At 33.9% G+C, this 90,823-nt stretch carries 81 protein-coding genes, 2 pseudogenes and 1 riboswitch (1 of these 84 only partly in view); of the genes and pseudogenes, 36 read left to right on the forward strand and 47 right to left on the reverse strand.

What is annotated here, in order from left to right; translation table 11 throughout:
- From EPK97_RS09030 to EPK97_RS09055, 6 genes are all read left to right on the forward strand, one after another.
- Window positions 1-733, forward strand: partial view of a phytoene desaturase family protein gene (locus EPK97_RS09030; protein ID WP_162036285.1) — the 3' portion only. It extends 557 nt beyond the left edge of the window; the window shows 733 of its 1,290 coding nt (coding positions 558-1,290); its start codon lies off the left edge, out of view; it ends in the stop codon at window positions 731-733.
- A 39-nt stretch (window positions 734-772) separates the two neighbouring features.
- A complete protein-coding gene (locus tag EPK97_RS09035) occupies window positions 773-1,633 on the forward strand; it encodes an RNA polymerase sigma-70 factor (protein WP_162036286.1) in 861 nt (286 codons plus the stop codon).
- Window positions 1,634-1,792: 159 nt separating this feature from the next.
- Window positions 1,793-2,569: an SDR family NAD(P)-dependent oxidoreductase gene (locus tag EPK97_RS09040; RefSeq protein WP_170295494.1), complete on the forward strand. Its 777-nt coding sequence runs from the start codon at window positions 1,793-1,795 to the stop codon at window positions 2,567-2,569.
- Window positions 2,570-2,723: 154 nt separating this feature from the next.
- Window positions 2,724-3,956: an aminopeptidase gene (locus EPK97_RS09045; protein WP_162036287.1), complete on the forward strand. Its 1,233-nt coding sequence runs from the start codon at window positions 2,724-2,726 to the stop codon at window positions 3,954-3,956.
- 90 nt (window positions 3,957-4,046) lie between these two features.
- The gene (locus EPK97_RS09050) at window positions 4,047-5,279 is read left to right on the forward strand and encodes an aminopeptidase (RefSeq protein ID WP_162036288.1); all 1,233 of its coding nucleotides are present in this window, start codon (window positions 4,047-4,049) and stop codon (window positions 5,277-5,279) included.
- A 247-nt stretch (window positions 5,280-5,526) separates the two neighbouring features.
- On the forward strand, window positions 5,527-7,185 hold the full coding sequence (locus EPK97_RS09055; protein WP_162036289.1) for an L-lactate permease: 1,659 nt from the start codon (window positions 5,527-5,529) through the stop codon (window positions 7,183-7,185).
- Here EPK97_RS09055 and EPK97_RS09060 read toward each other — a convergent pair.
- From EPK97_RS09060 to EPK97_RS09075, 4 genes are all read right to left on the reverse strand, one after another.
- A complete protein-coding gene (locus EPK97_RS09060) occupies window positions 7,137-8,024 on the reverse strand; it encodes a DMT family transporter (protein ID WP_162036290.1) in 888 nt (295 codons plus the stop codon). The genes EPK97_RS09055 and EPK97_RS09060 overlap by 49 nt on opposite strands.
- Window positions 8,025-8,128: 104 nt before the next feature.
- Window positions 8,129-8,563 carry a carboxymuconolactone decarboxylase family protein gene (locus EPK97_RS09065; protein WP_162036291.1) on the reverse strand — a complete coding sequence of 145 codons (435 nt, stop codon included), beginning with the start codon at window positions 8,561-8,563 and terminating at the stop codon, window positions 8,129-8,131.
- 175 nt (window positions 8,564-8,738) lie between these two features.
- Window positions 8,739-9,107: a DoxX family protein gene (locus EPK97_RS09070; protein ID WP_162036292.1), complete on the reverse strand. Its 369-nt coding sequence runs from the start codon at window positions 9,105-9,107 to the stop codon at window positions 8,739-8,741.
- Between the two features lie 748 nt (window positions 9,108-9,855).
- On the reverse strand, window positions 9,856-10,488 hold the full coding sequence (locus EPK97_RS09075; protein ID WP_162036293.1) for a LysE family translocator: 633 nt from the start codon (window positions 10,486-10,488) through the stop codon (window positions 9,856-9,858).
- 301 nt (window positions 10,489-10,789) lie between these two features.
- Between EPK97_RS09075 and EPK97_RS09080 the strand changes: the two genes are divergently transcribed.
- Window positions 10,790-12,073 (forward strand): L-lactate MFS transporter, encoded by a 1,284-nt coding sequence (locus EPK97_RS09080; protein ID WP_162036294.1) that lies wholly within the window; start codon window positions 10,790-10,792, stop codon window positions 12,071-12,073.
- An 82-nt stretch (window positions 12,074-12,155) separates the two neighbouring features.
- On the opposite strand, the gene EPK97_RS09085 is transcribed toward EPK97_RS09080, so the two are convergent.
- The 6 genes from EPK97_RS09085 to EPK97_RS09110 all read right to left on the reverse strand — a co-directional run bounded on the left by EPK97_RS09085 (window position 12,156) and on the right by EPK97_RS09110 (window position 17,730).
- A complete protein-coding gene (locus EPK97_RS09085; protein ID WP_162036295.1) occupies window positions 12,156-12,869 on the reverse strand; it encodes a GntR family transcriptional regulator in 714 nt (237 codons plus the stop codon).
- Between the two features lie 62 nt (window positions 12,870-12,931).
- On the reverse strand, window positions 12,932-13,783 hold the full coding sequence (locus EPK97_RS09090; RefSeq protein ID WP_162036296.1) for an HAD family hydrolase: 852 nt from the start codon (window positions 13,781-13,783) through the stop codon (window positions 12,932-12,934).
- Window positions 13,784-13,905: 122 nt separating this feature from the next.
- Window positions 13,906-14,958: an ABC transporter ATP-binding protein gene (locus EPK97_RS09095; RefSeq protein WP_162036297.1), complete on the reverse strand. Its 1,053-nt coding sequence runs from the start codon at window positions 14,956-14,958 to the stop codon at window positions 13,906-13,908.
- A 3-nt stretch (window positions 14,959-14,961) separates the two neighbouring features.
- Window positions 14,962-15,765, reverse strand: coding sequence for an ABC transporter permease (locus EPK97_RS09100; RefSeq protein ID WP_162036298.1), 804 nt, complete (start codon window positions 15,763-15,765; stop codon window positions 14,962-14,964).
- Entirely contained in the window at window positions 15,762-16,580 is an 819-nt protein-coding gene (locus EPK97_RS09105) for an ABC transporter permease (RefSeq protein ID WP_162036299.1), read from the reverse strand. Before EPK97_RS09105 ends, EPK97_RS09100 begins: the two co-directional genes overlap by 4 nt.
- Window positions 16,581-16,590: 10 nt before the next feature.
- On the reverse strand, window positions 16,591-17,730 hold the full coding sequence (locus tag EPK97_RS09110; RefSeq protein ID WP_162036300.1) for an extracellular solute-binding protein: 1,140 nt from the start codon (window positions 17,728-17,730) through the stop codon (window positions 16,591-16,593).
- 416 nt (window positions 17,731-18,146) lie between these two features.
- On the opposite strand from EPK97_RS09110, the gene EPK97_RS09115 reads away from it, so the two are divergent.
- A complete protein-coding gene (locus EPK97_RS09115) occupies window positions 18,147-19,670 on the forward strand; it encodes a helix-turn-helix domain-containing protein (protein WP_162036301.1) in 1,524 nt (507 codons plus the stop codon).
- 256 nt (window positions 19,671-19,926) lie between these two features.
- The gene (gene cspD, locus EPK97_RS09120) at window positions 19,927-20,127 is read left to right on the forward strand and encodes a cold-shock protein CspD (RefSeq protein ID WP_162036302.1); all 201 of its coding nucleotides are present in this window, start codon (window positions 19,927-19,929) and stop codon (window positions 20,125-20,127) included.
- 85 nt (window positions 20,128-20,212) lie between these two features.
- Here cspD and EPK97_RS09125 read toward each other — a convergent pair whose 3' ends face one another.
- The 5 genes from EPK97_RS09125 to EPK97_RS09145 all read right to left on the reverse strand — a co-directional run bounded on the left by EPK97_RS09125 (window position 20,213) and on the right by EPK97_RS09145 (window position 24,903).
- Window positions 20,213-22,609, reverse strand: coding sequence for an ATP-binding protein (locus tag EPK97_RS09125; RefSeq protein WP_162036303.1), 2,397 nt, complete (start codon window positions 22,607-22,609; stop codon window positions 20,213-20,215).
- A 13-nt stretch (window positions 22,610-22,622) separates the two neighbouring features.
- On the reverse strand, window positions 22,623-22,826 hold the full coding sequence (locus EPK97_RS09130; RefSeq protein WP_162036304.1) for a CbtB domain-containing protein: 204 nt from the start codon (window positions 22,824-22,826) through the stop codon (window positions 22,623-22,625).
- On the reverse strand, window positions 22,816-23,328 hold the full coding sequence (locus tag EPK97_RS09135) for a hypothetical protein (protein ID WP_162036305.1): 513 nt from the start codon (window positions 23,326-23,328) through the stop codon (window positions 22,816-22,818). The genes EPK97_RS09130 and EPK97_RS09135 overlap by 11 nt, the downstream gene beginning before the upstream one ends.
- The gene (locus EPK97_RS09140) at window positions 23,315-23,842 is read right to left on the reverse strand and encodes a hypothetical protein (RefSeq protein ID WP_162036306.1); all 528 of its coding nucleotides are present in this window, start codon (window positions 23,840-23,842) and stop codon (window positions 23,315-23,317) included. Before EPK97_RS09140 ends, EPK97_RS09135 begins: the two co-directional genes overlap by 14 nt.
- 185 nt (window positions 23,843-24,027) lie before the next feature.
- Window positions 24,028-24,230: riboswitch (cobalamin riboswitch) on the reverse strand.
- Between the two features lie 88 nt (window positions 24,231-24,318).
- Window positions 24,319-24,903 carry an NAD(P)H-dependent oxidoreductase gene (locus EPK97_RS09145; protein WP_162036307.1) on the reverse strand — a complete coding sequence of 195 codons (585 nt, stop codon included), beginning with the start codon at window positions 24,901-24,903 and terminating at the stop codon, window positions 24,319-24,321.
- A 121-nt stretch (window positions 24,904-25,024) separates the two neighbouring features.
- Between EPK97_RS09145 and EPK97_RS09150 the strand changes: the two genes are divergently transcribed.
- The 3 genes from EPK97_RS09150 (at window position 25,025) to EPK97_RS22375 (ending at window position 30,609) form a co-directional block, all read left to right on the forward strand.
- Complete coding sequence (locus tag EPK97_RS09150) at window positions 25,025-25,456, forward strand: MarR family winged helix-turn-helix transcriptional regulator (protein WP_162036308.1); 432 nt, start codon at window positions 25,025-25,027, stop codon at window positions 25,454-25,456.
- A gap of 128 nt (window positions 25,457-25,584) precedes the next feature.
- Window positions 25,585-26,727 carry an MFS transporter gene (locus EPK97_RS09155; RefSeq protein ID WP_162036309.1) on the forward strand — a complete coding sequence of 381 codons (1,143 nt, stop codon included), beginning with the start codon at window positions 25,585-25,587 and terminating at the stop codon, window positions 26,725-26,727.
- Window positions 26,728-26,943: 216 nt separating this feature from the next.
- Window positions 26,944-30,609, forward strand: a complete 3,666-nt coding sequence (locus EPK97_RS22375; protein ID WP_338075680.1) for an amino acid adenylation domain-containing protein — start codon at window positions 26,944-26,946, stop codon at window positions 30,607-30,609.
- A 63-nt stretch (window positions 30,610-30,672) separates the two neighbouring features.
- Here the strand turns inward: EPK97_RS22375 and EPK97_RS21780 are convergent.
- The 3 genes and pseudogenes from EPK97_RS21780 to EPK97_RS09170 all read right to left on the reverse strand — a co-directional run.
- Window positions 30,673-30,776, reverse strand: a pseudogene (locus tag EPK97_RS21780) (IS6 family transposase); the annotation flags it as partial.
- A 105-nt stretch (window positions 30,777-30,881) separates the two neighbouring features.
- Window positions 30,882-31,484 carry a hypothetical protein gene (locus tag EPK97_RS09165; protein ID WP_162036311.1) on the reverse strand — a complete coding sequence of 201 codons (603 nt, stop codon included), beginning with the start codon at window positions 31,482-31,484 and terminating at the stop codon, window positions 30,882-30,884.
- A 23-nt stretch (window positions 31,485-31,507) separates the two neighbouring features.
- Window positions 31,508-32,011, reverse strand: coding sequence for a matrixin family metalloprotease (locus tag EPK97_RS09170; protein WP_162036312.1), 504 nt, complete (start codon window positions 32,009-32,011; stop codon window positions 31,508-31,510).
- A gap of 439 nt (window positions 32,012-32,450) precedes the next feature.
- Here EPK97_RS09170 and hutU point away from each other — a divergent pair, with 439 nt between their 5' ends.
- The 5 genes from hutU (at window position 32,451) to hutH (ending at window position 38,679) form a co-directional block, all read left to right on the forward strand.
- Complete coding sequence (gene hutU, locus EPK97_RS09175) at window positions 32,451-34,106, forward strand: urocanate hydratase (protein ID WP_162036313.1); 1,656 nt, start codon at window positions 32,451-32,453, stop codon at window positions 34,104-34,106.
- Between the two features lie 69 nt (window positions 34,107-34,175).
- Window positions 34,176-35,393, forward strand: a complete 1,218-nt coding sequence (hutI, locus tag EPK97_RS09180; protein ID WP_240903760.1) for an imidazolonepropionase — start codon at window positions 34,176-34,178, stop codon at window positions 35,391-35,393.
- On the forward strand, window positions 35,386-36,336 hold the full coding sequence (hutG, locus tag EPK97_RS09185; RefSeq protein ID WP_338075673.1) for a formimidoylglutamase: 951 nt from the start codon (window positions 35,386-35,388) through the stop codon (window positions 36,334-36,336). Before hutI ends, hutG begins: the two co-directional genes overlap by 8 nt.
- A gap of 108 nt (window positions 36,337-36,444) precedes the next feature.
- A complete protein-coding gene (hutP, locus tag EPK97_RS09190; RefSeq protein ID WP_162036316.1) occupies window positions 36,445-36,873 on the forward strand; it encodes a hut operon transcriptional regulator HutP in 429 nt (142 codons plus the stop codon).
- Between the two features lie 255 nt (window positions 36,874-37,128).
- Window positions 37,129-38,679 carry a histidine ammonia-lyase gene (gene hutH, locus EPK97_RS09195; RefSeq protein ID WP_205690244.1) on the forward strand — a complete coding sequence of 517 codons (1,551 nt, stop codon included), beginning with the start codon at window positions 37,129-37,131 and terminating at the stop codon, window positions 38,677-38,679.
- Window positions 38,680-39,146: 467 nt separating this feature from the next.
- Here hutH and EPK97_RS09200 read toward each other — a convergent pair whose 3' ends face one another.
- The 6 genes from EPK97_RS09200 to EPK97_RS09225 form a co-directional block, all read right to left on the reverse strand.
- Window positions 39,147-39,980 carry a CAP domain-containing protein gene (locus EPK97_RS09200; protein ID WP_162036317.1) on the reverse strand — a complete coding sequence of 278 codons (834 nt, stop codon included), beginning with the start codon at window positions 39,978-39,980 and terminating at the stop codon, window positions 39,147-39,149.
- Window positions 39,981-40,579: 599 nt separating this feature from the next.
- Window positions 40,580-41,389 carry a hypothetical protein gene (locus EPK97_RS09205; RefSeq protein ID WP_162036318.1) on the reverse strand — a complete coding sequence of 270 codons (810 nt, stop codon included), beginning with the start codon at window positions 41,387-41,389 and terminating at the stop codon, window positions 40,580-40,582.
- 352 nt (window positions 41,390-41,741) lie between these two features.
- Entirely contained in the window at window positions 41,742-42,761 is a 1,020-nt protein-coding gene (locus EPK97_RS09210) for a hypothetical protein (protein ID WP_162036319.1), read from the reverse strand.
- A 296-nt stretch (window positions 42,762-43,057) separates the two neighbouring features.
- On the reverse strand, window positions 43,058-44,227 hold the full coding sequence (locus EPK97_RS09215; RefSeq protein ID WP_162036320.1) for an anti-sigma factor: 1,170 nt from the start codon (window positions 44,225-44,227) through the stop codon (window positions 43,058-43,060).
- A complete protein-coding gene (locus EPK97_RS09220) occupies window positions 44,227-44,730 on the reverse strand; it encodes a sigma-70 family RNA polymerase sigma factor (protein WP_338075674.1) in 504 nt (167 codons plus the stop codon). Before EPK97_RS09220 ends, EPK97_RS09215 begins: the two co-directional genes overlap by 1 nt.
- Window positions 44,731-45,176: 446 nt before the next feature.
- Complete coding sequence (locus EPK97_RS09225) at window positions 45,177-46,232, reverse strand: M14 family zinc carboxypeptidase (protein WP_162036322.1); 1,056 nt, start codon at window positions 46,230-46,232, stop codon at window positions 45,177-45,179.
- 197 nt (window positions 46,233-46,429) lie between these two features.
- Between EPK97_RS09225 and EPK97_RS09230 the strand changes: the two genes are divergently transcribed.
- Window positions 46,430-46,708: an isochorismatase family protein gene (locus EPK97_RS09230; protein ID WP_338075681.1), complete on the forward strand. Its 279-nt coding sequence runs from the start codon at window positions 46,430-46,432 to the stop codon at window positions 46,706-46,708.
- A gap of 9 nt (window positions 46,709-46,717) precedes the next feature.
- Here EPK97_RS09230 and EPK97_RS09235 read toward each other — a convergent pair whose 3' ends face one another.
- From EPK97_RS09235 to EPK97_RS09265, 7 genes and pseudogenes are all read right to left on the reverse strand, one after another.
- The gene (locus EPK97_RS09235; protein WP_162036323.1) at window positions 46,718-47,272 is read right to left on the reverse strand and encodes a hypothetical protein; all 555 of its coding nucleotides are present in this window, start codon (window positions 47,270-47,272) and stop codon (window positions 46,718-46,720) included.
- Between the two features lie 195 nt (window positions 47,273-47,467).
- Complete coding sequence (locus EPK97_RS09240) at window positions 47,468-48,043, reverse strand: TetR/AcrR family transcriptional regulator (protein WP_162036324.1); 576 nt, start codon at window positions 48,041-48,043, stop codon at window positions 47,468-47,470.
- Window positions 48,044-48,089: 46 nt separating this feature from the next.
- Window positions 48,090-48,671 (reverse strand): TetR/AcrR family transcriptional regulator, encoded by a 582-nt coding sequence (locus tag EPK97_RS09245; RefSeq protein WP_162036325.1) that lies wholly within the window; start codon window positions 48,669-48,671, stop codon window positions 48,090-48,092.
- Between the two features lie 336 nt (window positions 48,672-49,007).
- Window positions 49,008-52,127, reverse strand: coding sequence for a GDSL-type esterase/lipase family protein (locus EPK97_RS09250; RefSeq protein ID WP_162036326.1), 3,120 nt, complete (start codon window positions 52,125-52,127; stop codon window positions 49,008-49,010).
- 39 nt (window positions 52,128-52,166) lie between these two features.
- A complete protein-coding gene (locus EPK97_RS09255; protein ID WP_162036327.1) occupies window positions 52,167-52,931 on the reverse strand; it encodes a tyrosine-protein phosphatase in 765 nt (254 codons plus the stop codon).
- A 226-nt stretch (window positions 52,932-53,157) separates the two neighbouring features.
- Window positions 53,158-53,273: pseudogene (locus tag EPK97_RS09260) on the reverse strand (ketol-acid reductoisomerase); the annotation flags it as partial.
- A 61-nt stretch (window positions 53,274-53,334) separates the two neighbouring features.
- Window positions 53,335-53,496, reverse strand: coding sequence for a hypothetical protein (locus EPK97_RS09265; protein ID WP_162036328.1), 162 nt, complete (start codon window positions 53,494-53,496; stop codon window positions 53,335-53,337).
- 174 nt (window positions 53,497-53,670) lie between these two features.
- On the opposite strand from EPK97_RS09265, the gene EPK97_RS09270 reads away from it, so the two are divergent.
- From EPK97_RS09270 to EPK97_RS09285, 4 genes are all read left to right on the forward strand, one after another.
- The gene (locus tag EPK97_RS09270) at window positions 53,671-53,958 is read left to right on the forward strand and encodes an aminotransferase class V-fold PLP-dependent enzyme (RefSeq protein ID WP_338075682.1); all 288 of its coding nucleotides are present in this window, start codon (window positions 53,671-53,673) and stop codon (window positions 53,956-53,958) included.
- Window positions 53,959-54,018: 60 nt separating this feature from the next.
- A complete protein-coding gene (locus tag EPK97_RS09275; RefSeq protein ID WP_162036330.1) occupies window positions 54,019-54,189 on the forward strand; it encodes a hypothetical protein in 171 nt (56 codons plus the stop codon).
- A 72-nt stretch (window positions 54,190-54,261) separates the two neighbouring features.
- Window positions 54,262-54,927 carry a response regulator transcription factor gene (locus EPK97_RS09280; RefSeq protein ID WP_162036331.1) on the forward strand — a complete coding sequence of 222 codons (666 nt, stop codon included), beginning with the start codon at window positions 54,262-54,264 and terminating at the stop codon, window positions 54,925-54,927.
- Between the two features lie 70 nt (window positions 54,928-54,997).
- On the forward strand, window positions 54,998-56,431 hold the full coding sequence (locus EPK97_RS09285) for a sensor histidine kinase (protein WP_162036332.1): 1,434 nt from the start codon (window positions 54,998-55,000) through the stop codon (window positions 56,429-56,431).
- A gap of 104 nt (window positions 56,432-56,535) precedes the next feature.
- Here the strand turns inward: EPK97_RS09285 and EPK97_RS09290 are convergent, their stop codons facing one another.
- Together EPK97_RS09290 and EPK97_RS09295 are read right to left on the reverse strand one after the other, a co-directional pair.
- Window positions 56,536-58,437 (reverse strand): ABC-F family ATP-binding cassette domain-containing protein, encoded by a 1,902-nt coding sequence (locus EPK97_RS09290; RefSeq protein WP_162036333.1) that lies wholly within the window; start codon window positions 58,435-58,437, stop codon window positions 56,536-56,538.
- Between the two features lie 150 nt (window positions 58,438-58,587).
- Window positions 58,588-59,859: an MDR family MFS transporter gene (locus EPK97_RS09295; RefSeq protein ID WP_162036334.1), complete on the reverse strand. Its 1,272-nt coding sequence runs from the start codon at window positions 59,857-59,859 to the stop codon at window positions 58,588-58,590.
- 157 nt (window positions 59,860-60,016) lie between these two features.
- On the opposite strand from EPK97_RS09295, the gene EPK97_RS09300 reads away from it, so the two are divergent.
- Window positions 60,017-61,747 carry an ABC transporter substrate-binding protein gene (locus tag EPK97_RS09300; RefSeq protein ID WP_162036335.1) on the forward strand — a complete coding sequence of 577 codons (1,731 nt, stop codon included), beginning with the start codon at window positions 60,017-60,019 and terminating at the stop codon, window positions 61,745-61,747.
- Between the two features lie 7 nt (window positions 61,748-61,754).
- On the opposite strand, the gene EPK97_RS09305 is transcribed toward EPK97_RS09300, so the two are convergent.
- The 4 genes from EPK97_RS09305 to pdxR form a co-directional block, all read right to left on the reverse strand.
- Window positions 61,755-62,123 (reverse strand): VOC family protein, encoded by a 369-nt coding sequence (locus EPK97_RS09305; RefSeq protein ID WP_162036336.1) that lies wholly within the window; start codon window positions 62,121-62,123, stop codon window positions 61,755-61,757.
- Between the two features lie 259 nt (window positions 62,124-62,382).
- A complete protein-coding gene (locus EPK97_RS09310) occupies window positions 62,383-63,243 on the reverse strand; it encodes a DegV family protein (RefSeq protein WP_162036337.1) in 861 nt (286 codons plus the stop codon).
- Window positions 63,244-63,357: 114 nt separating this feature from the next.
- Window positions 63,358-64,221 (reverse strand): DegV family protein, encoded by an 864-nt coding sequence (locus EPK97_RS09315; protein ID WP_162036338.1) that lies wholly within the window; start codon window positions 64,219-64,221, stop codon window positions 63,358-63,360.
- 249 nt (window positions 64,222-64,470) lie between these two features.
- Window positions 64,471-65,946: a MocR-like pyridoxine biosynthesis transcription factor PdxR gene (gene pdxR / locus EPK97_RS09320; RefSeq protein WP_162036339.1), complete on the reverse strand. Its 1,476-nt coding sequence runs from the start codon at window positions 65,944-65,946 to the stop codon at window positions 64,471-64,473.
- Window positions 65,947-66,074: 128 nt separating this feature from the next.
- Between pdxR and EPK97_RS09325 the strand changes: the two genes are divergently transcribed.
- From EPK97_RS09325 to EPK97_RS09370, 10 genes are all read left to right on the forward strand, one after another.
- On the forward strand, window positions 66,075-67,010 hold the full coding sequence (locus EPK97_RS09325) for a DMT family transporter (RefSeq protein WP_162036340.1): 936 nt from the start codon (window positions 66,075-66,077) through the stop codon (window positions 67,008-67,010).
- Window positions 67,011-67,176: 166 nt separating this feature from the next.
- The gene (locus tag EPK97_RS09330; protein WP_162036341.1) at window positions 67,177-68,040 is read left to right on the forward strand and encodes a DMT family transporter; all 864 of its coding nucleotides are present in this window, start codon (window positions 67,177-67,179) and stop codon (window positions 68,038-68,040) included.
- Window positions 68,041-68,070: 30 nt separating this feature from the next.
- On the forward strand, window positions 68,071-68,997 hold the full coding sequence (locus tag EPK97_RS09335; RefSeq protein WP_162036342.1) for a DMT family transporter: 927 nt from the start codon (window positions 68,071-68,073) through the stop codon (window positions 68,995-68,997).
- Between the two features lie 385 nt (window positions 68,998-69,382).
- A complete protein-coding gene (locus EPK97_RS09340) occupies window positions 69,383-70,138 on the forward strand; it encodes a hypothetical protein (RefSeq protein ID WP_162036343.1) in 756 nt (251 codons plus the stop codon).
- Window positions 70,139-70,189: 51 nt separating this feature from the next.
- The gene (locus EPK97_RS09345) at window positions 70,190-71,446 is read left to right on the forward strand and encodes an aminotransferase class III-fold pyridoxal phosphate-dependent enzyme (RefSeq protein WP_162036344.1); all 1,257 of its coding nucleotides are present in this window, start codon (window positions 70,190-70,192) and stop codon (window positions 71,444-71,446) included.
- Window positions 71,447-71,465: 19 nt separating this feature from the next.
- A complete protein-coding gene (locus EPK97_RS09350) occupies window positions 71,466-72,314 on the forward strand; it encodes a transketolase (RefSeq protein ID WP_162036345.1) in 849 nt (282 codons plus the stop codon).
- A gap of 3 nt (window positions 72,315-72,317) precedes the next feature.
- The gene (locus EPK97_RS09355) at window positions 72,318-73,325 is read left to right on the forward strand and encodes a transketolase family protein (RefSeq protein WP_162036346.1); all 1,008 of its coding nucleotides are present in this window, start codon (window positions 72,318-72,320) and stop codon (window positions 73,323-73,325) included.
- Between the two features lie 3 nt (window positions 73,326-73,328).
- On the forward strand, window positions 73,329-74,114 hold the full coding sequence (locus EPK97_RS09360) for a hypothetical protein (protein WP_162036347.1): 786 nt from the start codon (window positions 73,329-73,331) through the stop codon (window positions 74,112-74,114).
- Window positions 74,115-74,179: 65 nt separating this feature from the next.
- Window positions 74,180-74,719, forward strand: a complete 540-nt coding sequence (locus EPK97_RS09365) for a VOC family protein (RefSeq protein ID WP_162036348.1) — start codon at window positions 74,180-74,182, stop codon at window positions 74,717-74,719.
- Window positions 74,720-74,783: 64 nt separating this feature from the next.
- Window positions 74,784-75,461: a TetR/AcrR family transcriptional regulator gene (locus EPK97_RS09370; RefSeq protein ID WP_162036349.1), complete on the forward strand. Its 678-nt coding sequence runs from the start codon at window positions 74,784-74,786 to the stop codon at window positions 75,459-75,461.
- Between the two features lie 128 nt (window positions 75,462-75,589).
- Here the strand turns inward: EPK97_RS09370 and EPK97_RS09375 are convergent, their stop codons facing one another.
- The 3 genes from EPK97_RS09375 to EPK97_RS09380 form a co-directional block, all read right to left on the reverse strand.
- Entirely contained in the window at window positions 75,590-75,994 is a 405-nt protein-coding gene (locus EPK97_RS09375) for a VOC family protein (protein WP_162036350.1), read from the reverse strand.
- 305 nt (window positions 75,995-76,299) lie between these two features.
- Window positions 76,300-76,425 carry a hypothetical protein gene (locus EPK97_RS22185; protein ID WP_276609481.1) on the reverse strand — a complete coding sequence of 42 codons (126 nt, stop codon included), beginning with the start codon at window positions 76,423-76,425 and terminating at the stop codon, window positions 76,300-76,302.
- A gap of 20 nt (window positions 76,426-76,445) precedes the next feature.
- Window positions 76,446-77,687, reverse strand: a complete 1,242-nt coding sequence (locus EPK97_RS09380; protein WP_162036351.1) for a helix-turn-helix domain-containing protein — start codon at window positions 77,685-77,687, stop codon at window positions 76,446-76,448.
- Window positions 77,688-77,875: 188 nt separating this feature from the next.
- On the opposite strand from EPK97_RS09380, the gene EPK97_RS09385 reads away from it, so the two are divergent.
- Window positions 77,876-79,225: a helix-turn-helix transcriptional regulator gene (locus EPK97_RS09385; RefSeq protein ID WP_162036352.1), complete on the forward strand. Its 1,350-nt coding sequence runs from the start codon at window positions 77,876-77,878 to the stop codon at window positions 79,223-79,225.
- A 27-nt stretch (window positions 79,226-79,252) separates the two neighbouring features.
- Here the strand turns inward: EPK97_RS09385 and EPK97_RS21785 are convergent, their stop codons facing one another.
- Both EPK97_RS21785 and EPK97_RS09395 read right to left on the reverse strand, forming a co-directional pair.
- Entirely contained in the window at window positions 79,253-80,254 is a 1,002-nt protein-coding gene (locus EPK97_RS21785) for a 3-oxoacyl-[acyl-carrier-protein] synthase III C-terminal domain-containing protein (protein WP_162036353.1), read from the reverse strand.
- A gap of 178 nt (window positions 80,255-80,432) precedes the next feature.
- Window positions 80,433-81,077, reverse strand: a complete 645-nt coding sequence (locus EPK97_RS09395; RefSeq protein WP_338075675.1) for an oxidoreductase — start codon at window positions 81,075-81,077, stop codon at window positions 80,433-80,435.
- Window positions 81,078-81,266: 189 nt separating this feature from the next.
- Here EPK97_RS09395 and EPK97_RS09400 point away from each other — a divergent pair, with 189 nt between their 5' ends.
- A complete protein-coding gene (locus EPK97_RS09400) occupies window positions 81,267-82,331 on the forward strand; it encodes an acyltransferase family protein (RefSeq protein ID WP_162036354.1) in 1,065 nt (354 codons plus the stop codon).
- Between the two features lie 141 nt (window positions 82,332-82,472).
- On the opposite strand, the gene EPK97_RS09405 is transcribed toward EPK97_RS09400, so the two are convergent.
- Window positions 82,473-84,575: a glycoside hydrolase family 64 protein gene (locus EPK97_RS09405; RefSeq protein ID WP_162036355.1), complete on the reverse strand. Its 2,103-nt coding sequence runs from the start codon at window positions 84,573-84,575 to the stop codon at window positions 82,473-82,475.
- Between the two features lie 747 nt (window positions 84,576-85,322).
- A complete protein-coding gene (locus tag EPK97_RS09410; RefSeq protein WP_162036356.1) occupies window positions 85,323-85,649 on the reverse strand; it encodes a nucleoside triphosphate pyrophosphohydrolase in 327 nt (108 codons plus the stop codon).
- 213 nt (window positions 85,650-85,862) lie between these two features.
- Between EPK97_RS09410 and EPK97_RS09415 the strand changes: the two genes are divergently transcribed.
- Complete coding sequence (locus EPK97_RS09415; protein ID WP_162036388.1) at window positions 85,863-87,527, forward strand: glutamine--tRNA ligase/YqeY domain fusion protein; 1,665 nt, start codon at window positions 85,863-85,865, stop codon at window positions 87,525-87,527.
- A gap of 178 nt (window positions 87,528-87,705) precedes the next feature.
- Here EPK97_RS09415 and EPK97_RS22380 read toward each other — a convergent pair whose 3' ends face one another.
- The 3 genes from EPK97_RS22380 to EPK97_RS09430 form a co-directional block, all read right to left on the reverse strand.
- Window positions 87,706-89,502, reverse strand: coding sequence for a M56 family metallopeptidase (locus tag EPK97_RS22380; RefSeq protein ID WP_162036357.1), 1,797 nt, complete (start codon window positions 89,500-89,502; stop codon window positions 87,706-87,708).
- A gap of 35 nt (window positions 89,503-89,537) precedes the next feature.
- The gene (locus EPK97_RS09425) at window positions 89,538-89,924 is read right to left on the reverse strand and encodes a BlaI/MecI/CopY family transcriptional regulator (protein ID WP_338075676.1); all 387 of its coding nucleotides are present in this window, start codon (window positions 89,922-89,924) and stop codon (window positions 89,538-89,540) included.
- A 247-nt stretch (window positions 89,925-90,171) separates the two neighbouring features.
- On the reverse strand, window positions 90,172-90,823 hold a 652-nt coding region (locus EPK97_RS09430), incomplete at its 5' end, for a hypothetical protein (RefSeq protein ID WP_205690245.1).

Here is a 90,823-nt window from a genome sequence, read left to right on the forward strand (position 1 = left end):
CTTAACTGGCGTTCGATACTTGGATGGCGGGTGGCAAACACTCGTTGATCAACTCAAACAACAAGCCTTATCTTATGGGGTAACCATCAAAGAAAATCACCATATCACTGAACTCCTCGGAGCTAGTCCTGATATCACATTAATTGATAGTTTGGATGAGACATTTACGACAAAACATGTCATTTCTACATCCACACCAGCGAATACTTTATCCATGGTAAAATCGGAAAAGTTGTCATCTACTTTAAAACTGTATCGTGACCTCTGCATACCTGTGAAAGGCTCTTTCTGGGATATCGTATTGAAGAAAACAACGAATCTTAATGTTAAATTTGCACTAGGACTAGATGAACCACTTTACTATTCCAATCAATCAGCCGTAGCTAATCTTGCAACAGAACCAAATCTACACGTCATTCACCTTGGTAAATACTTACCTACAGATGAAAAACTAGATCCTAAAAAAAATCACAATCAATTAAAGAAATTTCTAGATAAGATAGAACCAGACTGGGAGGAAGAAGTTGTTTTTCAACGATACTTGCCTTCTTTGACAGTTTACAATGCACTACCATCAACAAATATGCCTAGTATAAATTCTGAAATTCCCGAGATTCCAGGATTATATGTAGCAGGAGACTGGGTGACTACAAAAGGTCTGTTAGTAGATGCCTCTATCACAAGCGCTAAGTCCGCAGCCGATGCCATTATAGAACAGGCAAAAACCATGTAACATGTAATGTGACTATTACCATGAAAGGAGAAACTCGTCATGAAAGAGCTATTTGATTCCTATCGACCATTATTATTTTCTATAGCCTATCGCATGTTAGGAACGATTGTAGATGCTGAGGATATCGTTCAAGATACCTTTGTAACAGCAAGTACAAGAAATCTTGAACACATCGAAAATACAAAAGCGTATCTCTGTAAAATCACTACCAATCGTTGCCTAGATGTTTTAAAATCAGCGCGGAAAAAAAGAGAAGTATATGTGGGGCCATGGTTGCCAGAACCGTTAGTTATGGATCATACTCATCAGGACCCTACGAAAGATATCATTGGAAAAGAATATCTTTCAACCGCCTATTTATATATGATGGAAAAACTCACTCCCATCGAAAGAACGGTTTTCATTTTACGTGAGGTATTAAACTTAGATTATCAAGAAATAGCAGAAATCACAGAAAAAACTGAATCCAACTGCCGCAAGATTTTTAGTAGAACAAAACAAAAAATTAACCTTAACCAAAATGAAACCAGCTTCACTTATGAGGAAAATGAAAATATCGTCACAAGATTTTTAAATGCATTATCTACTGAAAATGCCCAACAGTTAACTCAATTATTATCAGAGGATGTAGTCCTATATTCCGATGGTGGTGGTAAAGTGATTGCAGCTATAAATCCAATCAAATCACGCTCTAGAGTCCTATCTTTCCTATTAGGAATCTCAAAAAAAGCAACTCAAAAAACCGAAATTAAACTAACCAACATCAATGGTCAGCCTGGATTTATCGCTTATGAAAACAAGATACCAGTAAATGTTACAACTTACCGCATTGAAAACAATAAAATAAAAGAAATATATACGGTAAGAAATCCAGATAAATTAGCGAATATAGTTTATTAACAAGCGATCCTCCAATTAAACCTACGCCGAATATTGTTGGAAAATAAATGCCATATTAAACTGGATACTGACTGATTGCCGCTCTCAAAAGTTGAAAACATGCGATTTGAAAAGAAAGCGTTTAAATGGTTTAATTGAAAGAAAAAGGGAGAAAACATAATGGAGTATAAAAATAAAACAGCACTCATCACAGGTGCTTCTTCAGGTATTGGAGAAGTATTTGCGAATAAACTAGCTGGACAAGGAATGAATCTAATTTTAGTCGCTCGTTCTGAGCAGAAGTTAGAAGAACTAGCTAAACAATACCATGATAAATATGGTGTAAAAACCTATGTCATTGTTTCAGATTTAAGTAAAGAAAACGCTGGAAAAGAAGTTAAAAAAGTGGTGGAAGAGCTTAACCTTCATGTGGATATGCTTATTAACAACGCGGGTTTTGGACAAGTTGGCAGTTTTATATACAATGATCTAGAACAAGCGCATGGTCAGATCATGGTAAATGTCAGTGCACTTGTAGATATGACATACCTCTTCGCAGCAGACATGGAAAAAAAGAGGGAAGGAGCAATTATCAACTTAGCTTCCACAGCTGCATTTCAACCACTTCCAAAGATGGCCGTGTACGGTGCAACGAAAGCTTTTGTATTATCCTTTTCCGAAGCCTTGTGGAGTGAATTAAAACCAAAAGGTGTAAAAGTACTGGCAGTTTGTCCTGGAGCAACTGCTACGAATTTCTTTGAGGTTTCTGGGGGATTTGGTGCGAAAAACATGAGAACCTCAGAGCAAGTTGTAGATACTGCAATGAAAGCTTTAAAAAAAGGGAAAAGTTATGCCATTGATGGGGTAGGAAACTACTTCGTTGCAAACTTGCCTAGGTTCTTCCCTCGACAACTGATTACAAAAATAGCTGGAAGGGTCATAAAACCTAGTAAGTAATGCTTAAAACGCTACTTTTTTGGAGTAGATTGTACCCCTTTACTCCAATGACTTGAAACACGTAAGCGCTATTGTTAATCTGAACATATAAGATCTTTCATTCATTACAACATACATATAATGAAAAAATTTCCATGAAGGTGGTATTTTATTAATGAGCAATTTTGAACGTAATTTAGAAAAATACGCTGAAGTTACACTAAAAGTAGGCGTCAATATTCAAAAAGGTCAAAAGCTACTAATTCGCTGTGGATTAACTGCTGCGGATTTCGTACGTTTATTAACGAAAAAGGCTTATGAGTTAGGTGCAAAGGACGTTATTGTTGATTGGAAGGATAGCGAGATTACTCGTATTAAATATGACAACGCGCCATTAGAATCATTTCAAGAATTCCCTGCTTGGGTTGCCCAAGGTTACACAGAACTTGTAGAAGAAGGAACCGCTGTTCTTTCTATTTATTCAGATGATCCAGATTTATTAAGAGGGGTCGAAACTCCAAAGATTGCTGCAGCTCAAAAAGCTCAAGGTCAAGCATTAAGCAAATTCCGTGAGTATATCCAATCGGATAAAACAAGCTGGAATATCATTGGGGTATCTTCAAAAGTATGGGCAGCTAAAGTATTTCCAGATGTTCCAGAAGAGGAGCAAGTTGAAAAGCTTTGGGATACCTTTTTTAGTATTACAAGAGTAGATCAGGATGATCCTATCCAAGCATGGAAAGACCATGATAAAAAGTTGCATGACAAAGCAGACTTTTTAAATGAGAAAAAATATAAATTTTTACATTATGAAGCACCAGGTACAAAATTAACGATCGAATTACCTGAAAAACATTTATGGTTAGGCGGAAGCTCACCAAATGAAAAAGGCATCGATTTCTTTGCTAACATTCCAACTGAAGAAGTATTCACTGCACCTTTGAAAACAGGTGTTAATGGTTATGTCTCCAGTACTAAGCCGCTAAGTTATGGTGGTAATTTAATTGATAATTTCAAAATCACTTTTGAAAACGGAAAAATCGTAGATTTTGAAGCAGAACAGGGCTATGATACTCTAAAAACTTTGATTGAAACAGATGAAGGTTCACACTTTTTAGGTGAAGTGGCGCTAGTTCCACATGATTCACCGATCTCAAATTCCAATCTCATTTTTTACAACACATTATTTGATGAAAATGCTTCCAATCACCTTGCGATCGGTAGTGCCTATGCGTTCAGCTTTGAAGGTGGTAAACAAATGACAAGAGATCAGCTTGCTGAGTTAGGGGCAAACAATAGTTTAGTACATCAGGACTTCATGGTTGGTTCCGCAGAAATGAACATTGATGGCGAAACAGCGGATGGAAAGAGAGAACCATTATTCCGTAACGGAAACTGGGCGTTTTAATTATAACTGAAATCATCCCCCACTTCACTTGTTTTCAATTGAAGCGGGGGTTTTATATTTTTTTATTTTCAATAAAGGTGGTATTTATAAATGACTCATTTTGAACGTAATTTAGAAAAATATGTTGAAATCGCACTAAAAATTGGTGTCAATATTCAAAAAGGCCAAAAACTTTTAATAAAATGTGATCTTACAGAAGCAAATTTTGTTCGTTTATTAACAAAAAAAGCTTATGAATTAGGAGCACAGGATGTTATCGTAGACTGGAGAGATAGTCAAATCACCCGCGTCAAGTATGATATGGCACCAGTAGAATCATTTAAAGAATTTCCAACTTGGAAAGCCAATGGTCACACTAAACTTGTAGAGGAAGGTGCTGCAGTACTATCCATAGTATCAGACGATCCAGATTTATTAAAAGGGGTTGACACTGAAAAAATTGCTGCATCCCAAAAAGCAGGAGGACAAGCTTTTAAGAAATTCGGTGAGTACATCCAAGCTGACAAAACAAGCTGGAATGTTTTAGCCACACCTTCAAAAGCATGGGCAGCCAAAGTATTTCCAGACGTGCCAGAGGAGGAACAGGTTGCAAAGCTTTGGGATGCCATTTTCAAAATTGCAAGAGTAGATGTAGATGACCCTATTCAAGCGTGGAAAGAACATGATGAAAAAATACATAACAAAGCAGACTTTTTAAACGAGAAAAAATACAAGTATTTACATTATGAAGCGCCAGGTACAAAACTTAAGATAGAACTTCATGAAAAACATCTTTGGACAGGCGGAAGTTCGCAGAATGAAAAAGGCATCGAATTCTTTGCCAACATGCCAACAGAAGAGGTATTTACATTGCCATTAAAAACAGGTGTAAACGGCTATGTTTCCAGTACAAAGCCGCTAAGTTATGGTGGTAATTTAATAGATAATTTCAAAATCACTTTTGAAAACGGAAAAATCGTAGATTTTGAAGCAGAGCAAGGCTATAATACATTAAAAACTTTAATAGATACAGATGAAGGATCGCACTTTTTAGGTGAAGTTGCGCTTGTTCCACATGATTCACCGATCTCAAATTCCAATCTCATTTTTTACAATACGTTATTTGATGAAAATGCTTCCAATCATCTTGCAATCGGTAGTGCTTATGCATCTAACCTAGAAGGTGGCACCCAAATGACTAGAGAAGAGCTAGACCAACTAGGAGCAAACGATAGCTTAACCCATGTAGATTTCATGATCGGATCTGATAAAATGAATATTGATGGTGAAACAGCGGATGGAAAAAGAGAACCATTATTCCGTAACGGGAACTGGGCGTTTTGAATACAATAATAAATGGCAATGCCGCCGATCCAAACCCAAATAAACCATAGAACCATAAAACCTTCTAAATCACTAATCATGTGAATTAGAAGGTTCTTTTTTAGTTTAATATTCCAACTGAAGGGAATATTAGACCATCTGTTTGAGAATCATATAAAAATTAAATTTGTATGATACAATATCTAAAATACTTACAAAATATTCAAATACTTACATAACAAAAATATTCAAAAAGGAAGTACATAACATGGACATTTTACAATGGATCACAGCATTAATGCCTGTCTTATCTGTGTTTATATTTTTAGTCATTTTGCGTATTCCTGCTGCAACAGCAATGCCGATCAGTTTTTTGGTAACAGCCATATTTACTTATTTCTTTTGGGAGGTGTCCTTACAACATATCGCTGCTTCATCCTTACAGGGTGTGATTGTTGCCTTTTCAATTTTATATATCGTTTTTGGAGCGATCCTACTTCTAAATACGTTAAAAAATAGCAGAGCCATGGACTCTATACGTACAGGATTTATGAACATTAGTTCAGATGCCCGAGTTCAAATCATTATTGTAGCTTGGTTATTCGGTGCCTTCATTGAAGGTGCTGCTGGATTTGGTACACCTGCAGCAATCGGTGCACCTCTTTTGGTAGCGCTTGGATTTGCTCCTTTACCTGCTGTTGTTTTAACACTAGTTGCTGATAGCTCTCCAGTAACTTTCGGCGCAGTGGGGACACCTATGTTAGTAGGAATCGGACAAGGATTACAAACGGAAGGTGCACTTGCTCCAAATGTAAATGCTTATTTACAAAATGAACAGCTCACTTTAATGGAATATGTAGCTAACATTGCAGTTCAAGTGGCATGGATCGATTTATTTGTTGGTTCCTTTATTCCTTTATTATTAGTTGTCATTTATACAAAGTTTTTTGGAAAAAATAAAAGCTGGAAAGATGGGTTAGCCATATGGAAATTTGCTTTATTCGCTGGATTTAGTTTTTCCATTTCATCATTGCTTGTTGCTATACTATTAGGACCAGAATTCCCATCCATTATGGGTGGTTTTATAGGTTTAATATTAGTCATTCTTGCTGCGAAAAAACAGTTTTTATTACCTAAGATTCCATATGAACTAGAACTTGAAAATTCAAAAGAGAATGATCTTGATCAAAACGATAATACCGTAAACCAACCCTCCTTATTCAAAGCATGGATTCCCTATTTAATAGTACTTCTATTACTCGTCATTACCCGGATTGAAATCCTCCCATTCAAGGAGTGGTTAAAATCTTTTAAAATTACATGGGTAAATATTATAGGCACAGAAATTAGCACAGAACTCGAACCGTTATATTTACCTGGCACAATTTTTATCGTTACTGTATTGATTTCCTTTATAATATATCGTTTTACAAAACAACAAGTCTTCTCTACAATCAATACATCCTTAAAAACCATGGTTGGCAGTTTGATTGCGCTTGGGACAGCCGTTCCGATGGTACGGATTTTTATAAATTCAAGTATTAATGAGTCTGGTTTATCAAGCATGCCGATTGAACTTGCTAACTCTGCTGCCGAAACACTTGGACAATCTTGGCCTCTATTTGCACCTTTTGTTGGGGCACTCGGTTCTTTTATTTCCGGGAGTGCAACATTCAGCAATATGATGTTCTCCTTGTTTCAGTTCAGTACTGCGGAACAAATTGGGTCTAATCCAGATATTATTGTATCGTTACAAGCACTTGGAGCAAATGGCGGAAATATGATCTGTATTTTAAATGTGGTCGCTGCTGCATCTGTAGTCAATTTATACGGTAAAGAAGGTACAATCATTCGATATACGATGTTACCAATGTTGTACTACTGTTTACTAGGCGGAGTCATTGGATTTGTCCTGTTGGCAATATGATTATTTTTAACAAACATATAAAAGGCAGCGCTGAAAATGACGATATAACCAACAATACTGAATACATCCGGTGTTTGACTGAAGATGATCATACTAATCACTGCCGAAAATACAACATTCATATAGAAAAAGATAGAAATCTCATTTGCAGGTGCAAATTTATAAGCAAGTGTAATGCCGAATTGTCCAACTGTGGCAAACACCCCAGCTAATAATAAATAAATCAGCTGTTGTAAACTCATCGGTTCATAAAAAAGGATCAAAAAAGGAAGCAAAATCATGGTGGAAAAAGCCGAGAAATAAAAAACAATCGTATAGGACTTTTCCTTCTTTCCTAAAACCCTTAAAGTCGTATACGCTCCTGCTGCAAAAATAGACGATAATACGCCCATCATATATGGGAAAACATCCACCGAAAATTGCGGTTTAATAATGAACAACGTCCCCAAAAAAGCAATCGTAATTGCGACGATTTGGTAAGACTTGGCCTTCTCCTTCAAAAAGATAGCACAGAAAATGATCAATAAAAAAGGACTTAGTTTATTTAACATGTCTGCATCTGAAAGAACAAGATGGTCAATGGAATAAAAGAAAAATAAAATACCCAACGTTCCTAAAACGGATCTTAATAATAAAATCGATTGATTCTCACGTTTTCCAAACAAACTCTCCTTATAATAAACAACCATCCCAAAAGAAATGATCGCAGAAATGAGATTTCTAAAAAATGTTTTTTGTGTTGTAGGTAAATCACCTGAAAGTTTGACAAACATCGCCATCAATGAAAACCCAAGCGCTGCTAGTATTAGTAAAATGATTCCTTTGTTTTTATCTGTCATCTAGTGGGTACACCTTTCTCCAGTACAATGCATGTATTGTACCACAAATGTACCTCAACTAACGAATCACTATCTATACGTAAGAAATAGATAGCGATTCATATTTATTGTTTTTCAATTGGCATTCCTGCCGTTATGGCAATACGATTCCAACCATTGATAGTAACAATCGCTGCTAAAATATCATTTAATTTTTTCTTGTCAAAATGTAAACTGGCCTCTTCAAAAGCCTTTTCAATCTTTTCATGTTCCTGCAAAATGGTTACTGCTTCTGTCAGTGCCAGTGCAACTTTTTCTTCGGATGTAAAAAAGTTCGTTTCTCTCCAAGCAGACAAAACATGTAAACGTTGGTTCGTTTCTCCTTCTTTGATTGCATCTGCAGCATGCATATCCATACAAAATGCACAACCATTGATCTGTGAAGAACGCATTTTAATTAATTCTAATAACGTTTTAGGCAATTCACTTTCATTTAAATAACTCTCCATCCCCATCATGGCTTTGTAAACACCTTGTTCTACTTCTAATCTTTGACTCATATTAAATACCTCCATTAGTTTGTTTATGTTTCTTCAATTATTAAAACGAAATAAGCATAACATTTGTGACAATCTTAATTATCTTTTCTTAAAGTAGAACAAAAAAACGTGAGAAAGGTCTAAAATCTAAACCCTTCTTCACGTTTCAATATCTCTCAAAAATGATTTTCTACTTTTAAAACAATTCCATCATTTCTGACCAGTTGGCAATCGTCACAATCAAAGTAAATACAAATAATAAAAATGCCGGTAATGCTTTAGAGACGGGATCCTTCACTCTTACAAGGTGTGTTAATACAGCAAAAAACATCGTAACAGCCAACAATAAAGCACCCAAACCACTTAAAGAATCCAACCATAAACCAATGATGAGTCCCACAGCACCTACAGCTTCAACAAATCCTGTAAAAGGCAAAAACCATTTTGGAAAACTATAACGTCTAAAATCCTCCACCATCGTCTTTGAACCAAATAACTTTGAAAATCCTGCTCCTAAAAAGGCAAGACCTAAAAACGCTTCCAAAATGACAACAAAAATATCCATCTACTCATCTCCTTTTTGTTGCTCTAATACAAGATTATGCTTTAAAACCGCATAGTAGATCAAAAATATGAAAAAAGCCCTTTAAGCTCAATTACATATATTTTGTCTTTTTTGTGAAATATACTCAAAATTAAGTATTTTTAGGTTTTTATTTAATGTTTTCTATTGTTCTACTGAGATAAATTATCTTATGATAGTAGCTATGGATTATTCGTGAATGTATGAAACTCCAATAAATATAATCCATTACATTACTAATATGATGTAATAAGCTATTTGTTTAAATATATAAGATTAAGCGCTTTCTCTCTGTTGTGTTTTCATCAAATTCTTCAATGTATTTAACATAATTTATCGTCGCACATCTTTCTGCAAAATATACTCACCTATAGTCCAAATTTTGTTAAGAAAGAATTGATTTGTTTATGTGTTCCCAGTTTCATGAAGAACCATCAAATAGCATCAAAATCATGGTGAAAAATCAAGAAAAATCTCTGCAAGACATTACCAAAAAATTATATTACTTCCATCAAGAAATTGATTCGTTAAAAGAAAACTATATTGAACACTATTTTTGGGCTATAAAAATGTCCACAAAGGTAAAAGAATTACTACGTCGTATTGATTCTTTGAAAAACAATTGAAGAAATAAGATAATTCTTCATCTTGTATGATTTTTCACATTGTAATTTTGGTAGTTTATCGAGAGTGAAGCAATGGAGCTTCACTCTATTGCTTCACAACATAATTATTGAGGGGCTTTTGTCTGAATCAATTTTAACCCCATTCCAATAAAAACGATTCCTGTGATTTTGTTTAAAATATTTGCTACCTTTTGATTTCCTCTCATTTTTTTCGTTGAATAGGACGAAAAATACACAACAAATAAACACCACAATAAACCAGTTAAGGTAAAAGTAACACCCAATAAAATAAAGGATACAGGTCCAGAAGATTGAACATCCACAAATTGTGGTAAAAAAGCAATGAAAAATAAAGCAACTTTTGGATTTGTTAGGCTTGTTAAAATTCCTTGCATGTATATTTTCCCTGCCTTTAAATGATGTTTTACAGATGTATCCGCTTCGAGGTTTGTTTTATCAGAAAACATTCTTATTCCTAGATAAATTAAATAAAGCGCACCGATTATTTTGATGACGTTAAATAATATAAGAGATTTTGTAAGAATAATAGATAAGCCAAATGCTACTAGTAACGTGTGGACAATTGAGCCACTGATGATACCAAGTACCGAATAAATACCTGCTTTTTTACCTTGTGAGATACTTCTCCCTATAATATACATCGTGTCTGTACCAGGAATTAAATTTAATAAAATGCCTGATATTAAGAACACCTCGTAATTTATGATTCCGAACATCTTTATTTCTCACTCCCTTTATTCGTTGTATATAAAAGAGTTTATTTTATCATGGAAAAAAAGAAAATACAATTTGGTGAATAATATATTGATTGTGAAAAAAATCACAGACGTGATTCGTTAATCGTTTTATACTATTAAAGAGTTACCCAATCCATAAAAAGTGATGGGGCTCCTTGAAATCCACCCCAAAAACATGATTTCACGATCTAAATAGAACACAATGAATAAAAATCCATCACTTTTGTGGAATATCAATATCGATTGTAATTTTTCAAACATATAAAAGGAGAGAGCTATTATGAAAACAAAAAATCGTTGGCTTATTGCGTTATCCGCAGTTGCTATTCACCTCTCTATTGGTTCGGTGTATGCTTACAGCGTTTATAAAAACCCTCTAGCGGAGCAACTCGGATGGAGTAGTACACAAACCGCTCTCGCATTTACAATTGCTATCTTTTGTTTAGGAATTTCCGCTGCTTTTTTTGGTAAATTAGTTGAGAAAAAAGGCCCTCGTTTTTCGGCTACAATTGCAGCAATTTTATTTGCAACAGGTTTAATTGGAACAGGGATCGCCATTCATTTTGAATCATTAGCGGGTTACTATTTATCTTATGGGTTGATCAGTGGTATGGGACTAGGTATTGGTTATATTTCGCCTGTTTCTACTTTAGTCAAATGGTTTCCAGATCATCGCGGGTTAGCAACTGGGATGGCCGTGATGGGTTTTGGTGCAGGTGCATTAATCTGTAGTCCTATTGCCAATTATCTTATAGAAAATGTAGGTCTTTCACAGACGTTTTACATCTTAGGTATCTCATATTTTATCCTCATGTTGTCAGGAGCATCTTATATCGCTAAACCTGAAGAAGGCTGGATGCCTGCAGGAATGAAGGAAAAAACAGAGAAAGGAACGATGCGACTAAAAGAAGATTTAGCACAGCTTACAGCAAATGAAGCCGTTAAAACAAAAAGATTTTGGATGTTATGGGTCATGATGTTTGTGAATATTTCATCTGGTATCATGCTGATCTCTGTCGCTTCACCCATGGCTCAAGAAAAAGTAGGAATGACAGCCGTTGCCGCAGCAAGTATGGTAGGTTTGATGGGATTTTTTAATGGTGGGGGTCGCATCGGCTGGGCTTCTGCATCTGATTATTTAGGTAGAACAAATGTATTTACTTCATTTTTCTCTATCCAGCTTATTGCATTCTTATTATTGCCATCTGTTTCTAACCAGATCCTGTTTATGATTCTCATCTTTACGATCCTGACTATTTATGGTGGAGGGTTTGCTTCCTTACCAGCATTTATTGGGGATATGTTTGGAACAAAACAGCTAGGAGCCATTCATGGTTATTTGTTAACCTCTTGGTCAATGGCAGGTGTTTTCGGACCAATGCTTGTGGCTTATATAAGAGATACTACGAACAGTTATAACGCCACTTTTTATGTGTTTGCCGTATTTTTAACCATAGCACTGATCACTTCCATTTACATTCGTAAGGATATACAAAAAGTAAGAAATGCCCGACAACCTTCTTTGCAGCAAAACAAGAAATTACAACAAAGAATTGCACATTAAGTATCATCTCTTTTCCATTACCGCTTATGATCGTCATAAGCGGTCTTTTTATGCGTATCTTCACTTTTTGGGGTATGTGATATTATCTCATTCTTTGCACCCAAAACTTAAAAATATCATTTCGATAATAATCTACAGAGAACATCATCGGTCGATTGGAATCATCAAAATGCTGTTGTTTTAAGAGCAGCACTGTTGTTTCAGGTTTTACTAATAACTTTTGATAATATGGATCTGTGGAGGTTGGAACGTTAATTTCTGTATTTGAGCGGACAATCTTTATCCCTGAAGCCGCTTCTAAAACATGAAATAGAGGTTCAGAAAGACCTCTTTCTTCAAAAATATCACCAAAATATTTTTTAGGTAATATGTTAATAGAAATCACCACAGGTTCACCATTCACCATTCTCGTTCGTTCATGAATGTAAACATGTTCATCAGGTGATAAATTCAGCGAAATAGCATATTCCTCAGGACAGGTTTCCGTGCTTATAGATTCGTGACGTTCTGCATCCTTTAGTCCTGCCTGTTTCATCATCGCGGTAATACTAGTTAATTTTTCGAGATTATTGGGCACTTCCGGTAATGGATTCATCACAAAGGTACCTACACCATGTTTCACTAGTAATTTACCTTCTTGCTCCAACAATTTTACAGCAGAACGGAACGTCTCACGACTAACTTCAAATTGAGTAGCCATTTCATACTCTGAGCCAAATTGATCTCCAGGTTGGTAAACACCGGACTCAATCATTTTTTCGATCTCTTCTTTAATGATGATATATTTTGGTTTCATATGAATCCCATCCAATACAAAAAATTACACCTTGTTAATCGATATTATTTTATCACAATGGTTCATTCATTTACGTCTTTTACTTCATTTTTCCTCATCACTAGTAAATCAAATAATAGATCCTTATGATGAATGATATCGGCAAGTGCATCTTCATCATGGTGTCTCCCACAATAAGAAGCAATCCTCTTTAGTTGGTCATGCGCATTATCCACTGCTATACCTATATCCGAAGTTGTTAACAATGTCATATCATTCAAATTATCTCCAAACCCAACGGAATATACATTTGGCGAATTCAAATGTTGTTTTAATTTTCTTAACCCATTCCCTTTGTTTACATTTTTAGCTAATACTTCGAGAAACTGAGGTTCCGAACGTACCCAATCTACTCCCTTAACATTTTGCTTCAAAAAAGACTCTACTTGATCTAATAATGAAGGTTCCCAAACCAACATTACTTTTTGCCAAGAGCCTTGCAATTGTTCAAGTGAATGCGTACTTTTTTCAAATTTTTCTTTTAAACAGTGACTGTCTGTGTACTCGTTATGTGTGATGAAGTACACTTTTTGATTCATATAAATTTCTACACCGATACCAGGAAAAGCTTGAATTATTTTTTCCAACAATAATGTAAAATCTTCAGGCAAACCTTGATTCCATAATATTTTTTGATTTTGGAAATCGTATAATGCTCCACCGTTATATAAAACACCTGGTACATTAATCGGTAAATCATCTAGGAAAGGGATCACGGATTTCTCCATCCTACCTGTTGCAACAGTAAATAATCCACCTTCATTTACGAAGTGTTCTAATGCCCGTTTATTATTCACACTTACTTTGTTTTTAGAGTTTAACAGTGTTCCATCCATATCTGTAACTAACAATATATTTTCAAAATAATTTCTCATTCACATCTCCCTAGTAGGCATTTTTGGTAATTGTGAAGTAATCGTTTTTGTATTTGGATCATCACAAGTAACAAATAACTCTGAATCAACGGATTCTGTTAGTCAAACATACACCTTCCTCTTTATTCAGAACTCGGAAACATAAAACATTTATCCTTAGGTAGTACGATGTTACAGTTCCCTTTTTTAGAAAGCTTCTCTTCCGTATCAATAAATAAACTTTGACCTTCTAACTCTACTAAATTTCGATAAGAAGAGCCTGTAAATAAACTTTCTACTAACTCCCCTTTTAAAGTCACACAATCTGAATACTGTTCTCCATCAAAACTTAGGAACGCTTCCTCACTCCTAATGACTAAATGATATCCATTGGAACCTGGGGTTTCTTTTTTATTTTCAAAGTCAAGTTTTTGATCTCCTAAGTAATAAGAGCCATTTTTGTATTTGATTTCTAACGTATTGGAATTACCCAAAAAATGTGCTGAAAAATAACTCGCGGGTTTAGCATACAATTCTTCTGGAGAACCTGCTTGTACTACATTGCCTTTATTCATTAATACTACTTGATCAGCCATCGTAAATGCTTCTTCCTGATCATGAGTAACATATACAGCGGTAATTCCTAAATCTTTTTGCAATCTACGAATTTCAATTCTTAAACGCTGTCTTACCTTTGCATCCAGGTTAGATAAAGGTTCATCCATTAATAACAATTTAGGCTCTAACACAAGAGCCCTTGCTAAAGCAATCCGCTGCTGTTGTCCACCAGAGTATTGTTGTGGATGGCGTTTTTTCACATCCGTAGCGTCGATTTCTACCTTTTCAAGAATCTTATACACCTTTTTTTCTCTCTCTTTTTTTGGTGTTTTATTCAGTTTTAAACCGTATGCGATATTATCAAATACCGACATATGTGGCCATAACGCATAATTTTGAAATACCATACCTGTTCCTCGTTTTTGTGAGGATAGTTTCGTCACATCCTGATCGCCAAATAAAATATTTCCTTCATCTGGATCTAAAAAACCAGCCAAACATCTCAGCAATGTCGTTTTTCCACATCCACTGGGTCCAACGATAGCAGTAAAGCTATTTTGTGAAAGTGTAATGTTCACATCAGATATGGCTTTTTTCCCCTGATAACTTTTGTTGATATTTTTAATTGTAATATTCATGGTTTACCTCCCAAATGCAGCCAAATATTCAGACTTTAAGTAGCGATCGAGCAAAAACAACATGATGATTCCCGGAATCATTAGAAGGAGTGCCGTGATTGAAGCGATTTGCATTTCGTATCCCATCGCAGAGTTGTACATATAAATAGGCATAGTCACAACAAAGGGAGATCCAATTAATAAACTTCCAGTAAACTCATCTAGTGAATATAAAAAGACTAAAAGGGATGCCGCCACAATACCGGGTATTGCAATCGGCAAAGTAATCGTAAAAAACACTCTTAACTTAGATGCTCCCATATTAAAGGCAGCCTCTTCATATGAAACTGGAATGGATTTAAAAACCGAAACAAGTGTCCAAACGGAAAATACAAGCGCACCAACAAGATGAATCAAGATCACACCAGGTATCGTACCTACCAAATCCCATTTATACATTAAAACCATTGTATTCGTAAAAACAGGAATCTGAGGAAATGCTTGCGGTAGCAAAAAGATCATAAGAATAATCGCCCTTGCCGGAATTTTATATCTCGCTAAAACATAAGACATCGGTACCGTTAGTACTAGAGTAAGTATGGTCACAATAATGCCAATGCCAAAACTTAAAAATAAAGAATTTAAAATATCTGCATCTAAAACTTTTTTCCAATAAAAAAATCCATACTCCTGTGGGAACATATGAGGCCAATACCACTTCTCTGCAAAAGACCATAAAATCAAACTCGATAATGGGCCAAATATAATAAACATGGCAATGACATACAGAATCGTTTTCATCGTAAATTTCACGATTGGTGTCTTCATTTTGTCACCACCCTTAAATAATAAATCGCTGCACCCATCGAAATGAGATAGGATAAAACACCAATCGCATTGGCAACACCGTAATCATTCTGATAAATAATCTGATAATAAATATCTACCATGATCATCTGTGCACCATTACTATTCCCTAACATAATAGGAATGGAGAAATTCCCTAGTATAGAAGTGAATATGAGTATGGCAGATACGGCTACGGCTCCCTTAGCCATCGGCAGTAAGATCGTAAAAATGATACGGATATAACTTGCCCCAACATTACGAGCGGCTTCCACATAACTATAGTCGATACTCCTGAAAGCACCCATCATTAATAGGAGCGCTAGGGATAAATTTTTCCATGAAAGTGCAATGACCACACCTAATGATGAAAAAGCGATAGAGGGTGCACTATCTAAGCTTATGAGTCCCAACGATGCCAAAAAGGAATTTAATGTCCCGTTTGGTGCTAAAAAAACCCTCATCGCATGACCCACGACAACAAAAGGAATAAACAAAGGAATTTTAAATAAAAATTCAATGAATTTATTATGTCGTAGTCTTAGATATCCCCCTAAGATCACACCAACAAGTAGAAGAATAAATAAACTCGAAAAAGCAACAATCAAGGTATAAACAAAGTCACCGCTATATAATTCAAATACTTTGATGTAATTATCAACTTTCCACTGACCCTCTACTTTAAAGCTCTCAATAAAAGATAGGAAAAACGGATAAATAAATAAAAGAGAAACAACAAGGATCGCAGGCAAGCAAATAAGAATGCCTACAACCTTGCTTCTAGTATCTGTTGTCATGAAATCACCTCTAATTTCTCTCGTAAGCCTCTTTTAAATTGCTGAAATAGTCTACTAGAGGGAACGATAAACCTTTATTCGCTAAGTCTTCTGCAGAAATATCACTAAATAAAGATTCTTTACCTTCTTCAGAAACATTAGGCATCACTGAAGCTGCATCAATACCAGGGAACCAACCCATACTGTCTACAATGGCAGAAGCTTGAATTTCAGGTGATGTTAGGAAATCCGCATACGCAAGTGCCGCTTCTTTGTTTGCTGCATTTTTTGGAACAACGACATACATCGGCTGCCCTGGAAGTCCTGGCTCAATGATTTTCAAGCGGAAGTCTGGATTTAAACGTCCTTCCCCTTTCCAAGATATAAACATGTCTACCCAAACCGGTCCCATATCAATTTCACCACGGTTCATCATATCTAATGTTGCATTATTTCCACCTGTATAAGTCACAGGCAATGCTTTTAATTCTTTCATAACTTCTGGCCACTTTTCTTCTAAAGCGGGATCATAGGGACCTTCAGCTAATTGATTGTAATCCCCACTTTTCCAGTATGTATAAGCTGTTGTAAAAGCAACACCACTCATCCCATTTTTAATCCCGTTATATCCAAAACGTTCAGGGTTGTCATTAATCCATTGAACTAAATCTTCAAAACTTTGTGGAACATCTGATACTTTATCCGGATTGTATCCAAGTGCTACCTGACTGTGGAATAAAGGAATTGCATAACCATCAATGTCAATCCCTAGGCTGTTTTTACTATCGGGTGAAGTAACATATTCTTTATTCGCACTTAACGGAACATACTTTTCTAATAAACCCTCTTCCATCATTTCCTTCATAATACTTTGATGAACAATAGCTACATCAATGTCCCATTCCGTTTTTCCAGCATCCTTTTGCGCCTTTAGTTTGGCATAGATCTTCTGAGACCCAGCATCCCCTGATCCTGTACCTACTACATTTAACTCGTAACCCTCTTCATTTGATGCTAAAAATTCTTTGCCTACAATATCAGTTTGTAACTCTACCATATTTGTGTCACCCGCAGTAACAACATTAATTGTCTTAGAACCTGAACTACATGCACTTAGTAATAATGTAAAAATAATAAATACCAAACTACCTAACTTTACTGAATGTTTCATGATTTCCTTCCTCCCTTTCATTTGTTAAGATAAATTTTATAGATGTATAGACATTAATGTCTTTTCTAAATAATTATGTATAACTTCTTTCAATGCTAGATTAATTGCTTGTAAATTTTTCGTAAAAATAAAGAAGAGGAATTAACTTGCAATTTACCTGTTGGGAAATTGTTCATATGCATCAATTCAATTGTCCTATACTCTATCAATATTTTGTAAGCGTATTCATTTTTTGTTGAAAAAATATCTAACCAATTTTATATTTGTGTCATTTGTTTAGACATTAAATTAAGATGTATAGACATCTTAATTTGTATAATAATGTATTTAATATAGAAATTCAAGGGTTTTCTTTATTTAAATGATAGGTTTACATTATAATTAAACTTAAATATGTTTTAAGAGGGGTGAGGATAATGAAAATATGTCTTTGTGTAAGGGACGAGCTTGAACGGAATGGTATGAAGTGGCTTCTTTCTTCTCACCACATTCCTTATAAACACCTCATAGAAGCAACAGATAGCCAGCACTGCTATTTATTATTATCCCAGCATAAAGTTGATTTACTTATATTTGAGCTGGACCTATTTTCATCTGAAGAATTAGCTAAATTAAGACCCCTTTTAAAACAAAATCACACACAAACGGTCATTCATACAACACACAAAACATTTGATGCAGCACATGAGGCACTTTTATGTAAAGCAGAAGCTTTATTTGTAAAACCCTATGATACAGAGGCGTGGATCAAAACCATTCGTCAATTGGTCAAAAGATTCAAGGCACCTGTCACTATAAATAAAAAAACAATTCCTCAACATTATTCGGCTTATGATTTATTATTTTTAGAAAATCTAGAAAGTGAACACGTAGAAGTTATCCCAAGGATGCTTGCTGTCATTGAATTAGATCAAAATAATAAAATGGAAATGAACTTCAACCATTTACTATCGTTTGTTAAACAAGAATTAAGCGAATATCAAGTACTGGTCATTCCAGTAGAAAACCATCTGGTTCTATTTTTTGATGAAACGATGCTAATAGGAGCATCAAACCCGATCATTACATTAGAACAGATTCTAATCCGACTTTGTTATCAAGGTAAGGCACAAGGTTTCTCCATCTCAGCAGGAATTGGACAACCAAAGAAAAATATGAAGAGTATAAAACAAGCATATCACGAAGCCAAGAATAGCTTAACTAGAAGGTTTTATTTTGGAGGAAATCAAGTTTTTAGTCCAATGCAACCTTATGCTCATAAACAAATTGATTCCTTTTTATCTCCTAAAGAAAGCAAAGAATTAGTGGAATTATTAGAGAGCTGTAGACACGAAGAAATTAAGAAATGGTTATATGATCAATTTACTGGTTTTCCTGATGAGAGTGGTTTATATCCAAACCCTGAAACTATGCGAATTCGTTTAACTAGTGTGTTAGCCCACATTCATCGATTCATGAGTAAACAAAATATTGAAAAAACATTAGAACATAAGTATCAGAATCTATTTCAGATCATTTTATTTGGAGAGGTCTTATTTGATATCACGCAGCAAATGTTATCTTTTTGTTATGAGCTTTTTGATCTCATTCAGCTCAACCAACGTCCGGTTTTTTCACTTATTGTGAATCAACTGCAATTATTTATAGAAGAAAACTATGCAAAACCGCTCACATTATCAGATGCTGCAAAACATGTGAATCGTAACAGTTATTATATCAGTCATTTATTTAAACAAGAAACAGGGTTATCTTTCATAGAGTATTTACAAAAAAAACGTATCGAAGAAGCTAAAAAACTACTTGAAGCTTCAGATTTAAATTTGAGTGATATTTCTGTACAAGTAGGATTTTCTGATGCCAACTATTTTAGTCGAGTTTTTAAAAAAGTAACGGGTGACTCACCTCGTGCTTGGGTTGCTAAAAGGAATGAAGATATGTAAGGTTCTAACTTTTTTATCAGGATCTAAAAAGTCTTTTTGAAAATCATAATCCTTGTCATTGCTTTTACAGAGTCTTAGTGATATAGTAAATTTAAACCATTTTGCATTTAAAATAGTAGTAATTTAATAAAACTGTAACTTTTTGGGAGATGGCATAATTAAATCTTCTTTTGGGTTACAGTTTTTTAATATTTAATATTATTCTACAAAGTAAAATGGTAAAATTGATATGTATATTTTCTAGGAGGAATATTTAATGCAAAACGGTAAAGTAAAATGGTTTAATGCTGACAAAGGTTTCGGTTTTATCGAAGTTGAAGGTGGAGAAGATGTATTCGTACATTTCTCAGCAATCCAAGGTGACGGATTTAAAAGTTTAGATGAAGGTCAAGAAGTTTCTTTTGAAGTTGAACCAGGAAACCGTGGACCTCAAGCTGTTAACGTAACTAAACTTTAATACATCCAAATATTAGATTTGTATTTAGCCGGCATTCATGATGCTGGCTTTTTATAATTTTCGCCTCTTTTTATTTTTATATATTTCACAAGTGTGTTATTATCTTCCCAAAACAATTAACAATATACTCTTCAACATCATCCACCGTTTTTACCCACATCACTTCCATATCCTCGGGAACATCATCTGTAACATTCTCAAATGGAGCTATGACTTTAGTAATGCCTAAACGTTCTGTCACTTTTAACTTATTGTCAAAGTAAGAGGTCTCACTAATTATCCCCATCATATCCACATTACCGCACACTACAAAATCCACAGGTAATGATATGTTATGTTTAATCGAATACGCATCTACAAGAATAGCCAAAACTATTCCTTCTATAGAACTTGAGTGATCAGTTCCATCCGTTCCACTGCTTCCTTCGGCTAGATCTCCCCTATGATTTCCAATTCTCCCGTTAGTCCGACCTGATCCATCAATCTGGTTTGCACTATCGAAGTGAATATAATATTTACCATACAACCCCATCTGATATAACAAAACTTCTAAATTTATTCGATCTTCGTTTTTCATCCATCCGGGAACTTTGAACTCCACTATATCGGAAGGTTGGACTACCATAGAAACCTTTACAACCTGTTCCATGATCCCTTTGTAATTAACCAAAGTTTGAACCATCCCCACTTGTGAATAAGGTGTTGAAAACTTACCTTTATCCGCTTCCAACATCATTTGCTCTTCCAATGTTTTTACTTTCAATAGTGCTTGCTCAACATGCTCTTTACCCACTAGCTTAGCTTCAGACTGCACAGCAATATCCCCAGCTGCACGAATCAATCCACCTAAATCTCTAAACCTTGTTGTTAACTGATTCGAACGTGGTGACACCTCTTTGGCTCGTCCAATGATCATATGAACTGCCTCTCTAGTAAAGTGAGGTATTTTCCCATCTTTCCTTATTTCTTGTGAAACAAACTGAGCTAGTTTATAGCGATTGTATTCCGTATCCTCCATGGTTGTTTTTGTATATATCTCATAACCATAACCGTGAATTCTCGACCTTAAAGCAGGATGAATTTTATCCACATCTGGAACATTACCAGCCAACACCATAATAAAATCTGTCGGCACCGCTTCTGTTCGTATCATACTCCCACTGGAACCAGGTGAACGACCTGTAATGGGAAGTTTTTTCTCTTGAAAGGCAGTGAGTAAAAATTGCTGTGATTCTGTGGACAGTGTGGATACTTCATCGATATATAATACCCCTTGATGTGCTTGATGAATGGCACCTGGCTCAACTAACTGATGCGGCATGGCTTCCAATCCCCCAGATTGATAAGGATCATGGCGAATATCACCTAAAAGCGCTCCTGCATGAAGTCCAGTAGCATCTATGAAAGGAGGCCGTTTTGTATTTGTATGATGAACCAAAATTTTAGGAATTTGCACTGTAGGATTTGTTTTCATTTTTTTAGAAACCCAATATAACAACCCTACTACAACAATCCCAATCAAAAGAAAAATCGGTTCATCCTTTGTAAAATAGTAAAAAAACGCAACAAATAAAACAGCCACATAAACAAAACCCATCATCCAACGAAAAGTGGTAAGACTCGCTCGAGTTTCATTTTCAAACTGTTGGATATACGCTTCTGCTTTCCCAGCAGGTTTAGTTTTAATCTTAGGAACGTTTTTTTCAGAATGGCCACTTTCCACTATAACATCCTCTAAATTTGAGACTGGTAATAGTTCAGTAATCGCTTGCCCTAACATACTTTTTCCAGTTCCAGGCTCTCCAATTAATAACACTGAACGTTTCTGACGAGCTGCAATTTTAATCGTTTCTACAGCATGATCCTGTCCTACTACTTGATCTATCATTCGTGAAGGTATAGGGAGATCTTCAGTTGTTTCATAGTCTAGTATAGGCTTATGCGGATCATCTCCCTTTTCTATAAGAGGGACGATATATTTTTCTACGATCACCTTTACTTTGGATGAGGTATCATTTTTTACAAGTTCTAGGACGGGAATTAGGTTGATCTCTTTTTTATGTTTTTCTAAAAAGTGAATCAGTGTCATCACTGCTGTTTGACGAACATGTTCTGAGGAGTGGGAGAAAGATGTCTCCCACTTGTGCCAAACTTCCTTTGCGTTCGTTTCACTTGCGTATGTAATCCCCTTTGCTGTTCCTTCTCTTACGTAGAGGTTATCATCTTTCGCTAACCTAAACCAAATCTCCATCACTTTCTCGGACTTTTCTGTATAAAATCTTCCTAGCTCTCTACCTGACAAATAACGTAGAACCCATCGAGAATCCTCACTAAATCTGATTAGTATTGCAAAAAGATTATCGGGATGTTTGCTATAAAATTTTAAAAATAAAGAAATCGTCTGTTCTAATGCTACGACTTGATGTTTCTTAGCTAAGCGATGCATCACAACGGAAAATAGATTTACTAAAACATTTTTCAATGAAAAGACCACCTTAGTGACATGGAATAAACATTAAACCATGCCTTAAATCATGAAGCGCATCATGTACGGGTGCATAACTGGAAAATAAAGCGGTATAAATGACGATCCCCGCCAAAAGTGCAACAACAGTTAGTTGAATCGGAAGTGAAAGAAACATTGCTTTGAATTTATTTTTAAAACCATTCTTGTTTTGATATTCATATTTATATTCCATGGTAAGCTCCTCCTTTTATCGCATGTCTCGACCTTTTTAATTTTATGACACCCACACCTAATAACATACCTATCCCAATCATCATCACTAAAAAGAATATCGTTTTTAATTTAATAAACATCGGTGGATCAAAACCTTGTACTTCAACTAATTCCGTTCTTTCCATAATGACTTCGTTCGTAACCGGATTTAGGAGCGAAAATGTGACATCATGTTCGGCTCCATCAAAAAACTGAGCAGCAAATTGATAAGTTCCATCTTCTGAAGTATTTTTCATCGTAAGAATTTGTGCATTATCTTCTAAGCGTATGACATGAAACAGAATTTCAAAAGGACCATTCTCTGTTGTTTCCAACTTCCCTTCAAATGAATAAAGTTTCCCTACTTCCGTATGGTGATCTATCGCTCGACCATGATCATTATCATCATGAGCCCTAACAGTTGTGGATAGTCCTAATAGAAAAACTAATCCCAACATCAATAACAAACTACGATATCGCATGAGTTCTCCCCCTTCTAGCTGTTAAAATTAGACCGACCAAAAACCCAAATAAAACGAGGATACTTACAAAAATAATCGCATTTTGTACCTCAGCTTGATTCTCTGGAATATGAATGTTCAATAAATGAGTGCCTGCCAAGATCCCGTTTTCATCTAAAACTTCCACTGTCATTTGATAATCACCACGAATAGGGAACATATAATCAAATTCAGCCTTGCCATTTTCGACTAAAATTGTAGAATCAATTAACTCGGTACCCTCTACAATTGGAAAATCGGTTGGAGAGAAAAAATTCCGTTCAGGACTACTTAAAAAAATGTTAGCAGAACCGTTCTCAATCTCTGTAAATGTAAGCTCAACCTTCGCTGTGTCTAAATCAGGTCTTGTTTCTCCACCGTTCTCATTGTTCACTTCCACTTTTACACCTTCCTCACCCATGATTAGAGATGCTGGCATAAGTAGTAGAAACGTTAGTAAAAATCCTACTCCAAGAAATAACTTTTTTTGCATCATGCTCTTCCTCTTCCTCCACATTAATATTAGGTTTTTATTCCGGGGCCCCCAAAAAGTACTAGGTGTTCACTCCTTTGATTCTCCATCACTTTTTGGGGTATAAAAAAAACACTTCCTACAGAAGTGCAGAAAAGTGCAAATAAACGACTAAAAATTTATTCACTTTCCCTATCCTCGTAGGTACACTTGTGATACAAAAAAAGGCAGGTCTCCTGACTCATGGATCAAACGTAATTCAACTGAAAATCATTCAGTTTGTATAAACCTTCCCGTTTTACACAGTGGTTTACACTTACTTTCCATTTACAGTGGCGGGACCGTGACGGATTCACACCGTCTTCCCTTTTAAGAAACGCTTCAACGTTTCACCCTTTTTTACAATATTCACTTGTTAAACAGCCTATGCTAATTATAATCCAAGTTCTGGATTTGTTCCATACTTTTTACGTTATTAAAGTTGTAAAACACTTTTTTTATTATACTTGCACTTGTTGAAAATATCGATAGACTTTCGTTAGCTTTTCGGTTTGTTTCCCTTTTGGACTTTCCATATTACCAAACTCAAAAAATTTCACTTTTTTTATTCCTACAAAATTCAAAAGAGCTTTTTTCATTAAAACTTTGTGAGCATTATTTAAGAAGATCAACGGATAATTAGCAGGTCCTTTCATCGTTGATATGCATACGACAGACTTCCCTTTTAAAAGCCCTTTTGGAAAAAAACCATCATCTTTATAGGCAAAATTAGCTGCAAACAATTGATCTATATAACCCTGAAGCATGGCAGGAGGTCTTCCCCACCAGATAGGATATACAAAAACAATTTGATCAGCCCAAAGAATCTGTTCTCTGTACTTTTCCATGTTTGGATCACGGTGCATATCCCTTCTTCTTTTTTCATCATTAAATACTAGCAGTGGGTTAAATCCTTCTTCGTATAAATCTAATACTTGAACTTCCTTAATATTTGAGTTTTCACCGATACCCTCTAGTACTTTTTGTAAAAACGCATAGGATAAACTGTTGTGATTTGGATGTGTAAAAATGACTAATGATTTCATATAACTCACCTCATTTAGTTGTCTTTTGATAATTAAATCATACTCCAATTCTTTTTAGTTGTCAATTGATAATTGTTTTTTGATATGTAATTTGATAATCTTTCAATTAGAGGTGAGAACGATGGACAATCAAACTCTTTTTAACAAACTAATCACATTTACAAGCTCCGTACATCGTGTGACAAACGAGCTCACAAAAGATGCGAAACCAGAATTGATTACACAACTTCAATATGACATTATTGATTTCATCGCAGTGAATCAGCCGGTGACTCTAAGCGAAATTAGTGATTGTATTCGTATTTCTATGCCAAATGCGAGTCGTGAACTCAGAAAATTAGGTGAACACCACTTAATTGATAAAAAATCTGATGTTGAAGACAGAAGGAAACAGTTTATTTATCTTTCTAAAGAAGGAGAAATGATAATTGATAAAGCTTATAAGCAGATAGAGTTCAATTTCAATAATCGAATGAATGATGCTTCTGAAATGGATTTAGAAGAGATTGAGCTTGCCATAGACATACTTCAACGGAAATTGTATTTTGACTAGTTAATTGATTATTTATAAAATGCATGATATATGACTAATTTGAATCGTTTGAACTTATAGACAGAGGGCACCACCTTTAAATAAGAGTATCTACTTAGATATTTATTATTTAAAGGAGTGTTAGATAGATGAACAATCATAAAAATAAAAATTTAACACATTTATTACTTTCCATTTTCATAGTTTGTATTTCAATTTCTTTTTTCCAAGTCATTTATAAAAACTATATTGTTGAAGAATTCTTAGTTACAGCCTTTCAATTTGGAACCATCGATGCGATGAAAGAAATTCCCGGATTAATTGCTATATTCTTCATTTTAATTGCAATCAGATTCAAAGAAAGAAACGTGCTCATTTTCTCTATCCTTTTAATAGCATTAGGTTTACTATTGTATTCTTTAGCCTCTGGTTTCTGGGGATTGATGGTATACACATTCATTTTTAGTACGGGTACGCACCTGTTTTTTATTTATAGAGATTACTTAATCACGGATCTAACAACGGAAGATAATCGATCCACAATCTTTGGATATGTAGCAAGTTTGGGTGCTGGTGCAGGTTTATTGGGGATGTTATTTGTTTGGATTTTAAGTCAAAGATTTGAGACAAATGTTATTCTTTTTATTGGACTTCCTATCGCTTTGGTCTCTACTATTTTTGTGAAAAAATTAAATATGAACAAAGGTAAGAGTAAACAGAACAACAATCTGTATTTGAAAAAGGCATATTTTCCTTATTATCTTCTAACCACTTTATCAGCTGCACGTGAGATGATATTTATAACTTTTGCAACACTTTTACTCATTGTTAAATTTGAGACCCCACTTTCAACAATGGTACTATTATATAGTTTACATGGTGTCATAGCCGTATTAACACGTCCGTATATTGGAAAAGTGATAAAGAAGATAGGGATTAGTAAAGCTTTAGCTGTGAATTACATCATCGTAACCTTTATCTTTATTGGTTATGCTTACATTGAACATATTTGGTTTATTTACATTTTGTTTGTATTAGATGATGTTTTTGTAGGTTTTGACGATATTGGTATTTCTACCTATGTTGGGAAATTAGTTCCTAGAGAAGAATTAAGTACTACACTGGCAGTCGGGAGTACCTTATCACATGTGATAGCTGTAACTATTCCTATTGTAGGGTCTTTAATTTGGTTCATACTTGGGAGTACCCTTCCATTTTTATTAGGTTGTATAGTCACTGTGTTCGCTGCTTTTGTTTCTTCTAGAATTAATAATCTTAATAAAGTCTATTAATTTTTACAGAGTATTGATTTGATTGAAAATAATATATTACCTCAATTTACTCTTGAAAGTAAGAAAGTATTCCATTTCTATTGAGTAAAAAGTCTGACTGATTATTCATACTAAAGAAACTAAAAAAGGCAACCTTAAGACAACCTTCTGAGGTTGTCTTTTTTCTTGAAAATCTGCAAAAATTCTAATTGCGCTTAGACATTCTTATATAGTAAAATATGGCATAGATTTCAAAAGTTTAGAAAGGAGGATGGCATGGGCACAACTAGAGATTACTGGGAATGCGAGTTAGCTGACATACCATCACATTTTGAATTAATAATAGATAGTAAAAAGAGCCTCAATAATTGGGTTTCAATCGTATCATCTAAATCAAGAATTTTAGAGGAAAAGGAGAAATTAATATACAATTATTGTGAGAAATTAGATTTAAACATTAATGAGGTCTTCTTATCAGCTTATTATATACTCCTATATCGAATGTCAGATGAAAAAGACATAGTAGTAGGAGTAAATGGGAAAAGCAATTTATTACCAGTAAGAATAAAGATCAATAGTAATCTTAATTTCCATCAATTTATAACCGAAGTAGCTAGTAAACTAAAGCAGGTCAAGGATAGTGCGAGTATATACTCAGTTAAATACTTGCGGGATTCTAATATATACTCCTCATTTAATGTAGATGAGACTATCTTTCGTACCAAAATGGATTGGTGTATTTCAATTGATAAATATATTATGGTAGATATTAATTACAATGAAAGTTTTGTAAATAGTAGGTCTATGTACAAGCTAGTTAGGCATTATGAAAAATTATTAGTAGAATTGTTAAGTAATCCTACCACCGCAATTGGAGATGTAGAAATCTTACTAGAAGAGGATAAACAGACATACGAGATAATGAATAATACCGAAACAGATATAGACAATTTCAAGACAATTATTGATATGTTTAATCATACTGTGAGAAATTATCCCCTCGACATAGCCCTCTCTGCAGATGGTATCCAATACACGTATAGAGAATTAGATATACAGATAAATAAAGTAGCTAATACTCTCATTAAGAGAAATATTCGAAAGGGAGATTTTGTCTCTATTTTGATGGAAAGAAGTGTTGAGACAGTAATCAGTCTCATGGCAGTAATGAGGATCGGAGCGATTTATGTTCCTTTAGACCCAAAGCATCCTAAAGACAGAAATCTATATATCATATCAGACTCTAACTCTAATTATGTGATTACAACTTATGATTATGCCACATTAGTTAAGAATATGTTTAAGAATGGTACGCAACAGGTACTGTATTATGAAGATTGCGCCAATACTAATCCCACAGGCATTGAATATATAGGAAACCCGAATAATGTAGCCTATGTTATCTATACTTCTGGTTCTACAGGTAAGCCAAAAGGTACATTGATTAGACACAAGGGATTAATGAACCTATGCCCATCTATTAGAGATACTTTTGATTTATCATCATCGGATATACTCTTACAATTTGCAAGTTTTAGCTTTGATGCTTCCATATATGAAATGTTTGGTGCATTCTACTGTGGAGCACATTTACATTTAATAAACCATGAGGAACGTATTTCTATTGAGGCATTTGCTAATATCGTAGAAAGAATGAGTATTACCTGTATTCCTTTAATACCTACTATTTTCTTCAACCAATTAGCCACTCATCTATCTGATTCTGGTGTAGCCAAATTTAAATCAGTTCGCACTATTAGTACTGGGGGAGAGGCATTAACTAGCGAAATAGCGAAATCATTTATGAATAGATTCAGTCCAGATCTAAGGGTCGTAAATCTATATGGACCAACAGAATGTACAGCAGTAACTTCTTCTTTTGAAGTTAGAACAGATACGATTAAGGGGTTATCCATAGTTCCAATAGGAAGACCATATAAGAATTACGAGATGTACATTGTTAATGAGCATAGTCAGCCCTGCCCATTATACGTCCCTGGGGAAATTTTAATAAAATCTGTGGGTGTAGCAAATGGTTACCTAAATCAGCCTGAAAAGACAAGAGAGGCATTTATAGATGATCCTTTTGATCCCTTATCCGATAAACGATTTTATAAAACGGGGGATATTGGCCGGTTGCTGCCTGGAGGTAATATCGAGTATATATCTAGGAAGGATTCACAAATCAAAATCAGAGGTTTTAGAGTAGAAATAGGGGAAATAGAAGATAGTATTTCTAGACATGAAATGGTACAAGATATAGCTGTGATAGTCAAGTCGAATGGGAACAAAGGAAAGATCTTGGTAGCCTATTATACTACAACAAATAAAATACCCATATCTGTTTCGAAGTTAAAGGAATTCTTATCTGATTCAATTCCGCAGTATATGATTCCTCATCATATTTGTTTTCTAAAAGAAATACCCATATCGCCAACTGGAAAAATAGATAGGAAGGTATTAAATTCTTTCGATTTTCATGATTATTTAGAAGATAATAAAGATATGGTAGCCCCAACCACAAACATTGAAAAGAAGGTATGGAGAGCTTGGAGAAATAGTCTCGATATTGAAGATATTAGTATCACTGATCATTTTTTCGAAATAGGCGGAGATTCACTTTCTATTATGCAGATCTTAGTCATATTGAAACCTGATTTTCCTAACATCAAGATAAGTGACTTTTATCAATATCCTACTATACAGAAATTATCAAAACGAATAGAAGAGACTAGAAGCGGGGAAATCTTACTAGATCAATATGATAATAATAAGGAAATAAGGTATCTGATACCCTATCCAGAAACATTACAAGGGGAAAATATATCTCTAGACGGAGTATCAACTCAAGATATATTACTCACAGGAGCTACTGGTTATCTAGGCTCACATATACTGTACAACTTCCTAAAAAATACTAGTGCTAAACTATACTGTTTGTTGCGGGATGGAGATAAAAGTCGTCTGATCTCAGTATTGAATTCATACTTCGATGATATAACTAATCATGATATACAAAGAATTCAAGTAATAACGGGTGATTTATCCAAACCCAGATTAGCACTAAATGAAATAGAATATGCTTATTTGCGGAAGATAATAAATAACGTGGTACATTGTGGTGCAGAAGTAAAACATCATGGGGATCATGAGCATTTCAATAAAGCAAATGTAATGAGCACTGTCATGCTGTTAGATCTAATTCAATTATCACCAAATGTTCAATTCCATTATATCTCTACTTTAGGTATTCCTGAAGATCTAGCTTTGAGTGGTAGATATAATATATTCCCATTTGATCCTACAATAGCACTAGAAAATGTCTACACAAATAGCAAATTAAAATCAGAGATACAAGTGAGTATGCGAAGCAATAACATACCAAGTACCATTTACCGTATGGGGAATTTGGTGGGTAACTCTATAAATGGAAAATTCCAGGTGAATATCAATAACAATGCATTCTATAGGATGTTAAAGGCAATGATGTTATTAGGTAAAGCACCGCAAGCCAACTGGTATGTTGATCTCACACCTATAGATTATGCCAGCAAATATATTGTTAGATCTATAGAGAAGGGGGAATCAATTAATAAACTTCTCCACGTCTGCAATCCTATACAAATCACTTATAGTCAGATGGTAGAATACTTAGTAGATTACGGTTATGATGTTCAATTATTGGATAGAGAAGAGTATTCTAGATGGTTATTTAATGGAGAAGAAAAAGATCAAGAAGGGCTTCAGCTTGCTATGGCTCAATTAGAAGGTGATGGAGCAAAAGATTCTAATTATAAATTTATTAGCAGTGAGAGTAATATCGATTGTCACGAGCCAAATAGGGAGTTTTTCTACAAATTGATCAATTATGCAGTGTCAATAGGTTATTTTCCTAAATTATAATAAAATGAATAAAAATTTTAATAGGACACCACCGGGTAAACTTTTCTCTTCTTTTAATGCTTAAATCGCTACAGGGTAGGCTGGGTTCTTGTCTATGTGATCACACGAGGTTTACCATGATGAGATGCAGCCAGGGTTTTCTTGAAAAAGTGCCTGGCTGCTTGTTTTGCCTTCTCCCAAATACAACATCCTTAGGTAACAAAACCGGTAGCTCTTTGCAATTGATTATGTCTATTGATGAGAGATTTTTGATGGTTCTTTTAATCCTTATTTTATATTTCTTGTGAAGATTTAAATCTTTTTCTATCACTTTTAAATTCGTTTTTAAAAGCTTCTTTATACTCTTTATATTCTTTTGAGGAAACGATTTTACTTTTGCTCGTTTCCGTTAAAACTGAGCTTGAGTTAGGACCGGATACTAAAAGAGAACCATCTGGTTGAGCATAAGCTGCGATGATATAATACTTACCAACTTGTAATAATTCATCATCTTCATACAACACAATAGATTCTTGATCCTGACTTATTCCCCCTGCTTTTAAAATATCAAATTTCTTATTTCCCTTTAATTTACCTTTTATATTATCAACTACCATAATTGAATATTTAGTATAAGGGTCACTAACTTCTTTAGACCCATTTTTTGTTTCAATGGTTACGGGATCTTTGTATAAAGTTTCAACTTCATCAGTAATTTCTGCTACAAACACATAATCCGCATCGCCTACGATTTGAGTTAAATCGTTAACGTCAATACTAAATGAACCTGATAATTTAGTTACTGGTAAATCATTCATACTAACATCAATTCCGTTAGAACATGCACCTAAAATCAACGTTGGTAAAAGCAGTAAAACGATTAGCATCTTTTTCATAAATAATTACACTCCCTTTCTTTTTAATATGTAGCGTAAGCTGCATCATATGAACTCTTATCAGTAGAAGACAATTTTGTAATAGAAACTTTTCCTTGCCTCATAATATCTCTTTTACCAAAAGTATGGGCTAAACCTAAAGCGTGACCAAACTCATGTGTCGTAGTTTTGAGTCTTTCACCATTTGACATGCCATCGTAATGATAATCATTAAATTTTATAATGCCATTAGAGCTAGTACTAGCAATAGTTGAACTAACTTGCATATAATCAGTTAAAAATACATCTTCTCTTTCAGAAGCAGTATCAGGTCTAATAATACCTGATTTGTATTTTTCCCATAAATTCATAGCATCATTTATACTTGAAATATACTTACTATCGCTATTCCAATCTAAGTGTTTATTATTATCAACCAAATCCCATCCTAAGAGTGCAGCTTGGCTAGAAGTATTAAATGATAAAGATAATACGAGTGCAATTACGATAATGCCTATCGTTCTAATCATACTTTTAAAACTTACCATAAAAAATTTCCCTTCTTTCTAAATTAGATTTTATGTCTGCTAATCACAGTGGATTTTCCAAAATATTTATCATCCTCCCATCTCTAACAAAATTTCTTTAGTGATAGTCTGTAATTATACATTCCCTTAATGTAAATTTTACCATAAGTTCCTTTATAACGTATATATGTATTTTAATAACTTATGAATATAAAATAATAGTTTAGCGTAAATATTCATTTATATATATGGCTAAGCTTAAGATATTAAAATTATAAAAATAATACATATACCTAAAAATAGTCCATAATAATTTATATTTCTGGACTATTTTTGTGATTTAACCGCAATTTCATCACATTAATCTGAAGATTGATCCTTCCCAGCTTTTTGGTTATTCTATACGATAAATGTATAAATGAAAATGATAAAAGGTGAAGAAAATGAAAGGATGATATTTATGTCAAAAACACATCAATCCATACGTGCTCCTAGAGGCAATCAATTAAATACAAAAGGCTGGATTCAAGAAGCTGCACTTCGAATGTTAATGAATAATCTAGATCCTGAAGTCGCTGAAAAGCCAGAAGAGCTTGTCGTATACGGTGGAATAGGGAAAGCAGCGAGAAACTGGGAAAGTTATCATAAAATCGTAGAAACATTACAAAAGCTTGAAAACGATGAAACATTATTAGTGCAGTCAGGAAAACCAGTGGCAGTATTCAAATCACATGAAAATGCACCTCGTGTATTAATCGCCAATTCCAACCTTGTACCCGCTTGGGCAAATTGGGAGCATTTCCGAGAGCTTGATCAAAAAGGGTTAATGATGTACGGACAAATGACAGCAGGAAGCTGGATTTATATTGGGACACAAGGCATTTTACAAGGTACGTATGAAACGTTTGCCGAAGCTGCTAAACAACACTTTCAAAACTCCTTAAAAGGCACCATTACGGTAACAGCTGGTTTAGGAGGTATGGGTGGTGCACAGCCATTGTCAGTCACTATGAATGATGGGGTTGTCATCGCCATAGAAGTAGACAAAACTAGAATCCAACGTCGTATAGATACAAAATACTGTGATGTTATGGTAGAGTCGTTAGACGAAGCGATTGAGCTCGCATTAGAGGCAAAACAAAAAAAGAAACCTTTATCCATTGGTTTATTAGGTAATGCATCCGAAATCTTACCAGAAATGATTGAGCGTAACTTCATCCCTGATTTAGTAACAGATCAGACTTCTTCACACGATCCTTTAAACGGATATTTACCAGAAGAAATGACGCTTGAACAAGGAGATAAGCTTCGTCAAGATGATCCTGATCAATACATCAGACTTGCCAAGTCTAGTATTAAAAAACACGTAGAAGCTATGGTACAACTCCAAGAAAAAGGCGCAATCGTTTTTGATTATGGCAACAACATTCGTCAAGTTGCATATGACGAAGGATTTGAAAATGCTTTTGCATTCCCTGGGTTTGTTCCTGCATTTATTCGTCCACAATTTTGTGAAGGAAAAGGTCCTTTCCGTTGGGCTGCATTATCTGGTGATCCAGAGGATATTTATAAACTAGACGAAGTCATTTTAAAAGAATTTAAAGAAAACGAACATTTATGTAAATGGATCAAAATGGCACGTGAAAAAGTCGCATTCCAAGGACTTCCTTCTCGCATTTGCTGGTTTGGTTATGGGGAAAGGGCTAAGTTTGGAAAAATCATTAATGACATGGTTGCATCAGGTGAATTATCAGCACCTATCGTGATTGGTCGAGATCATTTGGATTGCGGTTCTGTTGCTTCTCCTAATCGTGAAACTGAAGATATGAAGGATGGAAGTGATGCAGTTGCAGATTGGCCAATTTTAAATGCACTGATTAATGGTGTAAATGGAGCCAGTTGGGTATCTGTTCACCATGGCGGTGGTGTAGGTATGGGTTATTCCATTCATGCAGGAATGGTGATTGTAGCAGACGGAACGAAAGAAGCTGAAGAGAGATTAGAACGTGTACTCACCTCAGATCCTGGAATGGGGATTGCTAGACATGCAGACGCAGGTTATGACTTAGCGATCAAAACAGCTAAAGAAAAAGATGTACATCTACCAATGTTATAAAAGGAGGAGTGAAAACCATTGATCAACAATGCAGATTTATTGCTCACCAATATTGGGCAGTTATTAACGATGGATGACGGATTAAATAGAGCAAAAAGAGGGGAGGAAATGAACAAACTTCCCCTCATTGAAGATGGGGCTATTGCCATTACAGATGGAGAAATCTCCTTTATTGGAACTAGTGACGAAGCCAAATCCATTTTGGCTACAAAAGTGATCAACTGCGAAGGAAAGCTGGTCACTCCTGGTTTAGTGGATCCACACACTCATCTCGTATTTGGTAGTTCACGTGAACATGAAATTTCTTTGAAACAACAAGGTGTTTCCTATTTAGATATTTTAAAACAAGGCGGCGGTATCTTATCTACCGTAAGAGAAACACGTAAAGCCTCTGAGCAATCCCTTATAGATAAAGGGCTGTTTCACTTAGATCGATTATTATCCTACGGGATTACAACATTAGAAGCAAAAAGCGGTTACGGGTTAGATAAAGAAACAGAGTTAAAACAATTAAAAGTAATCAAAGAACTGCATAAACAACACGATATGGATCTTGTCCCAACCTTTTTAGGTGCACATGCGATTCCAGAGGAATACAAACAGAATTCAGATGCATTTTTGCAAGAAATGCTGGATTTATTACCACTGATTAAAGAACAGCAATTAGCTGAATTTGTTGATATTTTTTGTGAAACAGGTGTGTTTACAGTAGAACAATCTAAACAATTTTTACTAAAAGCGAAAGACGCAGGTTTTCAAGTCAAAATCCATGCTGATGAAATTGATCCGCTTGGAGGTACGGAAATGGCCGCAGAAGTGGATGCCATCTCCGCTGAACATTTAGTTGGCGCCTCTGATTACGGAATTGAAAAATTAGCTGCATCAAACACCATTGCTGTATTACTTCCTGGTACAACATTTTATTTAGGAAAAAATACATTTGCACGGGCGAGAGCTATGATTGATCAAGGAGGAGCTGTGACGATATCAACCGATTTCAATCCAGGTAGTTCTCCAACAGAAAACATCCAATTCATTATGAACCTTGCCATGTTAAAGCTAAAAATGACACCAGAGGAAATATGGAATGCAGTTACAACAAACGCGGCTTATGCTATCAATCGAGGAAGCAAAGCAGGGAAACTTGTAGTTGGACGTCAAGCAGATATCGTGCTTTGGGACGCAACGAATTATCATTATGTTCCCTATCATTATGGTGTAAACCATGTCCAACGTGTATTCAAAAATGGAAAAATGGTATACGAAAGAAGGAATTCGTGTGACTGAACAATTTCAATATTTAAAAAAAACAGGTAGCGCTAAATTTATAGATCGTGATATTAAAAAAGCAGCGGATTTATTAGAAAATTGGGATGGTAAACAAATTAAAGGGGCAGCACTCATTGGTGCCCCTCTTTCTAAACCTTCAATTAGTCATTCAGGTGCATCTTTCACCCCGAATGTGATTCGCAATTTATTACAGTCGTACACAACATACGCAATAGATGAAAATATAGATTTAAATAACCCCATTGTGGACTGTGGGGATATTTATATGCATGTGACAGATCTTATCCAGTCTCAGAACAGAATTAATAAAACAATGGAGGAGTTATGCACAGCTAATCCACAAATGATACCGATTTTACTTGGTGGGGATCATTCCGTTAGTTATCCAAGTATTGAGGGATTTGCAAAAGTAAAAGGCAAGGTGGGAATCATTCAATTTGATGCACATCATGATTTAAGAAACCTTGACGATGGTGGACCGTCCAATGGAACTCCATTTCGAAGTTTAATTGAATCAGGAGTAATCAAGGGAGAGCAGTTAATCCAAATTGGAATTCGCAATTTTTCTAATAGTCAGGTATACCGTGACTATGCAAAGGAACAAGGGGTTACGGTTTATACCATGAGAGATGTGCTAAACCAATCCATTCAGACGATTATCAATGACAGTATAAAACAATTAAAAAATAAAGTGGATGTCATCTACATTTCTGTGGATATAGATGTATTAGATCAAACTTTTGCTCCAGGTTGCCCAGCGATCGGACCTGGTGGAATGGATAGCCATACCCTGCTGGAAGCCATTCGTTTGCTTGGTGAAGAAGAACTTGTTCAAGGCATGGATATTGTAGAAATTGATCCTACATTAGATTTTAGAGATATGACCAGTCGCGTTGCTGTGCATGTGATTCTTTCATTTTTGCTAAGTAAAATACAATAAAAATGAATAGTACCTAAAATAAATTTGACACCATCATAACCAAACTCATACAATGATAGTAGTGAATAGTCATTAGAGAAAAACTAAAAAACTGAAAGTTGCGATAAGATGTCTTTACAATCAGACCATCGAATTGGTAAGCATGCTATGCTCCTGCTGCTCTCAGAGGATAAGTGCAACATGCCTGATTCTTGGAAAAGCTGCACAGGTAAAGTAGGAACAATGGATTCCCAAAAAATTGTTGCAGCTATTGAAACCGCCGCGAAAAGCAATGGCATTATAGATGGTGATATTTATCGAGAAACGCATGCTCTATACCATGCTATTATTGAAGCTTTACATGGGATCACCCGAGGTCAATTATCAATCGGATCAGTGCTCAGAACTGTAGGTTTACGTTTTTCCATTGTGAGAGGAAATCCTTATGAGAAACAGCAAGAGGGAGAATGGATTGCTGTAGCATTATATGGTACTATAGGTGCTCCAATTAAGGGACTTGAGCATGAAACGATAGGGTTAGGAATTAACCACGTCTAATTTACCCACAAAAGTGAAGCAAAACTTTGAAAAATAATTCCTATTACTTTTGCGGGGCCCAAAACCTAGTAAGAAACCAAAAAAGCGAACATTATTAAAATAAAATAGTTTGCCCATAGATGAGAACAGTAATTAGGGGGCTATATTTTTGAAATCAACTTGATTTCATGATATAGTCCTCTTTTTATTTTCCTTTACTTGAGTAAAGCGAAATAAACCATCCAGAAACCTAAAATATACGAGGAGGAGAACGATTTGATTACATTAACGGGAAATTCATTAACAATTGAAGAAATGAAAAAGGTTTTATATACAAACGAAAAAGTAATGGCTTCAGATAAAAGTATGAAAAAGGTTAAAGAAAGTCGAAAAGCAGTAGAAAAAATCGTGAATGAAGAAAGAGTTGTATACGGAATTACTACTGGATTTGGCAAATTTAGTGATGTCCTCATTCAAAAGGAGGATGTTGAAAAATTACAGCTAAATTTAATTCGTTCTCACGCATGCGGAGTAGGAGAACCTTTCCCAGAACAAGTGAGTAGAATGATGACCCTATTACGTGCAAACGCCTTGCTTAAAGGATTTTCTGGAGTTCGTCCAGTTGTCATCGATAGATTAATACAACTTGTTAATGCACAAATTCATCCTGTTATTCCTCAGCAAGGTTCATTGGGAGCAAGTGGCGACTTGGCCCCACTTTCACACCTTGCTCTAGTATTAGTTGGAGAAGGTGAGGTTTTTTATAAAGGAAAACAAATGGAAGCCTCAAGTGCATTAGTCCAAGAAAATATAAACCCTATTATATTGTCAGCAAAAGAAGGTTTAGCACTTATAAACGGCACACAAGCCATGACTGCCATGGGCATACTTGCCTATACAGAAGCTGAGGATTTAGCTTTACAAGCTGACCAAATCGCCTCATTAACTTTTGAAGCATTACAGGGTGTCATTGATGCCATGGATGAAGATATACATTTAGCACGTGGTTATAACGAACAAGTTGAAGTAGCAAAACGTATTAGAAAATACCTTGAGGGTAGTCAACTAGTTACTAAACAAGGTGAGTTACGTGTACAAGATGCTTACTCACTTCGATGCATTCCACAGGTTCATGGTGCAACTTGGCAGACTTTAAACTATGTAAAAGAAAAACTTGAGATTGAAATGAATGCAGTAACTGATAATCCACTTATTTTTGATGATGGAGAAAAAGTTCTATCAGGCGGTAATTTCCACGGACAACCGATTGCATTTGCCATGGACTTCTTAGGGATTGCTATGGCTGAAATTGCAAACATTTCAGAACGACGAATTGAACGATTAGTCAATCCACAATTAAATGATCTGCCTCCATTTTTAAGCCCTGAACCTGGATTGCAATCTGGAGCGATGATCATGCAATATTGTGCAGCATCTCTTGTATCTGAAAACAAAACACTTGCACATCCGGCTAGTGTGGATTCTATTCCATCTTCAGCAAACCAAGAAGATCATGTTAGTATGGGAACCATTGGATCAAGACATGCATACCAAATTATTCAGAATGTAAGAAAAGTCATTGCTATCGAAGTTATTTGTGCTATGCAGGCTTGTGAATTAAGAGGAAAAGAAAAAATGGCCAAAAGTACACGATCTATTTTAGAAGAAGGTAGAAAAATTACTCCTCCAATAGTTCAAGACAGAGCATTTTCAAAAGATATTGAAGATGTGGCTAAGTGGTTAGCTAATGATATGAATACTATAATGAACCACAATGACAATAATTCGAACTCTAAATTAAAAATAAATGCACTAAACTTATCCTAGATAGTATTTAAATCAAATTTAGAACCTTCCAACAAAATTTTTTATTTTATTCCTCATAGGGCTGTTCATACAGCCCTTAAATCTATTCAGTATTGAACCCCCTCTAACCTTCCTTCACTCGGTGAAAGTAGAAACTTCCTAGAAGATACCGTCTAAAATTTTGTACATTAATGAGCTATACTCCTTGTTTGTTATATAGAATGTAACTTTTTTGTAACCCTTTATATATGTATAAAATGTATAATTTTTTATATACTGAAAATGATTACTCAGTTAAAAAGTTAAAATATTCTTTAGGAAATTTGAAATTTAAGAATATAAAATTATGGAATGGGAAATTATATTTTTGTAAGGAAAAGTTAAAAGGCCACCTTTCGGTGACCTATTTCACATCATGAGTCCGACTTCTATCCTTCGAAAAATCAGGCCCATGCTGTGATCATGCAATTACTATTTGTAATTACTTCTTATTTACCAATAAACATTTGAGTCCAATAATTACCTTGTTCTACATAACCAACACCGATATGAGTGTAGCTAGAATTTAAAATGTTTTTACGATGACCGTCACTATTCATCCAAGCATTCACTACTTCTTCTGGTGTTTTTTGACCATAAGCAATGTTTTCACCAGCAGATGTGTACGATACTCCAAAGTTTTTCATCATATCAAATGGTGAACCATAAGTTGGGCTTGTATGATCAAAGTATCTATTAGATTGCATGTCGGCAGACTTAATACGTGCAACTTCACTTAACTGCTCGTCTACTTTCAACGGAGATAATCCATATTTAGCACGCTCTGCATTTGTTAAATCTACTACTTCTTGTTCATATGCATTTAACTTAGAAGTTTCTTTTTTGGTAGGTTCTTTTTCAGTAGTTCCTTCATTGTTGCTAGGTGGTGGTGTTGGTTGTGATTGAGTTGGTTGTGATTGAGCTGGTTGCGCTTGAGTTGGTTGTGATTGAGCTGGTTGCGCTTGAGTTGGTTGTGATTGAGCTGGTTGCGCTGGTGTTGTATTGTTTGGTTTAGAAACAACTTGTGGCGTTTTTGCAACCTCAGTGTACTTCACTGGCTCGATTTGCTCTATCAATTTAATGATATCTTCTATTTTATACTGACTACCTGCTTGGATCAGTATACTCTCTATCATTTTATTGATATCACTTTGATTGAACTGATAATAATCCACCTTATAAGTTTTAACTTGGATCTGACTAGCATCTGCAGAATTGATTCCTAATGAAGAAACAAATAGTGCTGTAGCAGCTGCAATAGATAGAAACATTCCTTTTTTCATGATGATAAATTCCTCCTGGTTTTGGTTTGTTTTTTTCTCTTGCACCTATACTATAACATAGGTTTTTGGGGATTCTGGAGGAGGAATCTTCCATCATTAAAATTAGTCAGATATACTATCACCTATATATTCTTAGCAAACGTTAATATATCAATGGTTAGCAAGATATTAAATTATTAACTAATGCAAGCGATTTCCAACCATAATCATATAATATATGAAACTATTGGTAGAAAATCATGGTTGACATAATTAAATATAAAGAAGATCTTAATTTTTTTTTAATATTTTATTAAAGTTATTTTAATGTTATTTTAATATTTTGAAAGAGATAACGATAGAAAAATGAGGATACACTATGAATTCATTTTTAAAATAAAAAAACCTAATTTTTCAAATTTTTTAAAAATTATTTATAAAGACGCAATATTGAAGATTGCTAATAAATTAACTAAATGACATATCTCTTTATCTCTGCCGTTAATATTTGAATATAACAAATTATTGTTGGGAGTATAAACTGGGAATGTTTCTAAAATTTGTTTACACTTTTTCTTTATCATCAGTAGAAATACAGATTGTAACTTGATTAAGATATACTATTTACTTATCCACCATTTAACTTCCTTTATTAACCAGTTAGGATCAAAAGCTAAATCCTTGCTTTCTTCCACCAATCTCATCGTTTCATCATACTTCATCACTTCTTCTTTTATTGCTTGAAATGATTTCCCTTGTGTGTTGATTCCAAATTGTTCTGCTCTATAAACAATGAGATCTTGATCTTCACTATATATTGGATAGTTAAGTGCTTCTTCCCATACTTCTAGAAAAGTCTTTCCTGTTGTATCAATATTATGTTGATGTATTTCTTTATATAAATCTTCCCATGGATCGATATAAATGACTGAATAATACTTTTTAGTCGCTTCGATCAGCTCATTTTTTTCTCCCGTTGGATTATCTATAACAAATAACATTTCAATTAAATGTGCTAATGAATATTTCTTATAAATTTTTACAGCAACTTCTACGGATCGGTTTGTTTTTTCATCAGTTAAAATAAGCCCCCCCTCGTTTGAATCACTAAATAAAATATGATTAACTATAGGATGACCGAATGTAAAATCCTTATACTGTATTTGATTGAAATCAGCTTGAGATTCTGCTTTCTTAATAAAACCTTGATTATTGGACACATTGGAATCTAATACGATATTACTATTCGTTACGCTGTTATGTTGTTGATTCTGAATGGTGTAGTTTACATTGTTTGTAGTAAGTTTGGGTTTGGTCAGCTCTATTGCAAAAATACGTTCCAAATCTCCAGTTATTTTTTTAATAAAGATACCCCCTACTATCAAAACTGCTGAAACCAATATGATCTGTATGAATTTATTGCTTTTCATCAATTTGAGACTCCTTTTTATTTTTCGTCTTTTACTATTTAGAAACCACAACATTTACTTTTGTGACATTAAGCAAAAATTAATCATTGCTTAGAAGCAAGCTCTATTTATAAAAACCAAAAACCGGTTAAAATAGTTTTAAATCCGTTTAATTTTGTTAAGATATGTTGAACTACTTACAAGTATAAAGATCAAAATTAAATAGTTTATAAAACAAAACTAAAGAAATTCTTAAGAAAGTAAAGAAACTGAAGAAAAAAAATGCATTTTTTCTCCAGTTTCATGGTAGCTATTTTATTTTCGCTTGTTTCATTTCTTCAAAAATGGTGTTCCAATGAACCTGTCGATCTCATTACACACTTTCGTTATAAAGTTCCCCTTCTGTTTTTCCTGTTTCCTCCATATGTTTCTTTTTATAATAATCCTGTACCATATCAAATACTTCATCACTAGTTTTTCCTTCAATGTCCAACCCTAATTCTTTTGCTGTTTCCATGTTATTGCTTATAGTTCCAATTTTCCCAATGGAATGACCAAAAGTATCTACACCTAATTCTTTTGCTCTAGATAATGTTTTTTCCCAACCTGTCCACCGATAATCAAAAAATTGCTTTATAATTTCAAATTCAGCTTTCCATACACTGAGACTCCCAGTTTCACTAAGTGGTATACTTATACTTGGATTTTCGTATATTTCATAAACCATGGTTTTAATATCTTCATCTGATAAATCTGTTAAATCGATTCCAACACTTTGATATACTTCAGGATCGAGTTGATAGGATAATTTCAATTGTTCTATACCTTCTTTAATTGAATTTTGAATAAACACTTCTCTTTCTTGGTCTACCTTAACTTTTATTTCTTCATCAGTCAGGTCTGAGATATCTATTCCCATGATTTCTGCATCATATTTTATTAAATTCATCTGTTCCACCGCTCTAACTTCTTCTATAATCTCACTGTCTGTTTTACCTTCTGGATCCACTCCAGCTAAGTATGCGTCAATTTTTAAGATTCCAATATCAGAATCTGTGACATTAAGAGTAAGCCCTCCTTGATATTGTTTTCTAATGTCTGAATACTGATTAAAAGATAACTCATCTCCATTGGCATCATAGATCAATCCATCTTTAAATTGGATAATGATATTTCCCCCAATGTCATGAATCACTTTGTTGTCTACATCAAAAACTAATCCATATTCTTTATAAGTATCTAGTGGGACATTGACCTTTTTTACTTGTTCTTGTACTGTCATTCCTGCTTCTGGTGGTTGAATGGTGTTATTTGAAGTATTTGCATAAGAGAACGCTCCCCCTACAATTAATGCTGATAATGCTGTTACTGCTACGATTTTTTTACCTTTCATATCTTCTTTCTCTCCTTTTGTTTTTTGTTTTTTGTTTGTTCACTGTATAGAAACCGATCGCTAGATTTTTGTGACACTATATGAAATACTTTTGAAAAAAATCTAGTTCAATTTATCTTTGAAAAGGAAAAATAACGATATTAGTAAGACAACCATATCATAACTTATTCTATTATGAATGATAAATGGTAATATGAGTGAAAAATGACTAGGGTTTAAACTCCCTAGTCATTTCAAAAAATAATGTTATCGTTATTTTTAATATTTGTTTGATTATACCCATACTTTTAAAATCATTATGGGTGCTTTGTTTGATTAACTAAATCTGAGATTTCAGATATAATCATCCCATCTATATCAAGACCTAGTTCTTTTGATTCAGTTAAGATTCTATCAGCTTGTAAAACATCGTTACCAAAAAACTGTACTGCTACCGATCGGGCTGGTGTAGTCACCTTAATATTAGTTTTTAAATCATCTTTATTGTAGTATGGAATGTCTATACTCCCATTAACAAGGAATTCATACATTTCTATTTTTATTTCTTCATCCGTTTTATTTGTTAAATCTATCCCTATATTGTGATAAATTTCAGGATCAAGTTGGTAAGCTTTCTTCAAGTTTTGAATCCCATTTTCAATAGCTTCATTCACAGTGCGTTCTAATTTCTCACTAAAATCTTTCCTTAACTCTGACTCGGTCTCTCCTTCTAACTCCATACCAATGCTCTCCGCTTCAAAATTAATCAATGAAACCATTCTGTCTTCTTCAACAGCTTTACGAATCTCTGCTTCAGATTTACCTTTGATATCTATCCCTCTGATCAGCGCATCGTCATATAATGTAAAGTCATCCTCATTGTATGGAATATTCATACCACCATAGCTTGCAATGATTCGTTTATATTCTTCTACACTAATTGGATTATCTTTTGCATCGTATATTTGACCCGCTTCAAAATAAACGATAAGATTACCTGCTACATCCCGTATCACTTTTGACTCCGTATCATACTCAAGGGTGTAATTGAATATGTTCTCTTGTACATATGAGAAAAAGGCTTTTGCTCCTGAATTGATTTGAGGAATAGCTAACATGCTTGCAGCAATAACAATGAAAGAAGCAGCCACTACCCATTTTTTATAAAAAGCGGTTGATTTTCTTTCCCTTTTCGCAACATAGTTTTCTACATGAACAATGTTCTCCTGTTTTGATATTTGTGATTGTTCAGCTAATTTCTCTTCAAAACGATTCCATGCCGCATCAATTTCTTCTTCTTCAAATTTAATTTGAGATGTATTCTTCTCTATGTTTTCCTCCATCCATTCATTAAAAGTATGCAATTCATCTAACTCACGTTTACATCTCTCACAAGTGTTTAAATGTTGTTCAAACTCTTCACTTTGTTCCCCATTTAATTCGTTGTCTAAATAGGACTGTAAAAATTGCTCGTTGCAACATTCCATCATTCTCCCCCCCTTTTTTGCTCATATAAATCACTAAATTTATTTCTTGCTCTTGAGAGAAGCTTCCCTATAGAAGTCTGAGTAATACCTAGCGTATGAGCAACCTCTTTGTAGCTAAAACCAGAGTATTTCATTAATAATAAATTTCGTTCTCGATCATCCATCGTTTCAAGAATAGCTTGTACATTGGATACTTCATCCTTATGCAGAAATTGATCTTCTGAGGAAGCGATCGTTTCCTGTATACTCGTTGATTCTTTTTTGATTCGTTCCGACTCTCTCTTCTCCGAGCGAATATGATTGTATGATGCATAGGCTGCTGATTTTCTTAACCATGCAGGTATATTCTCTATTTCATTCCAATTGGTGTTATATAATTGCATAAACACATCCTGAGCAAGGTCTTCAGCGATGGCTCGATCACTTAAAATTTGATTAATTTTATTTACAACCAGAGAATAGTTGGCTTTAAATATTTGCTTAAACTGTTGTTCCGTTGTCACTTTTTCCACCTTTTCTTTAGTTGAATTATAAATCAATAAGTAATGATTCCTTTCAATAAAGGATATCCTCCACTATAACTATTTACTCAGTCATCATAAAGAAACCGTCATAGAAAGATTTGTGACAATAAATTAAAGAGAAACTATTTCCAATAAATCTGTCTAAATGTCTATTTTCGCCCGAAAAGCAGCAAGTACCTATACAAATAAACAACCAAGAACAACGTTATAAACCTAAAAGAGATCATAAAATCATACTGAATAACAAATTTAAGGGTTGTATGCATGTAAAAGTAAAAAAGTGCTAAGATAAAATGATATTTCTATAAAATAATTAAAGCGGGGACTATTACAGTCACCGCTTTATCATAATATAAACATCCTATTTTTTTAATACCAAGAACTCCTATCAGTGACCATTTAAAGCTGTCATCGAAGCCTCTCCATTAATGCTCATCCTCATACTCTTCCCCTTTAGAACCACTCAAAGGAAGCGTATCCCAAAAAGAAGTATCCACGGTTTCGATGGAATCATCTACAAATGATTCAAGTACCGCTTTCATTGCCGTCACACCTTGTTGAATGAGATACCCATTACTTTTTTGACCTAAAACATATGGTTCATAATAGTGATCTGCCATCCCTCTCATTTCAAATAGTAGTGTCGCAATCCCATATTCCAAAGCAAGACCGTTACGACTGATCGTTGGTGCGGTTCCTCCACGATACTTAGATAATAAACCATATCCTTTTGCATCAACCGCATTATACACTATTGCTCCTAATTGTTTGGAACGTTCTCTCACTTCAGAATCCACACCTTCATTCGTAGGGTATAAAATCGATCCAGAAACATATTCATCTGTATCTCCTAGTGTCGTTTGTGTACCTTGATGATGGAAATCAATCATATAGTCTGGTTCATACTTTTGAATCACATTTTCATGAAGTGCTTTAGTCTCTAGTTGATTTCGATTTACATGATCTCTATTTAAGTCAAATCCATCTGCGTTATAACGTGTATGTGTTCCTGATACGTAATCCTCTAATGAAAAATTCACATCTCCTTCTGCACCATCCACATTTAAGCGAGGTGCAATTAAAATATTTACATTTTCTAAAATAGTTTTTACTTCTTTACTGTTATTTGTTAAATATTTAATGACTTCAAGTGCTGATTCTGTTGTAAGTGCTTCATTTCCATGCTGTTGTGTGAGGAATAAAACTGTAGGATTCTCCTCATTCTCTCCAAATTTAGCTAAATATAAATCCCTCCCTTTTATCGATTGACCGTATACTTCAAGGATCATCTCATCAGACCTTTTTTCCACTTTTTCAAGGAAATCTACCATTTCATCATAAGAGTGAAGACGTTCATTTTGGATTGTTTCATTTCCATTATAGTTAGGACCCTCTCCTACTGCTTGTGCTAATTGACCTGTTCCAAAAAATGAACCTATTAATACTAAACATAACATCAAAATCATACTATTCTTTTTCATAACAATCCCTCCTAAAATATGAACTCTATTGTTTGCCAAATCTAGTTGGAATAATTAACCTAATTCTATGGAGGTAGATCACTTTCCTTTTAATTTATTGCAATTCTACTAAAATTTATTATATTTATTGTTTTTATTAGTATATGGAATTAGATATTTGATGGGGTTAAGAAAAATGTATATTAAGCCCTCATAAAATTTATGGTCCTGAATCGAATGATTTAGTTTTACAGTTAAGAAAACATGGCATATCAAAAGTAATATTAGCAGGAATGTCAGCCAATCTATGTATTGAGTCACATTTACGTGAGCTGCTTGAAAATGGATTTGAGGTAGCTGTCATTTACGATGCTACAGCTGGGGCTAGTATAGATGGGTTAAATGGTTACGAAGCGGCTTTGGTTAATTTTAAAATGATAGCAAATGCTGTGTGGAGTACTGATGAAGTTGTTGGACAAATAAAAAAGATAAAATAATCAGATCGTTTATTTAGTTTGTTTATTCATGAGTAGGACCGATAAATATAGTATGACAAATGAAAAGAATAATAATGTAGTTATGCTTTTTCCAATTGTAAAAAAGCTTGAACTTTTGATTGTAAATGCATTCACATCTGGATACTTAAGTAACATATAAGCAACGAACACATTTTCTAAATAGTCGAAAACCGCAGCAATGAGTGGAATAATTAGAGCTCTACTCATTTTTTTATGATTTTGGGTCATGCGTGCTATTAAAAAAGCACCCGATAATCCAAGTAAACCTGGGAAGATTAAATCTAAAGGTATTTGTTGTAGCAAATAAACATATCTTCCTTCTTCACCTAATCCTTCTAATAATCTCATGGCGTAGTCTACATCATAACCAATGAGCTTAAGATCAAATATTTCCATTCCATCTGCCATTTTAGAAACTTTAGGAATTGTGACCTTAAGCATGAAAAAATAAATAACCATTGATGCTGTGAGTAGTATAATCACTTTTGACCATGATGCATGTTTTATAAACCAATGGAACATGCTTACGTTTTTTTTATTCACACTTAGATCCCCCTTTTTATTAACTTATGAAACCTTTAGTTCATTATTATGACAAATAAAAATTACCAATGTAATTAAAAAACCGAAATCTCCATTATAATAGGATTTCGGTAATCGTTGTTCATTTGAAATAAGAATCAATAATTTTTCTATAAGGATAGGGTGAAGTTTCAAAACGCTTTTAATCTTTTTTCATCAGACCTTTAAACCTCTTACAAGAACTTTAACCATCGTATTAATATATTCATCCCAGTTTACCTCATGAAATTTGACTTCCCCAAACTTTTCAAGAAAAAGGAATGCTCCTTCCAAAGTTGAAAAAAATATTAATATATGTGATTTGATATCTACATCATCAATTTTTCCCATATTTTTCATATTCATAAAATAAAGATAAAGTTCTTCTTGAACTCTATTTCTTTCCTCTATAGGAAGAAAAGTGTTTTTATCTAACTCTACATTGTATAAAAACTTCTTGTAAATATAATGATCTTCATTAAAATTCAAAATTATTTTTGCAAGATTGTATAGGTCTGTCTCTAAATCAAAAGCAACCTCATTTTTTAAATAATGAAAGATAAGAGGTTCTAGTACTGGAAAATCATCAAGTATGTTCTTAAGAATTTTATCTTTTGAGCCAAAATGACGATATATGGTTAACTCATTCACATCAATTTTATCGGCAATCATTTTTACTGTTGTGACTTTATAACCATGTTCTGCAAATAGTTCCAGACTTGCTTTGAGTATTTTCTCTTTCGTATCGCTCATTTCATCACTCCTAAAATCTTGCTATGACCACTTTTAAAAAGACGGTTCATCTAACCTCTAAACCTCTTACGAACAAATTGACCCATGATTCAATATACAAGTCCCAATTTATATCATGAATTTCAGAATGCCCAAATTTATCTATAAGAAGAAATGCTCCTTCCACAGTGGAATAAAGCAATAAATTTAAAGAATCTATATCTAAAGATATTACTTTCCCCATCGTTTCCATTTGCTTAAAGTAATGATGAAGTTCTTCCTTTACCCTGTTTCTATCATTTTTATTCATATAGCTTTTTTCTTTTAAATCTAAATTATTAATTAATAACTTCAAAAAGATATAGTTATTTTGACTTATTTCTATGATTAATTTTGCAAAATTGCGCAAATCTGTCTCTAAATCATAAACGACTTGATTTATGAAAAAATCAACAAGATGGGGCTCAAATCTTGGAATAGCATAAATTATTTCTTCAATAATTTTTTCTTTAGATCCAAAATGACGATATATGGTCAGTTCATTCACATCTATTTTTTTAGCAATCATTTTTACTGTTGTCACTTTATGCCCATACTCTGAAAATAGTTCAAGACTTGCTTGAATTATCTTTTCTTTTGTACTGCTCATTTTATCTCTCCTAATATTATCCTTAATCATCATTATAAACCTAATAAAGAGAACAATAAAGAGCCTAGTCAATGCTTTTTACCAGACCCTTTTTACTATGATTGAATTTTCAATTCAAATTAAATAGACAGAATCTAATTTTTCAATATAAAGATCCAATTTTGAATAGTAATTTCCGTAATTTGAAATGGAAGATGGATAAGTTGGGATAGTTTATAATAGATGGACAATAACATAAAGGGTCTAGCACATTATGATGTACTAGACCCTTTTTTCACATTATTAAAAGCTGAATTTCTTACTTTTCCATGTATTTGGATTCAAAACATGGTGGGTTTACTCCTCATACAGGGTTTGAAATATTGTGTATGCCCCTTCAACTAGTAATGCACGGGATGCTGGCAATGTATAATCCGCTTGTTCCTCCATCAGTCCCAATTGAATCGCTGCGACTACATATTTCTTTGCCCAGCCACTTGCATTTTCGACTTCTAAGTTTTCATTTGCAGCTATTTCTATACCACTCACAAATGCATATCCTTCTACCAATATCTTAATAAACTGTTCCATGGTGACATTTCCAGTAGAATCAAATTTATTGTCTCCTACACCATTCATAATTCCTGCTTTAGTTGCTGCTGCTATATATTTGTAGGACCATCGTTCTTGTTCAACATCACTATATTGGGACTCATCTAATGAATCTGCATCTTCTATATTCAACCCTAATAATAATGCAATAATTTTAGCTGCTTGTTCTCTTGTCATCACATCTTCTAAATGAGGCTGACCATCCTCATAACCGCTAAAGATGCCTATAGTTTTTAATGTTTCAAATTTTTGTTCTGTTGTTATTTCTGTAGTTTCAGGATCAAGTTCAGGTTCAACTACTTCAGGTTCAACAACTTCAGGATCATTTTCTGTTTCATTGCCACGATTTGAATTAGTAGAAGATGTATTTCTACTTTCCGTTGTTTCTTCTGGTTCATTCATTTCCTGTGAATTCTCAGCTTGCTCCTCCATCACGTTAATAAATCGATCAGCAATTAATTGATAACCTGCTTCTGTAGGATGGATTTCGCCTGGTAATAAATATAGAAATGGATCATTTGGAAATACTGCGTCTAAAGAAACATAGAATGCGTCGTTATGATCATTTGTTGCATCTATAATTATTGAATTTAATGAACCCAATGTACCCAACAAAATATCTAATTGTGCTTGTGGCACCTGATCAATTAAATGTGGGTAAGGGAAGTAGTACCCAGAAACATATACTTGAACTTCATCATTTAATGCAAAGATTTGCTCCAACACACTAGATAAATTTTCTTCTACTTCTCCCATCTTTGTCGTTAGTTGTTCACTGTCAATACCAGACATGTCAATAGTACCTGTTCCTGCATCGTAAGGTATTTCTGATAAGATATCATTCGCTCCGATGGTTAAAGTAATAACGTCTGCTTCTTCAATTGCGTCTTGTATTGTTAAATTTTCGATACTAATGTTTTCTGATATTTCTCCAACTAGTGGTGCAGGAAATTCTCCCCCAAATAGAAGTAGAAATTGTTCTGTTGATAAATCATTTTCAATTAAACCATTTAAATCGGAAGTTGTAAGTCCTGGAATTGCAAATTGTTTTGTATACGTAATCAATGGTTCATCTTCAGTTAAATATTCCTCTATAAAATCTGTGTATCCTTTGTCAATGGTTCTAGTTGGTGTGAAACCCGCTGCTATAGAATCACCTAAAGCTATGTAATTCAATGTTGTTTCTTCTGGTGGTTCTGGTAAACCGTTAGCTTGCTCCTCCATTACTTCAATAAATCGATCAGCAATTAATTGATAACCTGCCTCTGTAGGATGGATTTCGCCTGGTAATAAATATAGAAATGGATCATTTGGAAATACTGCGTCTAAAGAAACATAGAATGCGTCGTTATGATCATTTGTTGCATCTATAATTATTGAATTTAATGAACCCAATGTACCCAACAAAATATCTAATTGTGCTTGTGGCACCTGATCAATTAAATGTGGGTAAGGGAAGTAGTACCCAGAAACATATACTTGAACTTCATCATTTAATGCAAAGATTTGCTCCAACACACTAGATAAATTTTCTTCTACTTCTCCCATCTTTGTCGTTAGTTGTTCACTGTCAATACCAGACATGTCAATAGTACCTGTTCCTGCATCGTAAGGTATTTCTGATAAGATATCATTCGCTCCGATGGTTAAAGTAATAACGTCTGCTTCTTCAATTGCGTCTTGTATTGTTAAATTTTCGATACTAATGTTTTCTGATATTTCTCCAACTAGTGGTGCAGGAAATTCTCCCCCAAATAGAAGTAGAAATTGTTCTGTTGATAAATCATTTTCAATTAAACCATTTAAATCGGAAGTTGTAAGTCCTGGAATTGCAAATTGCTTTGTATATGTAATCAATGGCTCATCTTCAGTTAAATATTCCTCAATAAAATCTGAGTAACCTTCGTCAATTTCTCCTTCAGGTGTGAAACCCGCTGCTATAGAATCACCTAAAGCTACGTAATTCAATGTAAGTGTTGTTTCTTCTGGTTCTGGTGGTTCAGGTAAACCGTTAGCTTGCTCCTCCATCACGTCAATAAACCGTTGAGCAATTAATTCATAACCTACGACTGTAGGATGGATTTGTTCATTTGGTAAATACTCAATTGGATCATTTGGAAATACACCCTCTAAAGAAACATAGAATGCGTCGTTATGGTCATTTGTTGCATCTAGAATTATTGAATTTAATGAATTCAATGTGCTCTGCAAATTAATTATTTCTTCTGGTAGCATTTGATCATATAAATGTGGATAAGGGAAGTAATACCCAGAAACATAAACTTGAACTTCATCATTTAATTCAAAAATTTGCTCCAACACACTAGATAAATTTTCTTCTACTTCTCCCATCTTTGTCGTTATTTGATCAATATCAATACCAGACATGTCAATAGTACCTGTTGCTACATCGTAGGGTATTTCTGATAATATATCATTCGCTCCGATTGTTAAAGTGATGACATCTGCATCTTCAATTGCGTCTTGTATTGTTAAATTTTCAATTCTAATGTTATTTGATATTTCTCCAACTAGTGGTGCAGGAAATCCTCCCCCAAATAGAGATAGAAATTGTTCTGTTGATAAATTTTGTTGGATTAGACCATTTAAATCGGAAGTTGTAAGTCCTGGAATTGCAAATTGTTTTGTATACGTAATCAATGGTTCATCTTCAGTTAAATATTCCTCAATAAAATCTGAGTAACCTTCGTCAATTTCTCCTTCTGGTGTGTAACCCGCTGCTATAGAATCACCTAAAGCTACATAATTCAATGTGTTTGATTCAGCGTGTACTTGGGGTATGGAAACATTCGCTAACAAGAAACATACTATCATCATAATGATATATAATTTATTTTTTCTCATTCATAAAACCTCCTGGGTTATAGTAAATTAGTCATATTTTCACAAACTGATTTTCATGTTCCACCATTTTTTTCTTTTATGTTTTACAGGTTCTTCTGCAGTAACCATCTTGTTATCTGCTAATTCCTTTGCATTTTCTAGCATTTTATACCTTGTACTTGCTCCAAACTCTTGCTGAATCTTCTCATAAGATAGCATTAAGTCATCATACTCACCTTCATCCGTCGAAACAAAGTGAGTTAATTGCCCAGCAATGAGTTGTAGTGCAAATTTTTGTGTTTTTTTACCAAATGCACCTGTTATACTCGATGATCCTACTTGAGTTAAAGCTCCATTCCATACAAGTTGATATAATAAATTTGGATTTTTAACAATGGCTGGATTTCGTTCAGGATTAACAATTATGGGTTTTAATCCTATCAACTGAAATTCATATATAACTCGTTTTGTATAAGGAGGAATACAGATTGGAGGCAAGGAAATAAAAATATATTGATGCTCATTATTTAAAGAGAGAATTACATTTTTTTTATAATCTTCAACTATATCTTCATATATTAAAACTTGATGACCTGCCAATATATTTATGTTCATTTTCTCTTCTTTTAAGTTTTCATTTAATTCAGATACCATTTCTAAAATATATTCTTTTCTACTTAAGTGGTTTTCTTTATTAAAATGAGAATTTGCAACAATATGTGTAATCCCTTTCTGTTCTGCTTCCTTTAATGTTTTTAATTTCCAAAACCACTCCTTAGAGCTATAATCCATAAGTGATAAAAAATTACAATTTATATCAATCATGTTAAGTCACTCTCACTTTTTACTTATCTCTTTTTTTGAAAATCCATTTATTAGTAACTTATCTGAACATTCGTCTGACCATATAAGTTGTCTCCAACAGCAATGATCACTTCTTTTAATATTTATGTATGAAGTATCAAACTTACATTGAGGTAGTAAAATAGCTATACGAGACTACCATGGACTTAAAGCATCATTTTCACGACGTTTTGAACCTACTTATTTATACACCACTATCTCTAAGATTTTGAGCCTGTGCATGCCCTTGACTTCCATATCTGGTTACTGCGATTGTTTTTCCTGATAATAACCGTTTAAATCTGCGTCATTTTCATAATACATTGTACCTCCTGATAGACTGATTTTATAATACAAAGGCGTGATCCTTAAGTTAGAATGTACTTTATAACTTACATACTGTCAACTGGTTTTTTTTACAAGAGTCGTAACTTTCCCTGTTTCCAGAAGCCGTATAATCAGCGTATGTAATCAACCGTTTGCCATACTGACTATTCATAACGCTTCCATAACCTATGGTTTGATTTCTAAGATAATTCACGTCCATATTCTGAACTCCTTTTAATCTACATCTAATACTTCATTCATTAAACAAATATTAGGGATGTTATGTGAAGACACTGTGAAGTGATTCCCTTGGAAAAAAGTACCTGTCGGAGAGATAGCTCAATACCCTTAGGGTGGGTATGCAGTAGAATGTTACCACAAGTATCTTATAGATATTGAAGTCAGAGAAGATGCGGGGACTCCAGATATTATGCAAATGGTGAGAGCTGCTATGGCTCTTGATTTAAAGGATACTTTGGAGGTAATGCATATCGAGAAGATTGATCAGCGCCGTATTGCACAAGCCATTGAAGTTCTGAGACCTGAGCGAAACATCCAAATCCTTGGAAATCCAAAACGCAGATTGTCGATTTTAACATTTAATATCAGATACAGAAATGGATATTTACATCAGAGATTTGTCTCAGCCTTACTGAACGATCTATTTGGGATACAATCATAGTCGGGTTGTACTTGTGCTGAACCTTATGGTATCAAACTTCTGAAAATTGAGCCTGATAAGATGGAGAAGTTCACTAATGCACTACGTAAGGAAATTAATACCATGAAACCAGGTTGGACACGTGTTTATTTTCATTTTACAATGGATGATGAAGCATTTAAATTTATCATTAAGGCCATTCAATTTGTTAAAAAATACGTAAATTTAGAAGCACATATCGAAAATATTTGAAATTTTCAGATAAAAAAAGAATGGAACTTGAAAAGAAAACCATTTGGCTAAGTTTTTCATGGAGGTTAGCGTATGAAAGTCCTTGTTGTTGATGATGAATATCATATTCGAAAAGTGATTGGAGACTACTTGAGAGCAGAAGGTTATGAAGTTTTAGAAAGCAAGGACGGATTGGATTGCATTGATAAAGTGATGGTCAATCCAGATCTGGACTTGATTTTACTTGATGTTAGAATGCCAAAGATGACGGGGTTTGAAGCAATAGAGAAGATTAAAAAGCTAACGAATGTACCTGTTCTGTTTTTGACTGCACTGGATGAGTCTTATGATGAAATTAAAGGTTTGAATTTTGGTGCGGATGACTACATAACAAAACCGTTTCGATATGATATTTTGATTGCTCGCGTGAATACAGCACTCAGACGTAGAAGAGCATCAAAACAAACACTATTTGAAGTCGGAAATTTTAAGATGGACTTTTCAAAACGTGAAGTGAAAATTTTGGAAACCTCTATTAATTTAACCAAAATCGAGTATGAGCTTCTCGAGTATTTTATAAAGAACAATGAACTTGTTCTTGATAGAAACAGAATTCTTGATATTGTTTGGGGTTATGACTATTACGGCGATCCACGCACAGTAGATACGCATGTTAAAACACTAAGAGTGAAATTAGGAGAATATGCGAAATGGATATTAACAAAGCGGGGTGTAGGTTATCAGTTTAAGGTGGTGTAATATTTGTAATTTGGGCATCAAAATGACTTTGATATTTTCATTGGTGTTCTTTATACTGTTAGGAACCCTGTTGTTTATCAATACATATTTTATGGAATCGTATATTATATGGAATGCACATCGAAATATGGAGAATACTGCTAAGGAATTGAATGAGAAGCTCCGTGTAAATCCAGACTATTACTGGATCAATGACATTCGAAGCGAAAGTTTGTATCTTGTTTTCGATGAGGAAACAATAAATCCAACTCTGCATCCTGGTGCTCGATTAGAACCACCTTCAGCTCCTCAATCTGGACAATCAAATGGTGTACAACAGCCGCCAAAAAAGTTTATTGATATGTTTTTGAAAGAGGCGCCCATTTTAATAAAACAGCTCAAAGAGGGTCCGGATAAGGTGCTCAAAGGTGCTGAAATAATGGGTAAAGGTATGTACAAGACCATTTATCACTTAAAGGTTTTAGACAACGGTGATTTAATTATACAGATTTATAAAGGCAAAGAAGCATTTGAAACGGTCTCAGTGACAATGAGATTTTTATACAGTGCAGCCACTTTGGTATTTGTGTTGGGTATAATAATGATCTGGAAAATATCGAATTTAATAGGACAAAAAGCAAAAAACCTGAGTGCCAAAACAAAAAAGATGGGTGAGTTAGATTTTTCCGATCCAATTGTAGTCAAAAGCAATGATGAGATTGGACAGCTATCTAGTAATATCAACATCCTCTCGAGTAGGCTGGAAGAGGTCATAGATGATCTTAAAGTCTCCAATGAAAGACTAAATTTTGAGCTGAAAAAAGAACGAAGCCTGGAGCAAATGCGCAGGCAGTTTGTTTCAGATGTGTCTCATGAACTGAAGAATCCTCTGAGTATGATTCAGGGGTATGCGGATGGACTCCTTCATGACATCCCAAAAACAGAGAACGATAAAAAATACTACCAGAAGATTATTGTTGAAGAGGCTGATCGACTTGGAAAACTCCTTAAAGACTTGCTCGATTTATCGAGCTACGAGTCAGCCGTGTTTAAATTAACATATGGTCAAGTTGATTTGAATGATCTAATCAGTGATATACATGAGCGATACAAAGTGAAAGCAGATGAAAAAGGACTTTCCATTCAAATGGATTTTACCGAAATCCCTATGATTCATGCGGACCAAAGGAGATTAGAACAAGTAGTAGTCAATCTTTTATCTAATGCGCTTAAATACTCTGATCGTGAAGGGTTGATTCTCATTAAGACAAACCATGATGGAAATCATGTTGTTTTTTCAATTGCTAATACAGGCAACCTATTGAATCAAAAACAGATGGACATGATATGGAACAGCTTTCATCAGGTCGATAGTACTCGTCCTGGTAACGGCTTAGGACTTCCTATTGTAAAAAGTATCTTAAAGCTGCATAAGGGTAATTGTTTAGTTTCAGTTGAAAACGAGATGAATTGCTTCAAGGTTCAGCTACCTATTATTGCTGATTGCAAAACCCAAGCTCTTTGAGTTCAAATACCTTGAGTATCCCAGCACCAGCGTTGGAATTAAAAAGTTGCTTTTTATTAAATTATCATAAATGGGCTGGCTCCCCAGCCCTCCACATCATTTGTTTAACCTTGTTCTATTTCTTCGATCATTAAAGACAACTCTTCCCATCGCTCCATCGTTTGCTCTAGTAACTGTTCCGTTCTTTGCTGTTCTTCATAAAGTTCACTTACTTTTTCAGAGTCACTACCCGCTTCTACGATTTCTGCTTCAATTTCTGAAATTCGCTGCTCTATATTGGTGATTTTATCTTCAATTTCTTCCCACTCTATCTGTTCTTTGTAAGACAACTTTTTACGTCGTTCTTTTTTATTGGCCTGCTTTGAGGCATCTTCTTCGTTTTGTTTTACTATTGCTGGTTTTTCTTTTTCAGCACTTTTCATTTCCATATATTCTGTGTAATTTCCTTGGAAACGTGTAATAACTCCGTTCCCTTCAAAACAAATGAGCTGATCCACTACTCTATCTAAGTAGTATCTATCATGTGAAACGCTAATGACAACGCCAGTAAATACTTCTAAATAATCCTCTAGTATAGTTAACGTTTGAATATCTAGATCGTTTGTAGGCTCATCCAGCAATAAAACATTCGGTTCAGACATTAATATGGATAACAAATATAAACGACGACGTTCTCCTCCAGACAATTTTCGTATATATGTCCATTGAATGCTTCTAGGGAATAAAAACCGCTCTAACATCTGCTCTGCTGTAATCGTTGAGCCATCGGCTGTTTTTACAACCTCTGCTTTTTGTTTAATATATTCAACCACTCTTAAGCTTCCATCCAACTCTTCGTTATTTTGCGTATAATAACCGATTTTTACCGTTTCACCGATCTCCATGTTTCCTGTATCCGGTTTAATTTTGCCTGCTAATATATTTAATAAGGTGGATTTCCCACTGCCATTGGGTCCAATAATGCCTAAACGTTCATCGGATACAACTAAATAATTGAAATCATCTATAAGTTTCTTCTTATCTATGGATTTGGACATCCCTTCAATCTCAAACACCTTTTTCCCAAGTCGGTTCGATCCAATCGAGATATCCAGACTATCCTCTTTCGTAATTGTTTTTTTATTTTGAAGTTCATGTACCCTTTGAATACGTGCCTTTTGTTTAGTGGTTCTTGCTTTAGCTCCACGGCGCAACCATGCTAGTTCTTTTCTTAATAGATTTTTACGTTTGCTTTCATCGATGATCGCTTGTTCTTCTCTCTCTGATTTTTTCTCTAAAAAAGTTTCGTAATTGCCTTCATAGGCATAAAGTTTACCGTGATCCAATTCAAACATACGATTTGTCACACGATTTAAAAAGTAACGATCATGTGTAACAAGGATGAGTGCCCCTTGATATTTTGACAAATAACCTTCTAACCACTCGATTGTGTCATTGTCCAAATGGTTTGTCGGTTCATCTAAAATGAGTAAATCTGCAGGTTGAATAAGCGCCTTAGCAATGGCGACTTTTTTCCGTTGCCCACCAGATAAGTTTTTCACCTGGTCAGTAAAGTTTGTAATGCCTAATCTAGTTAATACGGTTTTTGCCGTAGTATTTGCTTCCCATGCGTCCTCTTGATCCATCTTCTGTTGTTTTTTGAAAAGGGTTTCCTGTTTTTTGTCATCGTTCGGATCATTTTCAAGTTCCATTAATGCTAATTCATATTCTCTTAATGTGATCATAATGGAGGAATGACCATAATAAATTTGCTCTAATACCGTTAAATCTTCTTCAAACTGAGGATCTTGAGGGAGATATTCAATTTGAAACTGATTTGCATGAATAATATCCCCTTTTTCAACTGAATCCAATCCAGCAATCACTTTTAATAAGGTGGATTTACCCGTTCCATTGACACCAATTAAACCTATTTTTTGTTTTTCAGAAATAGTAAAAGAAATATCATCAAATAATACTTTTTCTCCATACGTTTTTAGTAAATGCTCGACTGCGAGTATGCTCATTCTATAATCATTCCTTGTTCCAAATTAATAATGTATACCATCCTGTATATTGTTCTTCTACTATCTCATATTTTGATTAAAAATTACACTGCGCTCTTTAAAAATATAATGTTCAAAAACAACACAATAGATTTATCTCGTATGCAATCCTTATGAAGCTAGTTTCTGTCTTTTAGCTGAACTCACTTTCTCCTCCTTCTCCACTCTCGCCTGAAGTTCTGCAAAAATAAAATGATAGATGGCTACGCCAATGAAACCGATACTTATAATAAAGATACTCATCATCCATGTGGATAAATATGCACTTATCGTGACAGAAATGGAGGTAATGATTTGAGCAAGATTCAGCGTCATATTATTAACTGCCATATAAGAGCTTCTCGCATGTTCAGGTGGAATGGATGCCATATAGGAATGAAGCACAGGTAACTTAACCACCTCTCCTAATGTGGCAACGGCAATAAAAACAAGTAAAAACCAAATGTTATTCGTATAAGATACAACACCATATCCAATAACAAAAAGGATAGAACCTAACAGAAGCACACTTTTATCTGAATATCGTTTGAATAAACTTGTTGTAAATAAAAGAAATAATACGACTAGAATTGTGTTCTCAGTCAGTAGAAAACCCACCATATTCACACCATCTAATTCCCAAAACAAAAAGGTCTGAGTTAGCATTTCTTCACTTAGTCGAATGCCAATATAGTTGGGTAATTGAATTTCCATAGATAATATGAATACACCCGCGGTCATAAATAGAACAAACAATTTATCTTTAAATACGAAACTATAGGTTTTCAACATTTCTGTCACATGGGATGAAGCATTTTCTTTTTTTACAGGAAAGTAACTTTCTTCAATAAAAAACAACACTAGGATGACAACTGCTAAAGCACCCACGGAGAGTCCGATTAACAACTCGAATAAATAATGTTCAAAAAATAGAGCACCTAGTATTGCACCAAACGCTATCGATAGATTATTTGCCCAATATGTGATGGAATACATGACTCTCCTTTGCTCTGGTTTACTTACATCTATTAACATCGCTTGATTAGCAGGACCTGACAACCCCATAAATATCGTGTTTAAAGTCATCATTAAAAACGTGATAAAAACGGATTCGAACCAAGGTGAATTAGATAACATCATGATTAAAAATGCAATAAATCGACCTATTTCTGCATAAAGGATCAGCTTCTTCCTCCCATAATTATCAGAAAAATATCCTCCAAAGAAGTTGATTACAATCCCCATCAATACATTTAATAATAGTAAAATCCCTGCCGTTTTCACTCCATAATAACTCGATAAATAAATAGCCATAAAAGGAAAGATCATACTTCCTATAAATTTACTAATAAAAGTCTCTATAATCCTAATCTTAATATTAATATGAAAGTCTTTAAATCTCATTTGTACTCCTCCTTCTTCTCTATGTGTTACTTCTTGATGTTTAAAATAAAAATTGCATGGAATTGTTATGCATCATTATGCAATACACAAAAGAGGTTAAAAAGGGTATAATTAAATCAATTACAACCCCTTTATTTATAGGAGGAATATATACGGAATGAAAGATCTAGACTATTTTCAAATGAGAGCTCTTTTTTATACTAGAGAAATCAACAATACGGCTTCATTTAAGTTGAAAGAACTAGAGGAGATATGGTTTTGCAACAAAAAAAACGCAAAAATAAAAGTAAGAAAATTTGAAACGGAAGGAAAATACGAATATAAACCTGGAAAAGGAAGAGGGAACCCATCTCAACTTATTTTTACAAAACCTCTTCAAGAAGAAATAAAGATGATCATAAACGAAAACATCAAACGTGATCATTTAGAGGATGCTTTTCAATTATTACAACTACCTATCCCAAAATCATGGGTGCTAGATTTGACAAAAGAAATACAAAAAAAGTTTGGTTATCAGTCCAATCATTCAAAAGATGTACTTCGACTGATGATGTTAAAAAGAATAGTAACATTAGATCCACTCCAATGCTCTATTAACTTTGAAGAATATTTAATACGACATTTAGGAAGCACTCTCGTTACGTTTGATCAAAAATCAGAAACCATTCAACCTCATTTAGCACATCATTGGAATGTAGAGGATGACAATAAAACTTGGACATTTCATTTAAGAAAAGGTGTCCATTTCCATCATCAACGAACATTAAATAGTGAAGATGTAAAATATACCTTTGAACGTACAAAAGAATCTCCTTACTCTAAACAATGGTTGCTTGCGAACATAGAAAAAATTGAATGTTTATCTCCTTATACCGTCCGTTTTCACTTATTACAAGCAAATCCATTATTTTTACGTTATATAAGTGCAACTTCTCTATCTATTCTACCTAAGGATGAACCATTTGATGAAAACAAATGGATTGGGACGGGACCATTTCAGTTAAAAAAACGTACAGATAATGTGATTGTACTAGAAGCATTTGATTTGTACTTTTTAGAACGTCCATTTATTGATGAAATTGAATTTTATCTTATTTCCAATGAGACAAAAGATGTTATGACTATACAAATTAGAGGGGAACAATCAGATGAAACTTCCGTTAACAAAGTAGATAAGCTCAATGGGGTTCGATTTCTTGCTATTAATTTCAACAAACCCTCTATTGTACACAATCATTCGTTTAGAGCTGCACTTTATCACTTATTAGATATGAAAAAAATGTGGAAAGATAACGGATACGACCATTTAGTAGAAGCATCAAGTTACTTCCCATGGAATTCAATACAAACTGAATCAAAAAACAGAGGGCATGTAAAATCATTAGTGGAACAATCAGGATATCAAGGAGAGACACTCACCGTATACACGAAAAATATAGATGCAGAAAAAGCAGAATGGTTTGTGAAGGAAGCTGCCACTGAAGGTATTCAATTACAATGTAAAGTGTTTGAGATGGATGATTTTTATTCACCTTTATTGGATCAAAAAGCAGATCTACTTTTTGCAAGTGAAGTTTCTTCTTATGATTATCATTTATCTTTCATAGAAGCACTTTATAACAAAACCAATTTATTTCAAAGGTTTATAAGTAAAAAGCATTTAATTTATATTGAAGATTGTTTATCAAAAATGAAATATGAACCTGAACATCATAAGAGAGAATATTGGATGGATCAAATAGAACAATATTTAAGAGAGCAGCATCTGATTCTCTATTTATACCACCCTCATATTCACCGAACCTTTAACCATACGATACAAGATACTGAATTTGAGGCATTAGGGTATGATGATTTTAGAAAAGCATGGATTGATATGAGGGACTGATTCATGTTTAGTTCCTCTCCAGAAACTCTAATCGATTACCAAAAGGATCATTTACAAAAAAACGTTTAACCCCTTCTATCACATCATCTTCTTTCACTTCTAAACCATGTTTGTTCAGATCTTCTCCTAGTTCTAGAACGTGCTTCACTTCAAAAGCAGGGTGTGCTTTTTTAGCAGGTTGAAAGTCTTCTTGAATTCCAATATGAACTTGTTGAATACCACATTGGAACCATACGCCTCCTCTACCTATTAACTTATCTGGTTTTGGTATTTCCTCCATCCCTAGGATAACACTATAAAATTGTCTTGCTTGATCCTCGCTATCTTTTGGTGCAGCTAATTGTACATGGTCAATGTTTAAAAACTTATAATTCATAATAAATCACCCTCCTTTTGTTTCATTAAATGAAACAAAGTTTCATTTTAAACCATTATACCATGTGAATTAATGCGTTGTAAATCTTATTTCAAATGGTTATAACCATTGTTCAATGCCATAAATATACTGAACTTATCAATGAGAAGTGTTAAATGTAACAACTATGATATTGTTACACAAAAAAACACCTTCCAAATTGTCGCTTTCTTTAACGACTTTAGAGGTGTTTTACTAATTTGAGAATAGCTTTAACTATTTACTTCAATTCTTCTTTGGTGTAATAAGCAATTCCAATCGTTCCTGGTCCTACATGTAAACCAGCTACTGGACCGATGGGAGCTAATCCTACGGCTTTATCAATTTTTTCTCCTATTTTATCTGCAATGGATTTGGCTTGTTTTTCACAATGAATATGATGAATAATAACGTCACCTAAACCATGTTCTTTTATATTTTCATAAAACTCATTGACCATTTTTTCAATGGCACGTTTTTTGGTTCTGGCGTTGCTAAAAACGCCGGTTTTACCATCTCTCACTGTAAGAATCGGTTTGATTTGAAGCACGGACCCTATTAAAGCTTTTGCAGTACCTATTCTGCCACCTCTTTTTAAATATTCCAATGTTTCAGGAACAAAAAGAATACGACTTCTTTTTAAATTTCTCTGAACTGCTTCTACGATATCAGAAATCTTTTTTCCTGCTTTTGCTGCTCGAGCTGCTGCTAACGTAGCAAATCCCAACTGCATAATATTCACTCTTGAATCTATTAATTCAATCTTAGCTTCAGGATATTTCTCTAATATAATATTTTTAACCATTAGCGCAGTTTCATAAGTGCCGCTCATTTCTGAAGAAACAAATACACCTACAATCTCATGTCCATTTTTGATGTGATCTTCAAACACTTCATGAAATTCATCTACAGAGGGCTGAGAGGAACTAGGCAAATCATTTCTATTGGCTAATTTCTCATAAAATTTATCTTCATCAATATCTAATTCTCTTTCACATCGACCTTCATCCACAACATTTTGTGATACGACAGAGATATCAAATTGATTCAATAAAAAATCAGGAATATAAGAAGTGCTATCTGTAATAATTTTAACTGTCATTTTTTGTCCACCTTCATATGTGAGTCTTTGCTAGTCCATTTATACCATTGTATTGCAACGTTTGTCTATGGTAAAAATCATGACATTTCACAAAACCATCCTTTATTCATGACCTTATAACAAGAGTTCCTTTTGGGTGTAATAGGCAATTCCAATCGCACCAGGCCCTACATGCGTACCTACAACTGGACCAATAGAACAAATCTGCACCTTTTTCCCAATGATTTCTTTAATTGTATTGGCTAACTCTTTAGCTTCTTCCTCGCACTGGATATGGTGTACGATGACATCACCTAAACCAAATGTTTTTATATTTTCAAAAAATACATCTGTCATTTTCGTAATTGCACGTTTTTTTGTTCTTATTTTATCGATCACATTTGTTTTTCCATCAAATACAGTTAGAATGGGTTTGATTTTAAGAACGGAACTTAACAAGGCTTTGGCTGAACCTATTCTTCCCCCTTTTTTTAAATACTCCAACGTTTCTGGGATAAAAATAAATCGACTTCTTTCAATATTGTCCTTCACCGCTTTAACCACTTCTCTTATGCACTTACCTACAATTGCTTCTTTTGCAGCTGTTAATGCAGCAAAACCTAATTGCATGCTGTTTGACCTAGAATCAATGATTTCTACGCTTGCTTTAGGATACTTTTCCAAGATCATATTGCTTGCTAAAACTGCAGTAGAATAAGTCCCACTCATTTCTGAGGAAATGAATATCGCGACGATATCATGATTTTGTTTCACTAAATTTTCAAAAACAGTGTATAAATCATTCACAGATGGTTGTGAGGAGGTAGGTAGTTCCTTGCTTTTGGATAACTTTTCATAAAAATAGTCTACACTTACATCCAATTCTTTAAATGATTCATCTTGGAACGATACACTTAGTGGCACCACTGTGATATCATACTTTTTTTGCATTTTTTCTGGGATATAGGACGTGCTATCTGTTACAACTCTTATAGCCATGTATTTCTCCACCTTAATTTACTTTTTTTCATTTGACACTAACTTGCTTTGTTCTTATTTTTACTCATTGTAATCTATATTAACCCCAAAATCTCACTCATTTATATATATTCATAAAGACATTTAATATCAGACTTCCATTGGTACCAATATATCATCCTGTTTGTTCTTGTTAAATAGGTCTTTAATCATATGTTTATATATTATCTTTTCTACCAATTGTAATCATATTACTTATTTACTATTTTTTTAAAACAAAGGTGTATCTTCTGTAAAAGGATTTAAACTTTCCATATGATTTTTAACTACTTCTTTAAACAATTTCAGTGATTCTTTATATGTATTTAAGGATAAATTACCATAACTAATTCTAAGATGATTTACCTCCGGTTCGTTTGGATAACACATGGCAGAAGGCAAAAATGAAAGTTCTTGTTTTAAAGCATCGATGAGTAAATGTTCCGTATTCACTTGCGTGGGGAAAGTAATCCACATAACGGGTCCACCACTCGGAACAGTCCATTTTAACCCCTCAATTTGTAAATCATTTAGTGTCTCAATTAACAAGTTTCTCCTCAAAAGCAGTAAAGCGTTCATTTTTTTAAAATGTTGCCCAAAGTTAAAGGATTGAATAAACCGTGCAATAATTCTTTGATTTAATAAGGGTGACCCAAGATCTGAAACACTCTTAGACGCTTTTAATTTGTTTAATATTTTTCCATCTGCTATTATACAGCCCACTCTAAATCCGGGTGAAATAGTTTTACTAAAGCTTTTCAAATAAATGACATGCCCATTTTCATCCATGGATTTCATAGATTTTATAGAACCTTCAAATCTTAATTCACCCCAAGGATCATCTTCCATGATGATGACATTAAAAGCCTGTGCAATGTCAACTAATCTCCTGCGTTTCTTTTCACTTAAAATCGTACCTGTTGGATTTTGGAAGGTTGGGTTTGTATAAATAAACTTAGGTGAAAACTGCTCACACATTTGTAAAAGAATATTTAAATTCATGCCTTCTTCATTTGTCGGAACCGTTTTGATCGTCACACCCCTGGATTTCAAAATATCTATGATGCCAATATAAGTTGGAGCCTCCACAAATACGACATCCCCTTCCCCTAGAAAGGTTTTGGCGATAAGCTCAAGTCCTTGCTGCGCACCACTCGTTATGACAATTTTGTCAGCAGGAACCACTAAACCTTCGTCAACCAAATATTCACTCACGACTTCCCTCAAAATTTGATCCCCAGGTCCGGGACTATATTTTGTGAGGATCATGGGTTCATCTCTAATCACTTTTGTAATCATATCCGTTAATTCGTAAACTGGTAATAGGTCATGAGATAGGTTCGCTAAAGATAGGTTGTATTTATATTCACGGGAAAAAGATTTCATCTCCATCCAGGTCTGTGCTCTTGGCAAAAAATCTTCAATCATGTTTTGCCAGTTGTATGGATTCGTTTCTACTGTTTTTTGTTCACTTCTTCTGACGTAACTGCCCTTTCCTTGTCTTCTTTCTATTAACTGTTTTTTTTCTAACAATTCATACGATTTTTGAACGGTAACTAAGCTAACTTCTAACTGTTCGGCCAGTTTTCTAACTGAAGGGAGTTTTTCACCTTCTATCATCAGTCCTGAGAGGATGCGATCTGAAATGGACTGAAAGATTTGTTCTGGTAGTGAATGGTCCGTTTGTTTGTTTAATGCAATTTTCATTTATTTTCAACCCTCTCCATACATCTGTTATATTATGTGTTTTACTGTTATACACATCATACCTTATTATTACCTCAATGTAGTAAATATTTCTTTTGAAAAATGAACATCATTAGGAGGTAACGTATATGGTTATTTTAAATTATATATTTATTTGTTTTATTTTTGGAACTACATTTTTTGCGATAAAAGTAGGAATAGACGCTGGTGTAGATCCGATTTTTTCTGCATCTTTAAGATTTATTGTTGCAGGATTGATCGTTATTCTTTTTTTCAAAATCCGTAAAGCGAAGTTTCCTTCTATAACAGTAATAAAACAGTTGGTTATCGTTGGGTTTTGTATCACCTTTGGAACCTTTGCCACTTTATATTGGGCGGAACAATATATCCCTTCAGGGTTAGCCGCTATCTTATCCGCATTTGGACCTATTATGGTTTTATTATTAAATAAATATGATGAGAAATCAAAGTTTTCTTCTGTACAGGTTCTGGGACTTGGAGCAAGCTTAGGTGGTGTTATACTCATCGCCTCCCCAGGGGTAAAGGGAGATATGGATTTCTTATGGATTATCGCTTCGATAGCAGTTATTTTAAGTTCGTTATTTTATAGTTTTGGAACAGTTTACTCCAAAAAAACGATGGCTTTGAAATCTGAGTTCTCCCCTTTTTTATTAAATGGCATTCAGATGTTGTTTGGGGGAATCATGTTATTGATTTTTTCTCTATTTATGGAGCAACCAAAATTAACTGCGCTGACGGATATATCGGTTCAATTCTCATTACTTTATCTCGTGATCTTCGGATCCATTATGGGACACGGATTGTATTACTGGTTAGTAGGTAAAACCAATCCTGTATTCCCGAATACATGGTTATATGTTTCTCCGATTATTGCCATGGTACTTGGAACCCTATTCTTGGGGGAAAAAATCCAAACGTTATCCATCATCGGATCATTTATGGTGTTGTTCGGTGTTTTTTTAACAAATCAGAATACATTAGCTGAGTATTATCGGAAGGGTACATTGTTTAAAGTAACCCATAAAAGTGGAGGAAATCTCTGATGAGGAATCTATTCAGAATTAGAATATAATAACTTTCATACTTCGATCATGGTCTAACTATAATCATGATAAGATACCTAAATGATGTTTATTTGCTCAAGTTACATTGTAATTGGGAGGATAGACTTAGACATTTAAATAAATAGGCTGATCGAGGGGAAATCATATGAATCGTTTTGTTTATGGATGTTTAGTTGTATTGGCTACTTCACTTATGGGATCTTCTTTTGCGATAGGAAAAATGGGGTTAACCTATATATCTCCATTTCTTCTTGTTGGATTGCGCTTTACATTGGCTGGTTCTATAATGGTTTTATGGGTGAAAAAAAAGAGGCTTCCTTCATCGATTAGGAATTGGAGTAGAGTATTTACCATTGGACTTTTCCAAACTGCTGCTGTTATGGGCTGTATATTTCTTAGCCTTAGAACAATTACAGCAGGAGAATCCTCCATATTAACTTTTATTAACCCACTTCTTGTCGTGATTTTGGGAACATTATTTCTTAATCTTAAATATCGACTCTACCAATGGATAGGAGTTATGATTGGATGTTTAGGTGTGACTGTTACACTAGGATTCCATTTGCAGTTAAAATCAGGGACATTATTTGGCTTAGGAGCAGGACTTTCTTGGGCTATTGCAACGATTTTGGTTAAAAAATGGGGATTTCGTTTTGATATATGGGCATTAACGGCATATCAAATGTTATTTGGTGGATTATTGCTCTTACTTTTAAGCATAACGATTGAAACTCCCAAGTTCATGCTCAACACGGAATCAATTTTGATCGTATTATACCTTGCCATTATGGGTTCGATTGTGCAATTTGCAACATGGTATTACCTACTTAGTTTAGGTGATCCAGGAAAAATTAGTGCTTTCCTTTTTTTAGCTCCGTTTTTTGGTGTATTATCAGGATGGGCAATACTCGGAGAAATAGTACAATGGTATGTGTATTTGGGAGGTTTGTTTATTTTTATAGGTATATTTTTAGTAAACTGGACTCCTAGTATAAATCCACAAAAGTGAATATATTTATTATAGAAAGTAGGAAAAGAAATGCCCCGCATACTCTTTATTGTACTTATATTACTCAGCCTCATTTGGGGTGGATCTTTTTACTTTATTAAAATATTACTAGAAGACTTTGGTCCATGGTCGATTGCTTTTTTAAGATCTTCCTTCGGTTTAGTTACCATTGTTCTGATTATGCTCATATTACGCAAACCTTTTGAACTTCGAAAAATGCCTTGGGCCCCGCTAACGATTATGGCTTCAATCAATACGGCTATTCCTTGGGCTTTCATTGCATTTAGTGAAACTAGATTATCGAGCAGTATGGCTTCTGTATTAAATGCGACAACACCATTATGGACCATTATCGTTGGTATTATATTTTTTCGTGCAGCTACCAACCGTATGCAATGGTTAGGAATCGGAATTGGTTTAATAGGTATTATTATCCTACTTGATATCAATCCTGTTCATATTATTTCAGTAGATATACTTGGATTTGTTTGTATGATTGCGGCTACCCTTTGTTATGCATTTGGATCTCAACTATCTAAACGATTACTCAAAGGATTATCCATGTATCAGATTACCTTTTGTACTTTGTTCATCGGTGCACTTGGTAGTGGAAGTATTGCTCTATCCGTTGAATCAATATCGATATCCCACTTAGTTTCGTGGACAAATATCTCTGTGTTAATCGGTTTAGGTGTATTTGGTTCAGGTATTGCTTACATTCTCTTTTATTATCTAGTCCAAAAGGGAAGCGCTGAATTTGCGACAATGGTAACTTATCTTGTACCTGGTACTGCCATCATTTGGGGATACACGTTACTTGGTGAAGAGGTTAAATGGAGTTTATTAGTGGGGTTAGTATTCGTGCTAGGCGGTGTATTTTTATCAAGCAGAAAACAACCGAGTATCGCAGTTAATCAAAAAATGAAAAAACAGATACGCAATACGTCAGAAATATGATTAATATGATGATTAAACTATAAATGACTAGCAGTTCCCTTTTTTTTGTTGACAAGTACATACTTGCCACTTAGACTTAGTATCATAAGGTAAATTTAACCATGATTTATTTTTTATAAATTTGGATAATCAACTAAGTAAACACTCGCTATTATAACCTATCAAAGTAAATTCTAATATTGACAATCTACCCTTATCTAATTCACTACTACACTTTATACTTCTTAAATAACAACTACTAAATAAAAATTATTACTTTACCCTTAAAACGTCGTTTAATTTTTAATAAATGGGACATATTACATCCATGTTCTATTTATTATTATTTTTGTATAAAATAGAGTGAGCGCTCGCTCGGTATAAAAATAAGAAAGGAGGAACATTTATGCCCAATGAACTAACAAAGGCAAATATCAATCTTTATGCTGTACTTCGAAATATGGAGGAGTTATGTGAATTAGATCGTACGATGTATGATCTTATACAAAACAGAAATCTTTCTATCCAATTTTCAGCGACAAACGGACCCAAAGCCCTGCTGTCCTTCAAAAGTGGTAAATGTCACTTTACAAGAGGTACTGGAAAAAACAACATTAAACTTTATTTCAAATCCCCCAAACATTTTAATCAATTGATTGAAGGTACTGCTAATCCAATCCCACTAAAAGGTTTTACAAAACTTAGTTTCCTGACAAAAGATTTTACAAAATTAACTGAGAAATTAACCTACTATTTAACACCTACAGACGAACGATTAAAAGATCCTTCATACCTTAAAATCAATACGATACTAACTGCCTATACTGCTTTTTATGCACTTGGTGAAATCGGGAATACGGATGCCATAGGAAAACTCAATGCAAGTAGAATTCCTGATGGTATTATCAATATCTCTGTTTTAAACGGAGGACCCTCTATCCATATCATTGCTTCAAAAGGGCATCTAGAAATCAAAAAAGGGCTTGCCTCATCTCCACGTGCATCTATGACTTTTGCTGATATGGAAACAACCAATTTAGTTTTGAATGGGAAAATAGATACTTATACTTGTATTGCAAGTGAAAAAATCAAAATGAAAGGTTATATTCCTATGCTTGATAACATGAACAAACTACTCAGTCAGGTACCAGCTTTTTTATAATGGTTAGTCATGCAACATTTTTAATGTTGACATTTATGTGGGGGCGGTTTTATGAAACCTTATACATACGAAAACAATCAACAACATTTTAAAAGGGCTTTAAAATTTATTCCAACAGGCATTTATGGACATCTAGGGCCTACAGAAGGCTGTTATATTCCCATCAGCGCATACCCTTTCTTTTGTGATAAAGCAAAAGGTTCTTACTTTTGGGATGTGGATGGAAACAGATTTATAGACTATATGTGCGCATATGGCCCCAATGTTCTTGGTTATAATGACGAAGATGTAGATGCTGCCGCTATGAAGCAATTAGAATTAGGTAACTGTGTCTCAACCCCATCAACGATTATGATAGATTTCGCTGAACTCTTAGTTGATACAGTTGAAATGGCCGATTGGGCATTTTTTGCTAAAAATGGTACTGATGTTACTGGTTTTGCTCTCATGGTTGCCAAAGCGGCTACTGGTAGAAAAAAAACCATTCTAGTAAAAGGTGGTTATCATGGAGTTGCCCCATGGACACAGAAGTTAGGTTATGCTGGCATTGTTGAAGAAGATGTTACCAATAACCTTTACGTGGACTTCAATAACTATGAGCAAGTAGAGAATTTAGTTAAGGAACACCCTGATGAAATTGCCTGTTTTATGGCTACACCTTACCATCACCCAGTATTTGAAGATAGTCAATTACCTGAAAAAGATTATTGGAACAAAATCAGAAAACTCTGTACAGATCATGGTATTGTACTTGCTATTGATGATGTGCGTTGTGGTTTCCGTTTAGATCATAAAGGTTCTGACCATTACTTTGGTTTTAAAGCTGATTTAATGTGTTTTTGCAAAGCTCTTGGAAACGGTTACAATTTTTCTGCATTGTGTGGTATAGATGCCTTAAGGGATGCAGCAGCTTCCATTATGTATACTGGAAGTTACTGGATGTCTGCCATGCCTTTTGCCGCTGGAATAACATGTATTAACAAACTGCAAAAATTGAATGGTGCAAAACTAATGCAAAATATAGGTGAAAAACTTACAACTGGTCTTGTAGATATTGCTAAGGACAATGGTTTTAATCTAAAAATTTCAGGCATCTCATCTATGTGGTATATGAGAATTACTAATGATGATTCCCTAATGCTTCATCAAGAATGGATTTCAGAATGTGTTAGAAGAGGTGTTTTCTTCACCGGGCATCATAACTTATTTATTAATTGTTCCCTTACTGACGAGGACATTAATCTGACCCATGAAATTGCAGATGCAAGTTTTAAAGTTTTAAAAACAAATCACCCCGAGTTGTTTTAAAAAAGGAGTAGGATAGACAATGAATGAACTAGAATTAAAAAAATTAGAAAAAAAAGCTCATGAACTTCGCGCCTTATGCGTAGATACCGTTGTTTGGGCAGGGAGTGGTCATATTGGTGGGGCACTTAGTGCCATGGATATGTTCACACTTCTCTATTATAAATATATGAAGATTGATCCTAGTAATCCTGACTGGGAAGATCGTGATCGTTTTGTTCTTAGTAAAGGACATGTAGGTGTAGGGTTTGCCCCAGTTTTGGCAGACAAAGGTTATTTTGATAAAGAACTTTTAAAGACCTATAATCATACCGGGTCAAGTTTAGGTATGCATCTTGATTCTACAAAAGTCCCTGGTCTCGATGCCTCAACAGGTTCTCTTGGTCACGGTTTATCTATTGCTATTGGAATTGCTCTAGCTGCCAAGATCAATGACAAATCTTATACAACCTACTGTCTACTAGGTGATGGAGAATGTAATGAGGGTTCTGTTTGGGAAGCAGCCATGAGTGCAGCACATTACAATGTAACCAACCTTATCACTTTTGTAGATAGAAATAAATGTATGATGGATGGACCTACTGAAGAAGTTATGAAACTAGAACCTTTTGCAGATAAATGGAAAGCTTTTGGCTTCATTGTCAAAGAGGTAAACGGTCATAGTATGAAAGAATTATCAGAGGCCATTGAATTTGCTCTTGGAGAAAAATCTGCCCCAGTTGTCATTATCGCAAATACAGTCAAAGGCTGTGGTATTGATTTTATGGAAAATAATTATAAATGGCATTATGGAGGGCTTAATTCTGAAAAAATCCAACAAAGTAAAGAAAGTTTAAATAATTACTATAATAAAAGAGTGAAAGGAGTCTAAACTATGGGTGGTTTAACATATACAATGCAAGATACTGTAAGTCTCTCTACTTCAGAAGTATACGGAAATGTCCTCTGTGAATTAGGCGAAAAACATCCTGAAATTGTAGGACTTACTGCCGATCTTGCAAAATCAACTAAAATAGGTTTTTTTCAAGAAAAATTCCCTAACCGTTTCTTTAATGTAGGTATTGCTGAGCAAAATATGTTCTCTATAGCTGCTGGTTTAGCAAAGTCCGGGCTTGTCCCATTTGTGTCTACTTTTGCCATCTTTACATCCATGAGAGCACTTGATCAGGTGCATACTGATATTTGCTACCAAAATCTTAATGTAAAAATGATTGCAACCCATGCTGGCCTTTCTTTTGGGCAAGCAGGTACAACACATCAATGTACAGAGGATTTATCCATTATGCGTGCTATGGCAAACTGTAAGGTTATTGTTCCAGCAGATGGTATGGAAACAGCCAATGCCATTTTAGCGGCCTATGAAACCGATGGACCTATTTATATCCGTATAAACCGTGGGTTTGACCAGAAATTATATGATTCACCTGACTATTCTTTTGAACTTGGTAAAGCTGTTGAACTGAGGGATGGTACAGATTTAACCATTATTGCTTGTGGATCTTGTGTTTATCAAGCAGTGGAAGCAGCCAAGATACTAGATTCCGTGGATGGCATTAAAGCAAGAGTTCTTGATATGCATACCCTAAAACCTATAGATCGTGATGCTATCCTAAAGGCAGTACATGAGACAAGAAGACTAATTACTGTTGAAGATCATAATGTAATTGGTGGCCTTGGAAGTGCTGTTTCTGAAGTTATTGCAGAAAGTGGTAAGGGTTGCGCCTTTATTAAACTTGGAATTCCAGATGAATTCTCCATCATTGGTCTTCATGAAGATTTAATGGCACATTATAAAATAGATACCAATGGTATTTTAGAAAATGTTCGTGAATTAATGGGTAGAGATTTCGAAGAAGATGATGACTGGGAAGATGAGGTATAAGTTATGATCACTAGCGAAGAACTTTATACTAATAAAATATTTTTAAACTCTGTACTTCCTTTAGTTAAAGTCATTATCGAGAGCAGAGAAAATCTATCCAAAAAGTTTAAAGGTAAAAATGGTCGTGTTCAAATCAGTGCCCTAGATTCTGATGGAAAAGTAGGTACCCATTATATTATTAAAGATGGTAGCTTCACTGTTGTAAAAGGGATCATAGAAAACCCAAACATAGAGCTTGAATTTAAAAGCATTCCTGCACTAAATAACTTCTTTGCTGGAAAAAGCAAAAAATTACCAAAGATTAAAGGTTGGTATCATCTTGGACTTCTTATAAGTACACTCTCGGCACTTATGACTATGGCTAAATTATTAGGTGCAATAAAGGCACCTGCAAAAAAAGAGGATAAAGAATTACTTGTTAAACTTCTATTTTATTTACTTTCCTCTGGCATTAGCCAATTAAATAAAACAGGTCATCCTAAAGTTTCAAGTTGGGTTAAAAAAAGTCCAGATCGCGTTTATGCTTGGACTGTGAATGACAAACCTGAACTTTCTGCTTATATAAGAGTTAAAGCAGGTAAATCGAAAGCAGCAAGAGGGGTTTATAGACGTTCAAAACCATTTTTTTCTATGCGATTTGACAATGTAGATTCTGCCCTTGGGATTTTGCTTGAAACAGACGATATGATTGAATCTACAGCTTCTGGCAAACTTATGATGGAAGGCGCTCCAGAATACGGAGCACAATTAGGAGAGTATATGCTCCTTGTTGGTTCTTTCGCAAAATAAACGAAGACCTCCCTCTTTTAAAAAATTAGGAGTCTTCCTTCATCATTATAAAATGAGGTGTTAGAATGAAAATAAAGTCCATTAGTCATGTTGGATTGACTGTATCTAATTTTGAACAAGCAGTAAAATGGTATTCTGATTTTTTCGGTTTCAAACTAATTAGTGAACAAACCTTAGACAAAAAACAGGTTGACAAACTCTACCCCTTATATCATTTACATGATACCACTATACGTCTTGGTTTTTTAAGAGGACCAAAAAGCGGTATTATTGAGATTTTTGAATTCTCCAATACCTTACCTACAGAACATATTATTTGGAATAAAATAGGGGCTACACATATCACATTAGATGTGAAAAATGTCCATAAGTGGTATCAACACCTAAAATCTAGAGGTATTCATTTCTTTTCAGAACCACAAACCACTGCTGGGACGGACTGGGTATTCTTAAAAGATCCTGACGGTAATCTTATAGAACTTATCGATTTAAAAGCAAATTATACTATTATTCGTCTTGTAGGTAATATCGCCGGCAAAATGATGGCAAAAGGTAAATATAAAAAGTATTACTTGGAGGATGGTCATCAAGACTCCCTTAGCTGATCACCACATTGTCCATATTAGATTTATTTGGTAAAATTGATGAAATTAAACTCTGGAGGTTCCTATGGAACAAAACAAAGTACATGAACAACATCCTAAAATTAAATTTTATAAAACTGCATTCGAAAATACTTCTAATGAAAGAAGGCAGAAATTCTATGATGTTGCCATCACAGAATTTGCTGCAAATGGTTATAATGCTACAAATATTAATGTCATTGCAAAAAAAGCAGGCATCAGTATTGGTTCCCTATATAGCTACTTCGATTCTAAGGAAGATCTATTTCTAACCATTGTTGATAAAGGTTCCCATCTCCTTGAAAAGGCATTAAGTCATATTAATACACATGAGGGGGATATCTTCCAGGTACTAGAGCAACTTCTTAGAGCTTCACGAGACTACGCCATTAATTATCCGCAACTTAACCAAATCTATCTTGATATTACCACTCAAGGACTCTCCAGTCTTTCATACAAGTTATCCTATAAGCTAGAAACTATAACTGCAGATACTTACTTAAAAGTGATTCAAAAAGCAAAGGAAAATAACCTGATTGACCCTAATATAGATGATAGGCTAGTTTCTTTCTGTATTGATAACCTGATCATCATGTTTCAATTCTCTCATACTTCGGATTATTACAAGGAACGCATGAAGATATTTTTAGGGGATGATGGGCTAAAAGATGAAGAACAAATTATTGAAGGCATTTTAAATTTTATGAGAAAAGCAATACTGTAATCATGTTTTTTACATACAAAACAGACTATATTCCCTATAGATAAAGTGATTCAATATCTACATTACGGTTCTGAATATAGTCTGTATTCTTTTACCACGCTTACGATCAATAAAAAACGTGGCAATTCTTAATTATCCATCTTAGTAGTAATTTGCCAACGAACACCAAATGAGTCTTCTAAACGCCCAAACATGGACCCCCAGAACATTTTCTCAAATGGCATGAGGACATTCCCTTCATTAGAGAGATTTTCAAATGCATTTCTTGCTGCTTCTTCTGTTTCAAATTCAAGTGTTAAATCCATTTGGTTCCCACTCTGAACAGGTTCCATCACAGAATCAGCCATAAAAAAGTGAATGCCCGCTACCTGAAAAACAAGGTGCATAACTTTATCTTTTATTTCTTCAGCTGCTGCATTAGGTGCATCAGAATAAGTCTGAACATTAATAATTTCACCTTTTAAGGCATGGACATAAAATTCCGCTTGTTTCCTAGCATCATTTGAAAAAATATACGGGTAAAGCTTAGCCATTGTGCCCTCTCCTCTTTAAATTCTCCAATGCCATGATTAACATGTTTCTCCTAAAACAACTAAAGGTTGTGAATATGTACAATAATTCCAAAAAATGAACATATTCACAACCTAATAGAGAATGATTGCTTCAAATCATTTTTGAAAACGCTTTCCGATTTTCTTTTTACTTTATTTACAAAATTTTAAAAATGGAGTATCTTATTTAGGTTAATAATTTATGATTTAAAAAGTTTTTTTAAATGAATTGATTTAGAGGTAAGTTTATTAGTAGATGAAAAGGATTCTATTCATGAGCCTTCTTCTCAAAGTATGGAAGTATTAGTAACAGATAATATTTCAGGATGTTCTTCTACCCCAATAGCAGCTGTGAATGTTGTCATAATAAAAAAAATAGTTAACACTATGCTTAAAACAATTAACTTTTTCATGATTACACCTCCTTTTCTCTTTAACTTATCGTAATAATTTTTTTATAAAAATCACTAGACTTTTTATATTTTCCACTGTCATAGTAGTATTCTCCTAATTTTGTATAAATCTCAATAAGCATATCTCTAGTATAATTAATTGTAAAATATTCAACTGCCTCATTTTCAAGATATTCTCTTGAATGATTCTGCCTTATATCTTTCATGCTGGCGATTGATCTCAACTTATGTTCCATTAACTTCCATTTATTTTGTATAGCTAATTCCAACCCTTTATTTAACCACTGATTAATTTTATACTGTTCATCTAAATTTATGTATGCTTTTATTATATATACGATTGTATTGCAAAATAATTCAGTATTTTCTGATTTGTATTCTAGCGATTTATAGTAATACTCTAATGCTTTTCGATCATCATTTTTTTCGTAATATAAATATCCAAAGTTGTGATATATACTGCCTAATCGTTTTTTATCATTTAACTTTTCAGCGAATCTTAATGAGCTAATCAAATTTAAGTTTGCGTCCTCAAATTGATTTAATCTAATATAATTAATGATTAAAATACTTCTAGTGTCAATCATACGTTCATAGTCAAAATCACGTTGATAATAGTCCAGTGCTAAATCCGCATAATATATAGCATCATAAATACGAAATAATCTACTATGAGCCAACGACAATGTGTAATACACATTTGGATCTTTTTCAAGTGACTGTATTTTCTTTGAAATTTGATGCGATTTAACTAATAATTCTAATGCACGATTAAGATCATTTCTAAAATAAAAATAAACACCCTTCAAGTGATAAAACATATATTGTTGGTGATCAGACAACAATTTCTCAACATCATTTAGTTCATCAATTAATTTTACACATTGACTCAAATCCTGTTTGTACAAATAATGTCTAATAAGTACTAATTTATACTGAATAATAATAGTTGGATTTGTGATATTAATGATATTCAATTTACATTGATGATATGTTTCCTCTATTTGCTTTACATTTCTACTACGTATTGCTTCATACCATACATTAATTAAATCTAGTGTTTCACTTTCAAATTCCTCATCGTTCATTGTATATTGGATGCCTAACTTTTTAAAAAGTAAAGATATAATTTCTTCACTGGCTTCCGTATTTTGATTTTCAATTTTACTTAGATAAGGAATAGAACATACGCCAGCCGCAAGTTCTTTTTGAGTCATTCCCTTTCTAATTCTATTGTAATATATTCTTTCACCTAATTTCAATGCAAACCCTCCAATTCCAGGGTTGGGAAATATACAGCTTTTTATTAATTTATTATAACACTTCATTTCAAATTTTCCCAATATGATATCTCTGTAGTATATGTTAGGATATGTGGAAATTAGTATTTCACTTTACCTTTTGTGTCTCATCAGTTTGTTGTATCAAAATGAAATAATGAGGTGAGGAAATGGAAATAGGAGAAAAGATTAGGCTAATCCGGAAAAATAAAAAACTTACCCAAGGGGAGTTAGTAGAAGGTATTGCATCTGTAACATACATATGTCGTGTAGAAAACGGAAGGGTAACACCATCACCTTCATTTTTAAAGCAAATTTCAAAAAAGCTAGGGTTATGTATTGAAGATCTAACGAACACATTAGATGATGACAGAAATAAATTAGAACAAATCATCAAAAATAACAAAGATAATGTACAATCACTAAACGAATCAGAATTAATCTATTTACACATGAACGCATTAGAAATGCACGCTCAGAATGACTTGGCTAATATTTATGGAATACTCATTCATTATTATACATTGAACAACAAATTTGCTGAGGCTGAAAAATTAGTTGGACAATCCGTTAAAGTCATCAATAACATTAACATTGACAAAACAAACTATAACCATTTCTTTTACTACAATAAATGCATAGGAAACTACTTTTACGCCAAGCAATCATTTGAAGAGGCAAAATATTACTATTTGTTAGCAGAAAGCTATATTGTAAACGAATCTAGTCTCGAAAGTGGGAACTTGTACTTTAATATTAGCCTTGTGTATCAACAAATTTTTGAGGAAGTTAGTATTAGCTTAATTTACACGAGTAAAGCTTTAGTGATTTACAAGAAACATAAACATGACGAAAACATTATCAAAACGATGATATTACTAGCTCAGCAATACCGAGAACTTAACCGTATAGAAGAGGCACGCTCTCATCTGAAAAAAGCACAAAACTTATTATTGATACAACAGGAATTGAATCATGTTTTATATGCTGAGATCCAATATAACATTGGCAAAGTATATCAAAAAGTTGGCAGTGATCAACATGCTACTCAATATTTTAAAAGTGCTTTAGATATCTCTCAACCATTCATCCAACCTAAAAATCAAAACATGAAATATTATGCTCCTCATCGAATCATATATGCCTATGCATGTAAAAGTTTAGTAGAGGTTTTTTATAAACAAAAAAATTGGAAAAACGCTGACTTTTATTTATCTGCAGCTTTCGATCTGGTGTCCAGTAACCATCTATCACATTTATACATAGAGCTAAGAGCGATGAAAGCAAATATATTAAAATATAGAGAAAATCACATATGTTATGAAAAAGAAATGAAGGAAGCCATTCAATATGCAATTAACAATAAACATTACATACTTACAAAAACACTTGCTACTGAATTAGGAAATTACTACTTTGAAAATAAATATTACAAAAAATCTGTGGATTACTACAGGATAGCTCAAAGTCAAAATCATAGCTTCCTTGATTCATCTGTTGAATTCTCAACAGTTCTTTAACTCCTATTGATTTGAAATAATAATGATTTAAACTTGCAACAAGGTACATACCCAATGCATACCTGATCCTATTCCAATGAGCGCCACATAATCTCCATTCTGCAATTCGCCTGTTTCTATATAATATTTTAATCCAATAAGTTGATCAGAAGCCCCCATATGACTAAATTGAGAAGCCAAATTAGCATTCGTTTGACCTACAGGTATATTAAATTCAATCGCAAAATCATTCATTTCATTTTCATTATCATGTAAATAAATGACTTTTTTAAGATCTGAAAGTTCAATCCCTGCCTTTTGACACGCATACTCAACGACCAATCTATTTCTAATATGAACTAATTTATAAAAATCCATTAATTGCTCATGAACTTCTGAAAAAGGAGAAGGGTGGTTATCTATACTTTTATTCTCTGCGCTAAAGGGGGTAACCGCTACTCTCCACTCGTTACGTAAAAGAGGTGCGTACATTCCGTCAGATGCAGTCTCTGTAGTGATCCATTTACAATGTTTATGATCTCTCTTTATTACTGCAGCTACTGCTCCATCAGAATGTAGATAGGCATTATAAGTAGCACGGTTTTTATGATCATCGCAAAATCGATTTGCAGTCACGATCAGAACATTTTTATACTCTGGGTGTATAGCAAATTTACCTGCAATCGCATCAAATGCCATTAAACCCGAAGTACATGCTTGATTAAATACTTGAACTTCTGCACGACTGGCACCTAATTTATGCTGCAACTCACACGCAGGATCCCAAACCATGTCTCCTGGAACTTCACTTATAGCTAAGGCAATGTAATCAATATCCTCTGCATTCATACCAGAGTTTTTTAATGCTTCTTCCGAAGCTTTATATGCTAAATCTGACTGGCTAACTTCTGGTGGAGCAACATAAAAATATTTGTATCCCCAGCTTTTAATCTTATCGATATTTGTTGTATACTTTGAAATTTCATCCTCTACTTTATATGCTTCTCCTAAAGCTTGACCGAATCCTAATATACCGTAAGCACTAGACACCTTGATCCCCTCCTAAGACATACACCCTATAAGTTATCAAATGCATAAACAATGCACATTGAACCAAATCTATGTACTTATATTTTAAAGGGTAAATCATGTAAAAAAACAGAAGTAAAATTTTCTTTATTTTGAGTGTCTTAAAGTAAGAATTACGAGTGAAATTTTCTGAAATCCATTAAATTTCATCTGATAAGTGAATCAATACACCACTTTTCCTACTTTGTGAAGCATTAAACATTCCTAAAGCTACCGTTTTTGCGTGTATAGCTTTATATTTTTTTAAAGGACCAATGAAAATAAAAAAGAGTGCTTTAAATAAAATTTCTGCTGATTTTTCACCAAATCTAAATTCTTTTCGATCTCCTACTAATAATGAAGGTCTGAAAATATGAAGGGTTTCAAAACCAATTTTTTGCAACTCTTTTTCTAACCTTCCTTTAATACGTGAGTAAAACGTTGAGGAGTTAGAATTTGCCTGCATTGCACTTACGACAAGAAACTGTCTTGCTCCCATCTTTTTAGCTAGCCTTGCTATTTCCAGTGGATACTCCACATCAATTCTAGTCATCTTTTCCTGTGTTTTTGCTTTTTTTATCGTTGTTCCCATACAGCAAAAAACATCATCCACTTTAAAAACTTCCTCATCTTTACTTAGTTGTTCAAAATCAACAATGACTTGTTTAAGTTTTGGATGTTTAATATTAAGCGAATTACGTACAATTGCTGTAACACGATTATATTCATTGCCTTCAATTAAATAGGTAAGTAATTCACTGCCAACCAAACCACTCGCTCCTGCTATAAGTGCTGTTTTTTGCACAATTTCAACTCCTTTTTCCTTAAAAAATTGGACTAATTGATATATAAATCAATCCATACACTTTTATTTACTTAAGTATATCACTCTTTAATTTATGTATTGGCAATAATTGAACCTAGTTTCTTTTGTGTTTTTTTAATATGATAGTTTTATTGTTTTCATACACTAATAAAATCTAAGAGGTTGATTATGATAAAAGAATGGAATTTATTAAGAGTTATCGCTTGTTTAAGTATTGTTTTTTTACACAGCACAACACAAACTGGTAATCTAGCTGGGTATCCTAATAATGAATTCTATGAACTATTACGAATCCTTTTATGTTATGCTACCCCAACATTCATTATCTTATCAGAGATAATTTTGGCTAATCGATATCCTAAACGTTTACCCGATCAATTTTGGCAGAAACGATTGAAGTGGATTTATGTCCCCTTTTTAGTATTTGCGATCATTGATGCCATCATTGTGAAGCAACTATATTCAAATATCGATTTTCAGAAAAAACTATTGGATAATATATTATTGGGAAGTTATGAAGGGTATTTTATATTAATTATTCTTCAATTCTATGTATTACATTCCTTTGTGGTTCGTTTTAACATCCCTATGCGAATTCTCGTTCCCATAAGTTTCATTGTGATGGGATTTCACTTGTATTTATTAAATACAAATATACCGATCATTCAAGAATATAAAACGGAATTAAAATTACCGTTTACTGCTTGGTTTGGTTATTTTACAATTGCTTTTTTAATCGGTAAACATTATAAAATTATCTCCAAAAAATTATTAAAATACAAGTGGATTACAATTTTTGGTGTACTAAGTTCAATGTTTATTGTTTATTTCAGTTACAAATCAGGAATTGTGAGTGTCAATTCAAGAAGATTTGATTTAATTCCATTAACCATTTCCATTAGTTTAGCTGTGATGGCATGGGGTCAACTGATGCCAAACCTCAGAGTCATAAATTTAATAAGCAAATATTCTTTTGGTATTTATTTAGTGCATTGGCAGGTACAGAGGTATATTGCTCCATATACAGTAGAGTGGTTTAATCATACCGTAACTCAAGTTTCGGGACTATTTGTGATTTCATTACTCATTACTATGACCTTGATTTATTTCATCTCACTATTACCTTTTGGAGCTTATATCGTTGGGAATACAAAAAATCATAAAGATAGAAAGAAAAAACAAATTAATTTAACTAGTGCATTGGAATACAAAACAAAACTAAAACACCTTTAGGTGTTCAATTGTGTACTTTCTAAACCACTATTTATTTTGGGGATATGGAGATATCACAAAAATGTTGAAATACTGAAATAAGCTTGTAGGAAAACTAATTTCCTACAAGCTTTTATTTAATTTTCTTTATAAATAAACAAATTACCAACCTACATTAATAAATAACGCATCAGGATCATGATGCTCTAATAAAGTACTATAATTTCTAACATCGTCATAAGCAAATCCATAAGCTAATCCATCAATGCTATAGTCATGCCAGAATTTTGCGTAGAAGTTAGCAGTATCATTTTGATAAAAGAAATTAGAATTCCCCCAATTTGCAGGATCGTACATAATACCTCTATTTAATGCTGCGCATACTTGAGCTTCTACTACTTTTTCATCCGAACTTCCTGTATCCATAGGACCTGAGCACTCGAATACTTCAAGTGTTGTTGGTTTATTTCTAATGAATAAATCATGTGGTCCGCCGTTTTTAGAAAAGACAAAATCATTGCCAACTACATGACCACTGAATGTACCAGCTTCAGCTGTAAATATTAATTCGTTTGTTCTATAGAAATCCCACACTTCATTTACGTAGTTATCAAAATAATTTCCGTAAATTCCATCAGGCTTAAACTCACCTTTACCTGGAGCAACAATTCTGTATGGCTCTTCAACTAAAGTTTGAAATTCTGCTGGCATTTCATTATTAAATGCAGTAAATAATTGATCACGAGTATAGGTCTCACCAACAATTCTGTCATAACCATCAGATGCAACTAATCTAGTTGTGATTGGAAAACTGAATTGGTCAACTCTTGTTGAGTTTCCATGATATCCCCATTGGTCAATGGTAAATTCAATCCACTCAAAATAAATGTCTTGGTTCGGATCTGTTGGATTATTTAAATCTGGTCCAGCGAATCCTACTCTACCATCAGCAGCTATATTTAGTTTAATGTACATTGGACTTCCCATACTAATAAACATTCTTCCAGAATCGATTTCCGGCATAGAAACCCAATCTGTTTCACTCATTTTATTAAAATAATTAGCATAATTCTCACCATTTTTCGTTAAATGACCAGGTGCATCGTTATCACTAACTGAACTAGCAATTAAATTCCCATTAGCATCAACATAACTAAGCTGTCCTGTTGCTTTGTTATACCCATAAATTGCCCAATAAATTTCATCATCTGAATACTGACCGTTTGTTCCATTTTGCAATTGGAAAGTCATCACCCCGTTACCTGTAGGGAAATCAGGGACATCACCAGGATCTGTCGGATCCGTTGGGTCTGGATCAACTGGATCTGTTGGGTCCGTTGGATCTGTTGGGTCCGTTGGGTCCGTTGGGTCTGTTGGTGAAATACCAGTTGATTTTAGAATCATTTCATCAATACGAACGATCTTTGCAGTCCCCACACCTTCAAAACGAATAAATTTAGCGTTTACAAGATTTGCATTAAAATCTGCTAATGGGACTTGTATTGTACTATAGTTTGTTGTCAGATTCCCATAATTAGATAAAGATAGCGAATGATTAGAATCATCATTTAAGACTAAATTAATATATTCCTCTTCTCCACCTGATCCACCTTTTAATACTAACTCTAAAGTATCATAAGCAGAAATATCTCTATTAACGAATTGATCAAAAGATTCAGGAGAACTGCCTCCATTAAAGAAGAAATACAGATTTGTATTCCCTTCTAGATTGTAAGTACCACCGTTTCTTACAATTGCTTGACCTAAGTCATTTTGATTCCCGTTCCATTGTATCCATTCATTGAAATCATCCACTACAAGTGGTGGAGCATCCGGATTGGGTTCGGGGTTAGGTGTCGGTTCTGGTTCCGGAGTTGGTTCTGGTGTTGGTTCTGGTGTCGGTTCTGGCTCAACTACTTCACCATGTGTCCCAGTAAATAAAGATGTATCGTAAGCAGGTATTCCATTATTGTAAGTAAAAGAAAAACTTACAACATCTCCTGCTTGTAAATTGTTCAAGTTATGTGTAAAAGTACTCCCATTTTGATTCATTCTAACATTTTGTTGTCCACCTGAATTTACTTTGTAATGAACATCAACCCAGCTTGTATTCACATTAGATGTAAAAGAGATTTGTGATGAACTTGCACTTAATGTTTTTAATTCAGCTATATAATCATCTGCAGCAGACACGACATTGCCAGAAACTAATGATGACAATACTAACGACAACATCATTGTTATCGTTACCATTTTCTTTAACATATTTTCTCCTCCAAGTCATTCTTTAATAATGTTTAACATAATAAAAATGATTTTTTTATTATTTTTTAAAGGATTTTTTTTATTTTTGTTGAATTAATAAATTACAGATAATAATTTCAAAGCATATTTGTAAAGTGATTAATTATTGCAAAAACATAAAAATTTCCAATTCATACATAAAATTATAATTATTAAACAGGTACTATACATTATCTTCATAACTTCATAAACTAGCATTAAATCATTTATCTGTTATGAGGAATAATCATACAGGTAACATTGCAGTATTACATAAAAGCATAGAACAATACAAATTAAATGCTAACAAAAGCTAGGCTTTATAAACATAAAGATCATTTGTTGTGACTTCATTCACACTATGTATTGTTCAAACATGAATTTAAGTAAAACTAGCATTATAATTAAAAAATTAAAAATTAAATAACATATTTTTTTTAAAAGGAAAATCAAATTCTTTTAAATTGAAACATTTTTGAAAACGTTTTCTTTATTGGATTGTAACTAAAATTTCTCTTTAACTGTGAACAACGACTAAAAATTCCTCTTTTCCCCCTTTCTTTTTTCTTAGTCTCCCTTCTTCCCAACCATTTTCATTCATTCATTGAAATTTTGAATGTGTATATATAACCATAACATATGCAGTATATGAATTCTATAGTAAAAAGGATACAGAAATATGTAGATTTTGATGTGCATAGCTAGTCAAAAAGATATAGAATTTGACCTCTAATCATCTTCTACTTCTATTAAAAATACTTTTTCCTTAAAACCACCTCTTTTTTTTACCTTCTCCTCTCTTATGTTCTCAAGTTCATCTCTTGAAACCCCGTGTCCATGTGCTAATGTATGTATAATCTCCAGCATATCGGCTAACTCATGTAATGCATCTTCATCATTGCTTGCTTCAAGATATTCATCTAACTCTTCTTTCAATTTTAATCGAAGCTCTGTTACGTACTCATCCTCAGTTAAAATCCTTGTTTTATATCTCTTCCCAGTATGGTTAATTATTTTAGGTATTTGATCTCTAACTAACTTGTTATATGTTGGCATTTCAATCTCCTTGTTGATATTAGTCTTTGATATTTTGATTTTACCAAATGAAATAAGGTCATTGATAGTAGTTCATGATAAAATATATTAAGGTGCATTTTCATTTAACCTATAATACATAACAAGAAGGTTGGAAAAAACTTTATATATATGTTATAAATAAGATTAAATTTTATGTGAACATGATCTTTAAAATAAGGAAGGTTGGAAATGATGGAAAATAACACATCTAATATTATTAGACCCATTATTCAAAAAGATTTAGAAACAGGTAAACGTGATCATGTGATCACTCGTTTTCCACCTGAACCGAATGGCTACCTACATATTGGACACGCAATGTCGATCATAACTAACTTTGATCTTGCCGATGAATTTAATGGGAAAACAAACTTACGCTTTGATGATACCAATCCTTTGAAAGAGGATGTGGAATTCGTTCAATCCATCAAAGAAGATGTACAATGGCTTGGTTTTGATTGGGATGGGTTATTTTTTGCTTCAGATTATTTTGAAGAAATGTACAATCGAGCGATATTATTAATTAAAAAAGGGTTAGCTTATGTCGATGATCTTTCCGCTGATGAGATTCGTGCTTATCGTGGCACTTTAACTGAACCAGGTAAAAACAGTCCTTATCGTGATCGAACTATAGAAGAGAATCTTGATTTGTTTGATCGCATGCGTAAAGGTGAATTTGAAAATGGACAAAAAGTTTTACGAGCTAAAATTGATATGAGTTCATCTAATATTAATATGAGAGATCCTGTCTTATATCGAATTGCACATACAACACACCATAATACTGGAGATAAGTGGTGTATTTATCCAATGTATGCCTTTGCTCATCCGATAGAGGATGCCATAGAAGATGTGACACATTCTATCTGTACACTTGAGTTTGAAGATCAAAGACCTCTATATAATTGGATTATTGAACAAACGGAAATGGAAAGCAAACCTCAACAAATTGAATTTGGTCGTTTAAACGTAACAAATACGGTCATGAGTAAACGAAAATTAAAGCAGTTAGTAGATGAAAAGTTTGTCGATGGATGGGATGATCCTCGTATGCCAACCATTTCTGCTCTTAGAAGAAGAGGTTTTACTGCAGAAGCCATTCGTACCTTTATTCGTGAATTAGGTGTAACTAGAGGAGATGGGGCTGTTGATTCTCGAATGCTTGACCATTATGTTAGAGAAGATTTAAAACTAAAATCACCCCGTACGATGGGGGTTCTACGTCCTTTAAAAGTAGTGATAACCAATTATCCAGAAGGAAAAGTTGAGATGTTAGATGCGGAAATCAACCCTGAAAATCCTGAGATGGGGATAAGACAAATTCCTTTTTCAAGAGAAATTTATATTGAACAAGAAGATTTCATGGAGAATCCACCTAAAAAATATTTCCGCCTATTTCCCGGAAATGAAGTTCGATTGAAACATGCGTACTTCATTAAATGTGAAGATGTGATAAAAGATGAAAATGGAGAAGTCATTGAAATCCATTGTACCTATGATCCTGAAACAAAAAGTGGTTCAGGATTTACAGGACGCAAAGTAAAAGGAACACTACATTGGGTAGATGTTAATCATGCGATTCCAGCAGAATTCCGCTTATATGAACCATTGATATTAGATGAAGAGGAACAGCAAGTGGAAGAAAATGCTGAAGCAAAAACATTCTTAGATCATGTGAATCCGAATTCTTTACAAATTTTAAATGGTTTCATTGAGCCCAATATGAAGGATGTTAAACCACAGGATAAATTCCAATTCTTTAGACACGGTTATTTTAATGTAGATCCAAAACACACAACAAAAGATCACTTTGTGTTTAATATGATCGTATCCTTGAAAAGCTCATTTAGGATGTAATTTAGGACAAAAACTCCTTCATCGATTGCCTTCGACCGAAAGAATAACCTCTAAAACCACTTTACTTGTGATTTTAGAGGTTATTTGGTAAGTGTTAATTCAAAAAACAGATGCAGAAAAATAGAGCTGCACTCACGGCACAACTCCACCATTCTTTTCAATATAAGTGGGCGTTTACTTAATTTCCTTCTTCCATTAGATAGATAGTATCCAATTCTTCTAATATTTCTTCAATTGTTTTACCTTTTGTTTCTATCCCTGCTTCTTTTGCTTCTTCCATTAGATAGATAGTATCCAATTCTTCTAATATTTCTTCAAATGTTTTACCTTCTGTTTCTATCCCTGCTTCTTTTGCTTCTTCCATTAGATAGATAGTATCCAATTCTTCTAATATTTCTTCAAATGTTTTACCTTCTGTTTCTATTCCTGCTTCTTTTGCTTCTTCCATTAGATAGATAGTATCCAATTCTTCCAGGGTTTCTTCAAATGTTTTACCTTCTGTTTCTATTCCTACTTTTTTTGCTTCTTCCATTAGATAGATAGTATCCAATTCTTCTAGTATTTCTTCAACCGTTTTACCTTCTGTTTCTAAGCCTAATACTTCCGCTTCTTCTAAAATTAGTTCAGGATCAGGAATTTCAAATGGTGGGATATCTATATTGATCCAAAAATCATCCAACACGATCACTTTTTCTGTTGTAAATTGCCCTGGAAATAATGATGTCATATCACTATATAACACTTTTACTTTTTGACCTACTTGCAAATCATCTAATTGCAACTCATTAGGAATAGAAAACCAAGTTATATCGGAATCTGATTGTACATATTCCTGAGAATCCCCTTCAACTACAAACATTCCATTTTTATCTTTATCAATAATATAGCCTATATACTCTACTGTACTCTCAGTATTTGTACTCCCTAAAGCACTCGTTAATCCAACTAATCCAATTCCTACCGCTAACACAATAGACGTAACAGATTTTTTTAATGACGTTTTTTTATACATTTTAATTTTCCATATTCTTCTTTTTATCATATTTTTGTTTTTTGCCATTCCCATCGATACAGGAATCAAATTAGGTTTTGATAGTTTTGTTAAAACAGTGATAATTGTTTTCCCATATTCCAAATGCTCGGATTTCTTAAGATGAGATAAAACATAAGCATCACATGCCACTTCACCATCTTCACGCATTTTATAAAAAGCATACCAAACCAAAGGGTTAAACCAGTTGATCGCTTGAACGAATAAAGCAATCCAGGTAATGAAGATATCTTTCCTTTTTAAGTGGGTAAGCTCATGTAAAAGCACATATCTTTTCTCTTCATCTGATAATTGATGTATTATTTCTTTTGGTAGTAATAGTTTGGGACGAATCAATCCTGTAATTGAAGGTGTGTTTATTGCATCATCATAAATCATGATAATCTTATTTCTCAACTTCATTTCAATTTTGCAATTTCCTAAAAGTTTAATGAATTTAACATCTTCGCATCTTGATTGTTTTCTAAGTTTCCAATGAAAACGGGTATTTACAATCAGAAACGTTATTAATATTGTAAGTGTACCTGTAATCCAAATGATTCCTAATATCTCGTAATTCAACTTAAACGTTTCATTCACTTGATCTGGAGTTAAAGGTGATGGCTTCTGTCCAAGGTTAGCATTATTATCCATATTCGGTATTGTAAAATCTTTGACTTTATCATTGAAAACATCTGCATTACTTATATGTTGTGTAGAATCAATCTGTTGTAGTGCTTGTGGAAATAAATTGAAAATACTCAATGAGCTTTCTGGTGTATACGGAATGATTAGTCTTAATATAACAAGGAACCAAATATAGTAATGCCATTGGGGATTCAGTTTATCTTTAAAAATCAATTTTACTAATATGATGATTCCTATGACAACACTACTCATCAATGATAAATTTAAAATGGTTTTAAATAATGATGTTAGGTCCACTAATTCTCCTCCCTTTTATTGAGGGTGTTCTTACACTAAGAATCCTTTTTTTCTTCAAGAATGAGTTTTAATTCTTCAATCTCATTTTGAGATAGTTTTTCATCTTTGATGAAATTTGCAAGTAACATTTTAACGGAGCCTGAATATACCTTTTCCAAAAATGATTTTGTTTCTACTCTCTTACACTCGTCCTCAGTAACAAGTGGAAAAAATGAATTTAATCGAGATTCTTTTTTTACTCCAATCGCTTCTTTTTTGACTAAACGACTAATGAGAGTATGAATCGTTTTAGGGCTCCAACTCGTTTCTTTTTTTAATGCATCAATGATTTCAGATGAAGTTAATGGTGAATTTCTCCATAATACTTTTATTATTTTCCATTCAGCTTCTGATATTTTTGGGAGATCTTTAATTGGAATCACTTCCTTACAGTTGTAGTCTTTAGATTCATACTACAACCATAGTATTAGTTTTGTCAAGTGAACTCCTAGAAAAAACTTGTCTTTTTTTAAAACAAATTCAAAATAATAGAGCTGCGCACAGGGCACAACTCCAGTTATTCTATTTGGTCAAAATCAATCATATATTTTTTTCATACATAAGTAAGTTTTATATTTAATTAGCCTATTCACTCTCATTTACCTAGTTGCATACCCTTTCAACTTCTAACTACTCTTCCGTCTCTAACTGTAAATCTTCATACATTGTACCTTCTGTTTCTATTCCTGCTGCTTTTGCTTCCTCCAATAGATAGATATTTAGCAATTCTTCCAGGATTTCTTCTACCGTTTTTCCTTCTGTTTTAATCCCTGCTGCTTTTGCTTCTTCCACTAGATACATATTATCCAGTTCTTCTAGGATTTCTTCTACCGTTTTACCTTCTGTTTCTACACCCGCTGCTTTTGCTTCTTCCATCAGATACATATTATCCAATTCTTCCAGGATTTTTTCTACCGTTTTTCCTTCTGTTTCTACACCCGCTGCTTTTGCTTCTTCCATTACATACATATTATCCAATTCTTCCAGGATTTCTTCTACCGTTTTTCCTTCTGTTTTAATCCCTGCTGCTTTTGCTTCTTCCATTACATACATATTATCCAGTTCTTCTAGGATTTCTTCTACCGTTTTACCTTCTGTTTCTACACCCGCTGCTTTTGCTTCTTCCATTACATACATATGATCTAATTCTTCCAGGATTTCTTCTACCGTTTTTCCTTCTGTTTCTACACCCGCTGCTTTTGCTTCTTCCATTACATACATATTATCCAATTCTTCCAGGATTTCTTCTACCGTTTTTCCTTCTGTTTTAATCCCTGCTGCT

The sequence above is a fragment of the Chengkuizengella sediminis genome (assembly GCF_010078385.1).
In the GTDB taxonomy this organism is placed as follows: Bacteria; Bacillota; Bacilli; order Paenibacillales; family KCTC-33759; genus Chengkuizengella; species Chengkuizengella sediminis.

Bases quoted from the DNA above. Each gene is read 5' to 3' on its own strand.
- EPK97_RS09305 (WP_162036336.1), bottom strand. From the start codon at position 62,123: ATGAATTATAAGTTTTTAAACATTGACCATGTACAATTAGCTGCACCA.
- EPK97_RS09340 (WP_162036343.1), top strand. From the start codon at position 69,383: ATGCCCAATGAACTAACAAAGGCAAATATCAATCTTTATGCTGTACTT.
- EPK97_RS09325 (WP_162036340.1), top strand. From the start codon at position 66,075: ATGGTTATTTTAAATTATATATTTATTTGTTTTATTTTTGGAACTACA.
- hutI (WP_240903760.1), top strand. From the start codon at position 34,176: ATGGATGACGGATTAAATAGAGCAAAAAGAGGGGAGGAAATGAACAAA.
- EPK97_RS09035 (WP_162036286.1), top strand. From the start codon at position 773: ATGAAAGAGCTATTTGATTCCTATCGACCATTATTATTTTCTATAGCC.
- EPK97_RS09070 (WP_162036292.1), bottom strand. From the start codon at position 9,107: ATGGATATTTTTGTTGTCATTTTGGAAGCGTTTTTAGGTCTTGCCTTT.
- cspD (WP_162036302.1), top strand. From the start codon at position 19,927: ATGCAAAACGGTAAAGTAAAATGGTTTAATGCTGACAAAGGTTTCGGT.
- EPK97_RS09315 (WP_162036338.1), bottom strand. From the start codon at position 64,221: ATGGCTATAAGAGTTGTAACAGATAGCACGTCCTATATCCCAGAAAAA.
- EPK97_RS09240 (WP_162036324.1), bottom strand. From the start codon at position 48,043: ATGAGCGATACGAAAGAGAAAATACTCAAAGCAAGTCTGGAACTATTT.
- EPK97_RS09105 (WP_162036299.1), bottom strand. From the start codon at position 16,580: ATGACAACAGATACTAGAAGCAAGGTTGTAGGCATTCTTATTTGCTTG.
- EPK97_RS09100 (WP_162036298.1), bottom strand. From the start codon at position 15,765: ATGAAGACACCAATCGTGAAATTTACGATGAAAACGATTCTGTATGTC.
- EPK97_RS09410 (WP_162036356.1), bottom strand. From the start codon at position 85,649: ATGCCAACATATAACAAGTTAGTTAGAGATCAAATACCTAAAATAATT.
- EPK97_RS09170 (WP_162036312.1), bottom strand. From the start codon at position 32,011: ATGGTAAGTTTTAAAAGTATGATTAGAACGATAGGCATTATCGTAATT.
- EPK97_RS09385 (WP_162036352.1), top strand. From the start codon at position 77,876: ATGGAAATAGGAGAAAAGATTAGGCTAATCCGGAAAAATAAAAAACTT.
- EPK97_RS09155 (WP_162036309.1), top strand. From the start codon at position 25,585: ATGAACAATCATAAAAATAAAAATTTAACACATTTATTACTTTCCATT.
- EPK97_RS22185 (WP_276609481.1), bottom strand. From the start codon at position 76,425: ATGAAAAAGTTAATTGTTTTAAGCATAGTGTTAACTATTTTTTTTATT.
- EPK97_RS09045 (WP_162036287.1), top strand. From the start codon at position 2,724: ATGAGCAATTTTGAACGTAATTTAGAAAAATACGCTGAAGTTACACTA.
- EPK97_RS09405 (WP_162036355.1), bottom strand. From the start codon at position 84,575: ATGTTAAAGAAAATGGTAACGATAACAATGATGTTGTCGTTAGTATTG.
- EPK97_RS09145 (WP_162036307.1), bottom strand. From the start codon at position 24,903: ATGAAATCATTAGTCATTTTTACACATCCAAATCACAACAGTTTATCC.
- EPK97_RS09375 (WP_162036350.1), bottom strand. From the start codon at position 75,994: ATGGCTAAGCTTTACCCGTATATTTTTTCAAATGATGCTAGGAAACAA.
- EPK97_RS09090 (WP_162036296.1), bottom strand. From the start codon at position 13,783: ATGAGAAATTATTTTGAAAATATATTGTTAGTTACAGATATGGATGGA.
- EPK97_RS09415 (WP_162036388.1), top strand. From the start codon at position 85,863: ATGGAAAATAACACATCTAATATTATTAGACCCATTATTCAAAAAGAT.
- EPK97_RS09365 (WP_162036348.1), top strand. From the start codon at position 74,180: ATGAAAATAAAGTCCATTAGTCATGTTGGATTGACTGTATCTAATTTT.
- EPK97_RS09095 (WP_162036297.1), bottom strand. From the start codon at position 14,958: ATGAATATTACAATTAAAAATATCAACAAAAGTTATCAGGGGAAAAAA.
- hutP (WP_162036316.1), top strand. From the start codon at position 36,445: ATGTCTTTACAATCAGACCATCGAATTGGTAAGCATGCTATGCTCCTG.
- hutU (WP_162036313.1), top strand. From the start codon at position 32,451: ATGTCAAAAACACATCAATCCATACGTGCTCCTAGAGGCAATCAATTA.
- EPK97_RS09265 (WP_162036328.1), bottom strand. From the start codon at position 53,496: ATGGACGTGAATTATCTTAGAAATCAAACCATAGGTTATGGAAGCGTT.
- EPK97_RS09360 (WP_162036347.1), top strand. From the start codon at position 73,329: ATGATCACTAGCGAAGAACTTTATACTAATAAAATATTTTTAAACTCT.
- EPK97_RS09140 (WP_162036306.1), bottom strand. From the start codon at position 23,842: ATGATGCAAAAAAAGTTATTTCTTGGAGTAGGATTTTTACTAACGTTT.
- EPK97_RS09355 (WP_162036346.1), top strand. From the start codon at position 72,318: ATGGGTGGTTTAACATATACAATGCAAGATACTGTAAGTCTCTCTACT.
- EPK97_RS09165 (WP_162036311.1), bottom strand. From the start codon at position 31,484: ATGAAAAAGATGCTAATCGTTTTACTGCTTTTACCAACGTTGATTTTA.
- EPK97_RS09400 (WP_162036354.1), top strand. From the start codon at position 81,267: ATGATAAAAGAATGGAATTTATTAAGAGTTATCGCTTGTTTAAGTATT.
- EPK97_RS09040 (WP_170295494.1), top strand. From the start codon at position 1,793: ATGGAGTATAAAAATAAAACAGCACTCATCACAGGTGCTTCTTCAGGT.
- EPK97_RS09350 (WP_162036345.1), top strand. From the start codon at position 71,466: ATGAATGAACTAGAATTAAAAAAATTAGAAAAAAAAGCTCATGAACTT.
- EPK97_RS09050 (WP_162036288.1), top strand. From the start codon at position 4,047: ATGACTCATTTTGAACGTAATTTAGAAAAATATGTTGAAATCGCACTA.
- pdxR (WP_162036339.1), bottom strand. From the start codon at position 65,946: ATGAAAATTGCATTAAACAAACAAACGGACCATTCACTACCAGAACAA.
- EPK97_RS09080 (WP_162036294.1), top strand. From the start codon at position 10,790: ATGAAAACAAAAAATCGTTGGCTTATTGCGTTATCCGCAGTTGCTATT.
- EPK97_RS09250 (WP_162036326.1), bottom strand. From the start codon at position 52,127: ATGAGAAAAAATAAATTATATATCATTATGATGATAGTATGTTTCTTG.
- EPK97_RS09280 (WP_162036331.1), top strand. From the start codon at position 54,262: ATGAAAGTCCTTGTTGTTGATGATGAATATCATATTCGAAAAGTGATT.
- EPK97_RS09210 (WP_162036319.1), bottom strand. From the start codon at position 42,761: ATGAAAGGTAAAAAAATCGTAGCAGTAACAGCATTATCAGCATTAATT.
- EPK97_RS09345 (WP_162036344.1), top strand. From the start codon at position 70,190: ATGAAACCTTATACATACGAAAACAATCAACAACATTTTAAAAGGGCT.
- EPK97_RS09275 (WP_162036330.1), top strand. From the start codon at position 54,019: ATGGAGAAGTTCACTAATGCACTACGTAAGGAAATTAATACCATGAAA.
- EPK97_RS09255 (WP_162036327.1), bottom strand. From the start codon at position 52,931: ATGATTGATATAAATTGTAATTTTTTATCACTTATGGATTATAGCTCT.
- EPK97_RS09110 (WP_162036300.1), bottom strand. From the start codon at position 17,730: ATGAAACATTCAGTAAAGTTAGGTAGTTTGGTATTTATTATTTTTACA.
- EPK97_RS09215 (WP_162036320.1), bottom strand. From the start codon at position 44,227: ATGGAATGTTGCAACGAGCAATTTTTACAGTCCTATTTAGACAACGAA.
- EPK97_RS09135 (WP_162036305.1), bottom strand. From the start codon at position 23,328: ATGCGATATCGTAGTTTGTTATTGATGTTGGGATTAGTTTTTCTATTA.
- EPK97_RS09150 (WP_162036308.1), top strand. From the start codon at position 25,025: ATGGACAATCAAACTCTTTTTAACAAACTAATCACATTTACAAGCTCC.
- EPK97_RS09245 (WP_162036325.1), bottom strand. From the start codon at position 48,671: ATGAGCAGTACAAAAGAAAAGATAATTCAAGCAAGTCTTGAACTATTT.
- EPK97_RS09055 (WP_162036289.1), top strand. From the start codon at position 5,527: ATGGACATTTTACAATGGATCACAGCATTAATGCCTGTCTTATCTGTG.
- EPK97_RS09065 (WP_162036291.1), bottom strand. From the start codon at position 8,563: ATGAGTCAAAGATTAGAAGTAGAACAAGGTGTTTACAAAGCCATGATG.
- EPK97_RS09330 (WP_162036341.1), top strand. From the start codon at position 67,177: ATGAATCGTTTTGTTTATGGATGTTTAGTTGTATTGGCTACTTCACTT.
- EPK97_RS09335 (WP_162036342.1), top strand. From the start codon at position 68,071: ATGCCCCGCATACTCTTTATTGTACTTATATTACTCAGCCTCATTTGG.
- EPK97_RS09300 (WP_162036335.1), top strand. From the start codon at position 60,017: ATGAAAGATCTAGACTATTTTCAAATGAGAGCTCTTTTTTATACTAGA.
- EPK97_RS09060 (WP_162036290.1), bottom strand. From the start codon at position 8,024: ATGACAGATAAAAACAAAGGAATCATTTTACTAATACTAGCAGCGCTT.
- EPK97_RS09130 (WP_162036304.1), bottom strand. From the start codon at position 22,826: ATGGAATATAAATATGAATATCAAAACAAGAATGGTTTTAAAAATAAA.
- EPK97_RS09370 (WP_162036349.1), top strand. From the start codon at position 74,784: ATGGAACAAAACAAAGTACATGAACAACATCCTAAAATTAAATTTTAT.
- EPK97_RS09225 (WP_162036322.1), bottom strand. From the start codon at position 46,232: ATGAAAAAGAATAGTATGATTTTGATGTTATGTTTAGTATTAATAGGT.
- EPK97_RS09295 (WP_162036334.1), bottom strand. From the start codon at position 59,859: ATGAGATTTAAAGACTTTCATATTAATATTAAGATTAGGATTATAGAG.
- EPK97_RS09075 (WP_162036293.1), bottom strand. From the start codon at position 10,488: ATGTTCGGAATCATAAATTACGAGGTGTTCTTAATATCAGGCATTTTA.
- EPK97_RS09290 (WP_162036333.1), bottom strand. From the start codon at position 58,437: ATGAGCATACTCGCAGTCGAGCATTTACTAAAAACGTATGGAGAAAAA.
- EPK97_RS09200 (WP_162036317.1), bottom strand. From the start codon at position 39,980: ATGAAAAAAGGAATGTTTCTATCTATTGCAGCTGCTACAGCACTATTT.
- EPK97_RS09205 (WP_162036318.1), bottom strand. From the start codon at position 41,389: ATGAAAAGCAATAAATTCATACAGATCATATTGGTTTCAGCAGTTTTG.
- EPK97_RS09115 (WP_162036301.1), top strand. From the start codon at position 18,147: ATGAAAATATGTCTTTGTGTAAGGGACGAGCTTGAACGGAATGGTATG.
- EPK97_RS09085 (WP_162036295.1), bottom strand. From the start codon at position 12,869: ATGAAACCAAAATATATCATCATTAAAGAAGAGATCGAAAAAATGATT.
- EPK97_RS09310 (WP_162036337.1), bottom strand. From the start codon at position 63,243: ATGACAGTTAAAATTATTACAGATAGCACTTCTTATATTCCTGATTTT.